This is a genomic window from Flavobacterium sp. ZE23DGlu08 (assembly GCF_030505335.1).
Taxonomy (GTDB): Bacteria; Bacteroidota; Bacteroidia; order Flavobacteriales; family Flavobacteriaceae; genus Flavobacterium; species Flavobacterium algoritolerans.
Genome location: NZ_CP130045.1, coordinates 346,029 through 461,371 on the forward strand (window position 1 = coordinate 346,029; position 115,343 = coordinate 461,371).

The following is a 115,343-nucleotide window of genomic DNA, read 5'->3' on the forward strand; positions in this document are numbered from 1 at the left end:
GAAAATGCAGCCATTCTAAATGTGGTTGTGCTTCTTCTTGCAACACATCTGTTTCTATTAATGAATTGAACTTTAATAAAAATATTTTTAATTTCTTTTCAGAAAAACAAAATTTTTACAATTACGAAACCTCCATTTCTTCTGGTTTCAATTCTTTATGGCTTATACCAAAAATAGGCTAAATTTTAAATTTGATAGCCATAATTGTGTCAAATCAAAAGCAATTATTGCTTTAAATCATTTACTTTCTCAGTTAATTTCATTTTCAAAAGGCTGGCTTTGTTGTGCTGTCATTTTGTTCTTGTTTAACTAATTCAATTTAAAATTATTTTACAATGAAATCACTAAAAAAAATAGTGATGGCAATAACTCTATTGCTATCATTCACAGTGTCTAATGCGCAAATCAAAAACGCTAAAACTGAAACCGTAAAAATATTCGGGAATTGTGGAATGTGCGAAACCACCATAGAAAAAGCAGGAAGTCTCAAGAAAATTGCCAATGTTGATTGGAATAAAGACACCAAAATGGCTACGCTTACTTATGATGCTAAAAAAACCAATCAGGATGAAATCTTAAAACGTATTGCACTTGCGGGTTATGATAGCGAAAAATTCCTTGCTCCAGATGCTGCATATTCAAAACTTCCGGGATGTTGTCAATACGATCGTGAAGCAAAAGTTGCAGTAAAAACGGAAACAAAATCCGAAGAAACTAAAATGGAAATGAACGACCATTCTACAATGACTGAAAACCAAGGAACAGACCAACTAAAACCAGTTTTCGATAATTATTTTTCATTGAAAGATGCCTTGGTAAAAACAGATAGTAAAACGGCTTCTGCAAAGTCAAAAGATTTTTTAACCGCAATCACTGTCGTAAAAATGGAAACATTGAAAATGGATGTACATATGACTTGGATGAAAGTTTATAAAGATTTAACTGCTGATGCAAAAAATATTTCTGAAACACAGGATATCAAAAAGCAAAGAGAACTTTTCAAATCATTATCTAAAAATACGTATGAGTTGATAAAAGTTTCAAAATTTACTGAACCGGTTTATTATCAATATTGCCCGATGCAAGATGCCAATTGGTTAAGTAAAGAAAATACAGTTAAAAATCCTTACTACGGATCACAAATGTTGAGTTGTGGTAAAACAGTAGAAACAATAAAATAATAAAATAATAAAATTAAAACTTTAAAAAATGAAGAATATATCTTTTACCGCATCAATAATTGGAGCAATACTTTTATCATCTTGTAATAAAGATGATAATATGGATATGACAAATGCAGCATTAAACGTTAATTATCCAGCAGCGTATGTTGTCAATGGTGAAGATGCAACAATTTCAGTAATCAAATTATCAACTAATGAAGTTACAGGAACTATTCCATTGATGGGAACCGGTACAGATATGATAATGTGGCCACACCATATTTCTTCACATTCAAATCATCTTGCAATTGGAGTTCCGGGAATGGATTTAAGCGCAGGACACGCAGTGACAGGAACTATGTCGGGTAAACTTGTTGTTATTGATGCAACAACTGGTTCAATTGTTAAAAAAATGGGTTTACCTGTAATGAACCACAATACTATTTATTCTCCAAATGGTGCAGAAATTTGGGTGCCTCAAATGGATATGAACGGAAAAGTATTGGTGTATGACGCTACAACTTATGCGTTGAAAAGTACAATTACTGTAGGTATGATGCCTGCAGAATTAACTTTCTCTTCGGACGGGACAAAAGCCTATGTTGCTAATGGCGATGATGATAACGTTTCAGTAATCAATGTAGCATCAAAATCAGTAGTTGCAACGGTTACAGTTGGTAACAATCCTGTTGGAGCTTGGACTGGTACAGATGGTAAAATGTATGTTGATAACGAAGACGGACAATCTATTTCTGTTATAAATGTAGCTACAAATGCCGTTGACCAAACTATTATTTTAGGATTTATGCCCGGAATTGCCTCACACAACGGAACAAAAAGCGAATTATGGGTTTCAGATCCAATGAATGGAAAAGTACATTATTGGACTTGGGATGCTGGTATGATGATGTGGATGCACGGTGGCGCTTTTAATACGGGTGCTGGTGCTCACGCAATTTCTTTCACTATGGACGGAAACACTGCCTATGTAACCAACCAAACAGCAAATACAGTTTCTGTTGTAAATGTTACCAATCATACCGTTACTAAAACAATCAATGTTGGTAAAAAACCAAATGGGGTTGTAATAAAAATGTAAACTATTAATTTCTAAAATATCAAATGTAAATTTGATAAACGATTAAAATGGCTTGCAATTGATCAGTGTTAATATTATAAACAATTAATTAAAACTGTAAAAAATGAAAAATCTAATTATCGTACTAAGCGTATTCTTAGCAGTTAGCACAGTAGCATCAGCTCAAGAAGCTACAAAATCTTCGCAAAAGGAAGCTCAAAAAACAACTTATACTTGCCCAATGCATCCAGAAGAAGTGAGTTTAATAGAAGGAAAATGTAGCAAATGTGGAATGACAATGGTAAAAACCACTGAAAAAATAGATACTCACGCTACAAAAGGCAGTCAACCTAAAACTAAAATTGTAACAAAATATGTTTGTCCAATGGACGGCTCAACTTCTGATACCGAAGGGAAATGTTCTAAATGTGGAACTAGGATGGTAAAAATTACCGAAAAGATAGATACTCACGCTACAAAAGGCAGTCAACCTAAAACTAAAATTGTAACAAAATATGTTTGTCCAATGGACGGCTCAACTTCTGATACCGAAGGGAAATGTTCTAAATGTGGAACTGGAATGGTAAAAATTACCGAAAAGATAGATACTCACGCTACAAAAGGCAGTCAACCTAAAACTAAAATTGTAACAAAATATGTTTGTCCAATGGATGGCTCAACTTCTGACAAACCGGGGGAATGTCCTAAATGTGGAATGGAAATGACTAAAACGGAGGGTAAGAAAAAATAATCCAGTCGCATAAATTTTAAATTTCCTTTTAGTTTAATTCAATGCACATGATACCAATAATAAGGATGCAATGATTTTAATGACCCTATAAAACGAAAAAATTAATTTCTATATAAAAATGGGTTTTCAAAAAAATATTCATCAAAAAATGTTGCAAATACCAACAATATCAATTAAAAAAAATAATAAAATGAAAAATCTAATCCTTTCAGCCATAGCGATGGCATTTGTACTAGTTTCTTGTAATCAAAAAAATAAAGAAGCTGCAACAACTAATTCGGAAACAACAGAGAGTACCTCGCAATTATACGCGTGTCCTATGCACCCAGAGGTTACAGGAAAAAAAGGTGAAAAATGTTCAAAATGTGGAATGGAATTAACCGAACCAGTTGTACAAAATGAAGCAGCTCATGATCATACTGATGGTAGTCATAGTCATAATGATACAACAACAGTTGAAGTTAATACTGAAGCTACATCGGTTACCCAAACAACATTTTCAACAAGCGAAATAATCTCTGGCTATTTAAAACTCAAAAACGCACTCACAAAAGACGATACAAAAGGAGCAGCCAATGCGGGTAAAGCATTATATGCAACTTTCAATAAAGTCAATACCAATGCAATAGATCCAAAATTGAAAACAGAATATATTGATATTTCTGATGATGCTAAAGAACAGGCAGAACACATTGGTGATAATGGTGGGAAAATTGACCACCAAAGAGAACATTTTGCGATGTTGAGTAAAGATGTGAATGATTTGATAAAAATATTTGGAGCAAAACAAAAACTATATCAAGATTTTTGTCCTATGTATAATGAAGGAAAAGGGGCTATTTGGATAAGTGAAAGCAAAGAAATAAAAAATCCATACTACGGTTCGAAAATGCTTACTTGTGGTTCTATGAAAAAACAATTATAAAATGAAAAAAATCATCAAGAAAATACTCATAATCGGGTTTGTTATTTTTTTGTTGATGCAGTTATATCAACCTGCTCGTAATGAAAGTTATGAGCAGGAATTAACTGCAAATTTTACAAAAATGTACGATGTTCCTAAAAATGTTGAAACTATTTTACGGACATCTTGCTACGATTGTCACAGTAACAATACTAATTATCCATTATATTCTTACATTCAGCCAGCACGGTTTTTTATGGAAGAACACATTAAAGATGGTAAGAAGGATTTGAACTTTAATGAATTTGGAAAGTACTCCAAGCGAAAACAAGAAAACAAATTAGAAGCTATCATCAAACAAATAAAATCTGATGAAATGCCCTTAGCGTCCTACACGTTACTTCATAAAAATGCAATAGTAACACCTGCTCAAAAAGAGGAAGTAATCAATTGGATAAATAAAACAAAAGATAGTCTTTCATTAGAAAACTAAACATTATGGTAGAAAAATTAATAACATTCTCACTACGAAATCGAGCCGTTGTCTTGCTGGTTTCAGCTTGCTTATTTGCTTGGGGAGTTTACAGCGTCCAACAAAACCCCATTGACGCCATTCCTGATTTATCCGAAAATCAAGTTATTGTGTTTACGGAGTGGATGGGAAGAAGTCCACAGGTTATCGAAGCCCAAGTAACATATCCCTTGGTTTCCAACCTGCAAGGTATTCCTAAGGTTAAAAACATTCGAGGCGCATCTATGTTTGGGATGAGCTTTGTTTACATCATTTTTGAAGATGATGTCGATATTTATTGGGCAAGAACCCGTGTATTGGAAAGACTAAATTATGCCCAACGCTTGTTGCCTCAAAATGTAGTTCCAACACTTGGACCCGATGGCACAGGTGTGGGTCACGTTTTTTGGTATCATTTAGAGGCTAACGGTATGGACTTGGGAGAACAAAGAGCTTTACAAGATTGGTACGTGAAATTTGCATTACAAACTGTTCCCGGCGTGGCTGAAGTAGCATCATTTGGGGGTTTTGAAAAACAGTACCAATTAGTGTTAGATCCCTTGAAAATGCAGTACTACAATGTGAGTATGATGGAAGTGATGAATGCAGTCAAGGCTAATAATAACGATGTTGGTGGGCGAAAATTCGAAATGAGTGATATGTCATACATTATAAGAGGATTAGGATATATCAAAAACATAAAGGACGTGGAAGAGATTGCTATTAAAAATTATAATTCCGTTCCTGTAAAAGTTAAAGACATTGGTTCAATACAAATGGGTGGCGATTTGAGACTAGGTATTTTTGATGAAAATGGCACTGGTGAAGTTGTTGGCGGAATTGTGGTAATGCGTTATGGCGAAAATGCTGATAAGGTAATAACGGCAGTCAAGGAAAAAATGAAAGAAGTTGAAAAAGGATTGCCTGAAGGGGTTACTTTTAAAACCTCTTATGACCGAAGTGATTTAATAGAAAAAGCAATCGCATCAGTTAAAGGAACTTTAATCGAAATTATGATTACTGTTTCTCTTGTGGTTCTTCTTTTCCTTTTTCATTGGCGAAGTGCTTTAATTATACTCATTCAATTACCTATTTCTGTGTCTATTGGCTTTATTTTACTTGAAGCATTTGGCATTTCATCTAATATTATGTCATTAACGGGTATTGCTCTGGCAATTGGTGTTGTTGTTGATGATGGTATTGTAATGGTTGAGAATGCCTACAGGACAGTTTCGGAGAAACAAGAAGAAATGGACAATAATCAGTAATTGGAAATAAGATGAAAAATAAAATTAAAAATATATTCAAAAAAGAAAACGATCCACTATCTCCTGAAGATAAGTTGAAGCTTATAGAAAGCTCTTCCAAATTAGTAGGCCCAGGTGTTTTCTACTCAACAATAATTGTAATTACATCCTTTTTGCCTGTATTTCTTCTCACAGGAATGGAAGGCAAGTTATTTGGACCATTGGCTTGGACGAAATCTTTTATTCTGATAGTTGATGCCTTTTTAGCCATTACACTTGTACCAGTGCTAATTAGTTTTTTACTAAAAGGAAAACTTCGTCCAGAAAATAAAAATCCAATTAACAAAAAATTGGAAAGCATTTATACACCCATTTTGATTTTTTGTTTAAAATGGAGGAAAACGGTATTGGGCATCAACATCATTGCCTTGCTGATTGGTGTATTAATGTTTACTCGTTTAGGTTCAGAATTTATGCCCCCTTTAGATGAAGGATCTGTACTGTTTATGCCAGTAACCTTACCCGATGTATCCAACTCCGAAGTAAAGAGAATTCTTCAAGTTCAAGACAAATTGATTAAGTCGATTCCCGAAGTGGCTCACGTGTTGGGAAAAGCAGGCAGGGCAAATACGGCAACTGATAACAGTCCAATAAGTATGGTTGAAACCATTATTTTGCTAAAACCTCAAGCAGAATGGCGAGAAGACAAAACCAAGAATGATATTATCACGGAAATAAACAACAAACTGCAAATCCCTGGTGTGACCAATGGTTTTACGCAACCTATTATCAACCGTATCAATATGCTTTCAACAGGAATCAGAACCGATGTAGGAATCAAAATCTACGGAGCAAGTTTAGACACCATCAATGTTTTGGCTCAAAAAATTAAAAAAACATTGGAAGGAACTTCTGGAGTTAAAGATTTGTATGCGGAACCCATAACAGGCGGAAAATATATTGACATTGAAGCAAAAAGAGACGTTATTGGTAGATATGGATTGACCATAGACGACATTAATAATGTGGTTGAAGCTTCTATTGGAGGTATGAAACTAACCACGACTATCGAGGGAAGACAGCGTTTTTCTGTAAATGCAAGATATGCTCAAGAATACCGTAACAGCATTGAAGCCTTAAAAAAACTACAGGTGCAAACAATGGATTTTGGCCCAATACCATTAGAAACTGTAGCTAATGTAAAAATAAGTGATGGCCCTCCAATGATAAATAGCGAAAATGCAATGCTTCGGGGCACTGTGTTGTTCAATGTTCGGGAACGTGATTTAGGAAGTACTGTAAAAGAGGCGCAGAAAAAACTCGATGCAATGATGACTAAAATGCCAAAAGGATATTATGTGGAATGGAGCGGTCAATGGGAAAATCAAATTAGAGCCAACAAAACATTAAGTTTAATACTGCCTATTGTTGTGGTCATTATATTTCTTGTTTTATATTTTACGTACCATTCAATGAAAGAGGCATTAATCACGATGATTACAGTACCCTTTGCTTTAATTGGAGGAATATTTATGGTTTATTTTTATGGCATTAATTTATCCGTTGCTGTTGCCGTTGGATTTATTGCCTTGTTTGGAATGGCAATCGAAACGGCAATGTTAATGACCATCTATTTGAATGAAGCAATGAATAAAATGGTAGAAAAGTACGGAAACACGAAGGAAACCATAACTGAAGAAATATTGAAACAATATATTATTGATGGTTCAGCCAAAAGGTTAAGACCAAAATTGATGACGGTTTCAGTTTCCTTATTTGGATTAATCCCTATTCTTTGGGCAACAGGAACAGGATCTGATATAATGCTTCCCATTACTGTTCCACTAATTGGAGGTACAATTACTTCCACGATTTATGTATTATTAGTAACACCGATTGTTTTTGAAATGGTAAAACTTCGAGAATTAAGAACAAAAGGAAAAATAGATCTTATAGATGTTAAAGAATAAATTATATATAGCAATAAGTTGTTTGATTTTGAGCGCCACTAATTTGGCAGCACAAACACTTTCCTTGGATAATGTCTTGAGTACAATCAAGACAAACAATCCTCAACTAAAAATGTACGATGCCGACATTCAAAGTATGGATGCAGCGGCAAAAGGTGCCAGAAGTTGGATGCCACCACAAGTGGAAACGGGTTTCTTTATGACTCCTTACAATTCCAATCTTTGGAAAGCAAGCGAAATGGGACAAGGAATGGGAAATTATATGTTGGGTGTTACGCAAATGATACCCAATGCATCAAAGTTAAAAGCTGATTTTAATCTTATGAATGCAATGTCATCTGTTGAAAAAGAAAACAAAAACTATACAGTTAATCAATTGAAAGCATTGGCAAAAACAAATTATTATCAATGGTTGGTTTTAAATAAAAAAATAAAAATAGCCGATGATAATTTGTTGCTTTTAGATTATATGATTAAAAGTATGGAAATACGCTACCAGTATAATATGGATAAATTGCCTACTTATTACAAAGCAAAATCGCAATACAGCGCATTAGAGAGTATGATTCTAATGTTTCAAAATGACATTTCCCAAAAGCGAATTATGCTAAACACCTTGATGGCAAGAGATAAAAACACCAAATTTGAAATTGATGAAACTTACGAAATAAAAGATTTTAATTTGGCCATATCAGATACAACTTCTCTTTCTAAAAACCGAAGCGATGTGAAAGCCATAGAAAAAACGATGGAAATAAATCAGCTCAAAATTGCAGCCGAAAAAACAAAATTATTGCCCGAGTTTGGTATAAAATACGACCATATGTTTGCTTTTGGAACACAACCTCAACAGTTCTCCTTAATGGGAATGATTACCATTCCTATGCCTTGGTCAACCAAAATGAATAAAGCCAACATCAATAGTTATCATATTAAAAATGAAAGTCTCAATTGGCAAAAAGAAATGATATTGAATGAAGCCACAGGAATGATTTCGGGTATGAGCAATGAATTGAACGCTTTAAAAAAACAATACGAAGTTGCCCAAAAAAGTATTATCCCTGCTTTGAAGAAAAATTATGAAACAGCAATTTTGGCTTGGCAAAATAACACCGGTGATTTATTTGCCACTCTCGATGCTTGGGAAGCATTAAATATGGCTCAAATTGATGCTTTAGATAAATTGCAAAATATTTTGGCAGCACAAGTAGAAATTGAAAAACAATTAGAAACCAAATAATTATGAACAAGTATATAAAGTATGGTTTAGCTCTTATTGGAATTTCCATTATCGGAATTGCAATCTATTTCTTTGCCAAAAAATCAGATAATCATTCGGAAATGGAGCATCAAAACGAGGTTTACACTTGTTCGATGCACCCGGAAATCATTAGAGATAAACCCGGAAATTGTCCCATTTGCGGAATGACTTTAGTAAAAAAAATAACGGAGAATAATTCAGTTGAAGATAATTCAATCGACAATCTTATAAAACCTACCGACAATTTTATAGTAGGAAATTATCAAACGACAACGGCAATAGACACTACTTTGAGCAGTGAAATAAATCTACCAGGAATTGTGGGGTATGATCCCAATTCATCGGTAAATATTGCAGCTCGAATGAGCGGAAGAATTGAGCGAATGTATGTCAATTATAAATATCAAAAAGTAAATAAAGGACAAAAACTATTTGATTTATACAGCCCTGAATTACTGACGGAACAACAAAACTTCATTTATATGGTCATTAATGATGTTGAAAATCCTTCGATTATTGATGCGTCCAGACAAAAATTGTTGCTTTATGGAATGACTCAAAATCAAATAAATGCGCTGTCTAATTCCAAAAAAGTAAACCCGCTAATAACAATTTATAGTCCTGCTTCCGGGATTATTGATGGAACAGCAACGATGGATAATACAACTATTCCTGTGATGCAAAGTGCGAATAACAACACTGAAGTTTTGAATGTTAAAGAAGGGAGTTATATAAAAAAGGGAGAAGTCATTTTTAAACTATTAAATACGGATAAAGTATGGGGAATATTCAATGTTATCCAAGGATACAATAGTCTAATCAAAGCCAATCAATCCATCAGAATTACTTCCGAACTTGACAAAGATGAATTTATGGATGCAAAAATAAATTTTGTCGAAACACAATTAAACGCAGCTGATAAAACCAATAGAATTCGAGTTTATTTAAATAACAATAAATTGAAATTACCAGTTGGTTTGCGATTGCAAGGCGCAGTGAAAACAAATGCCGTAAAAGGAATTTGGATTCAAAAACAGGCAATGGTAAGTATTGGAAACAAGAAAATAGTTTTCTTAAAAATGGAGAATGGCTTTAAGGCATCGTCCATAAAAACAGGAATTGAAATAGATGATTTTATCCAAATTATGGAAGGTATTTCAGTAAAAGACACCATTGCCAAAAACGCACAATATTTAATTGACAGCGAAAGCTTTATTAAAACCGAATAATGATGAAGACAATAAAAAAAATAAGTTTACTATCAATACTATTTATGGTAATGGTGGCTTGTAATACTAAAGAAAAAGAAGACCATAGCAAACACAATAAGAGTGCAGCAACAACATTTTACACTTGCTCAATGGATCCACAAGTCAAGGAAGACAAACCCGGAAAATGCCCTATTTGCCATATGGAGTTAACCCCAATAAAACAAGATGATACAGAGGCAAACGAAATAAGTTTGAGTAAACAGCAAATACAGCTGGGAAATATCACTACCCAAACTATTTCAGAAACCCAAAGCAGTTTAGAGCAAAATTATACGGGAGTCCTGACAATTAATCAAGAGAAAATCAAAACCATTTCTTCAAGAGCAATGGGAAGAATTGAAAAGTTGTATTTCAAGACCGTTGGTGATTATGTGGCTAAAAACCAAGCCGTATATCAATTGTATAGCGAAGATATTGCTATTGCTAAACAGGATTATTTTACGGCATACAAACAACTCGCAATGCCTGGCGATTTTGGAAAGAATGCCCGAAATATGCTCAATGCAGCTAAACAAAAGCTGTTGTTCTTTGGTTTAACCAATGCCCAGATTGAAAGTATAAAAACCAGTAAGGAAGTTTCTCCTTATACCATTTTTTATAGCACTGCCAGTGGAACAATATCGGAAATAAGTACCACAGAAGGCAGTTATGCAATGGAAGGTTCCCCCATCATTAAATTGGCGGATTTAAACAGTCTTTGGTTAGAAACACAGGTAAACGTAAACTATGCCAAGAATCTAAAAATAGGACAAAAAGCCCAAATTACATTTTCCGATTTTCCTGATAAAACCATAAATGCGCAAGTTTCTTTTATCAATCCTGAAATAAATCCAGATACTCGTCTGCTTTTAATTCGAATGGAAGTGCCCAATCAAAACTTGCTGTTGAAACCCGGAATGCAGGCAATTGCAAGATTGACACAATCCAATATAAAAGGAGTATTCATACCTACTGATGCTGTAATCAGGGAAGAAAATGCTTCTTACATCTGGATTGAAAAAAGACCAGGAGTATTTGAAAGCATAATGGTGGAAACAGGAGTAGAAACCAATGGGATGATTGAAATTAAATCAGAAATGGATCCATCTAAAAAAGTAGTCATCACTGGAGCGTATGCCATAAATAGCGAATATAAATTCCGAAAAGGAAATGATCCTATGGAGGGAATGAAAATGTAGTGTTTAGAAAGAAATGACACATACCTATAGTATTATTGAGACGGCACGTGTTCAAAAATAATATTATATTCGATCTGCGTGCTTTGCAAAAATCATAGCCAAAGGTTGAAAACCATAATAAATAGAAAACGAATTGAAACTAGTATGAATGAATTATGTTCTACTTGCAATTTTAAAAGTGATGAAAATGGACAATCAAAAAGTAGATACCAATTGGTATGTTATTACAGGTGGACCTAGTACAGGTAAAACAACAGTAATTGATATGTTATCGAAAAGGGGCTACAAAACAACTATTGAACACGCCAGACATTACATTGATAGCATGAGGGAAGAAGGTAAAAGTCTAGAAGAAATAAGAGAAAATAAAAGACAATTTCAATTAGCTGTGCTAGATATGCAAATTGAACAAGAAGCGGAATTATCACCTATTGAAACTGTTTTTCTTGACAGGGCTATTCCTGATGCGATGGCCTATTATCAGTTTTTAAATCTTGATTATGACGAAAAATTACTTAATGCCATTAAGAGGGTGTCTTATAAAAAGATTTTTATTTTAGACCGATTACCTTTTACAAAAGACTATGCAAGAACAGAAGACGAAGAAGCACAAAAAACCATTCATAGATTAATTTTCGAGGTTTACAATTCATTAAGTTTTCCAGTCATTTTTGTTCCATTATTAACACCAAATGAAAGAGTAAATTTTATTTTAAAAAACATATGATACATACCTATAAAATTACCGGAATGACTTGCGATAGCTGTCGTTCTAAAGTGGAAAAAACATTGAATGCCATCGATGGAATTCAAGCAACGGTTACTTTGAATCCTCCAATTGCAACTATAACAATGGAAAAACACATTCCACTGGATCAATTTCAAGAGGCATTAACAACCGTTGGAAAGTACACTATAGAAATGAGTAGCGCTAACGATACAACTCACAAAACTGTCAATGAGCCAATAACAAAATCGTGTTGCAGTACTAAAACTAGTGATAACATGGATACAATACCTTCACTAAGTAATGCTCAAGGCAAATACTATTGTCCGATGCATTGTGAAGGAGACAAGGTTTACGATAAGCCCGGGAGTTGTCCAGTATGCGGAATGAATTTAGAAAAAGTTCATGAATTAAGTGCGGTTAAAAAATTATACACCTGTCCGATGCACCCGGAGGTAATCAAAGAAGAACCTGGCTCCTGCCCTATTTGCGGAATGGATTTAGTACCAATGGAACCTACAGATAGTGAAGACAAAAAGGTTTACAATGATTTGCTTAAGAAAATGAAAGTAGCAACAGCCTTTACAATTCCTGTTTTCGCAATAGCTACTATAGAAATGATGTCAAATAATCCGTTAGAAAAGATAATGGGCATTTCATACTGGAATTGGGTACAATTGATTTTGACGCTTCCCGTGGTTTTTTATGCGTGTTGGATGTTCTTTGTTCGCGCTTGGAAGTCAATTGTTACCTGGAATCTCAACATGTTTACGCTGATAGGAATTGGTACTGGAGTAGCTTTCTTGTTTAGTTTGGTTGGCATGTTTTTTCCTGATATTTTTCCAAATGAATTTAAAACCGAAAGCGGCACAGTGTTACTTTATTTTGAAGCAACAACGGTCATATTAACCTTGGTTTTGTTAGGCCAATTATTAGAAGCAAGAGCACACAGTCAAACTAGCGGTGCCATAAAAGAATTATTGAAATTAGCGCCCACCGAAGCGACTTTGGTTATCGAAGGAGGGGACAAAGTAATCTCGATTCACGACATCAAAAAAGGAGATTTATTACGAGTAAAACCGGGAGATAAAATTCCAGTAGATGGAAAAATTACTGATGGAGAAAGTACTATAGATGAATCTATGATTTCAGGAGAGCCTATTCCTGTTGATAAAAAGATTGATGATTCAGTTATAGCGGGAACCATAAACGGAAATAAATCCTTTGTTATGATTGCCGAGAAAGTTGGTTCGGAAACCTTGCTTTCGCAAATTGTTAAGATGGTAAATGATGCGAGCCGATCCAAAGCACCCATTCAAAAACTCGCGGATAGCATTGCAAAATATTTTGTACCGATTGTAGTTGTAGTTTCTGTCTTAACCTTTTTTGTTTGGGCAAAATTTGGACCGGAACCTGCCCTAGTCTATGGTTTTATCAATGCCATTGCAGTATTAATAATTGCCTGTCCTTGTGCTTTGGGATTAGCCACACCAATGTCGGTAATGGTCGGCGTAGGTAAAGGAGCACTATCAGGTGTTTTGATAAAAAATGCTGAAGCATTAGAGAATATGAACAAGGTAAATGTTCTGATAACTGATAAAACAGGTACCATTACCGAAGGAAAACCTTCTGTCGAAAAAGTGTTCTCCTTACAAAATGACGAAAATGGGCTATTGCAAAATATCGCTTCTTTAAATCAGTACAGCGAACACCCATTGGCGCAAGCCGTAGTCAATTTTGCAAAAGCAAAAAATATTTCATTAATCGAAGTCAACGATTTTGAAGCCATTGCTGGAAAAGGAGTTATTGGGACGGTAACCAATAAAAAAGTGGCCCTCGGAAATAAAAAACTAATGGAACAAGTGAACGCCACAGTTTCTGATGAATTGGAAAATAAAATTGTAGCCGAACAAAAACTAGGAAAAACAGTTTCTTATATTTCCATCGATGGGGTTGCTTTGGGTTTTGTAACCATTACAGACAAGATAAAAGAAACAAGCAAAGAAGCAATAAAAGAACTGATGCGTCAGGGTGTTGAAGTAATAATGATAACGGGCGACAATGAAAACACCGCAAAAGCCGTCGCTGCCGAACTCGATCTTAGTTCATTCATCGCAGGAGCCCTCCCCGAAGACAAACTAAATGAAATTAAGCGCCTCCAATCCCTCGGAAAAATTGTCGCGATGGCAGGAGACGGCATCAACGATGCCCCTGCATTAGCACAGTCAGACATCGGAATTGCCATGGGTACCGGAACTGACGTGGCGATAGAAAGTGCTAAAATAACTTTAGTAAAAGGCGATTTACAAGGTATTGTGAAAGCCAAAAAATTGAGCCACGCAGTAATGAGTAACATTAAACAAAATTTGTTTTTTGCCTTTTTCTACAATGTTTTAGGTGTGCCAATTGCAGCCGGAGTTTTATATCCATTTTTCGGGATTTTACTTTCTCCTATGATAGCAGCTTTGGCAATGAGTTTTAGTTCAGTATCCGTAATTGTAAATGCGTTAAGATTAAGACGTTTGAAACTTTAGAACATGTGAATAGAAATTTATATGGTAAATTAAAATGAATAACCTTACTCAAATAGTCCAACAATACAAAACCGATGCCGAAAGTGTTTATAATACTTGGTTTGTCGATAACGACCAAAGGCTAAAAGCATTTCGAACCATTCGTAGAGGAATTTTACAAGTCATTGACGATATCAAAGACAAGACTTTTCCAAATGATTTTAAAGGGAGTAGTTTAGAATTTGTGTTGAGTTGTATTGCAGAACAAAAACAAATTTTTGTAGGTGTGGCACATCCTTTTTATTGGAAACCAAAATTAAGAATTCCAGATATTTACGAAAATCCAAACAATAAAATTGCTTTCGGCCAATTTCTCGAAAACTGCATCAATGCCAAAACCGAAGAACAGATTATAAAAGAGATTGTTAAATTGGATGAGTTAAAAATAAAAGGTTTAGGTCCGGCGGTAGCCAGTATTTTATATTTCTTGCACCCCACTTGGTTTCCGCCATTCAATACGGCAATTCTCAACGGATTTAATTTTTTATTCAAAGACAAAAAGAAGTTAGGAAGTTGGACAGAATATTTAAAAATCCGAGAAACATTAATTGAAACTAACAGCAAACACAAAGCAGAATTATCTAACGATTTAGGAGCGATTGCCGGATTGTGTTTTGAGATTGGAACACAAAAAATGCTAATTGGTAACGATGAATATTTAAGCGAAGACGAACGCACAAAGTTCGAAAAGAATATACTAAAACGCCAAAAAGAAATTCAGGAAGAAAAATTAGCAGAAAACCTTCATAACGAAATGCAATACCATTTGTTAAAAATTGGCAGTTCATTAGGTTACGATGTTACTCCGGCCAGTAATGATAAAAGCAAAGCATTCAATGGTCAAAGTTTTTCGTTTATATCAATTAGTAAATTTCCTGAATTACCAACAGATAAGGACACCCAAAATACGATTAAACTCATTGATGTACTTTGGTTTAAAAAAGGAACAAACAAAATCATTGGAGCATTTGAAGTAGAAAAAAGCACCAGTATTTATTCAGGTATTTTACGTTTATCCGACTTGTATTTTAGTATTTCCAATGGCGAAGAGGTATTTTATATCATCATTCCAAACAGTCGCGAAAAAGATGTGATACAACAATTGAATAGACCTGTTGTTAAAAATTCAAAAATGAATATCAAATACATACTATTTTCAGAATTGCGAAGTCAATGTGATGCGATTTGCAAGTTTGGTTCAGATTATTCCATTATGGAAAAAATAGCAAAATCAACTTAAATAATAAAAAAATGAAAAATCTTGTAGTACTCAAAAAATTTCAGATTATGGTAGTATTAGTAGTGGCTGGCTTAATAATTGGCAGCTGCAATAATCCTAAAAAAACAATGCAATTAGCAAAAGTATATGTAGCCAATGAGGATGGAGGTAGCATTTCTGTTATAAACCTTCAGGACAGCACAAAAAATACAGAAATATCAATTAGTGACTCTTCAGGAATGATGTTTATGGCTCATAACGTACAAGTTGCACCTGATGGGAAATCCGTTTGGGTGACGGCGATACCTATGGATAGTACAGCAACAAATCAATTGATAGTAATCGATCCAAACACTAATTCAATAAAAAAACGTATTGAACTTGGTAAGGATTTGCATCTGGCTCATGTAGTTTTAGATAATAAATCTGAATATGCTTATGCAACTGCAAATGAAACAAATCAGATATTTCAAGTCGATGCTAAAACATATAAAATAACTCAAAAATTTGAGTTAGGAAAAGGATATTTACCACATGGTTTTAGACATCAAAACGGAAAACTTTATGTTGCAAATATGGATGCAAAAAGTATGTCGATTATTACTATTTCTGATGGCACAATAACAGACATTCCACTGGGAGGAGTGGCTGTGCAAGTTGCAACTACACAAGATGAAAAATTTATTTTTGCGAGTTTGTATGATACTAAAGAAGTAGTAAACTATGATATTAAAAATGCTCAAATAACAAGAATAAAATTACCAAATGATGCGCAAGGTCCAATTCAATTATATGCCACGCCCGACAGTAAATTGTTATATGTAGCCGATCAAGGGGAAACAATGGGTAGACCTGTTTCAAATAAAGTTTTTGTAATTGACATAACCAGTAACAAAGTTATTAAAACTATAACCGTAGGTAATAAGGCACACGGTGTAGTGGTTAGTAAAGACGGAAAAACAGTTTATGTTACCAATAGTGGTGACAATACTGTTTCAGTAATAGATGTGACAACTCAAAAAGTAATTAATACAATTGCAGTAGGCAAAAAACCGAATGGAATAAGTTATTCGTCCGAAACTGGCGGAATGGAATAGAAAATTAGGCAATGAATATTCTAATATATTCTGTTTTATATAATTGCAATTTTAATGCGATTTTCAAAGTTGGTTCAGTTTATTTAACAATTTAAAAAAAATTAAAAGGTAAATGATTAAAGGAAAAAAAGTAAAATGGATTAGAAAATCTCACCGATATTTAGGAATATTTTTAGGTCTTCAATTCTTAATGTGGACCATTAGCGGTCTGTATTTTAGTTGGTCTAATATTGATGATATTCATGGAATTCAATTTCATAAAAAAGGAATTGTTGCCGAGTCGTTTTCAGGTTTAATAAGTCCTTCCCTACTTCATCCTTCGATAGCAATTCAATCTATAGAATTAAGGGTAATAAATAATCAACCTTTTTATTGGGTTAATGACAAGATGCTTTACAATGCCAAAACAGGAGACTTAAAAAAAGGAATCACTAAAGAAGAAGCATTAGCAACTGCGGATAAAAATATTGTATCAGGTTTAAAAGTAAAAGAAATACAACTTATTAAAGAAGTAGGGAAACACCATGAATATAGAGAGCATTTACTACCTGCCTATGTTATTTCATACCAAGAACCAAATAATTTAAAGGCTTATATTTCAGCAAATGATGGAGCTTTTCAAACGATTAGACACCGCGATTGGAGATGGTTTGATTTTTTATGGATGACCCATACCATGGATTATGAGGGTAGAGACAATATGAATAATATTGTTTTGCGACTATTTTCATTATTAGGGTTAATAACCGTTTTAAGTGGTTTTTTACTTTGGTATATCTCATCGCCTACTATTAGAAAAATTTGGAGGAAAATAAAAAAATAATTTAAAATAATAAAAAACAGTAAAATCAATTTAAAATCAATTTAAAATCAATTTAAAATCAAAAACCATGAAAAAAATAATTCTAATACACTTCTTTATTTTACAAGCTTTAATAATTTCGGCACAAGAAAAAGTTCAAATAAAACTAACTTCTGCAAGTCCATCTGCATCATTTGAACAAGAATTGGGTAGCACAATAATCAAAGTTTCTTACAGCAGACCACTAGCAAGAGGCAGAAAAATATTTGGTGAATTAGTACCTTTTGAAAAACTCTGGCGAACTGGCGCTAGTGATTGTACTTCAATAACTACCAACGAAGATATTGTATTTGGAAATACTACTTTAAAAATGGGTAGTTACTCAATATTCACAATACCTTCTAAAAAGGAGTGGACAATAATTGTAAATACAGATACTACATTACATGGAGAAACCGGATACGATGCCAAAAAAGATGTTTTTCGTTTTACAGTTCCAGTAGAAAGCATACCCAATTTATATGAAACATTTACAATCGAAATAAATGATGTTAACAGTAAAGGGGAGGGATTTCTAAAAATAATATGGGAAAATTCGATGGTGAAAATTCCATTGAAAAGCAAAGCAGATGAAAATATTTTAGCAGTAATAGATAAAAACATCATTAAAGAAAAAACTCAAGATGCTAATTTATTATTTCAAGCAGCAAACTATTATTACAGTACAAACAGAGATTCCAAACAAGCAATAGCTTGGCTTATTGAAGCCGAAAAATTAGATCCACAAAATTTTTACTATCCTAATTTGAGACAAAAAATAGCAACGGAACTAAAAGACTATCCAAGTGCAATTGAAGCAGGTAAAAAAGCTTTATCAATAGCAGAATTAAAAAAAATGAAAAGTGTTGAATCACTTAAAAAACAAATTTTAGAGTTGGAGTTACTATTAAAAAAATAAATTAATTTTAAATCAAAAAATTATGGCAATGAAACACACAACAGAAGAGCATTCAAAAGAATTAAGTTTGACTATGTACAAGAAATTAGCGATTATGATAGTGTTATCATTTATAGCTATGTACATACTAATGTATGCAATGGTAGATGTTTTTGCCAATGTAATACCCAATATAAACCAATTTTACATGGCTGGACTGATGACCATGCCGATGCTCATAATTGAACTTCTAGTGATGGGTAGCATGTACGGAAATAAGAAATTAAATATTTCACTGGTTGTCACTGGATTTATTGCTTTGATTCTATTTTTTGCAGGCATTAGGCAACAGGCAGCGGTTGGAGATAAAGAATTTTTAAAATCAATGATACCACACCATGCTGCAGCAATATTAATGGGTAAAGAGTCATCGGTTACCGACCCTGAAATAAAGGAATTAATTAAAAATATCATTACCAGCCAACAGGCAGAGATTGACCAGATGAAAGCAAAGCTCAAAGAATTAGACAAATAATTCCATAAGAATTAGTAAATTAATTTTAAACTAAAAAAATGAAAAAAATTATAGTATTAATATTCATTATGTCTATTAATTCCTTTGCCCAAGCACAGGATATGAAAGGTATGGATATGTCAAAAAAAGAAAAGGCGCAAAAGGTGCAGCCCACAACATACACCTGCCCAATGCATCCCGAAATTCACGCTAACAAGCCAGGGAAATGCCCTAAATGCGGAATGACGTTGATAAAGGAAAAAGCTAAAACGGTTAAAAAAACTGTGGTGAAGAAGCATGATGAAATGCAAATGCCCATGAAAAAGACTTCTAAAAAGAAGGACGACATGGACAATATGAAAACGGATAATAATAAGGTGGCATCCGTAACATACACCTGCCCAATGCATCCCGAGATTCACGCTGACAAGCCAGGGAAATGCCCTAAATGCGGAATGACTTTGGTAAAGGAAAAACCGAAAGCAGTTAAGAAATCGGTAGTGAAGAAGCATGATGAAATGCAAATGCCCATGAAAAAGAGTTCTGAAAAGAAAGACAACATGGACAACATGGACAATATGAAAATGGATAATAATGAGGCTCCTAAAAATCATGAGATGGGCAAAATGGATATGCCAAAAGCAAACTTAGGCTCCATAAAGACAATTGTAAACAACACACCGCCAAGGACAGTTCGATACGATTTATACGTGCGGGACACCATTGTAAATTTCACGGGTAAACCTAAAAGAGCCATTGCCGTAAACGGACAAATACCAATGCCACCACTAACGTTTACAGAAGGCGACACCGCAGAAATTTATGTGCACAATGAGCTGAACGAAGAAACATCGTTGCATTGGCACGGTTTGTTTTTACCCAACAAAGAAGATGGTGTGCCAAACCTTACACAAATGCCAATCAAACCACATACTACCCATTTGTATAAATTTCCAATTATTCAACACGGTACGCATTGGTATCATAGCCATACCGGATTGCAGGAACAAATAGGAATGTACGGTTCTTTTACTATGAATAAAAGAGAAGAGCTTGACATTCCCACCGTGCCCATAGTTTTGAGTGAGTGGACGGATCTGAATCCCAATAATGTACATCGAATGTTGCATAATGCTTCGGATTGGTTTGCTATTAAAAAAGGAACAACCCAAAGTTATGCAGAAGCCATAAGAAGCGGCTATTTTAAAACCAAACTTAATAACGAATGGAAGCGAATGAACGCTATGGATGTGAGCGATGTGTACTACGATAAATTCTTAATAAACGGAAAAAGTGAAAGCCAACTTTCACATTTTAAAGCAGGCGATAAAGTCCGATTACGAATTGCAAACGGCGGAGCCTCCACTTATTTTTGGCTTACTTATGCAGGAGGTAAAATGACTGTTGTAGCAAGCGATGGTAACGATGTAGAGCCCGTTGAAGTAGATCGATTAATCATTGCGGTTTCTGAGACCTACGATGTTATCGTTACCATTCCTGCTGATAAAACTGCGTATGAATTTTTAGTTACATCCGAAGATCGCACAAAATCAGCTTCCTTATATTTAGGTGATGGTATCAAGCAATTAACGGCTCCGCTACCCAAGTTAAAATATTTTGAAGGGATGAAGATGATGAACGGCATGATGAAAATGAACGGAGATTTAGACGATATGGGAATGCAAATGTCGCTTAACCAAATGGATATGAACGTAGTTATGTATCCGGAAATAACTGGTGAACTAAAGCGAAAAGGCGACGATAAAATGCAAGGCATGGATATGGAAGGAGATAAAATGAATGGAATGGACATGAACAAAAAGGGAATGAAAGATAAGGATACAGACAAGGAGAAAAAAGATGCTATGAATATGGGTGACCATAAAATGGAAGGTATGGACCATCAATATGATTCCAATGCCCTTTCTGATATCGTTACCTTGAACTATGCCATGTTGAAAGCTCCAATCAAGACAACCCTTCCTAAAGATGCACCAGTAAAAGAATTAAAGTTTGAACTTACCGGAAATATGAATCGTTATGTTTGGAGTCTGGATAACAAAGTAGTTTCAGAAAGTGATAAAATATTAATTAAAAAAGGAGAAATCGTACGCATGATACTTCACAACAATTCTATGATGCGCCATCCCATGCACTTGCACGGACATGATTTTAGGGTAATCAACGGACAAGAAGATTACGCTCCAATGAAAAACATCATTGACATCATGCCAATGGAAACCGATACGCTCGAATTTGCAGCCACCGAAAGCGGTGATTGGTTTTTTCATTGTCATATTTTATATCACATGATGAGCGGAATGGGCAGGGTTTTTAGTTATGAAAACTCCCCTGCAAATCCATTAATCCCAAACCCTAAATTGGCACAACGCAAATTGTTTGCTGATGATAGAGCATTTCATTTTATGGCAGAAAATGATTTTGCTACAAACGGAAACGATGGAGAAGCGATGTATCAAAGTACACGTTGGAGTATCGGCACCGAATGGCGATTGGGTTACAAAGAACACCACGGTTATGAAACCGAAACTCATATTGGAAGATACATTGGAAAAATGCAATGGTTAATGCCTTTTATAGGTTTTGATTGGAGATATAGAAAAGGGGGAATAGACAATCAAGAAAGAAATCTTTTTGGGCAAACCAATACCAAAGACAACAGAGCTGTTTTTAGTGCAGGGGTTAATTACACATTACCAATGCTTATAGTCGCTCAAGCCGAAGTTTTTACCGACGGAAATGTACGTTTACAGTTTGAACGAAAAGACATTCCAGTTTCAAAAAGACTACGAATGAATTTAATGTGGAATACCGACAAAGAATATATGGCAGGTTTACGCTACATTGTCAAAAGAAACTTTGGAATCACTACACACTATGATAGTGATATGGGAATGGGATTAGGTGCTACTTTTAATTATTAAGAAACTCAAATTTCAAATTTGTATGGAGGATGCTTGTTCTAAAAGACAAGCGTCCTTTTTTTGCAATTACATTTTTTACAAACCAATATACATTCCTGATAATGTGTGAATTATATAATTTTTATTAGAATTTCACAATACTTTTTCAAGTTAAAAAGCTACCTTTAAACTGCGAAAATTAATTCGCAATTTAAATTTAAAAAAGATGAGTCATCAAAAATTTAAAGATTGTATCGATGCATGTTCAGAATGTGCAGTAGAATGTTCGCATTGCGAAAGTGAATGCTTGAATGAGCAAGACGTAAAAATGTTAGCGCGTTGCATAAAACTAGATCATGATTGTGCAGCTATTTGTTTATTTGCAATGCAGGCTATGGCAAGCGGAAGTGAGTTTACGGAAAAAATCTGCAAATTATGCGCCGAAATTTGTACAGCTTGCGCCGAAGAATGTGAAAAACATGCACACATGGAGCATTGCAAAAATTGTGCGGAATCCTGTCGAAAATGTGCTGTTGAGTGCAGTAATATGAGTAAGTTAAGCACCGTAAAATGAGTAAAATGTGAGTATTTCAATCTCTTAAATAAAGTTTCGTTTAGAGGAATTATTTAAGAGATTTTAAACAATCAAAATTATAAACTATGAAAACATTACAAAAAATCACATTAATTATTGTATCGATTGGTTTGTTTACATCGTGCCAATCCAAAACTGATGTAAATCAAATTCTTTCAAATTCAGATACAAAAAAGGCAATTATGGATACTATTGCTAACAATAGCGATATGTCTAAAGATATGATGCAAGCAATGATGAACAGTAGTAAAGGAAAAATGATGATGACAAATCACGAAAATATGATGAAAATGATGAAGGATAATCCAGCTATGATGAAAGGAATGATGACCGAAATGATGGAAGCATCTAAAACAGATACTACGATGATGTCTGAAATGTGTAAATCGATGATGGATAATCCTAAAATGATGGATATGATGAATGATAAAAAAATGCAATCACACAAAATGACTGGAATGGATAAAAATATGGATATGTCCAAATAATACAAATACAAACAACATTAAAATATAAAAAAAATGGAAACTCAAAAAACGTATACCTGCCCCATGCACCCAGAAGTTACTTCGGATAAACCCGGAAAATGTCCTAAATGCGGAATGAATTTAATGGAGAAAAAAGAATGAAAATTCTACTAGCAACCGATGGTTCAAAATATAGTAAAACAGCAATTAATGAAATTGCCAACAGGCCATTTCCGCCCAAAACCGAAGTGTGCATTCTTGCCGCATATGAAATTACCTCCATTTTAAACACTTTAGAACCAATGGGTGGAAAAACCAGTCAAATTGACCATCCTATTCCAGTGCAAATTGACCACCAGTTTCGGAGCAAACTGACCACCACTTTCCAGTTCAAATTGACCACCTAATTTTGGGGTACAATTGATCATCAAAAACTACTTACTTTTTCATGTTGTTAGCACCATACATTCGTTAAAAAAAGACGGATTATGGCAAACAAAATAACAGACATGAGTAAAATTAGAAAAGCAATTAAGTTCTACTGTAACGGAAAAAGTAAGTTATTCATAAGTAAGTACTTATCTCTTTCTAGAAATACGGTAAAGAAGTATATTTCTTTATTTGAAGTGCTAGGATTAAGTTTTGAAGTAATTAGTGAAAAAACTGATGCTGAGTTAGAACTTTTGTTCTCACACACTACCGTGGAATCAATCAGTCCCAAACTGCAGCTTCTTTATGATTTTTTTCCTAAAATGGAACGCGAACTAAAAAAAGTTGGCGTTACCATACAGCACATGTGGGAGCAATATATTGTCCTAAATCCTAATGGTTACCGAAGCTCGCAATTTGGACATCATTATAAAATATGGAGCAAACGAGTCAATCCAGTGATGCACATGAATCACAAAGCGGGTGATAAAATGTATGTGGATTATGCTGGAAAAACACTCTCCATCATTGATAAAGACACGGGAGAAATTAAAGAAGTACAATTTTTTGTAGCCATATTAGGAGCCAGTCAATACACCTATGCCGAAGCTTCCATGAGCCAACAAAAGGAAGATTTTGTTACATCGGTAGAAAATGCTATGCGTTTTTTTGAAGGTACTCCTGCGGCAATTGTTCCGGATAATTTAAAATCTGCAGTGATAAAAAGCAGTCGTTTTGAACCCACCATTAATGAAACCTTGGCTGATTTAGCCGAACATTACCAAACTACAATCTTGCCTGCCAGGGCTTATAAACCCCGAGACAAATCATTGGTTGAAGGAGCTGTTAAGATCTTGTATCGAAGGATTTATGTAAATCTAAAAGAAACTAAATTCTTTTCTCTGGAAGAATTAAACCAGCAAATATGGGATTTATTGGATGCTCATAACAGTCGAAAACTCACAGGACGTCCGTACTCTCGGATAGAATTATTTTTAGAAGATGAACAACAAAAACTAAGTCCATTACCACAAGAACGTTTTGAAATCAAATACCAATCCTTTGCAACAGTAATGCAAAATGGGCATGTTCAATTAAGTCAGGACAAAAATTACTATAGCGTTCCGTATCAATATGTCAAGAAAAAAGCGAAACTATTGTATACCAAATCAACGGTAGAGATCTATCACAAATACAATCGAATAGCCATCCATCCAAGGAATTACAAACCTTATATCTATACCACAATCCCGGAACATATGGCTAGCACGCATCAATTTGTAGCTCAGTGGAGTGCTGCCCGCTTCATTGATTGGGCCAGTAGTATTGACGAGTCAGTAGCAGAATATATTATGCAAATAATTGAAAGTAGAAACCATCCTGAACAGGCTTATAAAAGTTGTTTGGGAATATTAAACTTCGAGAAAAAGGTAGGGAAAGAGCGATTAATAAATGCCTGTAAGCGGGCACTTGATTTTAAAATTTACAATTTTAAGACCATTCAAAATATTTTAGAAAACAACTTAGATCATATCGAATTTGAACAAGAACCTGAGCAGGAACTTCCAATTCACGCTAACATAAGAGGAAAACAGTATTATAATTAAATTAAAACACAGTAATCATGAATGAATCCACAGTAACAAAAATGAAACAAATGAAGCTTTACGGCATGCACAATGCTTTTAAAACAGCCATTGAAAGCGGAAAAACAGACCATTACACGCTCGATCAGTTTGTATCGATGCTTATTGATGCCGAATGGGATGAAAGGCACAATCGGCGTATTGCCCGCAGTATCACCAACGCCCGATTCCATTACAAATCAAATATTGAAAGTATCAATTTTGACCAAACCCGTAATCTGGATCGAAATACCATACTGCGTCTGGCAGAATGTGAATTTGTCGAAAAAAATGAAAACATTTTAATAACGGGAAGCACTGGTGTAGGCAAAAGTTATTTAGGCACAGCATTAGGTTATCAAGCCTGTATCCAAGGTTTTAAAGTAAGTTATTTTAATACTTCGAAGCTGTTTGCTAAATTAAAAATGGCCAAAGCAGATGGTTCTTACCTGAGAGAATTGGCCAAAATAGAACGGCAAGATGTTATTATATTAGACGATTTTGGACTCCAAGCTTTGGATAGCAGTAACCGAATTACCCTTTTAGAGATCATTGAAGACAGGCATAATAACGGTTCTATCATTGTAACCTCACAAATCCCAGTGCAAGGCTGGTATGACATCATTGGAGAAAAAACCATAGCTGATGCAATTTTGGATAGGCTGATACATCAATCTCATCGACTCGAATTACATGGAGAATCTATGAGAAAAAAAAGAGGGATAAACAAAGGATAATATTTAAGTATATTTGAACACTAATTAACAGATGAAAAAGAGTAGTTTTTAATGAAAAATGGGGTGGTCATTTTGCCCCGGAATTGGGTGGTCATTTTGAATTGGAATCAGGTGCTCACTTTAAATTGGAATTGGGTGGTCAATATCACTGGAATTTGCACTACAGGCTGTTAGCCCCCGGCAGTTTTCGCTATAATGATATTTTTTTGCTCCTTTTGGCCCACAGATGTAAACTTTAGTTTCTACTGAATGAAAAGAAGTTAGAGAAATAAAAAGAACGATTACAATAGATTTCATTTAAATTATTTTGAAGTTAATAGTGTCAATTCACTTGTAGATGATATTCATTTCCGTCCTTGTCAACTGCCTTTAGTTTGCCATAATCAATCCATTCTGCAGTGATCTCAATTTCTCCATCAGTCGTAATTAATATACCAGCGCCGTATTTTTCTTGGATATTGATGTTTCCAGATATCGAATCTCCTAGAGCATTACATCCACTTACATCATAATTATACTCATAATGACCCGGTTTACCGGTTCGATATTCATATTGACGATGTGCATCATTATGATACGTTTTTGCTTCTTCGGGAGTAATAACTTTTCGATCATCCGGTTGGATAACCTCCTTATAAAATGTATTGGTTTTTTGAGGAGGCTTTTCTTTTTTACAACTAATGATTCCCAAAGCCATTATTATAAATACTATTCTAAAATTGCTAAGCATTTTCATTTATGGAGTTAAAATAAATATTGATATGAAATGGTTCCTTTTTATTGACAATTTGTATCTAATATAAAATCCTTAATAATTGCATTCAGATTAAAGGGTAGGTTCGCAGTTTTAATTTCAAAATGTTTTATTTCTATTTCAGCAAACCATTTACTCCAATAGACTCTGATTACTTTTTCTTCATAAGACCTGTTTATATTCGGATTTATTCAAAGATAAAACCATTAAAATTCAACTCCTTACGGTAAACCGTAATCTGACTCATTATTTTATTTGAGCCATAAAAAAAGCCCCCGAAGGAGCTAAAATGCGAAGAGTAAATCTGGGTATGTTAGGAGTGAAACTTTAAATAATTCCTAAATCCTTGGCTATAGCTACAAGATGTACAGTATTATTTGCTTTGAAATAAATTTTGAGTTTATTGATATGTTTTTCAATAGAACTTTTACTGTTAGGACTAATGCCTTCTTTTTTAAATTCCGCTTCTATATTTTCTTGAGATATCCCTATGGAGAGATACTTGATTAACTGCACGTCATAATTGTCTATTTCACTTGTAGTCTTATCTTGAAGCAGATACAACAATTCAGGAGAAATGTTTTCTGGTTCATTATTGTAGGTTTTTTGAATGGCTTTTTTAAGGTCGTATATTGTGTTTCTTCCTTTTATTACATAGCCATCTATATTAAGCTCGTCAAATAGTAATTTGACACGATGTGCTCTGTCTTCAATCGAAAAAACAATTATTTTAATGTTAGGACACTGCTTTTTAACTGCAGCTATCAATTCTTCACCCGAATTGAGTTGGTTCAATTGGTGATCTGCCTTAAAGGACAAATCAGAAATAAGCAGTTGAAAAGGAGCACCGTCTAAATGTGCTTTTTTAACCTTTAACAAAGCTTCATCACAATATTTTGCGTATTGAATTTCAAGAACATTTAGTTCATTTAGTATCTGGGCAGCACCCAAATCATTAAAATCAATATCATCCGCAATTAAAACTTTTGTAAACATATTTATATATTATTTTGGAACTAAAATTTTAGCTTTGAAACCTTTATTGGTTTGAGAATCAAAAGTAAGTATTCCATTTACCGTATGAATACGGTTTTCCGCATTCTGGAGACCATTTTTTAAAATTAGTTTTTCTGAAAAACCAATTCCATTATCTGAATAGTCAATTTTAAGAGAATTTTGTTCCATATCAAAACCAATGACCACAAAACTGGCTTGACTGTATTTTTTCATATTAACCATAAGTTCTTGTAATACTCTTTGTATAGCAATCTTTTTTTCCGTTTGAACTTTTGACCAATCTATTGGGGTACCATTTTTAATAATAACTTCGGTACTACTACTTTTATAGTTATTGAGCATTTGTTTTAAATTCTGTTCAAAACGTTCTCCTGTTTCTATTGGACTATTCGCTTTAGAAAAATTTCGGGTTCTAATATATATTTTATCAAGATTATCTAAAAGAGTTTCTTTTTTTATCGGATTCTGTAAATCTTGAGTTCCAGCAAAAGTCATGGCATAAAAAACATCATTAGCCAATTCATCATGGAGTTCTTTAGAAATTCGGGTTTCGGTACTATAACTTGCCTCTAAGCGTTCTCGTTTGGTTTTACTTTTATAGTACTGGATTATAAATACAATCCCGCCAAGTAGTATAACAAATCCAAAAAAGAACAAGTACTTTTGGTTCTTTTGCGTTGCAAGTTCCAAAAGGGTTTCCGCTCTTTGTCCCTTATATTTGATGCTTTCCAGAATGGCTTTTCTAGAATCATATCTAATTTTAGCAAATTGATTTTTAGCATTACTACGTACTTTTTTAATACTATCGTTTAGATTTACAAACAATCTGGCGTAACTATTTTCTCCTTTTTCTTGATTTTGTGACATTAAAAATGCCAAGGCTTCCAATCGTTCGTCAATACTTTGATGTTTCGTTGCTTGATCATAAGCATGTAGTGCAAATCCTTTTGATTTTTGATAATCTTTATTTTGATAGTAATCGGCTAAATGCAAATAGCTTTCAATACTTCCATAGGAATCGTTAATTCTAGTTCTGATGGCTAAAGCCTGATTCATTAATGCTAGTCCCTTTGGAATCTGATTGTCTTTGTAATAAGCAAATCCTAGATTGTCAATAATTCTAGCTTTTTTATTCTGTAGTGTATCTAAAATAGCAGACTTTAAAAATGGCTCTAAGAGTACTATTGCTTTTCTGTACTTTTTTTGTTCCATATAAACTGTAGCGATATTATTAAGAACAGCCACTCTAGCTACGGAATCTTTGACAGTTTTTAAAACTGTACTATAATAACGAACGGCGTCATCGTAATTTTTTAGTTCTTTTGCTGCGATTCCAAATAAATTATTTGCCGCCACCAGATACTGTGAATCATTATTTATGTACGGTAAAGCTTCGGTTAAAGTTTCTTCACTGCTGTAATAATCGCCATAGGTCTGTTGGATTTGTGCCATTCCAACTAGATTATAGGCGATATATGCGCTGCTGCCCTCCTCTTTAAATAATTCTGTAGATTTTAAATAATAATAGAAAGCACTATCCAGTTTATTATCCCTACTAAAGGAATCACCTAATTCTGAATATTTCTGGGCTACAATTTCTTTCTGGCTTTCTTGTTTTTTAGAAGTATCAATACCTGTTTTTACACTCTTTTGACAAGATCCGATGGAAAACAAAAGCACTACAATAAAAAACGGGGAACGCAACATATAAAGTTTCTTTCCCCGAAATTAGTATTTAATTGCAAATTAATACACCTTATTATGGTTTTTTTGGTGGTGTTATAATAATTACTTCATCGCCAGGGCCATCACTAGCCATAGGACTACTTGTATTAGACAAGGGACTAGTATCACTTTCATTGAATTTCAGACCTGTTTTTTGAACTCCAAAATCTTTTGCTTGAGAAGTTGTACTATCAAGCGCATCAGCATCACATGAAACCATAACTAAGCCCGATACTGCCATAGCAGCTGTAAAAAATATTTTTTTCATTACTTTAATTGTTAAAAATTTGACATAGGTTTGGCCGTTCGATATCTTTAATCGAATAATTAGTAAAGGCCAAACCATTAAAATGTGAACAGTTTTTTTTGGTTTCGGGAAGTAAAGTGGGCTAGTACGGAATCGATTAATTATACTTCCCGGAATAAAAATTCTCTTCTGTATAGCCTCACTTTTATAGAAGTAGTTTTGTACATTTGTCCGTATCGCGAAATAGAACAAGAACTAATTCTGAAGCAAAGTAATGATGCTTCTGCAGTAAAATTGATACGGAATTCCTATGATTCCCAGCAATACCGAGGATTCCTGAAAATTCCTAAAAATTACTTTAAGCTTATGGTGAAAAATACTTTAGAAGATTATAAAGCAGCGGTTAAATTGAAGTATGAGATTGAAAAGATTGGCATCCATTCCAGTTTTTTGCTGAACCCTTCTCGTGCCAAATTGAGGAAATTGTGTGGTGAGTTATTTAAGAATAATGCTAACGCTGATGATTTAAAAAGCTTTTCTGCTTTTTTTCAATTTGATTTTATTTTAAATTGCTCCAACAAATTGAAAGACCAAACAGATAAATTCAGGCCTATTGAGACATTTTTTAAAGGAGAGACTGATTTAACTGATATTGAGGCAGTAAATATTGCAGCAATACTAGTCGATTTTAATCCGCGACCTTACCTGAAATTCTCAAGACTGGAGGCTCTTAAAAAAGAGAATACCGCCATTGCTAGTATTGAAAGTATGGATAAAGAAGATGTTGCTGGAGCATCTACGATTTTTAAAAATAATAGCATTAGTCTCGACGAATCAATGAAACCATCATCCTTGGAAAAGAAAGATTTAAATATTTTTCAAAAAAGGCTATTTATTCCTGGACTGATAATAGTTACAATGTTGTGTGGTTTTGGTTACGTTTTTTTGCCAAAAAAAGAGTGCATGCAATGGCAAAAAGACCATTTTGAAGCAGTTGTTTGTGAGACTAAAGCAAATGGTATAGTAAACTTGTATTCAACGATGCCTCTAAATAAAAATATGCTGAATTTTAGAAAGATTGAAATTTGTGATACCACAACCTTTTTTAAACATGATAAGCCAATATTGTGGTATTGTAAAACTGGAGATCATTTGGATTTTTTTAATGGACCAGGTTTTAACCCTGAAAATGATAAACCTTTAAAACCGATTACCCAGTATATGATTGATAAATATATTAAGTAAACCCGATAGTGCGCGTTTGCTGTAGGTACAAGTTCCCCCTGCAGGCGCTGGCGTCTCGCTCGTACCCACAACGTAAACATGACTCCCCCTGCTCCCCGAGGTCTCCCGACCTCGAACCAGAGTCTTTTATCCGAAACCGAACATTACAGATCAAAACTGACAATTTAGCTACGAAACATAAGTACTGTAGTTATGCGGATGTACAATCTTCAAAAAATAATTAAAAAATTATAGTATAAACGGTTAAATAGCAATCAACTTATACGATGTACTCCTACCGCTCCCTTCTTGTTCAATAATACCTTTACCCATTAAATCTTGAATATCTCTAAGGGAGGTATCGGTAGAAACTTTAGTGATTTTGGCATATTTAGAAACAGTCAGTTTACCAAAAAAATCATCAAGAAGCAGTTGAAGTATTTTTTGTTGACGTGGGTTAAAGTTAGTACTACGTTGAGTTTCCCAAAATTGAGCACGCTTTAAGATTGCAGCAATAGTTTCATCGGTCTGTGCCATAGAACACAACAAACAATCAAGAAACCATTCCAACCAGTCAGTAATATCCAAATCACCTTTTTGTGTACTTTCCAATATAGCATAATACGTATCACGTTCAGCTTGAATTTGAGCCGACATCGAATAAAATCGTTGCTTACTTTGGTCGGCACGAGCAAGTTGCATATCAGTTATAGCTCTTGTGATACGTCCATTACCATCATCAAATGGATGTATGGTAACAAACCACAAATGGGCAAAAGCGGCCTTTAATACAGGATCAATATCTTGATTTGAATTAAACCAATCTAAAAAAACATTCATTTCTGTAGCTACTTTATCTGCGCTTGGTGCTTCAAAATGTATAGTTTCTTTTCCCATTGGACCAGAAGTAACCTGCATGGCATCTTCTCGCCAAGCTGCGGTTTTTATTTTATACATGCCACTTCGCCCAGTCGGAAAAAGAGCAGCATGCCATCCAAACAAACGATCATCACTTAAAGGTTCTTCATAGCGTTGTGTAGCATCCAATAGCATTTCTACAACACCTTCTACATGGCGCTCCGCAGGAACAGCACCGGCTATTTCAATACCTAAACGCCTTGCAATGGAAGAACGAACCTGTTCTGGATTCAATTGCTCTCCTTCAATTTCGCTCGACTTTAGTACGTCCAAAGTCAATGTTTTAAGCACTGTTTCCTCTTGCAATCGAAATCCAAGTCCTTGCATCACTCCAAGTATTTTGCCTTGTCTGTGTCTCACGGTTCCTAGCAGGGGCGTAATCACATCTGCATCCCAAGTGAATTTTGGCCAATCATTTTTTTGATGAATATACATATCTACCGCATTTTTGCGGTAAATATAGGGCTTATTTACCGCAAACAAAAAAATATGCGGTGATTACTTTCATTTATCACCGCAATTATGCGGTAAATATAAAGCTTATTCACCGCATTAGTATCAAAAAACAAAGTATGCAATTCGGGAATCGAGCATCTCAAGAGCTAGCCAATAGATTTACAACCAGAGCAGAGTGCTTAGCACGGATTGCTGATTCTCAATACGAAAATCCATTCGATGATTTTCGGTATTTAAACAGTAAGGCTTGAAATTGAAGCTCATGAATACCAAAAAACAATAATAAATCACGAATATATTTTCTTTACTTTCTTCCTCACATAAAACAACAATAGCAACTACTTATCCTCTACCCGCCCTTATATTTTTATCCCAAAAATTCACGGTAAGGATTTTAGCGTTGGTCGTTAGGGAGTGACCCCGAAGCCGAGTGTGAAACACGAGCGGCTGGGGTCGGGATAGGAAAATGCGTCCGATGTTTTTTGGGATAAAAATATTCAGACTTGATTTTTTGTTTCTTTTGTATCAAGACAAAAGAAAAACAATCTCGATCATCTCCGATGGTGGGAAATTACATTACTTGACTATTGCCATTTAACTTAAACAATTATCATAGACGCTAAAAAAAATCAAATTATTACCACTATGCAATTCGGGAATTTTACTATTCAATTCGGGAATTACACAAGTAAACATTTGCTAAAATGCAGACGCCCAGATAGATTTGCTAACCAAAAAAATAATAATGGAAAGCATTTAAAACATTAATTAGAAGTGAATCAAATGAAAAACTACTCAAATTCGGTAATGGCAGAATTAGAAAGCCAATTAAAAATAACCTACTCCAATGAGGATAACCTAGTAAACTGTTCACAGCAAGCTATTAAAGCAACAATAGCAAGCCTAGAGCAATTGAAATCGTTTTTCAAAAAACATAGTTTTATAAGCAAATCAGAGGAAATAGAATTTTTCAAGGATATTAAGCCTCAACTGGCAAGCAAATTAATTTTCTACAATGAAATCTATAATATTGAGATCAGCAAGCCATCCGGTTCTGATAAAACCATCCGGAAACATTACAATAAAGAATTAAGCAAAATAAAAATTTTCTTCGATGAAAATCTGGAATTTTATAAATACTACCGCTCAGGAAACACATGTCTGGACAAAAAATATTTTCTGCGAAGAAAGCATGACATCACGATGACTTTGGACAGTTCTTATTTTCAATCGGATTATGATTTCACTACTTCACATGATTTTAAAGTGTCCAAAATAATAGCCAATGATAATATTAAAGTGTATTTGGAAACCAAACTCAAAAAGTATAAAAACGGAAATCAAGACAAACAACACACCGAGGCGAATCATAAAGGACTCAGGTGGACAGGCTCCAAAGTAGCTCTGGTAGAACTAATGTATGCACTTCATGCTGAGGGGGCCCTAAATAATGGTAATCTAAGCTTGAATGAAATTGCTAAAAATATCGAATCAGTATTCAATTTAGACATCGGACAATTCAATAGAATCTATTTAGAAATTAGGAGTAGAAAGACAATGGAAAAAACTAATTTTCTAAATTCGCTCAAATACAACTTAAAAAAACGCATGGAAGAAGCGGATGAAAAATAAAAGGCCACTCTTTATAAAAAGAGCAGCCTTTATGGAAACAGTTTCAGGGTTTAGGTATAAAGTTCGTCAGTTTGACAATCAAGGTCGATTCAAACCTTTGAACCTTAGTTCCTCTGCAACCCTTAACCTAAAAACAAATTATTCATTCTCAGCAATACCGGTAATCAATGACATTACTATTGCTTTTTCAAGACTCTCAGTTGAACCTTCAGTTCCTCCTGCAATATTTCCAACCAACAAATCCCACTCTGGATCGGTATTTTTCTTAGGTCGTTGTATTATCTCATAAACAGTGTACCTTGCTATAGAAGTGGTAGTCAGGATAATTTTTTTATCCGATAAGGAAAAGGTACTATTCTCTGAAATTTCATTCTCATAAGTGACCACAAACTCATGGATAACTGCATAATCAGATTCCGTTTTACAAAGTAACAGCAGAGAATTTACAAAAGCATTAAAACTAATTTTGGCCTTATTGGCAACTAGTGAGTTATTAATAATTCCGGGAGTACAACTATCAATAGTAGAAAGAATATAATCAACCCTGCTATTGGACTTAAACGAATAATTTATACCGGCTAAGGCAGTAAAAGACTCGTTTTCATTTGCAAGCATAGTAACGCGATCCGCTACACTGGCAACACTACTACTCAAACCATCTACAGCATAATAAACCGCATACAATTCGGCGTGCAATTGTCCAGCAATTTCATACTGATTTGCATTATTTACAGGCAATACTATACTACCTTTCTTTGTAATTAAACGGCTGGATGATTTAGAAACGCTAGCTTTAGTGTCTGATACTGCTACATCAGGAGATTCACTACAAGAAATAAAAAATGGAATTACGATTAAACATAAATAAATAAATTTCATAAAGATTAATTTTTAAAATGGGACTGATTACTTTTTTCGTCAGTTCATTTCGCCCGGGGTAATTTGAACAATGCGGTGTTTACAACTAGCAAACGGTTATGAATTCGAAGCAAAACTACTCGTCCAATTCAAGCCCAACAAACCATTATCTATGCAATTCCCGAATTGACAATGTGTAATTCCCGAATTACACACACTATTATTTAATGCAAATAGTAAACAATCAGCTCTCTAACTTTTAGTTTCGTTTTAATCAGTTTATTTAACAATTGTTTAATATTAATATAATTTTAGCTACATTTATTTCAAAAAATCAAGCATAACTACGTGCTTTTTATATGTGGAAAAACCAGTCAAATTGACCATCCTATTCCAGTGCAAATTGACCACCAGTTTCGGAGCAAACTGACCACCACTTTCCAGTTCAAATTGACCACCTAATTTTGGGGTACAATTGATCATCAAAAACTACTTACTTTTTCATGTTGTTAGCACCATACATTCGTTAAAAAAAGACGGATTATGGCAAACAAAATAACAGACATGAGTAAAATTAGAAAAGCAATTAAGTTCTACTGTAACGGAAAAAGTAAGTTATTCATAAGTAAGTACTTATCTCTTTCTAGAAATACGGTAAAGAAGTATATTTCTTTATTTGAAGTGCTAGGATTAAGTTTTGAAGTAATTAGTGAAAAAACTGATGCTGAGTTAGAACTTTTGTTCTCACACACTACCGTGGAATCAATCAGTCCCAAACTGCAGCTTCTTTATGATTTTTTTCCTAAAATGGAACGCGAACTAAAAAAAGTTGGCGTTACCATACAGCACATGTGGGAGCAATATATTGTCCTAAATCCTAATGGTTACCGAAGCTCGCAATTTGGACATCATTATAAAATATGGAGCAAACGAGTCAATCCAGTGATGCACATGAATCACAAAGCGGGTGATAAAATGTATGTGGATTATGCTGGAAAAACACTCTCCATCATTGATAAAGACACGGGAGAAATTAAAGAAGTACAATTTTTTGTAGCCATATTAGGAGCCAGTCAATACACCTATGCCGAAGCTTCCATGAGCCAACAAAAGGAAGATTTTGTTACATCGGTAGAAAATGCTATGCGTTTTTTTGAAGGTACTCCTGCGGCAATTGTTCCGGATAATTTAAAATCTGCAGTGATAAAAAGCAGTCGTTTTGAACCCACCATTAATGAAACCTTGGCTGATTTAGCCGAACATTACCAAACTACAATCTTGCCTGCCAGGGCTTATAAACCCCGAGACAAATCATTGGTTGAAGGAGCTGTTAAGATCTTGTATCGAAGGATTTATGTAAATCTAAAAGAAACTAAATTCTTTTCTCTGGAAGAATTAAACCAGCAAATATGGGATTTATTGGATGCTCATAACAGTCGAAAACTCACAGGACGTCCGTACTCTCGGATAGAATTATTTTTAGAAGATGAACAACAAAAACTAAGTCCATTACCACAAGAACGTTTTGAAATCAAATACCAATCCTTTGCAACAGTAATGCAAAATGGGCATGTTCAATTAAGTCAGGACAAAAATTACTATAGCGTTCCGTATCAATATGTCAAGAAAAAAGCGAAACTATTGTATACCAAATCAACGGTAGAGATCTATCACAAATACAATCGAATAGCCATCCATCCAAGGAATTACAAACCTTATATCTATACCACAATCCCGGAACATATGGCTAGCACGCATCAATTTGTAGCTCAGTGGAGTGCTGCCCGCTTCATTGATTGGGCCAGTAGTATTGACGAGTCAGTAGCAGAATATATTATGCAAATAATTGAAAGTAGAAACCATCCTGAACAGGCTTATAAAAGTTGTTTGGGAATATTAAACTTCGAGAAAAAGGTAGGGAAAGAGCGATTAATAAATGCCTGTAAGCGGGCACTTGATTTTAAAATTTACAATTTTAAGACCATTCAAAATATTTTAGAAAACAACTTAGATCATATCGAATTTGAACAAGAACCTGAGCAGGAACTTCCAATTCACGCTAACATAAGAGGAAAACAGTATTATAATTAAATTAAAACACAGTAATCATGAATGAATCCACAGTAACAAAAATGAAACAAATGAAGCTTTACGGCATGCACAATGCTTTTAAAACAGCCATTGAAAGCGGAAAAACAGACCATTACACGCTCGATCAGTTTGTATCGATGCTTATTGATGCCGAATGGGATGAAAGGCACAATCGGCGTATTGCCCGCAGTATCACCAACGCCCGATTCCATTACAAATCAAATATTGAAAGTATCAATTTTGACCAAACCCGTAATCTGGATCGAAATACCATACTGCGTCTGGCAGAATGTGAATTTGTCGAAAAAAATGAAAACATTTTAATAACGGGAAGCACTGGTGTAGGCAAAAGTTATTTAGGCACAGCATTAGGTTATCAAGCCTGTATCCAAGGTTTTAAAGTAAGTTATTTTAATACTTCGAAGCTGTTTGCTAAATTAAAAATGGCCAAAGCAGATGGTTCTTACCTGAGAGAATTGGCCAAAATAGAACGGCAAGATGTTATTATATTAGACGATTTTGGACTCCAAGCTTTGGATAGCAGTAACCGAATTACCCTTTTAGAGATCATTGAAGACAGGCATAATAACGGTTCTATCATTGTAACCTCACAAATCCCAGTGCAAGGCTGGTATGACATCATTGGAGAAAAAACCATAGCTGATGCAATTTTGGATAGGCTGATACATCAATCTCATCGACTCGAATTACATGGAGAATCTATGAGAAAAAAAAGAGGGATAAACAAAGGATAATATTTAAGTATATTTGAACACTAATTAACAGATGAAAAAGAGTAGTTTTTAATGAAAAATGGGGTGGTCATTTTGCCCCGGAATTGGGTGGTCATTTTGAATTGGAATCAGGTGCTCACTTTAAATTGGAATTGGGTGGTCAATATCACTGGAATTTGCAGGTTATGACGACATCTATAAATTTTTGGAAACAAGAAGGCTGATTTGTGAACAACTGCTGTATGGTGAAATCACCGATATAAAAACAGGTGAAGTACTTGCTAATGCAAAAATCACCTTATACGATAGTCAATTTAAGGTTATCAATTCTGCTACTTCAGATGAGAAAGGAAAGTACAGCTTTACCGTTGAATGTGGAAAGACGTACAATGTAAGAGCTGAAAAACCAGAATACGCAACCAAAGAAGAAAAAATAACGATCTCCGCAACAACAGGAAAAACATATTTACCTATTGCTTTAGAAAAAGAAATATGCAAAGTAGCTGTTGGTGATGATTTGGGTAAATGTTTTGGTATCAAAATGATTTATTTTGATTTAGACAAATCCAACATCAGACCAGAAGCGGCTCTGGATTTAGAAAAAATATTAGATGTATTAAATCAGAACCCAACAATGAAAATTGATATCCGTTCGCATACTGACAGCAGACAAACCTTCAAATACAATGAAGCGCTATCTGAAAGAAGAGCTGCATCAACCATCAAATGGTTAGTTAAAAATGGTATTGATGCAAACAGATTAACTGGTAAAGGATACGGTGAAACTCAACTGGTAAACAAATGCGCTGATGATGTTATTTGTACCGAAGACGAACATCAACTCAACAGAAGAAGCGAGTTTATTATTACAGCGTTGTAATATTATTTATCATAAAAATTTAAAAGGCTGCCTTTATCAGGCAGCCTTTTTTGTACACCATCACTTTCTTAAATAATGAATTACGATACAAACTAGGTATAATTTGTTTCACTCTTAGAGCTTAATCAATCTTCCAGAGTTAACTAAAACCCAACCTATAATTACTCAAAACAAAAAAGTCCAATGAAAATTATTTCATTGGACTTTTCTATTCAAACAACCAAATTAAAATTAGCTATACGTTTATTAATTATCTTTCAAATACCTGATAAATATAAAAGGCTGTCTTTTGGGGATAAGACAGCCTTTTAGTTTAAAAAACAAACTCTAACTATATTTTTGCGAAAATATTAGTGTAATACTTTCTACCATTTGCAGGATTTTCTTTAATTGCAATTCCAAAATGAGTATGATCACCTTCGATATTAGCTTTGTGAGTAGGACTTGCTAACCAAGCACTTAAAACTGCCTCAGGAGTATTGTAATTGTAAGCTATATTTTCACTTACAGTTTTAGCTCCTAAAGTTTTGATTATATTTTCAGAACGAGCAACAAAATCATTATGATTAACTACATTATTTGCAATCATGTAATTGTCATGTTCTTCTGACTTGAATGACATATGATTGATTTTTTCCAAAGGTTTTAATCCAACACTAATTCTGTGTTTATTGATTAAATCCATTGTTTCTAACTCAATAGAATTATAAGAATAACTTACTACTTTTTGTGCAGTTGCTTCAGTAGTTTGTGTCTCAGAATCATCTGAAGAACAAGAATTCATTGTACAAATAACAATAACAAGGAATATTGCGCGAAGTAATTTTATTTTCATAATATAGTAGTTTAAGTTTAAAGTAGATTGTGGGGCAAACTTCTTTAATAAATAAATAATATGTTCTTATTTCTTATTCAAACATACTTATTTTATCGTTAAACTACCAAAAAAAATCGACGAAATACACAATAAAAATATTTAAATATGTATTTTTCTTACATTATGGTGATAAGCGGTCGATTTTCCATGAAAAATCTTCTTGACTACTATATCTAATTCTGTCATGCAATCTATTAGGTCTTCCTTGCCAAAATTCTACCTCTAAAGGAGTCACAAGAAATCCTCCCCAATGTTTTGGTCTAGGAATAACCATACCATCAAAATCCTTTTCTAACTCTTTTAGATTTTCTTCTAAAAATTCTCTGGAAGGGACAATTTCACTTTGGTTAGAAACTATTGCGCCTAACTTGCTACCGTCAGGTCTGGATTCAAAATAATTATCTGAAATCGTTTCTGTAGTTTTATGGGCAATACCTTTGATAATAACCTGGCGTTCCATAGTGTGCCAAAAAAAAGAAAGACAAATTTTAGGATTTTGGGCAATAGCCCTACCCTTTTCTGAATTATAATTGGTATAAAAAATAAATCCTTCCTCATTAAATTTTTTCAACAAAACTACTCTGGCCTTTGGAAACCCATCTAATCCTATTGTAGATACCGTCATAGCGTTAACTTCGCTATCACCGCCAAAGTCCTCTACCTCATGAAACCACCTGTTAAAAAGGTTTATTGGGTCTTCAGGAATATTTGATTCTAATAGCTCACTCTTTTCGTAAGATTTTCTATAGTTACTTAAATCGTTCATGATTTTTATTTTAAGATTATTAGATATTTGAATGATTCAGTTTAAGAATATTCAAATACTAAATGTGAATTCGGATGAAATAAATTATTTTTTATTTAAAACTCAAAGCTTTTTCCATCATCTGCCAAAAGCACTTCCGGAAAAATAGTTGCGGCTTCTTCTTTAAAAAGGTCAATATTTTCATATCGAGTAGAATAATGCCCTAAAATTAATTGCTTTGCATTAGATTTCAAAGCAATTGTAGCCGCTTCTTTTGCTGTGGAATGCAAAGTCTTTTTAGCTAAATTTTCTTCTGATTGCAAGAAAGTTGATTCATGGTATAAAACATCAATATTTTCAATGATTGGAATCATAGCTTCATTATATGCGGTATCAGAACAAAAAGCATAATTTTTTGCAGGAATTGGATCAAATGTTAATTTATCATTTTCAATAACTCGACCATCTTCTAAAGTAATGTCTTTTCCGTTTTTTATTTTTTGATAATAACAGGTATCAATTTCATAATTTTGAACAGCATCCAGGTTAAGTTTTCTCGGTGCTGCTTTTTCTTGGAACAAAAACCCATTCGTATATACACGGTGCTTTAAAGGAATGGTTTTTACCAAAACTTTTTCATCTTCAAAAATTACTTCGCTTTCGTTGGATTCTAATTCATGAAAGAACAAACCATAATTAGTCCATGAATTAGACAATCTCAATTGTAACTTGATGATTTCTTGAATTCCCTTTGGACCATAAATATGTAAATCGGTAGTTCTGTTCAGTAAAGTAAAAGTAGATACTAATCCTATTAGTCCAAAAAAATGATCTCCATGTAAATGAGAAATGAAGATATGATTAATCTTAGAAAATCGGATTTTATTTTTCCGCAATTGTACTTGGGTTCCTTCTGCGCAATCAATCAGAAAAATTCTGTTTTTTATTTCTAAAATCTGTGAGGTTGGATTCGTAAATGTTCGGGGTGTAGCTGCATAGCAACCAAGGATTGTTAGTTTCAATTTTTAATTTCAATTTAAAAGTTAGGATAGAATTAAAAATTGAAAATTCACATTTCGTTATTTATAACCAAACTATAAACTATCAATATTCTTTTCCTTGTTGTATTTTCTAATTTGCAGCGCCATAGAAATCGCTAATAATAAATTGGCTACTATTCCCCAATAGCTACCTGAATACGTATTGATGAATACATTATATAGATTAACAAACAGTAAAATTACAAAGCATACTAATAAAATAATTCTAAAAATATGTACTCTTTTTTTGTTGTTATAAAAATCCATTTACTATTTTTAAAAGCCTAAATCTCTTTCAATCTCTTCCATTTCAATAATATCATGTGCTTCTAATAAAGAAGGAACAACGGTTAATTTTTCAGGAACCGCGTTATAATCAAAATCAGAAGTAACTATAACAAATGATTTTTTAGCTTTTTTATGAACTTTTGATAAAGGCATAAATAATTTCATATTACCCGCCGGTAAATCTTTGTAAAGCAAAAGATCTATGATTAGATTATGCTTTTCAAATGTCTTGTATTGATGAGTAACCTTCATTAAAAAAGAGGTAAAATCACCTTGCGTATCTCTAATGCTAATTGTGTGTCCTTTTTGATCTACTTTCATCTTTTTAATTTCTAAGTCTACTCAAGGTAGAGAATTTATAAATAGCTAATTTACAAAGTTTTATATTAAATTACTGAATTTTTGATGCCAAAAGATAAATTACGGCCATTCTAATTGCAACACCATTTTCAACTTGGTTTAAAATCACCGATTGTTGTGAATCAGCCACCTCACTGGTAATTTCGACACCACGATTGATTGGTCCCGGATGCATAATTATGATTTCTTTATTTAGGGAGTCCAAAATCGTTTTATCAACTCCATATTGTTGAGCATACTCTCTTGTAGATGGAAAATAATTCACATCCATTCTTTCGTTTTGCACGCGTAACATATTTGCCACATCGCACCATTCGAGCGCTTTTATCAAATTAGGTTCTACTGTAACACCTAGCGATTCAATGTATCTTGGAATCAACGTTTTTGGTCCGCAAACTTTTACTTCAGCTCCTTGCATTTGCAACGCATATATATTTGACAAGGCCACTCTGGAGTGCAAAACATCACCTACAATAACTACTTTTTTTCCGGCTACTTCGCCTAGTTTTTCTCTAATCGAATAACTGTCTAGTAAGGCCTGTGTAGGATGCTCATGTGCGCCATCTCCTGCGTTTACAATGCTGGCTTTTACGTTTTTGGAAAGAAAATAAGCAGCACCTGGATTAGCATGTCGCATTACCACCATATCTACTTTCATCGAAAGTATATTATTAACAGTATCTATTAGAGTTTCCCCTTTCTTGACTGAAGATTGTGCTGCCGAAAAGCTAATAACATCGGCAGATAAACGTTTTTGTGCTAATTCAAAAGAGAGTTTTGTTCTGGTGCTATTTTCGAAAAAAATATTGGCAATGGTAATATCTCGTAAGGAAGGTACTTTCTTAATTGGTCGATTGATAACTTCTTTAAAATGATCGGCTGTTTCAAAAATTAGGTCAATATCATTCTTGTTGATGTATTTTATTCCTAATAAATGATTTACGCTTAATTCTTTCATTTCTTTTTACGATTATTAGTTTTTAATGTTAGACTTTTAAACAAATCAGTATCTAACTTGTAATTAAATATACACCATCTTCACCTTCATTTTCTGCCCAGCTCACTTTTACTTTTTCGTTATTTATGGCATCTACCTGTCTTCCTCTATAATCCGGTTGAATCGGTAAATTGCGGCTAAAACGTCTGTCAATCAAAACTAGAAGTTCAATTTCTGAAGGTCTTCCAAAAGATTGAATGGCTGTCAAAGCGGAACGAATACTTCGTCCTGTAAATAAAACATCATCAATGAAAATAACTTTTTTGTTTTCAACGATAAAATTAATCTTGGTTTTATTAGCTTCTAATGGCTTATCTGTTCTTCGAAAATCATCTCTGAAAAAAGTAATATCCAAATAGCCCAATTGAATTTCAGGTGTTTGGTATTCTTTTTCTAATATTTCTTTCAAACGTTCTGCTAAAAAAACGCCTCTTGGTTGAATACCTACTAAAATAGTGTCTGAAAAATCTAAGTGTTTTTCAATTAATTGACAGGCCAAACGATGTAATATGATAGTAACTTCTTTTGCAGTAAGTAATACTTTTTGACTCATTGTAAAGTGTGTTGTTTGGTTTTGCAAATATACGAATTCCGATTTATGATTTTATAATTATAAAGAGAGAAAATAGAGTCATTTTTTATTTACCCCATGAAATCCAGGTAGCTTTATGCCAAATAGTTTCTAAAGGTCCTTGTTTATGGGTTTTAAGCCACCAGGTGCAAAATAACAATTGGATAATAAATAACACAATACCTATCAATAAACAATATGTTGCTCCCGTATATTCAAAAAGTCCTAATCCGTATCGATAATAAATAAAGGAACCAATCATAGATTGCATGATGTAATTAGTCAAACTCATTTTTCCAAAAGGAATAAGCCTAGACAATACTTTATTAACAGAATCCTTTTGATACAACAAAACAAATCCTGAAACGAGAACTAACATAAATGCTACGTTTGACCAAGAAGCAAATATAATAGTGAGTTTATTAGATAACGTTACTCTGGCTATAACATCTACCGTATGCGTCTTTAATACAAATAATGGTATAAATAAAATACTCGAGTAAAGTAATACTTTTTTCCAAAACTGCTGGTTTGCATCGGTTGCATTAAAAAGTTGTTTTCGACCCAGTAACATTCCAAACATAAATAAAGCCGGAGCCTGAAAAAACCTTCCATTTTCCCAAGACCATAATAGAGAAGCGATTTTTCCTAATGTCAAGTTTCCAACTACATAATCTACGAAAGAACCATTTTTCATATAAAGTGCAATACTTTCATAATATCCAGTTGATACGTTAGGCGGCGCTATATAATCCGGATTCAGTATATAATAAATACACCTTCCCCATTCTAAAGGTTGCAGCATCAAGATAACAGCCGTAATAAAAATAGCTTTGTTACTCCAGTTAACAACCGGTATCAATAAAAGCCCAAGAAAAGCATATAAAGTCAGAATGTCTCCTTGATAAAATGCTGTATTTATAAGTCCAAAAACTAATAATAGCATCATGCGCCAAAAAAATCGACCACGGAAATCATTCCCTTTTTTAGCTTGATTATCATTTTGAATGTAAAAACTAAACCCAAAAAGAAGCGCAAAAATGGCATAAGACTTTCCTCCAAAAAGAAAGAATAAAGTATCCCAAATTATTTTATCCAAAGCTACAAGCCAAGCTGGAAAATTTTCCGGTAAATAATAATATTCAAAATGTTCTACATTATGAAGTAACATAATTGACATAATTGCAAAACCACGTAAGGCATCAACTACGTCTATCCGAGGAGTTTTTAAATTGAAAGTAATGTTGGTCATATCAATAGCTCGGTTTAAATAGTAATAATAAAAATCAAAAATATATTTTTTTACATAAATAGTCGTTTAAAAAATATTTTTAAAGGTGCATTTTGTGATTTTTTTTAAAACTATTAAAAAATTTTACAATAAACAGTAGAAATTATATAACAAATTAGCCTCTTGATTTAGTAATTTTATATTTCAATTTAAAGATAAAAATCATGCAAAAGAAACTAACCAGAATATTAATGCTTTTAGTAGTATTAGTATCATTTACAAGTTGTTCAATTATAGAAGGTATATTTAAAGCGGGAGTTGGTGTAGGTATTTTTATTGTCATTGCAGTACTAGCGATTATCGCATTTATTGTAAGTAAAATTTTCAACAGAAATAAATAAAAACTGAATGTCGTATCATTAATTATTTCTAGTTAATTATTGAATACTTTACATTCTACAAAATAAAGCTATCCAGAAAGTAATTTTTGGATGGCTTTTTTATTACTCTATTTTTTATTCTTAAATACTTTTTTCAAGTGGTAAACAAATATTGCAATAATAATTAGTCCTAAATATCTTATAAATTTTTAATTTCAAATGCCTTTAATCGTTTTTACGAATCCGTTCATAGAATAAGTCAACTAACATTTTTTTGTAGCACTATTTTTAATAATTTAACAAAAATTTTAACAATTTAAAAATATAAATATGAAAAAAATTGCCCTAAAATCTAAAGTCTTTTTGAAATTTTCTTACCTACTTATCTTTTTTACTGTATTGCATTCTTGCCAAACAGAAGAATTAACGACAACAACATCTGAAGCTGCAAATAACAAAAATGCAAGTAACACATTAAAAACTGCAGCTCCTGTTTCAACTAAAATATCTAACGGAAATTGTAGTATTGATTGCATTAAAGCTGACGGTCCTTACTTTAAAACTTCTGAACAACAAATTGTAACTTGGGGTGGGCCTAATAATGACAAGTTCAGTAAAACAGTAAACATTGAGTATTACAATACTACTACTGATTTTATTTTGAAAGTAAAAAGTTCTAATGGATGGAGCGATTTGGTAATCAATGGTGTTTCATCATGGACAACAGGTCCTGTTGCTGAAAATACATGGGGAACTTTAGTTATTCCGCTAAGTTCAGGTTGGAAAGCTTGTGACATTAAGAGTTTTGCATTACAAATTGCAGGAAATGGACCTCAAGCCGTTTTTAATGTAAACTATAGCCTTTTTGGTATATGTACTGATTGTGTAACTTCATTTACAGCAGAAGCTATTTCGTGTGGTCAATCTCGTGAGGCAGTTTACACGTTTAAATCGGATGCTGATTTATCCTATTTTAAAATCCAAGGTGGATTGACTAATTTCACTGGAGCTAATGCTGTTGTAACTGTTACTGGCGGTACTAATACAACAACTACACAATCTACACCTGGTGGAAGTTCAAACAGAATAATAAAAGTTGAAGGAGGTATCGCTAAATGTTCAGAAGTAACAATCAGAGTAACTTGGAATTCTACTAATACTGGTGGTACAATTACCGGAAGTTGGTCTGTATCAACAAATAATCCAAATGTTGCACCTGCGCCTATTCTTGGTTTAACTTGTAATTAGAAATAATCAATTCAACAATATTGACATAATAAAAAAGGCGATTGTTTCAAAACAATCGCCTTTTTCTATTTGAATTTATTATTTAAGAATACATCTTAACTCTCAATTCTTGTACTTTTTCATCATCAAGATAATCATCAAAGGTCATGTAACGGTCAATCGCTCCATTTGGTGTCAATTCGATAACTCTATTGGCAACCGTTTGAGAGAATTCATGATCATGAGTGGTGAAAATCACAGATCCTTTGAAGTTTTTCAATGAATTATTAAACGCTGTAATAGACTCTAAATCTAAGTGATTCGTTGGTTCATCAAGCATTAAAACATTCGCTCTTTCCATCATCATTCGAGACAACATACAACGTACTTTTTCTCCTCCTGATAATACTCTACAGGTTTTTAAAGCTTCTTCTCCTGAGAAAATCATTTTCCCAAGGAAACTACGAATATTTACTTCATCACGCTCTTCTTCAGTTTTTACCCATTGACGCAACCAATCTACAAGAGAATAGTCACTCTCAAAAAAGGAATGATTTTCTACTGGTAAATACGCTTGGTTTGTAGTAACTCCCCAATCATAAGTTCCTGAATCGGCTTTTTGGTTTCCATTTAAAATTTCATAGAAAGCTGTAGTTGCACGTGAATCTTTTGAGAAAAGAACAATTTTATCGCCTTTAGCCATATTCAAATCAACTCCTTTAAACAAAACATCACCATCAATTGAAGCACTTAGATTTTGCACATTCAAAATTTGATCTCCTGCTTCACGCTCTTGGTCAAAAATAATCGCCGGGTAACGACGACTTGATGGTTTTATCTCCGAAATATTCAACTTACTGATCATTTTTTTACGAGAAGTAGCTTGTTTTGATTTGGCCACATTCGCACTAAAACGACGAATAAATTCTTCTAATTCTTGTTTCTTTTCTTCGGCTTTCTTATTCTGTTGTGCACGTTGCTTAGCCGCTAATTGACTTGATTCATACCAGAAAGTATAATTTCCTGAATAATGATTGATTTTATTGAAATCAATATCAGAAATATGGGTACAAACTGAATCCAAAAAGTGTCTATCGTGAGAAACTACAATTACTGTATTCTCATAATTTGCCAAGAAATTCTCTAACCAAGCGATAGTTTCAAAATCCAAATCATTGGTAGGCTCATCCATAATAAGCAAATCTGGATTACCAAAAAGTGCTTGTGCCAAAAGTACTCGTACTTTTATTTTTCCTTCCAAATCTCCCATTAGAGTATAATGGTTATCTTCGGTAATTCCAAGATTCGATAACATCGATGCAGCATCAGAATCAGCATTCCAACCGTTCATTTCTTCAAATTGCACTTGCAATTCCCCTATTCTATCTGCATTCGAATCATTGTAATCTAAATACAAAGCATCCATTTCTTTTTTGATCGCATACAGGGTTTTATTCCCCATCATAACGGTTTCGAGAACGGTACTTTCGTCAAACATGTTGTGGTTTTGATTCAAAACCGACATACGTTTTCCAGGTTCCAAGTGAATATGTCCCGATGTTGGATCCATTTCACCTGCAATTATTTTAAGAAAAGTAGATTTTCCAGCGCCATTGGCTCCGATAACTCCATAGATATTACCGTGTGTGAAGGTAGTATTTACTTCGTCAAACAAAATTCGTTTGCCAAACTGAACTGATAAATTATTTACTGTTAACATGAATATTTATTTTATAAAATTTTTGCAAAAATACGAAAAAAATACGAATTTTTTTTATCCAAAAAAGCACATTTTCAGGAATTGTATTTCGCTTACGATTAAATGACTAATCAAAAAAAAACCTGACACAAAATGCCAGGTTTATAATATCATTTTCTTTAAAACAAACCTTTCTCCAAATCATTAAAGAAACTAATATTTATTCAAAATAAAATAAATCAAAATATAAATAACCAAACTCAATTTCAACAAACCTATTTTATTTTTGAACTTTCATTATTTGATTAGTTTTTTCAAACTATTATATACTGCCAATTCTACATCGGCATGTTTTTTTGAATTGCATTGTTCCAATAAATCATTCATTACCGATGAATTTAAAGATTGTTTTTTTTCAATTCCTGCTAGAAGTTGTTCTGATATAGCACTTAAGCTTTTTGACAATGGTAAAAGTGGTTGAACCAAGGGTGCATTGGCACTCAAATCAATCAATTTTGTATTCATATCCACCCATTTTTTTAAATAATTGATTACTGCTGTTTGATTTTCTGTGCTTTGATTCGCTAAATATTTATTTACTGCTGTATCAAAATCAAAAACATCTAAAGCATCAGCTGTACACGCATCCGCAAATAAAGTAAAAGGAGAATACATGCGATATTTTATTCCATGACTGTTGCGGGTATATATTTTTAAAGGTTCACAAACATTTGAAAAATCATTCAGAGCAACAGTTTCCTGATTATTACTTATGTTCCTTAAAATTACTTCCTTATTCCTTAGATGTGTAATGCCCAGCTCTTCTAACCTAAAAGAAACCGTTTTTAGTCTTTTATGAAGACTATTCATATCAGTAACATTTTCATTAGACCATAATCGTTCCGCAATAGCAGCAGTACGTGGCCAAATCCTTGAATCTATATTTAATGGTGTTGCAAGTTCGCTCCACATAGCCGCTTCACCACCCAAAATCCTTGCTTTTTCTTCAGGAGTCAGAATACTGTTTTTAGAGATTGGATCATTTTTATAATGACTTTCTACTCCTAACATTAAATCAATGTAATAACCATTTGACAAAACTGTTTGATAACCATTTTTAGCTGCTTTGATTAATGATCCTCCAGCCGAAAGCCCTTCATTAGTTCCTCTCCAGGCATGAATAATAGCATCTTTAGACATGTTCTCAGTCATTATTTCTTCCCAGCCCATTAATTTTTTGTTATGCTTTTTTAACATTGGAACCAGCTTCATGTTAAAGTAGGTTTGCAAATCATGATTATTGGCCAGTTTATTTTTCTTCTTGAATTCTTGAATTTTAGGATTTGCATCCCATTCTTTTCCATTATTTTCATCACCTCCAATATGAAAATAATCCCCTGGAAATAAAGGACAAACTTCATCAAAAATTTCACCTAACAATTGATACGTTTTGGGATTTATTGGGTCTAATGTTGCATCAAAGATTCCTGATCTTCTTTCAACTGCATAATTTGCAATTGCAATACTTTGCTTTTTACTCTCCACTGAATTCGATTGTAAATCCACCACTTTACTGCCTATTTCCGGATAAGCGGCAAGTATTGCAGATGCATGGCCTGGAACATCAATTTCAGGAACAACCATAATTCCTCTATCTCCTGCATATTTTACAACATTCTTGATTTCTTCTTGGGTGTAGAACTCTCCATCTGAAGCCATTTCTGTAAACTTTGGATGATTTTTCATTTCTATTCGCCATCCTTGATCATCTACTAAATGCCAATGAAAAACGTTCATTTTCATGGAAGCCATAGCGTCCAGATTTCTTTTGATTACTGCTACAGGTTGAAAATGTCTTGCTGCATCTATCATCAATCCTCTCCATGTAAATCGTGGAAAATCTGTAATTTCAACTGCTGGAAAATAATATGATTTACTATTATTTTGCAATAATTGCAATACTGTTTCTAATCCATGTAGGGCCCCTAAATCAGTAGTTGCAGTGATTTTTATTTTATTGGAATCAATACTCAGTTGGTAACTTTCATCTTCATACAATCCTATTTTTCCGCTGCGAACACAACTAATTTGTAATTGAGCCTCTGGATATTCGTTAATTTTTGTCGAAAAACCCTGCTCAAAAAACAAACCCGTCCTACCGTCTAATCTTCGTAAAAAATTAGTTGCACCTACAAAAATTCGAGGATTTGGATTACCGGTAATATTTACTTTAAATCCTTTGCTTAAAGCAAAAGTACCGGCAGTCAAATTTACATTTTGAGGCCAAGGCATCAGATCTAATTGTTCTTTTTGTATTTGAGCATTAGAAACAAAAGCAGAGAATAATAGGATTAGAATGAATTTCATGTTATTTATCCGTTTTATAAAGTTAATTTTTAATAGTCGAAACGCTTGAAAGCTTCGATAGCTTCATACTCCGCAAGACCTAGATTATCATATAATTTTGCTGTACTTTTATTTCGATCTTCAGCTCTTACCCAAAATTCTCTAGAATCGTTTCCTTGAAACATTACCCTGTCTTTTTGAGATTGATGGTACAAAATGGCGTGTCTTTTTAGTAAAACTTCATCTGGACTTAAAGGAACTGCCATATCAATTTCGTGAATATCCCATTCATGCCAAGCACCTCTATACAACCATAACCAACAATCATTCATGTAAGGCTCTGGTTTCAGTTGTTTCATTGCCGCAAAAATTGCATTCAAGCAAACTTCATGCGTTCCATGCGGATCAGCAAGGTCTCCAGCAGCAAAAACTTGATGGGGTTTAATTTTTGCAATTATAGCAGCAACTATGGCTACATCCTCAGTTCCTAATGGATTTTTCTTTATTTGTCCTGTTTCATAAAAAGGCAAGTCTAAAAAATGAATATTTTCATCTTTTAATCCAATATATCTTGTGGCAGCATACGATTCACGTCTTCTGATTAAACCTTTCAATTTTCGAACTTCTAATGAATCAATCTGGTTTTCTGTTTTGTTATTTAGAAAATTGATAACTGCTTTGAAATTAATTTTAGTTTCATCCGCACCAATAAAATCGTTACAAACTTCGGCAAATTTTAAAGCTTCATCATCAGTAACGGCTATATTTCCTGAAGTTTGATACACCACATGAACATCATGTCCTTGTTTGATCAATTTTGAAAAAGTTCCTCCCATAGAAATTACATCATCATCTGGATGCGGACTAAAAAGGATTACTCTTTTCTTAGCTGGATTAGCGCGTTCCGGTCTGTATGTATCATCCGTATTCGGTTTTCCACCTGGCCATCCAGTTATCGTATGTTGTAATACATTAAACATATTGATATTTAAATCGTAAGCGGAGCCTTCTAAAGCTAAAAGATCAGACATACCATTATTATTGTAATCCCTGTCGGTTAGTTTTAAAATTGATTGATCTGTTTTTTGGCACAGCCAAACAATCGCTTTACTTTTTAACTCTTGTGTCCAAATACATTCTCCCACTAACCATGGCGTTTTGAATCGGGTTAATTCAGAAGCTGCCGATTGGTCTAAAACAAAAGTTGTATTGGTATGATTTTGCAAAAAAGTAGCAGGAACTTCAGAACTAATGTCTCCTTGAACGGTTCTTTTTATAATATCGGCTTTATTTTGTCCCCAAGCCATCAATACAATTCTTTTAGACCTTAGAATCGTAGAAACACCCATCGTAATAGCTCTTTTAGGAACATTATCAATACCATTAAAGTCTGATGAAGCATCTACTCTGGTGATATGATCCAAAGTAATTATTCGAGTTCCTGAATTGATATGCGAACCCGGCTCATTGAAACCAACGTGACCTGTACGCCCAATTCCTAATAATTGAAAATCAAGTCCACCTGCATTTTTTATTTTCATTTCATAATCAATGCAATATTGATTCAGTTCTTCGATAACTACCGTTCCGTCTGGAATATTTACATTTTCCGGATTGATATCAATATGATTAAAAAGATGTTGGTGCATGAAATAATGATAGCTCTGATTGTTCTCTTTTGTCATTGGATAATATTCGTCCAAATTAAAAGTGATTACATTACTAAAACTAAGACCATCTTCTTTATGCATTCGCACCAATTCTTCATATACTTTTATTGGTGAAGATCCTGTTGCTAAACCTAGAACACAAGGTTTATTTTCTTCTTGTTTGGATCTAATTAATTGTGCAATTTCCTGAGCGACAATAACAGACGCTTCTACTGAGTTTTTAAAAATTTCATTGTGGATTTTTTCAAATCTCGTTTCTTCAAATTTACCGGCACTTTTATAGCTGATGTCAGGTTTAATTTCTAAAGCACTTTTCATTTTATTTTTATTTATTCGATTTAATTACTTCGTTGATATTAATTGTTTTAATCTAAGTATAAAATTAAATAAAACGCTTTTCCTGAGAAAATAATTTATACCAACGGTAGCTTATTTTAAACCAACGACACAATTTTGTCAACAACGCGTTTTTCAACTGCAACAATTATGAGTTTTTCTTATCAATTTGCATATTTTTGATATTTTTATTTAAAAAGATTTTTAGTGTCAAATGATTTAAGTCCCATAAAAATCACTTTCTTTAAAAATGGTTACTCCAAAAGATAATTCCAACAAAAAATGAAGCATACCAACGAGGAAAAATTCGATAGCAAACTTCAAAATCATTTTTGGTTTTGGGGATTGTTTTTTTTGATGAACTTTCTACGATGGGGAGCGTATTTCAATGATTATGAATATTCTTTTAAATCTAATGTTTTAGAATTTTCGCTACATATTCCATTAGTCTATTTCAATTTATTTATTCTTATTCCCCGCTAGATATTAACATCAAAATATTATAAGTATACAGTTGCTTTACTTTTTAGTTTAATGATCATCTACTTATTAAAAACAGGATTAACCTATTACATTATTTCTGAGGATATTTGGCCAGAAGCTAATAGAGACTACAAACCATTTGACATCAATCATATTGTAGCTGTTTGCATTGGTGAGTTATATGTAGTGGCGATTACTTCATCCATTTATCTTACCCAAATTTGGCTCAAAGAAAGAGAACGAAACAGAGCCATAATTGAGAATCAATCCAAGATGAAACTGAAGTATTTAAAGAATCAGATTCAGCCTCACTTTTTCTTCAATACCCTGAACAATTTATACGCATTGTCACTGGAATCTTCTAATAAAGTTCCCGATGTAATTATAAAGTTGTCAAAATTGATGGAATATGTATTATATGATATCGAAGACACTAAATTTGTACCATTAATAAACGAAATAGATTATATTCAAAATTATATTGAAATTGAAAAACTCCGTTTTGAAAATGTAGAGGTAAGTATAAACCTAAAATCAAACATTGATGAAGTCAAAGTACCGCCATTACTGCTGATTTCCTTTGTGGAAAATGCCTTTAAACACGGTGGAGTAAATAATAACAATATTAAAATAAAGATAAATTGTAAAATTATTGATGGATACATACTTGATTTTGAAATGCTGAATAATTTTGTACTTTCACCAGATTTTAAAGAAAAAAAAGGAATTGGATTAACGAATACTAAGAAGAGATTAAAGTTAATTTTCAAGAAAGAATATAAATTAGAACAACAGGTAAAGTTCAATTTTTATATCATCCGCTTACAAATACCGCTATCTAATGAAGATTAAATGTGTTTTGATTGACGACGAACCATTAGCCATGAAAGTATTGCAGAATTATTTTAATAATTTTGCCGACTTTGAAATTACTGGTACATTCAATAATGCACTGGAGGCTCTAGAATTTATAAACAGCAACTCTGTCGATGCTGTTTTTTTAGATATTAATATGCCAATGATGACCGGTTTTGAATTGATTCGATTGATAGAATACAAGACCAAAATTATTATCACGACCGCCTTTAGAGAATTTGCTGCCGAAAGTTACGATTTAGATGTTTTAGACTATTTAGTAAAACCAATACCCTTACCAAGATTTATAAAATGCATTCATAAGATTGAAGCCGATTTCAATTTAAAAAACAATATTAAAATTGAACCGCATAAAATTGAGCCCCATATTTTTATCAAAGTAGATAAGAAAATGGTCAAAATAACCATCGATGAAATCCTGTTTATTGAAGGAATGAAGGAATACATAAAAGTAGTTGCAACCGATAAAACTTATATTACCCACAAATCATTGACCTCTTTATCCGAAGAATTACCTGCTGATAGGTTCATGCGCATCCATAAATCGTACACTATAGCCATTGATAAAGTAAAATCAATCGAAGGCAACAGGATACAAATCCTTTCTTACACGCTACCAATTGGTAGAAATTACACCAAAGATGTAAAAAGTAAAATTTTAGAGTAAATTCCGTTTCAATATTTTTATTTGAAAAAGCAAAAACTTCGAAAAAAAAGCATCGTTTTTTAACAAAAAGTGATTATTCTATAATTCTAACAATATTTATTCTAAATAATTTTTTTTTAATTTACTTAACAAATATATTTACGGTCTTGCAGCTATAAATGTAATTAACTTAATCATTAACCAATTTAAAATTATGAATTCAGAACAAACAAAGTCTAACAATTCCGCACTTTATACGCTCATTACCGTATTTTTCTTTTGGGGATTTATTGGAGCATCAAACGGTATTTTTATCCCTTTTTGTAAAGCCAAGTTTGGCTTAGATCAATTTCAAAGTCAACTTATAGATTTTGCTTTTTACGGAGCATATTATATTGGAGCATTACTTTTATTTATTTTTAGCAGCATCGCAAAAAAGGACATTTTAAATGCTTGGGGATTCAAGAAAGGAATTATTTACGGACTATTGATTAGTACATTTGGAGCTGTATTAATGATCTTAGCTGTAACACAGGGAAGTTATTTATTTATTTTAGGAGCTTTATTTATAGTTGCATTAGGCTTTTCACTACAACAAACTTCTGCACAACCATTTGCTGCTTCTTTAGGAGAAGCACACACTGCTTCAAGCAGATTGAATCTTGCTGGAGGAATCAATTCATTAGGAACTACAATAGGGCCAATAGTTGTTTCTATTGCCTTGTTTGGTGTTGTTGCTGGAGTAAATATTGAAGAATTTGCTCAAAAAGAAAACTCATTGGATTCAATGAGAATATTATATGTATTTGTTGGAGGTTTATTTTTATTAGCTGCAGCATTATTTCATTTTTCTAAAAAATTGCCAGCCGGTAAAAGTGACTCTACTTTTGAAACAGCCAGCAAAGCAATGAAAACGCTTATTGCTATCACAGTAATTCTGGTAGCTATTTTTGCTTATATATTTTCTCGTTATGAAGATTCTGAATTTATCACTCGTTTCATCGAGAATAAAGAGAAGGATTATTTAGGTTTAGCATTAACTGTGTCTACATTGCTAGTTGTAGTTATCGGTTTGTTTTTTGCCAATACTACAGCTCAGAAAAATCCTGAAGGTTGGGGTGCTATGAAATACCCACAATTAGTTTTGGGAATGTTAGCGCTTTTCGCTTACGTTGGTGTCGAAGTAACTATTGGAAGTAATCTTGGAGAATTATTGGTAACTGCTGATTTTGGTTCTATTTCTGGACCTGCATTAGCACCTTATATGTCTATGTATTGGGGAAGTTTAATGATTGGTCGTTGGGCTGGAGCTATCACCGTTTTTAACCCATCATCTCAATTAAGAAAAATTTTACTTATCGTTGTTCCTTATGTAGCATTTGGAGTGGTATTGACTGCTAATGCAATTTCTGGACAAGATGTTACACCGTTATATGCTTACGCATTAGTAATTTTATTCCAAATTGCAGGTTTCTTTTTAGGGAAAGATCAACCATCAAGAACCTTAATGATTTTTGGTTTAATGGGAATGGTTGCCATGATAATTGGTTTATTAACTACTGGTACAACTGCTATTTTTGCTTTTATGAGCGGTGGTTTATTTTTAAGTATTATGTGGCCTTGTATTTTCTCTTTGGCAATTGCCGGATTAGGAAAATATACATCACAAGGATCTGCATTCTTGGTAATGATGATTTTAGGTGGTGGAATTATCCCACCGTTACAAGGAAAACTTGCTGATATCATTGGAATTCATCCTTCTTATTTCATTCCAGTTTTGTGTTTTGCATTCATAGCATTCTATGGTTGGAAAGTAATTGGAATTTTAGAAAAACAAGGAATAGGAAAAGAAATAGAAGTTGGTGGAGGACACTAATTTTAACACAAACTAACCAAAACCAAACCAATAAAAAATCCCATTATGCTTAGCAAAATGGGAGTTTTTATTTACCGAAATCTCAAATCAAAAATCGTTACCCGAGCCTGAAAGGCGAACAGGCGAAGCAATCTGCAATCTCAAATCTATTTATTTCCTTTCTCGAAATCAGCAACAAACTGTGCCAATCCAATATCAGTCAATGGGTGTTTCAATAAGCCGTAAATGGCAGATAATGGACCAGTCATAACATCAGCACCTATTTTTGCACAGTTTACAATATGCATCGTGTGACGAACTGAAGCAGCAAGAATTTGAGTTTCATAACCGTAATTATCATAAATCAATCTGATTTCTTCAATCAAAGCCAAACCGTCTGTAGATACATCATCTAAACGACCAATAAACGGAGAAACATAAGTAGCTCCAGCTTTTGCAGCCAATAAAGCTTGACCAGCGGAGAATACTAAAGTTACATTCGTTTTAATTCCTTTATCCGAAAAGTATTTAGCAGCCATAACTCCTTCTTTAGTCATAGGTAATTTCACCACGATTTGCTCATGTAAATCAGCTAATTCTTCTCCTTCTTTAACCATTCCTTCGTAATCCAAAGCATTTACTTCGGCACTTACATCACCATCAACTAGGTTACAAATGTCAACGTAATGTTTCAAAATGCTGTTTTTACCTGTGATTCCTTCTTTTGCCATCAATGATGGATTAGTTGTAACACCATCCAAAACGCCTAATGCTTGTGCTTCCTTAATTTGAGCTAAATTAGCCGTGTCAATAAAAAACTTCATAATATATCTATTTAATTGTGTGTTTTATAATTTGGGCATGACCCTTCGTAAAAAACTTCGGGTCGGGCTTTTCGCTGTATCTTTTTTGTTCCGCTTTTGCTTTGCACAGCGCTACAAAAAAAGGATGCCGCTACAATCCCTCATGCATACGTAAATTCAAATACTTGACAGCCACTGGCGTTCTCCTCTTAATCTCACGCTGCTAAAATTCGGTGCAAAATTACAACTTATAATGATTCATAAGCATTTTTTCATATACTTTATCTGGTAAAATTCTCTTCAAGACAATCGAGAATTTTTGCATAAAAACCCCTACTTTATAATGAATTTTAGGATTTGGAGTTTGGATAATTTTATACACCGCTTCTGCCATTTCATTAGGATTATTGCCACTATCAACATGTTCATCCATAGTTTTTAGTGAATCCCCGTACGGAATTTCGTAAGCAGAACCTTTTATAACCGGAGCATGATAACGTCCCGAAGCAATATTTGTAGCAAAATCACCCGGAGCCACATTCGTAATATGAACACCAAAGGATTTCACTTCCATACGTAACGCTTCGGTTATAAGTTCAAGGGCACCTTTGGAAGCTGAATAAACACTTCGGTATGGCAAGCCCATATACGCGGCAATTGAAGTAATATTGATAATCAATCCTGATTTTTGCGAACGCATTTGTGGTAAAACGGCTTTCATCACTTCAATTGGACCAAAAAAATTAGTCTCAAAATTGTTCTTGATTTCATGCATTGGAATTTCTTCCAATGGTCCTGTAATACCCACACCGGCATTGTTAATTACAACATCCAGTCTTCCTGAAATAGCAATTACTTTGGCTACAGCCGTATGAATAGAATCTGCATCCCGAACATCTAAAGCTACCAATGGAAAAACAGAATTTAAAACTCGTTCCGGATTTCTACTGGTTCCATAAACAACAAAACCTTTTTTATGCAAAAATTCGCCAATAGATTTCCCTATTCCCGAAGAACCTCCTGTAATTAGAACTACTTTACTCATTTATTTTGTTTAAGGTTTAAAGTCTAAAGTTTTTGACATCTTGTACAACTACAAAAAGCTAAACCCAACTTCAGTTAGAATAGTCCAAAAATAAAAAAATCCTCCCGAAGGAAGACTACTTTTGTAAGAAATAAAAAATGGCAAGCGACCTACATCGCACCGCTCAACCACGTACCCTTGCTATGTTCCCATCCTGGGGGAGTCTGCAGGAGCTGGTCGTGTAGGACTTGCCGGTGCAAATATACAACCTTTTTATATTTTTGCAAGTGCTTTGCACCTATTAAAATAACGTTGTATATTGGGGTATTCAAATTTTACATTATGAAAAATTATAACATACTATCTATCATTTTATTAGGAACCTTATTCGTTAACTGTGGTGATACAAAAAAAGGTGAAAATTCTTTATTTACCTTTGATAATTCAAAATTTAAGGAACAATACGAACCTCAAGAAGCACTTTCTTTGGAAATTTTGAACTCCAATTCAAAAACTATTGACAGTATTATTTACTATGTGAATGACAAAAAAATTGGTTCCAAAAAAGGAGTTGACAAATTAATTTTTGAATTAAAAGATCAAAAACTAGGCTATCAAAACCTAAAGGCTTTAGTTTATTATGAGGGACAAAACTCAGAAGCGACCGCAAGAGTAGAATTAGTATCTAATATTCCGCCAAAATTATTGAAGTATACCATCGTAAATACGTATCCGCACGATATTCAAGCGTACACTCAAGGATTAGAATTTTACCGTGATACGCTTTATGAAGGTACAGGAAACGGATCAGGTCCATCTGGAAAAAGAGGAATTTCCAGCTTAAGAAAAACAAATTATAAAACTGGGGAAGTTTATAAGAAAGTAGAACTAGATGCTCAATATTTTGGCGAAGGAATTACAATTCTAAACAATAAAGTTTACCAATTGACATGGAAAAATAATGAAGCGTATGTTTATAATGCAGATACTTTCAAAAAAGAAAAAACAGTTCCATATTACAAAAATATGGAAGGCTGGGGTTTAGTCAATGATGGTACAAACTTATATATGACTGATAGTTCCGAAACGATACATGTATTAAATCCTGAAACTTTCAATGCGATTGACCATATCAATGTTTACTCTTTAAAATCTAAAGTAAAGGGTGTAAACGAACTGGAATGGATTAACGGAAAAATATATGGAAATGTGTACCAAAAAGATGCAATTGCTGTCATTAATCCTAAAAATGGAGCGGTCGAGGGAATAATCAATCTTGCAGATTTGACTACAAAAATTGCTAAATTAGAAGATACTGACGTTTTAAACGGAATCGCTTACAACCCAAAAACAAAAACCATTTTTGTAACCGGTAAAAACTGGAATAAAATGTTTGAAATCAAAATTTCAGAGTAATTATCATATAAAATGACAACGTTAATTATCAATATAAAAGAGTTACTTCAGGTTCGAGAAACGGCTATAGCTAAAGTTTCCGGTGCTGAAATGGCAATCCTTCCAACTATCAAAAATGCCTTTTTAGTAATTAAAGGCCATTTAATTGCTGATTTTGGCTCTATGGATAATCTACCTCAAATACTTGCTGACAAAACGATTGATGCCACCGGAAAAATGGTTTTGCCTTCTTGGTGCGACAGTCATACCCATATTGTTTATGCCGGTAATAGGGAGCAAGAGTTCGTCGATCGAATCAATGGCATGACCTATGAAGAAATTGCCAATCGTGGCGGTGGAATCTTAAATTCTGCTAAAAAATTGAATGAAACGACCGAAGAAGAAATCTATAATCAATCCAAAGCACGACTTGAAGAAGTCATGCGTTTAGGAACTGGCGCTGTAGAAATCAAATCAGGATATGGATTAACAGTTGAAGGAGAATTAAAAATGCTTCGCGTGATTCAACGTTTAGCGCAAAACTATCCAATAACCATTAAAGCAACTTTTTTGGGTGCTCACGCTTTCCCATTAGAATTTAAAGGAAATCATCAAGGATATATAGATTTAATCATTAACGAAATACTACCTAAAATTGCCAAAAATAAACTGGCAGAATTCATCGATGTATTTTGTGAAACCGGTTATTTTACTATTGATGAAACCCAACAAATAATGGAAGCTGGGATTAAATTTGGCTTAAAGCCAAAAATACATGTCAATCAATTCAACTCTATTGGCGGAATTCAGGCTGGAATTAAATACAATGCACTTTCGGTTGACCATCTAGAAGTTATGACAACAGAAGATATTGAAGCTTTAAAAAATACAGAAACAATGCCTGTAGCGTTACCATCCTGTTCTTATTTTTTGAGTATTCCATATACGCCGGCACGAGAAATGATAACTGCCGGACTTCCTCTAGCTCTTGCAACCGATTACAATCCAGGTTCTACTCCATCAGGAAATATGAACTTTGTTGTTGCTACTGCGTGTATCAAAATGAAAATGACTCCCGAAGAAGCCATAAATGCGGCTACAATAAACGGAGCTTATGCCATGGGAATTTCAGCAACCCACGGAAGCATAACCATTGGTAAAAAAGCAAACCTCATAATTACAAAACCTATCCCTTCCTATTATCAATTGCCGTACGCTTTTGGCAGTAATCTAATTGATACTGTATTGATAGAAGGTGAAATTTTCGCATAAAAAAAGAGGAACATTACGTTCCTCTTTTTTATTATGTAAACTATTGTTTATCTTAAAACAAAACTTGTTTTAGAAACTAATATATCTCTATCGAAAATATTAATGTAGTACGTCCCTTTAGCAAAATCTTTACCTCTTAAATCTTCAGTAACATTGATTGTTTTGTTTTCATATTTCACATTAGTTAAAAAACTATATGTTAAAGTATTGTCTCCAAAAGTCTCTGTTTTTTTATCTCCTAAAACATTGTTTTTACTGTCAATTACTTGAACATAATATGTTTTATCACCAGATTTAGCAATTTGGTTTTCAGCTATTGTAAAATTAACTCTAAGAACATCAGCTCTGCTTGCTTTATCAGTTTCAATTTGTTTGCCTGAACTTCTTAATTTAAAAGCAGAACCTCTAGTGTTTAAAACCGTCAATTTTGAACCGATTTCAACCGCTTTAGCCAATTCTTCATTTTGACCTGTTAATGCTTCAACATTCTTTTTAGTTTCTCCTAATACTACAACTGTACTATCACGTTGAGTAGTAAGTGTTGTATTTGCCTTTTTTAAATTGTCATTTTCAGCAATTAAAACTTTCATATTTCCTTGCAAAGCATTGAATTGAGTTCTGTATTTCGATAATGAAGCTACATCCCCTTTCGATTTACTTAAATCAGACATTAAGTTTACCACTTTATCTCTTTCTTGAATTAACTCTTCAGACATAGATGTGTTTTCTGCAATTGCAGCATCATAGGTTGATTTTAATTCTTGTAAATCTTTCATAACTGATTCTTTCTCAGTTAATGTCGTTTTCAATTCTGTTTTAACGATTTCGGTATCTGAAGTCATTTTAAAAATATAAACTAAACTTCCCACTAATAAAATAGCTAATACTGCTATAACCGCTTTAAGACTTGAACTGCTTTTTTGATTTTCCATCTTTTAATTTAATTTAATTTATTTTACAAATTTAACAATATATAACCACGTAATAACGTAAGTTAACGTAATTATATTATTTTTGGAAAAAAAATATTTTTTTTAATGGAAAAAATTATCCCGTTTACCATCAAAGATCTTGCAAAAATTACGAACCATAGAAGTGGTGAAATAAAATTTGGAGAGAAAATGATAACTGTTCCAAAAGAGACCGATGCTATTGAGTTTTTAAAGACTTGTGACGCAAAATATGTACTGTTTGGAATTCCGGAAGATATAGGCATAAGAGCTAATTATGGCAGGCCTGGTGCAGCATCAGCATGGGATAGCGCCATTAAAAGTATCGCTAATATTCAGCACAATCGATTTTGTAAAGGAAGTCAACTTTTTGTATTAGGCCAATTGAATGTTAGTGCCGAAATGAAAGAAGTAGAGCATTTAGATTTTAATGATATTGATGATCGATCTAAATTAAGCCAACTGGTAGAAAAAATTGATAAAGATGTTTCTCATATAATTTTCAATATTATAAAACTGGGCAAAATTCCTATAATTATAGGTGGCGGACATAATAATTCCTATGGAAATATCAAAGGAACCGCTCTTGCTAAAGGAAAACCTATCAATGCTATAAACTTTGACGCTCATTCCGATTTTAGAATTTTAGAAGGACGTCACAGCGGTAATGGTTTTTCATATGCTTTTGAAGAAGGGTTTTTAAAGAAATATTTTATTTTTGGTTTACACGAAAATTACACTTCCAAAAGTGTATTGGACATCATTAAAAAAATAGAAGACCGTGTGCGCTACAATACTTATGATAGCGTAAACATTAGAAAAGAAAAAGATTTCAATCAAGAAATGGCTCTAGCATTAGAGTTTATAAATGAAGATTTTTTTGGAATTGAGATAGATCTGGATTCCATTCCTAATATAGCTTGTAGCGCAATGACTTTGAGTGGTTTCTCAGTGGAGCAACTGCGCCAATTTATATCCTATTTTGCAAAAAATAAAAATGCGACCTATTTGCATATTTGCGAAGGCGCACCAGATTTAGGAGAAGAAAAAAACAATCATCTGATAGGTAAACTTATAGGATATTTAGTAACTGATTTTATTAAATCTAATACTATTTAGTCTGTTTTATTGATGAATTTCTAAATTCAAAATCTACAAGTTGTACACCTAAATACCTTGTAATCCACCATCAAAAATAATAATACTATCTTTGTCGCACTATCTATGTACATAATACAGGATATTAAATACCAAAAATATGTTATTCGAAGATTTATCACTTTCAAAAAGTATACAAAAAGCCGTATTTGAACAAGGCTATCTTAACCCAACACCTATTCAAGAACAATCTATCCCAATTGTATTATCAGGAAGAGATTTAATAGGTTGCGCACAAACTGGAACCGGAAAAACAGCCGCATTTGCTATTCCGATTATACATCAATTGCATCGAATTGTAGGTTCTTCAAAAAAAGCCAAACAAATTCGTGCTTTAGTAGTTACTCCAACCCGTGAATTAGCTGTTCAAATAGGACAAAGCTTTGATACGTACGGAAAATACACAAATCTGACACAACTAACCATTTTTGGTGGAGTTTCACAAAATCCACAGGTAGACACTTTAAAGAACGGTGTCGATATTTTGATTGCAACACCAGGAAGACTACTAGATTTACACAAACAGGGTTTTATTGATTTAGACCATTTACACACTTTAGTTCTGGACGAAGCGGATCAAATGCTGGATATGGGCTTTGTGAATGATGTAAAGAAAATTGTAAAGCTTACGCCAAAAAACAGACAAACATTGTTTTTCTCTGCTACAATGCCAATTGCAATACGAGAATTAGCTGAAATGTTTTTGACTGATCCAGCAACAGTAACCGTTTCTCCTGTATCTTCAACTGCTGAAAATGTAGAACAACGTGTTTATTTTGTTGACAAAACAGAAAAAAGGAACTTACTATATCATTTAATTAAAAATGAAAATCTATCCGATGTTTTGGTTTTTTCAAGAACAAAGCATGGTGCTGATAATGTTGTAAAAGCATTGCGAAAAAACAATATTGCCGCAGAAGCCATTCACGGTGACAAATCACAAAATGCAAGACAACGCGTTTTGGATGCTTTCAAAAATAAAGAAGTTGGCGTTTTAGTCGCTACTGATATTGCAGCCAGAGGAATTGATATTGACCAATTGCCTTTTGTAATCAATTTTGACTTACCAAACATTCCAGAAACGTATGTTCACCGCATTGGTAGAACAGGTCGTGCCGGAAATGGCGGTATTGCAATCTCTTTTTGCAGTAAAGACGAGCATACTTATTGGAAAGACATCCAAAAACTAATAAAAGTGGATGTAAAAACCGTAAATGATCATCCTTATCCTTGGCATTCAGGAAGTCCTGAAACTGCTCCTGGATCCCAACAAAAAAATTCAAACCGAAGCGGTGGAGCTCACAAATCGAGAAAATCAGAAGTTTCTAAACAAAACAAAAAACGCTGGTATTAAAAATATTTAATACTTGTTTTCATCCGTAAGAAATACCTTTTTAAGTTTAAACTAAAAAGGTATTTTGTCGTTAATTATCTTATTTTCAACGTTTTATAAGTTAAATAATATTTGTAAATAAATAATATCATTAAATTTGATTCAAGTTATTTCAAACAATTAAAACTATAAAACTATGGAAACTTTAGTAAAAAGAAACGGTTTATTTCCCACTGTGAATACATTTTTCGATGATTTTATTTCAAGAGATCTTTTTGATTGGAATGATAAAAATTTTACTGCTATTGGCAGTAATTTACCTTCGGTGAATTTAAAAGAAACTGATGATAAATTGCAAGTGGAATTAGCTGCTCCGGGAATGAAAAAAGAAGATTTCAAAGTTGAAATTGACAACAATATGCTTATGATTTCATCCGAAAAAAAGGAAGAGAAAGAAGAAACAAGAAAAAAAGATAATTACGTCAGAAAAGAATTTAATTATCAATCATTCTGCAGAACTTTTACTTTACCTGAATATATTGATGAAAGTAAAGTTGAAGCCAGTTATAAAGATGGAATTTTGCATGTGGACATTGCCAAAAAAGAAATTGGCAAGAAAAAAGCAAATAAAACTATAGCTATCAAATAAATAGTATTCAATAATAGTTATTAGATAACGCCTTAAAAATCGTTAAATCCTTGGAATCAGTAATTGGTTTTGAAGATTTAACGATTTTATTTTTTATACAAAATCTATTAAAATTCCTCATCAAACAATTTTTAAAAAACAGGATTATATAAAAATAAATTAAGCGATACTTTTAGGTTTTGATATTAAAATACTGATGATTTCAAATAATTTAATCGAATCAAAAGGTTTAATGATGATATCATTGATTCCGGCAGAAAGTGCTTCTTCCGTTATTTCTGTTTTATCAAATGCCGTCAATGCTACAATGGGTATACCAATACCTTTAAGACGGATTTTTCTTGTTGTTTCAAAACCATTGATTAAAGGCATATTAATATCCATTAATATCACATCAAAATTCTCTTTTTCTAATATTTCTAATGCGGCGTAACCATTGTCAACAACACTACATTTATAGTTGTTCTTTTCAATCGTTTTTCTGGTAATAACCTGATTTATATGGTTATCCTCTACTACTAAAACATTAACGGTTTGGGTTGAACTCATATCTACTTGAATGTTATTAATAATTTCAGTTGTTCGCTCTGGATTAAATTCAAATGCAATTATAAATTTGAATGAAGTTCCCTCTCCTATGGCACTTTCGAGTGAAATATCGCTGTCAAACAATCCTAACATTTGTTTTACTATAGAAAGGCCTAAACCGGTTCCTTGGTAATCCGTTTCTTTCCTGCTAACCTGAACAAATTTATCAAAAATCTTTTCCTGATCTGTAGCATGAATTCCTATTCCGTTATCTTGAATTTTAAATTCTAAAAAATGGGATTTACCTTCTACTTTCACCAAGTTTACATTTATGCTAACTTCTCCTTTTTTGGTAAACTTCAATGCATTACTGACTAAATTCATAATGATTTGAGAAAGTCTTAACTTATCACCAATTAAATATTCCGGAATATTAGGATCAACATTCACATGAACTACATTATCATTCGTTTTAGCTATAAATGATAATGAACTTTTAACCATATTAATTTCATCAGAAATATTAAAAGTTAAATTTTCAAGAACAATTCTATTGTCTTCAATTTTATTAATTTGTAGAATATCATTCACTAATGATAATAAATATCGGGCAGAAAATTTAAGAGAACTTAAATGTGGACTACCGGCTAACTCTTTATGCTCATCAAGCAGCATGTTTGTAATCCCTACTACACCGTATAAAGGAGTTCTTAATTCATGACTGATTGTAGAGACAAATTGTGATTTTAATATAGACGCTTCTTCTGCTTTTTCTTTGGCAGCCAGCAATTCTATATTTGTTTGAGAAAGCTTTTCATTGGCTTTTTTCTTAAAATTATTATTCTTGAATAAAGTATAAAGCAATAATAACAGAAAGCAAAAAACTACCCCAAATAGCAATACAATGATTTTTGATTTCCTTAAACTTTGAAGCTGAGCCACTTTCTCCGTTTCAATTTTATCTATCTCTCTTTTGTATTCATCTAATTCTAAATTTATCCCGGCTAAATTAGCTTTCTTTATTTTTTCCTCGTTATATAGTTCGTCAGTAATTATGTTGTAACGGGCGAGATTTTCATAGGCATTTTTATAATCACCTTTCTTCAATAAATATTTTGAATATTCAAGATATGAAAAGGATAAATCTGATTTTTCATTTCCTTCATTTCCAAATTTTATAGCATTGATAAAAGATGATGTTGCTTTATCATGGACTCCTTTGTAACCATAATACATTCCATTTAGCATATTTACAGCTACAGCGTTTGTTTCATCACCATATTTTTTATTGTATTTGTTGATGAATTCTAAACTTGGGAAACCTTTTTCAAACAGACCAATATCAAAATAAGCCCAGGCAATATTAAGTTTAGTCATAAAAACCTGGTTGGTATCTGCTAATTTCTGACTGTATTTAAGAGAGTTTTCGTAAAAATTTATGCCTTTTTCATATTGCTTTTTCTCAAAACAATAGATATTTCCTAAATTATTATTTATCCTTTTTCTTAATGTGTCATTACTCGTCTTATCAGCATAGGATAAACTCTTGTTATAGAAGAATATTGCTTTATCAAATTCAGCCATCTCAGCATAATTTGCCGCAATTGTAATATAAGAAATGGCTGTTGAATATAAATCATTTGCATTAATGGAGGAACGAAGTGCCAATTTAGAAATATCCAGAGATTTCTCAAAATTAGACTCCTTTAAGTATCGGGAAGCTTCGTCAGTAAGGTTAGTGATTTCTTGCTTAGAATATGTTCTTGTTTGGGCAATTGAATTATCACTAAAACAATTTAATACAAACAATAGCGATAAAACAATACGTAAATGATACATAAACAATTAGAGTTTATCAAATATACATTTTATTAATAAAAAAAAGGGGAATAAGTGCATATTATCTATTAAAATAAAATTGAATAAGCACATTTTTTAAAAACAGCAATATTATCTTTAAAATAAGAAACAATTAAAATTCTGAATTTTTAAATCCAAAAAAAAACCTGCTCAACTAATTGAGCAGGTTATAGATGTTATTTATTGGAAAACGTACCGTAATAACTATTCTGAAGCTACAGTTTCATTTTCATCATTCCCTTCCCATTGTCCTACAACTGATGTAGCTAAGGCATTTCCTAAAACATTTGTTGCACTACGGAACATATCACAAAAATGATCTATTGGTAAAATTAATGCGATTCCTTCAATTGGAATATCAAACATACCGCAAGTAGCTGCAACTACAACTAAACTTGCTCTTGGAACACCTGCAATTCCTTTGCTGGTAAGCATTAAAACTAAAAGCATGGTCATTTGTGTTCCTAAATCTAAATCAATACCATAAGCTTGAGCAATAAAAATACTGGCAAAAGTCATGTACATCATACTCCCATCCAGATTAAATGAATAACCTAATGGCAACATGAAAGAAACGATTCTGTCCTTTACTCCAAAACGCTCTAATTCCTCTGTCAATTTTGGAAAAACCGCTTCACTGCTGGTTGTCCCAAAAGCAATAATTAAAGGACTTACAATTCTTTTAAGTAAAACAGTCATTCTGCTTTTTAGAAAAATGTAACCTACCACAATTAATACCAACCAAAGTGATGAAATTCCAACTAAGAATGAACCAAAAAATTTGAAATAGGTAATCGCTAATTCTTGAAAATCTCTTACTGCGAAAACTCCTGCAATGGCTCCAAAAACTCCTATTGGAGCAAATTTCATTACATAATTCACCATTTTAAGAACAATGTGAGATGTTTTATCTAAAGCATTTGTAACTGGCTTAACATAATCTCCCAATGATGCTGCGGCTAAACCAAAGAAAATAGAGAAAATCACAATTTGTAAAATTTCATTAGTCGCCATTGCTTCAAAAATACTTTTAGGCACAATATGCTCTATAAAATTTTCAAAAGATATATTTTGAGTTTTTGCAGTAACTTCAGAAACAGAAGCCAAATCAACATTTGATAAATTAAGACCAACTCCCGGTTCAAGTATGTTTACAAAAAACATTCCCAATAATAAAGAGATGAATGAAGCTGTAAAAAACCAACCCATTGCTTTTCCTCCAATTCTTCCAACAGCTTTAATATCTCCCAGTTTTGCAATTCCCACAACAAGTGTTGTAAAAACTAATGGCGAAATAATCATCTGAACTAATCGAATGAAAATTGTTGCCAAGATTTTAATTTTTGCACTGAAGCCTTGAGCTGCTTCTGGCGAAATGGAATTATGAATTACAATGCCTAAAATAGCACCTAAAACCATCGCAATTAATATTTGTCCCGTTAATCCTGAAAAAAAAGATGGTTTTTTAGTTGTTTTGGTGTTCATTAAATTGATTGTTAGGTTTTAGTCTTAACCCGTTACTTCACTCAACTTTATAAGTGTTCAGTGAATTTTCTTTACAATACTATCTTTTTCTTGTTTGCTGCCAAGCAAGGAAAAATAAATTGTAAAGCAGGAAAAGCTTCAAAAATTAATATTAATAGGTTTTGTTTATCAAATAAAAATCAGCTAATACAATGGCTGCCATTGCTTCAACTATGGGCACTGCACGCGGCACAACACAAGGATCATGTCGTCCTTTTCCAGTCATTTCAGTAATATTCCCTTTGTTATCCAATGATTCTTGTTTTTGCATAATGGTTGCCACTGGTTTGAAAGCCACACGGAAATAAATATCCATTCCGTTACTGATTCCACCTTGAATACCACCTGAAAGATTGGTTTTAGTAGTACCGTCAGGATTGTATAAATCATTGTGCTCGCTTCCTTTCATCCTAGCTCCATCAAAACCGCTTCCAAACTCAAATCCTTTTACGGCATTGATTGAAAGCATGGCTTTACCCAATTCAGCATGAAGCTTATCAAATACAGGTTCTCCTAAGCCAATAGGCACATTTTGAATCACACAGGTTACAGTTCCACCCACAGTGTCACCTTGTTTGCGAATATCACGGATATATTCCTCCATAATTACCGCTGAAGCTTCATCAGGGCACCGCACAGGATTATTTTCTGTTTTTGAAAAATCTAATTCTTGGTATGGTTTTTCTAAAAAAATTGGACCTACAGAAGATACGTAAGCATTGATTTTTATTTCTGACAGCATTTGTTTTGCTACTGCTCCAGCCACTACTCTACTGGCCGTTTCACGTGCAGAACTTCGTCCGCCCCCGCGGTAATCACGAACACCATATTTTTTTTCATACACATAATCAGCATGGCTGGGTCTGTAATTATCTTTTATATGAGAGTAATCATCTGATTTTTGATTGGTATTAGGAATAATAAAACCTATTGGTGTTCCAGTTGTTTTACCTTCAAATATTCCGGATAAAAATTGTACATCATCCGGCTCTTTACGTTGGGTAACTATAGCCGATTGTCCCGGCTTTCTTCTTGACATTTCAAATTGAATTGCATCTAAATCTATAGTTATTCCAGGAGGGCAACCATCTATTATACCACCTAATGCTTCACCATGTGATTCTCCAAAAGTTGTTATTCTAAATAGTGTTCCGTAGCTATTTCCTGCCATTATAATTAGTTTTGAACAAAAGTACCATTTTAGTTTAAAGTTTAAAAGCTTATCCCGAAATTTCGGGATAAAGTTTTAAGAAACATTTCACATTTATTGATATTAATTTAATCTTGTCTTAGATTTCTTAACCTTTAATTCCATTTCTATTGCTAATAATTCTATTAATTTGGTAAACTTCAAATTCAAATACATTGAAAAAAAGAAAAGTCGAGTTAGTGGTGATTTCTGATGTACACCTTGGAACTTTTGGTAGTCATGCTAAAGAACTTTATAATTATTTATCTTCTATAAAACCTAAAACGCTAGTATTAAATGGTGATATTATAGATGTATGGCAGTTTCGAAAATCCTATTTTCCAAAAGCACATTTAAAAGTCATACAAAAAATTATAAGTTTTGCATCCAAAGGGACAAAGGTTTACTACATCACAGGAAATCATGATGAAATGCTCCGAAAATTTAGCGATATGAATATGGGTAATTTCGCATTAGTAGACAAGTTAGTTTTAAATCTCGATGACAAAAAGGCCTGGATATTTCACGGTGATGTTTTTGATGCCTCTGTGCAACATTCAAAATGGATTGCCAAACTTGGTGGTTTAGGCTATGATTATTTAATACTTTCAAACCGATTTGTCAATTGGTGTTTATCAAAAATAGGAAGAGAGCCGTATTCTTTTTCTAAAAAAATAAAGGCAAGTGTAAAAAAAGCGGTAAAACACATTTCTGATTTTGAGAAAACGGCAACTGAATTAGCCATCGAAAAAAAATACGATTATGTTATATGCGGACATATTCATGAACCAAAAATGATTCATCAAGAAACTAAAAACGGGTCAACTTTATATTTGAATTCTGGAGATTGGGTAGAAAACTTAACAGCATTGGAATACAATAAAAAACGTTGGAAATTATATAACTATTCCGAAGCTAATTATATTGAAGAAGAGAACCTTTTTGAGATGGAAGATATTTTAAGCAATCAAATCGTGGCTTCAGCGCTTTTCTCCAAACAAAACATCCTAATGTAATACCAACATAAAAAAGCATCAAAATCCTGAAAAACGTAAATTATATAACTTTTCTATAAAATTTTATAAACTTCATACCCTACTTAATTATACATTTGTATCTATAAAAAACTTACTTATGAAAAAAATTATTTTATCGGCAATAATGTTAATTGGATTAGCATTTACCGCACAAGCACAAGACATTTCGAAAAACGCATTGGGATTACGTTTAGGTGGTAATAATGGTTTTGGTGGAGAACTTTCTTACCAAAGAGCATTAGGAAGCAACAATAGACTTGAACTTGATTTAGGTTGGAGAAACAGAAGTAACTATAACAACAATGGTTATGATGACAATGCAGTAAAATTAGCAGCTTTGTACCAATGGGTATGGAACATTGATGGTGGTTTCAACTGGTATGCAGGTGTTGGTGGTGGTGTAGGAAGCTACAGTTATGATAATAATAACGAATCATTTAATGATACTTTTGTATTTGCTGCTGGAGATATCGGTATTGAATACAACTTTGATATTCCATTGTTAATCTCTTTAGATTTCAGACCTGAGTTTGGAGGAAATGGATATTACGAAAACAATTACGGTTCTGATATTGCATTAGGTCTTAGATACCAATTCTAATATTTTAGAAAACATATTAAAAACGCCACTAGCAATAGTGGCGTTTTTTTTATTTAAAAATAATCTCTTTCTTGGAATTTATCTTGACTACACAAAAAGGATTTGTAAAAGCTTGTGTAACCATACTTCCCGGTTCAGGATTAGTTTCTTTTATGGTGATAACAATATTTTTATCGGTTTCAACAACAGTATCAATCCCTATACTGTAACCTCCAGATGTTTTTTCTCCCATATTCAAAACTATAAAATTCGCAGTCTGAACATCATTTGAGCTGATTTTATTTTTTAAATTTTCATCGTTCTGCAACATTGCAATTTCATTTGGCTCCGAAAGAATCTCAAAAAAACGAATACTTGCACCACCGTTTGTCTGTTGCGTCAAGACTTCATATAAAGAACTTTTATCAGAACTTTTTGTAACTGTTGCACCGCAGGAAACTAAAGCGACAGCAACTAGTGATACTATTATTTTTTTCATTGCAACATTTTATTGGTTAATGGATTAATTTCAAAAAGTTTTACTCTTTTTATTTTAGAAAAATGTAAAATCTATGCGTATTTTTTTATCGCTTTTTTATATAAAGCTTCATAAAGCGGCAAGATGTTTTTGATGTCAAATTGTTTTGCAACTGACAACGCATTTTCTTTAAATTTATGAAGAGTAGCGTCATCTTTTAAAATTTTCAAAGCGTTTTGTGCCATTTCATCTGTATTCCCAACATTGCTTAAATATCCGGAAATACCGTCAAAATTCACTTCTGGCAAACCTCCGGAATTACTTGAAATTACGGGAACACTCCAAGCCATTGCTTCGAGAGCCGCAAGTCCAAAACTTTCTGTTTCAGATGGTAACAAAAATAAATCAGTATAACTCAAAATTTTATCAATCTCATTACTGTTTCCAAAAAAGATGACTTTATCCTGAATTCCTAATTCCTGACATAAATATTCTGCTTTTTCTTTTTCAGGACCATCCCCTACCATCATCAATTTAGCAGGAATTTCTTTTTGAATATTATAGAAAATTTTAATTATATCCGGAATTCGTTTTACTTTTCTGAAATTACTGATGTGCGTAATGATTCTCTCATTTTTATTAGCCATTACAGAACGATGACAAGCTGTACTTGGATCATTATGGTTTTTATCTAATTCTATAAAATTAGGAATTACCTCAATTTCATTTTTTATATTAAATAATTTATGAGTATCATCTTTCAAACTTTGGGAAACCGAAGTAACAAAATCAGATTTGTTAATGCTAAAAGTTACGGCTGGTTTATAAAATGGATGGTTCCCAACTAATGTAATATCAGTTCCGTGAAGTGTAGTCACCATTGGAATATTAATTCCCTCATCTTTCAGCATTTGTTTGGCCATATAACCTGCATAAGCATGAGGAATTGCATAATGTACATGCAATAACTCGATTTTATAGAGCTTTACCATATCCACTAATTTGCTTGACAAAGCCAATTCGTATGGTTGATAATGAAATAATGGATATTCAGGAACATTCACTTCGTGGTAATGCACATTTGGATTTAAAAGCGCCAAACGTACAGGTTGACTATACGTTATAAAATGGATTTCGTGACCACGTCTTGCCAATTCAAGACCTAATTCTGTAGCGACAACACCACTTCCTCCAAAGGTAGGATAACAAACTATTGCAATTTTCATCTATGTATTTTAATGAAACGAAATTAATAAAAATAGGAATGTGTTTTATGGAAATTTAAGTTAAATCTTTAAAGTCTAAAACTTAATACGTTGGATTCTTACCGCATTTAAAATCGCTAATAAAGCGACGCCAACATCAGCAAAAACAGCTTCCCACATCGTAGCTAATCCTCCTGCTCCCATTACCAAAACTATCAATTTAACGGTAAAAGCTAAAAAAATGTTTTGCCAAACAATTTGTTTTGTCTTTTTTCCAATATTAATTGCAGTATAAATCTTAGTGGGTTGATCATTTTGAATAACAACATCAGCAGTTTCAATGGTGGCGTCACTTCCTAAACCACCCATTGCAATTCCTACATTTGCTAGAGCAATTACCGGAGCATCATTTACCCCATCACCAACAAATGCAACGCTTAAATTTTGCTTCAATACAGCCTCTAGTTTTTCAACTTTGTTTTCAGGCAATAAATTTCCAAAAGCCTGATCAATATTCAACTCTTTGGCAACAACAGAAACTATTGATTGATTATCGCCAGAAAGCATAATAGTTTCGACATTTAATTTGTGTAAGCTCTGGATTGCCTCTTTTGCATCTTCTTTAACTTCATCAGCAATAATAAAATAACCGGCATATTTTTGATTGACAGCAACAAGTATAATTGTAAATGGAATCGTATCAATTTCTGCATCATAAGTGATATTGTAATTTTTCATCAACTTAGCATTTCCTACTAAAATCTCTTTTCCATCCACAAAACCTTTTAATCCCAATCCTGGAATTTCCTTTACTTCAGTTACACTAGTAGCTTTTGTATGGTCTTTGGCAAATTCTATAATTGCCGAACCCACGGGATGTGTGGATTTAGTTTCAATTGCGGCTGTATAGCTAATCAAATCGGTCTCTGGAATTCCTACAGCTACAACTTTTTGAACTTTGAAAACCCCTTTAGTCAATGTTCCTGTTTTATCAAAAACGACTACTTTGACCGATGCTATTATATCCAGAAAAGTAGATCCTTTGAATAAAATTCCGTTTTTACTTGCTGCGCCAATTCCACCAAAATAACCTAACGGAATAGAAATCACCAATGCGCAAGGACAAGAAATCACTAAGAAAACCAATGCTCTGTACAACCAATCCTTAAAAACATAATTGTCTATAAATACCATTGGAAGCACACAAATAGCTATCGCCAGATAGACCACAATTGGTGTGTAAATTTTAGCAAATTTCCGGATAAACAATTCGGTTGGTGCTTTTTTTGCAGTAGCTTCCTGAACCATTTCCAGAATTTTCGATAATTTACTATCGGTGAAAGCTGTAGTTACTTCTACTTGAGAAACCGTATTGAGATTAATCATTCCTGCCAGGATTGTTTCTCCTTTAGATTTGGTATCAGGTTTACTTTCTCCTGTTAATGCTGCAGTATTGAAAGTGGCATGATCAGAAAGTAATTTTCCGTCTAAAGCTAATTTTTCGCCTGGTTTCAATTCTATGATTTCTCCAATGTTTACTTCCGAAGCTTTTTTGGAAACAATATTTACTCCTTCAATTACATTTGCTACATCAGGTCTTTGGTCTAACAATGATTTTATATTCGATTTTGCTCTTCTTACGGCTAACATCTGGAATAATTCACCAATGGCATAGAATAACATTACAGCCACACCTTCGGCATATTGACCAATTCCAAATGCGCCTAACGTAGCAATTCCCATCAAGAAAAATTCAGAAAAAACAGCTCCTTTACGGATGCTTTCATACGCTTCTTTCAAAACTGGAAAACCTACCGGAATATAAGCTATAATATACCAAACGATTCGAATCCAACCATTAAACCAAGATTGTGGAACGTAATTATCAAACAATAATACAATCAGCAATCCTATAAAACTAATTATGCAAGGTAAAAACATTCTGAAAGTGCTTTCATTTCCAGTAGAATGATCGTGATCTTCCTCATCATGATGTTCAGACTCACTGTGAGAAGAACAACATCCTGCATCTTGCTCTGCTTTATTGACTTTTTTTTCTTCTAAAGCACAGCAAGCTTGTTTATCATCCATATCCTGTTTGTGTGTCATTTTAGCTAATTTATTTTTAGTAAAAGAAAAATGCTAATACTAACCAAAGTGTTACTATTACTGTAAAGTTAGTTGAATTTAGTGTTTTATCTTTTGATACAGCACATAAAATTAATGCTAATAATTACCCAACAATTATTTGTTTACAATAAAATGTTTCAGACTTGAATTCTTTTCATTTTCAAACAATAATTATAGTGTTTCAAGTCTATTTGTCCTTTTTAGTACTTTTTTTATTAATCCATTTATTCACTTTATAACTAAGATAAGCCGAGCCAGTGCCGATAATTGCTCCTGCAAATACATCACTTGGATAATGAACCCCTAAATGCATTCGAGAATATCCCACTGCTCCTGCCCAAACAAATGATGGGGCAATAACATACCATTTAGGATAAGCCAAACTCAGTGATGTTGCTGTTGCAAAAACTAAAGAAGTATGCCCCGAAGGAAAGGAATTACCAACAGACGATGTTGCTTGATCGATATCCGGATAGGTTTCAAATGGTCTGTCTCTTTTTATAGTATGTTTCAATGCAGTGGTAATAAATGCATTTACTAAGAATGCTTCTCCTATAAAAATCGCCTGTTTCTTGATGGTACTGTCTTTCTTAATTAAAGCAACCGAATATAGAATAATGGGAGTTGCAACACTGATTGGAACCGCACTATTTGTTACTAATTTAAAACTAGAATCTAAATTCTTATTTCTATGAACATTGATATCCCGTAAAATATTTATATCACTATTTTGAGCATTTACAAAAGTCATGCAAAAAAGCAATACAATTAGATAGACTTTTGTAAAAACGGTATTCCTATTTTTCATCAAACAGTTTTTATCTCAAATATACTATAATACAGGCAAAATTTGTAATGAAATACTGCTAATAAAATCATTTTAACAAAAAAATAGTCCAAATGAAATTGTCTATAATTTCATTTGGACTATTTTATTATTCCGTCAAAGTAAGCTTAGTTTATAATCGCTTCATAAATCACCTTTTGGATATCTTCACGAATGTTTTCTTTGGATAATCTATTTTCACCTGCTATTGGAAAAGTTCTATTCGATAAAAACACATAGACAATTTGCGTTTCGGGATCAGCCCAAGCCATTGTTCCGGTGTAACCAGTATGACCAAAACTAGTCATCGAAGCGCAACCGCACGTAGGTCCTTCTGCACCCAATTGTGGTTTATCAAAACCGACACCTCTCCTATTTCCTGCCGCACAAAAATAACACGTATTAAAATCTTCAAATGTCTTTTCAGAAAAATACTGCTGATTGCCATAATTTCCTTTTTGCAAGTAAAGCTCCATTATTTTAGCCACATCCATGGCGTTCGAAAAAACACCAGCATGCCCGGAAACTCCGCCTTCTAAAGCCGCAGATAAATCGTTGACATATCCTTGTAAAAGCTGATGACGGAAATAGGTATCAGTTTCTGTTGGAGGAATTCTGTTTTTATCAAATTTCCCTAACGGATTGAAACTGGAATTATTCATACCGAGTGAGCGGTAGAAATTCTCCTGAATCAAAATATCTAATGTTTTGCTCGTTGTTTTTTCTAAATAATCTTTCAAAATCATAAAAGTAAGATCACTGTACTTGTACTCTTTTTTCAAGGAAAGCTTGCTCTTAACAATCATTTTCATAATGGTATCGCTAAAATCATTTCTTACAAAAAGACTATCTGTCATTCGTTTAGAAAACTGCTCTTCGAATGTTTTTCTAAAATAAACTTCCGAAGGAAATTTAGATTTATCCATTGTCGCTTTATAAAATGGAATTCCAGCGGCAAGTCCGGCGTAATGAGACAATAAATCTTTAAAATTAATATTGGCTTTATTGGAATCTTTAAAAATGGGAGACATGGTTCCTAATGTAGTTTCCAGATTTATTTTTTGCTGATCGTATTGCAACATTACATTCGGCAACGTAGCCAGAATTTTTGTCAATGAAGCAACATCATAAATATCTGAATCTTGAACTTTAATCGTTTTATCATAAGTATGGTGCCCGAATGATTTTTGATAAATAACTTTACCTTTTCTGGCTACCAAAACTTGAATTCCAGGCGTCATTTTGCCATTAATCGCTTTATTGGCAATGGCATCAATTTTGGATAAAATTTCAGCATTCATTCCTACATTTTCAGGAGTTGTGAATCCTAAACGATTTAATTTTTCAGTTGCTAAACCATCATTTACTTTAAAGCTCGTATTAATAGAAACCGGTAATTTTCCTTTGGCTTCAATCGCTCCAAAAATTAGTTCTGCAGAAACTATTTGTGCAATCGTACTGTTTTGATAGGAAACAACCAATCCTTCGAAATCTTCAAAATTTGTAATGGGTAATAACGAATACGGTTTTGCAAAAACATCCAGAATTACATTATTGTTTTTAGCTAAAAAATTGATTTTAAACAATTCATTAGATTTTAAATCATCGTTTCTAAAAGCTACATCTGATTTATGATATCCAATGATTACTGTTGTAAACCCTTGCAATTTTACTTGTAAACTATCTAAATTAGTATCTGCAACTACAGTTACGTCAGCGTATTTTTTCAAAGTCGAAACAAAAGCATCATTACTGTCATCTCCTATTTTTACATAAGCTATTTTTTGTTTGTCCAAATTTTTTATTGGTAAAACAGCAGCCGTATTTTTTAGAACAGTAACTGCGTTTTCATACAACTCATATTGTAAAGCATCATTTTCAGATGAGTTTAAATCGTTATATAAATTTTCTGTTGCAATAGGTTTATAAGAGTTTAAACCTGCTTTGTATTTAAATTTCAAAATTTTCTTTACCGAAAAAGCCAATCTTTCGTCAGAAAATAAATTAGCTGAATAGGCCAGCTTAAATTTTTCAATTGCTGAAGGAACATCTTCAGGAAATAACAACACATCATTTCCAGCCATAAAAGCTTCAAAATTAATTTCGCTTGGTAATTTAAAGTTACTTACACTTTTCATATTCAAAGCATCGGTAAAAATAAGCCCTTTGAATCCTAATTCTTTTTGAAGAATATCAGTAACCACATTATAGGAAATCGATGAAGGATAATTAGGTCTTGACTCTAAACTGGGAACGTTTAAATGCGCCACCATAACAGAAGAAAGTCCTTCATGAAACATTTTTTTATACGGATAAAACTCTACATCCATTAATCTTTCTTTCGAAAAATTAATCATTGGTAATCCTTTATGTGAATCCGTTTCAGTATCGCCATGACCAGGAAAATGCTTTCCTGTGGAGAAGATTCCTTGACTCTGAACCCCTTTCATTAAAGCAATGGCGCGTTCAGTAACTTTGAATTTATCTTCGCCAAAAGAGCGAAAACCTATTATAGGATTTCTGGGATTTGTATTGATATCAAGAACAGGAGCAAAGTTAAATTGCAAACCCAATCGTTTACTTTGTTTTCCCATCTGAAGGCCAACTTTCTCTAACAATTTCATATCCTGGATGGCTCCAAGTGTCATATTCCAAGGGTAACGATAGGTAGAATCTAATCGCATACTCAATCCCCACTCAGCATCACTACCAATAAACAAAGGGATTTTTGACTTCGATTGAAAACGATTGGATAATTTAACTTGACGAACAGGACCACCTTGAAAGAAAATCAATCCTCCAATTTTGCTTTCCTGAATCAGTTTATCAATGCCCTTGAAGTGTACGGTATCTTTATTAGAATAAGCGGCAACCATAAATAATTGCCCAAATTTCTCCTCTAAAGTCATAGCATTGTAAACACTATCAACCCATTTATTTCCTTCAGGAGATAATTCAAAAATTGTTGGGGTATTACTCGATTTGATACTGTCCAAATTTTCTACTTTGGACGGAATGTTGGCTACAATTACTTTATTCTTATTAATTTTTGTCCCAACACAACTTGAAGCAACAAAGAAAATTAAGACATAAAATAAAACAATTTTGATGCCTATTTTTCTCATTGAACTGTTTTGTTTAAAAAAAGCGACTATGCCAGCTATCGATGGCAGGAACTTCCCAAGATTCATTGTATTCTTCTATATTATTAACTAAATTATTGAAAACTATAGTGTTTTCAGTAACCGCTTTATCTTTTACCATTTTCTTGAAATCAATCAAAGGCTTGTGGGCTATATGCTCTCCAAGTTTGAAAGTAACATTCATTTTATCCAATAAATCAACCGTGTATTTTTGTTCTAAACTTTGAATAAATTCCACAGATGAATCTATAGAACAACCTGTAGCTGCTTGTACATCCTGATTTACGGCAATAATGATAAATCGGTTGTATTTTAATTGATACGATGATTCTAAACTGGTACCGTGTGCAGCCCAACCTTCAAGAAAGGATTGCAAAGCAGTTTCTATTTCAGAAAACTCGGCATCCGAAAATTTTCTGTTTGATTGATAAATCCAGATTCTGGATTCTTCGGGTAAATTTTCAAATGGAACGTACATAATATTATTTTTTTCTAGATTTTCAGAAAATTAAAAATTTACTTTTTTGCTAAATCAGTTATAACTTTAAAATATCTAAATTCTTTATTTTTTGGATCAAAGAGTTCAATTTCAGTATAACTCACTTTTATACTATCTTTTTTATTAATCTCATTATTAGTTAATAAAGAGGCTGTTTCAAAGTAATCTAATAACAGAAAACTAAAATTTCTTCCATTTTTATCTTTTACCTGAAGTGTGATAAATTGTTCTGTTTTTATTTCGGTTACTTCACCTTCAATAAAAGCAATCTCTTTTACTTCCTCTATTGAATCATCTTCATCAATAGATCTTTTGCCCATTTCCATAATAATTTCGGGACAACTAACCATCATTTTCATTGCTACTTTTTCTCCTAAGTTTTGCATTCCTTTTTCATCATCAAAACTTATTTTATCTTCCGGTTTAAATTCTGAAAGATGAGAAGAATAACTTTGTATCATACACACTCCAACTTGGGTCTGCATCTCCTTTTTATTCATCTTAAAATAATCTATCTTTTTTGCATTTAAACATTCACAAGTTTCTTTTCCAATAACATCAAAAATATCCTGAGAATATGACACTGAATTGCAAAGTACAATTAGAATAAAAAATATTTTTTTCATAATTACAAATCTTGTGCATTAGCAATTAATTCAGCAATATCCATAACTTTTACTTCGCCTTCCTTTTCTTTGTTTTTAATACCGTCAGTCATCATGGTATTACAAAAAGGACAACCCGCAGCTATAATTTCTGGTTTTGTTTCTAATGCGTCTTCGGTTCTTTCAATGTTGACTTCCTTGTTTCCAGGTTCAGCATCTTTAAACATTTGGGCACCACCGGCACCACAACATAAACCGTTTGCTTTAGAACGTTTCATTTCTACTAATTCAGCATCCAATTTAAGAATCAAATCTCTTGGCGCTTCATACACATTATTGGCTCTTCCTAAATAGCAAGGGTCATGAAACGTAATTCGTTTTCCTTTAAATTGTCCTCCTTCAATGGTTAATCTTCCGTCGTCTAACAACGATTTCAAAAACTCAGTATGATGAACAACTTCATATTTTCCGCCTAATTCTGGGTATTCATTTTTTAAAGTATTGAAACAATGCGGACAAGCAGTAACAATTTTTTTTGCTTCGTATGCATTCAAAACCTCGATATTCATCATGGCTTGCATTTGAAACAAAAACTCATTTCCGGCTCTTTTTGCAGGATCACCGGTACAACTTTCTTCAGTACCCAAAACGGCAAAAGGAACATTGGCACGATTTAAAATTCGAACAAATGCCTTCGTTATTTTCTTTGCTCTATCGTCAAAACTTCCAGCACAACCTACCCAAAATAAAACTTCTGGTTGTTTCCCTTGAGCTAACATTTCGGCCATAGTTGGCACTATTAAATTCTCTGACATACTATTTTGTTGATTCGGTTATTTGCTTATTTGGTTAATCACAAATTCTTAATTTATAAATCGGTTATTCGTTAAACAAATAACCAATTAAACGATTTAACGACTATTCGTTTTTCCAATTCAATCGGTCTTGCTGATTGTATTGCCATGGCGCACCGTTATTCTCTATATTAGTCATCATTGCATTAATTGGCATTGGTGCAGCACTCTGTTCCATTACTAAATAGCGTCTCATATCCATGATAATTGAAAGCGGACTAATATTTACAGGACATTCCTCTACACACGCATTACATGATGTACATGCCCAAAGTTCTTCAGGAGTGATATAATCGTTCAATAATGTTTTGTTATCCGGAATAAAAACACCTTTATTGGCATCAATATTTCTTCCTACTTCTTCCAATCGATCTCTTGTATCCATCATGATTTTACGTGGAGACAATTTTTTTCCTGTTATATTCGCAGGACAAGATGAAGTACAACGACCACATTCGGTACAGGTATAAGCATTCAATAACTGAACCCAATTTAAATCCTGAACGTCACTGGCTCCAAATTTACTTGGAACCGCATTTTCATCTACTGGTGCTGCTGCAAAAGGATCAGCATTTGGATCCATCATTAGTTTTACTTCCTTAGTAACAGATTCTAAATTATCAAATTGTCCTTGAGGATTTAGATTCGCAAAATACGTATTTGGAAATGCTAACAGAATATGTAAATGTTTAGAAAAATAAAGATAGTTCATGAAAATCAGAATTCCGGTAATATGCAACCACCAGAATATTTCGGAAAGAAGCATCACTAATTCATTTGACATTCCATTGAATAATGGCTCAATAAATTGGCTTATTGGAAATGAACCTGCTTTAATGAAATGAGAAAAACCTCCAGGTACATGCTGTAAATGCAAATCAGAAGCATTCATCAATAAAAACAATGTCATTAAAACTACCTCAAAATACAAGATGTAATTAGCATCGTTTTTAGGTGCTCCATTCAAATCAGGATTAGCAAATCGCTTTAGTTTGATGATATTTCTTCTTATCCAAAAAGAAGCAACTGCAACTAAAACTAAAAGAGCCAAAATTTCGAAAGAAGCAATCAGTACATCGTACATAGTTCCTAAAAAAGCAAAAACACGATGCGTCCCAAAAAGTCCGTCAATAATAATTTCTAATAATTCTATGTTTATAATTACAAAACCTACATAGACAATAATATGCAATACTCCAGCAATAGGTCTTTTCACCATTTTAGATTGACCAAGAGCAATCATGGCCATATTAGTCCATCGTGCTTTGGGATTATCTGAACGATTTACATCGGTTCCAAGATTGATATTCCTTCTAATTTTTTTAACACTGTTGAAAAAATATCCAAAACCAATTACCAATAGAATGGCAAATAAAATATTGTCTAAATAGCTCATAATTGCTAATTTTTTACATTAGGTATAGAATCGTTTACAGGAGCAACATAAGGCTTGTTTTTCTTTCCAAACAAAGAAATATTTACATATCTAGTTGGGTAAAGTCGAACATCCTGCAATAATAATTCTAATTCTTTTGTGGAACTTTTAATATTCTGGTAGAAAGCTTCATCGTTCAATAATTTGCCCATAGATCCTTTACCAGATTCTAAACCAGTCATAATACCATCGACTCTGGCTAAAGTTGCATTTAGATTTTTAACCGTTTTACCCAAATCAGCTTTATTCAGCGAATCAGATATTTTAGAAAAATTTCCGGATATTTTATTAAAATTAGTAACAACTCCATTGATTTGAGTTTTGTTAGCATCTAATAATGTATTAACGCTTAAAGAAGCTTTATGAAATTGCTCAATAGTCTTGCTCAATTCCGCTAAAGTAAGTTTTAAATCCTGCTGTCCTTTTTGGTCTAAAACATTATTCAATCCTGAAATTAATTTTTCAGTACTTCCCAATAACTTTTCTAATTTTTCCTGAAGTGGTGCTAATTGATCTCCAACTTTATCTGTTAGTCCTAATTTTACTCCGCCTTGTAATTTTTGACCATCAACAGCTAATGTTTTATCATCAAAATTAGGAATAATTGCAATTTGTTTTCCTCCGATAAATCCTGGCTCATAAATAGAAGCTGTACTCGATTTAGAAATTGGAAAATCAGTTTTTAATTGTAATTCAACTAATAATACACCTGTGTTTTCATCAATTGTGATACTGCTAACTTTACCAATAACTAATCCGTTTAGTGTAACCGGCGCAGATGTGGCTAAACCTTCTACACTTTTATATTCGACATAAAATGTTTTGTAATTGGTAAAAAGGTCTCTTCCTTTCAAAAAACTGTAGCCCCAGATAAATAATAAAATAGATGCAATTACTAAAATAGCAGTTTTAATTTCTCGTGTTATTTTCAAAATTTAAGTATTTTTTACAAATTTAATATAAAATATTTGACTTGTTGTAATTATTTAAGTGCTTCTTGAATACTAATATTCTTTCCATCTTTAATTGCAATTATATACGCTGAAGTATATCCTTTGGATTTCACAACTTTCAAATCCTGTTTTGCAGTGTTATAGTCTGATGTTAAGCCATATGCATACTTATATAAAGATCCATTGCTTGTTGTCATCGAAACATTTTTTAATCCTTTAAAATTTGAAGGATTTAATTTAATATTTTTATTTCCGGCGGCAAATTGAACTTTAAAAACTACATCAGAATTTTGTGTTTTCGACTCTTGCTTTTGCGAAACTTGTTTTTCTATAATTCGTTTTGATTTAGTACTCTTTGAAGTATCTTTTATCTCATTTTCGACTACTTTTTTAGATGGCAGCTCTTCATAATCATCATTGGATGGCGTTCCAAAATATTCTTTCTTGTAAGCAATAATCGCTGATGCAATAGCTTCAGCCATATTATTTTGTCCTTCCTCTGAATTTAAATAAAGTCCTTCTTCGCTATTGGATAAAAAACCCAATTCAATCAATACACTTGGCATATAAGCCGCATCCAAAACCCATAGCGGAGTCTGTTTTATACCTCTTGATTTTCGATGTAATTTATTTTTAAAATTACTCTCAATTTTTGAAGCCAGATTTATGCTTCTATCTAAATAATCTTCTTGCAGAATTTTTAATCCAATCAAGGTTTCAGGATTCTTAGGATCAAAACCTTTGTAGGTTTGCTTGTAATCTTTCTCCAGTAATATCACTGAATTTTCTTGTTTAGCAATTTCTAAATTACCTTTACTTCTTGCCAAACCCATTACAAAAGTCTCTGTCCCAAAGGGAATTGGGTTATCAACAGAATTACAATGGATAGAAACAAATAAATTAGCATCAATACTATTTGCTTTTTTTGGTCTATCCTTTAATTCTATAAAAACATCTGATTTTCTGGTATAAACAACTTGAATATTATTATCTTTTTTAAGGTATTTTTCTAATTTCAAAGTCGTTTTAAGAGCAATTTCTTTTTCAACAAAGCCATGATAGGAATTCCCCGGATCTTTACCTCCGTGACCCGCATCTAAAATAACCGTAAACTTTTGATTGGATTGAGAAAAAGTATTTGAGCAGAAAAATAGAAATAGCGCTAAAATTGTGGTTTTGAATCCTCTGGTTATTTTCAAAATATAAGTATTTTTTTTACAAATTTAATATAAAAAAGATAAGCTATTACTATTTAATTACGTCTTGGATATTAACTTTCTCTCCATTTTTAAATGCAATCAAAAACGCAGAATTATATCCTTTTTCTTTCGCCTCGCTTAGTTGCTTTTTTGCTTCATCATAATCTGAAGTTTCACCATACATATATTTGTAAACCCTGTTTTCATAGGCTACAGAAATATTTTTAAGTCCATTAAAATTTCTTGGAACTAAATCTAATTTTTTACTACTGGCTGAAAGTTGCACTTTGAATAAAGGCTTAACATTATCAACCGTTTTTTTTACTTGTGATGATTCTGCTGCGGCTTGTGGAATCATTTTAGGTTTAGCAGGAGAAACTGTATCTCTTATAGGTTTTTCGTTGATTTTTTGCGAAGGCAACTCTTCAAAAATTTCAGTTTCACCATTGCCAAAATATTCTTTTTTATAACTGATAATTGCATCAGCGATAGCTTTGGCAATTTCATTTTGACCGTCTTCAGAATTTAATATATTTCCTTCAATAGAATTCGAGATAAATCCCATTTCGATTAATACTCTAGGCATGTAAGCTTTATGAAGTACCATAAAAGGTGCTTGCTTTACTCCTCCTCCTCTAATTTTTTTTCCTAAATCTGCAAAAGAATCTTCTACCTTACTTGCTAATGAAATACTATTGTCTAAATATTCTTCCTGCATCAAAGTCATTCCTATCATAGTCTCCGGAGAGTTTGGATCAAATCCTTCGTATTTTTGTTTGTAATCTTTCTCTAATGTGATTACAGAGTTCTCTTTTTTAGCGGCTTCAAGATTTGACGCTACTTTACTTAAACCCATTACGTAGGTCTCAGTTCCATCGGCAGCGGTATTTCTATTGGCATTACAATGAATCGAAACAAAAATATTAGCGTTAAATCTATTGGCAATATTCGCTCTTTCAATTAAATCAATAAACACATCTGTTTTTCGGGTATAGTTGACATTAATCTGTGGTGTTGCTTCTAATATTTTTCCAACTTTCAAAACTACTGCCAAGGCAATATTTTTTTCTACACGCCCTTCATAAACAGCACCAAAATCATGTGCTCCGTGGCCTGCATCTAAAGTTACCTTGAAAATATTGGATTGACTAAAGCTCGATAAAGAAATTATCGTCAAAATAAAAGTTAATATTATTTTTATTTTATATGTAATACGCATAAATCCAAAAGTTAATTTAATTAAAACACTACCCTCATAAAATTTTTTATTTGGCTATTTTTGACAAAAAATTATATGTAAGTTTGACATGTCAAAAAACAGGCCATAATTTTACAAAAATAGCATTTAAACCTTTGCATACAAACTTATTTAATATCGTTTTATTATCATTTTTCCTGTCATTGGGGTGTGGTAAATTATATTCTCAAGATATAACAAAAAAAAAGACGGCTACATCCGCAAAAAAACAAGCAGACACTACCAATTTAGATACTAGCAAAAAAAATACTGCTCCTTTATCTGTTAAAAAAGAAGCTGACTCCATAAAAAAAGACACTGTAAAACCTCAAAAAGCATTTCTTGATGGAAAGGTGAGATACAAAGCGGATCAATATGCTAAAATTGACCAAAAGAAAAAGCTCATCACATTGTATGATAAAGCAGAACTGTATTATCAAGATGTCGAATTGAAATCTGGTATAATCGTTATGGATTATGAGAAAAACGAAGTCTACGCAGGACGTATTAAAGATTTAACTGGTGCTTACACACAATACCCAAATTTCAAGCAAGGTGCTAATGTTGTAGAACCAGATTCTATTCGTTTTAATTTTAAAACAAAAAAAGCTTTAATCTGGAATTCCAGATCAGATCAAGGAGAATTTAAAATTAAAGCTTCTATAACAAAAAAAGAAAATGACTCTGTTTATTTTTTAAAAGGAGCTCGTTTCACCACTTCAAAAGATGTTGATAATCCTGAATATTATTTCCAAACCAACAAAGTAAAATTTATTCCCGGTAAAAAAGTAGTTACCGGATTGACTAATATGGTCATTGCAAATGTTCCTACTCCTATAGCTTTACCGTTTGCTTTTTTTCCAATGAGTAAAGAAACCAGCATTTCAGGATTGATTTTACCCAGCTATAACGACTCCAACAATCGTGGATTTTCTCTTCAAAATTTAGGATATTATTTTGCGTTGAGCGACAATTATGATTTAACCGTTTTGGGAGATTATTATACCAATGGAAGTTATGGTTTGCGTTTTGAATCCAGTTATGCCAAAAGATATAATTATAGAGGAAACTTAAACATTAGATTCGAAAATTTAATCACCAGTGAAAGAGGATATCCTGATTATTTGAAACAAAATATTTATAACATTCAATGGTCTCATTCCAAAGATTCTAAATCAAATCCTAATTCCAGTTTTTCAGCTTCTGTGAATCTTGGAAGCAGTAAATACTTCAAGCAATCCATCAATCAGGTTAATATTGGTTCGAATCTTAATAATACATTAAGCTCTTCGATATCGTATTCAAAAACATTTACTTCGGTTCCACAAGTCAGAATGTCTTTGACCGCAACACACTCTCAAAATACACAAACAGAAGAAATCAATATGACTTTGCCAACACTACAATTGAGTGTTGACAGGATTTATCCTTTTGTAAGTAAAGATGGAGTCAAGAAAGGTTTTTTCAAAAACATCAATTTACAATACAATTTAAACGGTAGAAATAGTATTGTAACTACTGACTCCTTATTCTTTAAACCACAAATGTTTAGAGATGCAAAAGTTGGTTTTCAACACAGCATTCCATTAAGCACCAATTTTAAATTATTTAAGTATTTCAGTGCATCAACCTCTATGAATTATGAGGAAATTTGGTATACCAAAACAATTGAAAGAAGCTATGATGTAGACCAAAGCAAAGTTGTTGATAAAACCATAAATGGATTTGACGCTTTTAGAACGTACTCCTTTTCATCCAGTGTAGGAACAACTATATATGGAACTTTTAATTTTGGCAATGACAAAAAAATCAAATCGATAAGACACGTTATGAGACCATCTGTATCGTATGGCTATACTCCTAGTTTTGAAAAATACTACGACACCTATGCTTCAGACGCTAGCGGGACAATGAAACAATATTCCAGATTTGAAAGCGGAATTTTTGGTGCTCCGGGATTAAATAATTCCAATACTTTAGGTTTTGATTTGAGCAATACTTTTGAAGCAAAAGTTACAGACAAAGACAGTACTAAAGTAGAACCTAAAAAAATAATGCTGCTTAATAACTTGAACCTTTCCACTAGTTATAATCTTGATGCAGATGGCGTAACTACACTTGCTTTTGCTCCAATAAGAGTTAGCGGTGGTACAACATTATTAGACAACAAAATGAATGTCAATTTTGGTGCTACATTAGACCCATATGCCATTGACAATTCAGGAAACCGAATAAATGTGTTCAACATTGATAATGGCGGAAGTCTTTTTAGAATGACAAGCTCAAATATGACTTTAAATTACTCTATTTCGAGCCAGGGCAAAGACAAAACCGATAAGGACAAGAATACCCAAAGTCAACGAAATGGTGGTCGTGAAGATGATTTATTTGGGACAAATACTGATTTAGGTGACAGCCGAAGAAGTCAATTTGATGAAGAGGATGAAGACGAAGGCGAAGATAAAATCTCGGAATTTTTCAACTCAAAGTTACCTTGGGACATGACATTTGCTTATTCCCTGACGTACGGAAATAACAATAGAGAAAATAAAATCATTGGTAATTCTATAATGATTTCAGCAAATGCTGATATAACTCCAAAATGGAAAGCCGGAGTATCTACAGGTTATGATTTTGTACAAAAAGGAGTTACTTTCACACAGCTTCGTTTTGAGAGGGATTTATTGAGTTGGAGAATGGATTTTAACTGGTCTCCATTTGGAACAAATGCAAATTGGGGTTTCTTTATCGGAATAAAATCTGGTGTTCTTAGTGATATCAAATGGGATAAGCGAAGTACCATAAACCGATAATTGATTCTTAAACTTTTTACTATATAAAAAACAACTGTTTTATGAAAAAGATAATTTTTACAGAAAATGCTCCGGCACCAATCGGGCCATATAACCAAGCTGTTCTTAAAGGAAATACGCTATATACTTCTGGTCAGATTGCAATTAATCCTGCAACTGGAGAATTGACTACGGAAACTATTGAAGCGGAAACCGAGCAAGTAATGCAAAACATGAAAGCCGTACTTGAAGCAGCAGGAATGTCATTTGAAAATGTTGTAAAAACAACCATATTCATCATGGATATGAATGATTTTGGAAAAATAAATACCGTTTATGGTTCTTATTTTAACGAAAAAACCGCTCCAGCTCGTGAAACGGTTCAAGTGGCATGTTTGCCAAAAAATGTAAATGTTGAAATTTCAATGATTGCAATACTTTAGTTAGTATTGCAATCATCTAGATTTTTATTTGTTGGCAATATGATACGCAATAAGTCCATCAATTGGTCTTCTAAGTACATTACCTAATTGTAATTCATATTTATCGAAAGTCTCTTGCAATTCATCTTTCAAATAAAACGCAATAGATCCCACAAAGTGAACAGGTACTTCCTTGCAATTATCAAATTGTTTAATATAATTTTTCACAAAAGATTTCATTCCTTTTAAAATTATTTTTCTACAGAACTCAGTGTCTTTATGTTGAATTAAGAACTTTGCAAATGTTGCTAAGTAAGCATTAGGATTTGCTTCTTTGTATAATTTACTTTTAATAGCATCAGGATCTAAATCGTATTCTTTCTCAAATTCTACTGCCAATTCTTTAGGCATTTTATTGAAATAATACTTTCTGATTAATTCTTTTCCAAAAACATTACCACTACAATCATCCATAACGATATATCCTAATGATTGTACTTTTTGGTGCAATTCTTTTCCATCAAAATAACTACAGTTAGATCCGGTTCCTAATATGCTGACAATAGCTTTTTCACCTTTAGGCGTTGTAGCGTAAACTGCAGCATAAGTATCCTCTTCAACTACAATAATTGCGTTAGGAAAATAGTTTTGAAAAATTTGTGAAAGTGAAATTTTCATTCTATCAGTTCCACAGCCTGCGCCATAGAAAAATAAATGAGTGGCCTCTTTTTTATTTTGCAATATATCAAAACGATCATTTAGACGTTCAATAATTTCATCTCCATCTAGAATTTCTGGATTTAATCCTAATGTTTGTGTGGTGAACAATACTTTTCCGGCATCATCTATCGCAATCCAATCGGCTTTAGTAGAACCACTATCAACTAATAATCTCATTTTTTTTGGTTTTTTTGGTTTTTGTGTTTCGTTTTTCTAGTTTAAAATGTGTGCAGTATAAAATTTACATTCAAAAAAGTAAACAAAAAATAAAATCCCGTTAAATATAATATAACGGGATTTGTAAATATAAAGAATTATTTTAAACCTGCAATGTGTACAGATAAATCAATTAATTTGCTAGAATAACCATATTCATTATCATACCAAGAGATGATTTTGAAAAAAGTAGAGTTCAATCCAATTCCTGCATTAGCATCAATGATAGATGTTCTTGAATCAGAAACGAAATCTTGAGAAACAACTAAATCCTCAGTATATCCTAAGATACCTTTCATTGTAGTTTCAGAAGCATTTTTCAATACAGCCATAATTTCTTCGTAAGTAGTTTCTTTTTCAACTTTTACAGTTAAATCAACTACAGAAACATCAGTTGTAGGAACACGCATTGACATACCTGTTAATTTTCCGTTCAATGAAGGAATAACTTTTCCTACTGCTTTAGCAGCACCTGTAGAAGATGGGATGATGTTGCATGAAGCAGCACGTCCACCTCTCCAGTCTTTTCTAGAAGGGCCATCAGTAGTCATTTGAGTTGAAGTTGTTGCGTGAACAGTAGTCATCAACGCTTCAACAATTCCAAAGTTATCATTGATAACTTTAGCTAATGGAGCTAAACAGTTAGTAGTACAAGATGCATTAGAAACAACCATATCAGTTGCTAAAGCTTCCTCATGGTTTACTCCCATTACAAACATTGGAGCATCAGCAGAAGGAGCTGAAATAATTACTTTTTTTGCACCACCTTTGATGTGCTCGTTTGCAGTTTCAATAGTTGTAAAGAAACCAGTACATTCAGCAACTACATCAACATCAACTTCATTCCATTTTAAATCTGCAGGATTTCTTTCAGCAGTAATACGAATGTTTTTTCCGTTTACAAAAAGTTTTCCATCAGTAACTTCAACAGTTCCATTGAAACGACCGTGAACTGAATCATATTTTAACAAGTAAGCTAAGTGATCTACATCTAATAAATCATTGATTGCTACAACTTCTACATTATCTCTGTTGAAAGACTCTCTGAAAACAATTCTTCCAATTCTTCCAAATCCGTTTATTCCTAATTTTACTTTTGACATTTTACTTTAATTTTTTTGTTTATTTTTATTAACTCAACCTAAAGTCTAATTTCCTCACAATAAACTTTAACCACTTATGTAGACATAATATCTGAAACTCTCAATAATTCTCTATCAATCATTGTTTTTCCTTTAATTGCTTGTTCTAAAGGCGTTAACGCTACTTTATCATTTTGCAATCCAACCATATAATTTGACTTCCCTTCCAATAAAGATTCAACGGCTTTTACACCTAATCTACTGGCTAAGACTCTGTCAAAACAAGATGGGGAACCACCTCGTTGCATGTGACCTAAAACTGAAACTCTAACATCATATTCAGGCAAATTGGCTTCAACATAATCTTTTAATTCGAATACATTTTTCCCAATTTTATCTCCTTCAGCAATAACAACTATACTGGATGATTTTCCTGAAGCTTTACTTTTTTGCAGTGATTCTAATAATCGGTCTAAACCTAAATCTTCTTCAGGAATTAAAATTTCTTCGGCTCCTGCACCAATACCTGCATTCAAAGCGATATGCCCAGCGTCTCTTCCCATTACTTCTACAAAGAATAATCGGTTGTGAGAACTTGCAGTATCTCTAATTTTATCAATTACATCAACTACAGTATTTAAAGCAGTATCGTACCCTAAAGTATGACTCGTCCCAAAAATATCATTATCAATAGTTCCCGGGATTCCCATTACTGGAAAATTAAATTCGGTATTGAATAATAAACCTCCGGTAAAAGTTCCGTCACCTCCTATTACCACTAAAGCGTCAATTCCTGCTTTAGTAAGATTTTCGTGTGCTTTTTTTCTTCCTTCTGGAGTTTTAAATTCTAAAGATCGAGCCGATTTAAGAATCGTCCCTCCTTTATTTACAATGTTGTTTACACTTCGAGGTCCCATTTCTTTGAAGTCTCCTTCAATCATTCCTTGATATCCTCTATAAATCCCTATGCATTCTATATTATGATAAGCACATGTTCGAACAACTGATCGAATAGCTGCATTCATTCCTGGTGAGTCTCCTCCCGAAGTTAGAACGCCAACTTTTTTTATTGTTTTTGGCATTATTTAAGTATTAAAGTGTAAAATTAGCAAACATTCAGCACTTTTAAAGCTGTGTTTTTAATAAATTAGTAAACCGTTCCAAATTCAAACGTTTTCGTTGATAAGTTTTTGGAAAAACAAAATAAAAAGGATTTTATTTAACAAAATTGAAAAATAATCGATTTTTATTTGATAATTAACAATTCGCTTGTTTTTTTGATTAAAAATCAAGACAATACATTAATTATTTGTTACTAAGATACAAAAAGAGCGTTTTCTTCTGTAAACTTTAAAAAATAATTATGATTTTATACAGCGATTGACTGTTCGAAATATTAATCGCCAGCAACATTAAACTGCATTTTTATTCAGAATTCGTAGTTTTTGTATTCGAAAAGACCAACTATTAGTTTTCCTCAGGAAGCAAACCTTCTTGATTTTTCTTGATCTTTTTGGGAACGGATTTATTTGATTTAGAAAAATTAATATAATCCGGAGACATATCAGAATCTTGATCTTCGGCAACAGGAACAGTAGCTCGGTCTATTTTTAGATTTTTAAAAATTTTATTAACTAGCTCTTTAAAAGTATCAAAATCGACCTCATAAGAAACCCCTAAACCTTGTGTATAACCAATTCCTTGACCTATATAATTAATATCATTCTCTTTATTAAAAAGACGTAAATTAAGTGTTCCATCCTCATTTACTCTATACAAAACTTCAACATCTCCTACGATTGCTGATTCATTAATCCCTCCAAAAGGAACTCCGAGTTTTCCATTAATCGTAATTCTTTCATTAATTTTTGATGAAATTGTAGCTACAAATCTTCCGTCAGTTTCTTTTCCTATTCTTCTGTCCGCACCAATGAAATTAAGACCTACTTTAAATTTCTCATCATCCGATTGTATGATTCCACCAAGTATACTAGAAGCAGTCTCGAATAAACTTCCTGAAAAATCAGATTGACTCACTCCTTCCGGACTTAAAAAACCACCAGATGATAATAAATACAAAGCTTGAGTTTGTCTTACATCCTTATCGTTTAATTTATATTGAATTTCTGATTTCAAAACATTACTTACTGTTGGGAATTCAATATTAAAATCAGGTTCTGGACTCGTCAAATCGCCTCGAATACCAATCACTACTTCAACAGGAACTTTAGTGTTAAACGATGAATTATCTAGCAATACAGCAGGATTTGCTGTAGTTTTATATACCGCTTCAAGGTTTAATTGTGCTCTCATCGGATTTCCTTCCCAAGAAATAGAACCACCTTTTCTAACTGCAAATTTCTTATCAATAAGTCCTCCATATTTAAAATTATAGGTTCCCTCATACGCCTGGAAATCCCCCCACATATTGAATTTTCCTAAAGTATTTATTTTAAACAATAAAGATCCAAAACCTTTCCCTTTCATTCCATGACCAGTATTTCGATCCAAAATTACTTCTACTTCAGCATCCGGTGTAATATCCAAATCAAACTCTAATTCCAGTCCGTTGTAGTTTCTGGAATTATCCGTAATTCCGTTTTCTAGATTGTATTTTTCTTGAGCGGTCACAAAATGTAGAAAAACATTATCACTTACGCTTTCGGCATTATTAATAGGGATTTTTACAGCTGTTCCTTTTTCAGATTTTGCGTCAACTTTTATAAACAAAGAATTCGTTGGCCCTTTTATAGTGGCTATACCGTCAATAAAAGCAGTTCCATAATAAGCAGCATCTTCACTGTCTTGAGTATCTAACGCTAAAAGCCTTTTGGAGCTAATGGCTAAATCCAGCTTCCAATCTGCAAAATTATTATGCTCAATACTTCCGTTTAATTTCCCTACAGTCCCGTATTTTGTATCCGTAAGCGTATTATTTCTAAACAGAAATTTCTCATCGGTAAGGTCAATAATGGTATTGTTGCTCAATGCATAATCAACATTCAAATATGGAATCGTTATACCGGCATCATCCAAAAATAAACGCCCATTAATATTCGGTTTTTTAAGATTTCCTTCAATCGTGGCATTACCGGAAATAGAACCTCTAATATTTGATAAAACCTCCCCGCCAAGCGAGTTAAGAGTTGCAATGTTAAACTTTTCGAATTTTAGTTTTAAATCCAGAATAGTTTCTTTGTTAACTATTTCAAAGCTTCCATTGGCATTAAAAGATTCAAAATTTTTATTTTCTAAATTAGAATTTATGGTAAACTTTCTAAGGCTTTCATCCCCTTCAATTTCAAAATTCAAAGTACCTAAATCTGTTTTATTGACATTCAAATTATCGATTACTATGGAAGATGTAGGCTGATAAACATTATTATTTTGCTTAAAATTCACCTCACCATTTATATTTCCATGAGTAACAAACTTGTTGTTGGCAGGCGTAATTTGGTTTAGATCTACATCTTTAAAGCTCAATTTCAAATCCTTGACATTAGAGCCTTTAAAAGCACCCATTAACGAAATAGACTGATTTTCATGCGACAATATTATATTATCAATATCAAAATTCTTAAATGATTTATCAAAAACAATCTGATTATTTGGCGTTTCATTTTCATTCAAAAACCATAGATAATCCTTGAATTTCACTTCTGATTTACTGATTCCAACAACGTTATTATTGTCTTTATTGATGGTATGATATAAATTCAGATTATAATAATCTTCCCCTTTTGAACCGCCTTTAAATTCTGAACGAAAGAACAAAGTATCTTTCATGGTCACATTTATCACACTAAAATCACGAATTTTATAATATTTCGTTTTTATGCTATCCAATTCAATGTAAGCATTATAAAGTGGATTTTTATTATCTACCGTAACTCGGATATTATCAAATGTATTATTGGAAGCTACTATTTGAGGCGAATTAAAATTAAGTTTAAATTCTTGATTATCAGAGTTTATATTTCCTTTAACTATAGTATTAGAACCGATTGAAATATCAGGATAAAATATTTCGATGATTTTATTATAAATCGAGAAATTGAATTTAAGAAACTGCCCTTTTTTGACCTTACTTGGTTTGAAATTTGTATAAAGACTTCCCAAAGAATTTTTTACTAAATTCTCCAACTGATTGAATTCATATCTACCTACAATTTCACCTTCAACAATATCCGGAGAGTTTACTGTTATGGTTCGGATTTTGTTTTGGTCAAAACTGGAAATTATTGTAAAATCATCAAAGTTGTAAATTCCCTTTGTATTTTGATAAGACGTTTTATTAATGTAAACATTTCCTTGAAAATTCTCTATATTATTTCCCGAAGCTTCCACCACAACATCCCCTTTGAAAATAGAAACAGAATCTTTTACTAATTTCAATTTAGTTAAATCAGCGTTTTCAACATTTATATGAAAATCGTATCGGCTGTCTTTTTTACTTAAATCCAATAAACCATCAAAAGTCATGCTTAAATTAGGGTCATTAACAGATATTTGACCTTTATAATTAGGACTTTTAAGCGTTCCATTGACAACAATATTGGTATAATTATAGTTTTTATAATCGATTTGACTAATATCTCCTTTTATTGCGGTATTAAGATATTCCCGTTTAAAACCTTTTCCGTCTACATCAATATTCAAACTTACACTACCAAGCTCCTTTTGATCAAATAATGTCCCAATATCAAAATTTTCTAAAATAACATTCCCTAAATAGGAAGCCTTATCAATTACATCAATATTTTGTATTGCTAAATTAGAAGTCACTTTTCCCAATGCGGTAATCATAGAAAAATCAGCTTCAACTGCAGTAGTTGAAACATTAGAAGTTCCTACAGCGGTAAATCTTCCTAATTTTTTTAAAGAAGTAGGTAATTTATTTCCTAGAATATTGGGAAGTATTACAATTAAATCATCATAACTGGAAGTTAGCTTATCAAATTTGGCATACATAGAAAATTTTTGCCCTTTTTTGGCAAACAAATTTTTAAAATTGATATCACCATTGATTCGCGTTTTACGGTCATCAACTAATTTTAAGTTTTTAAACCTTAAATCATTTAAAGTCCCTTTTATACTTGCTTTGGTATAAAAATGTTGGTTTTTGCCTAATTCTTTATAAAAATAACGAATGTCATTTGAAGCAATTGACGCTGCATCTAATTTTATATCAAACTGAACTTTATCGGTAAAATTAGAAAAATCTTCAATTTTATATTTTAATAAAACAGTTCCTTTCAGCGTTGATTCTTTGGTCAACAAATCAAGATTTTCCAGTTTTATATTCTTTTTCGAATAACTGAATTTGGAACTTAAATTTTTAACATACAAACCACGGAAATCCAAAAACGACATTCTATTAATCATTGTGGTAACATCCGGACCGTATATTTTGAAATCAGTTACTGAAGCATTCAGTTTAGTAAAATCTAAATCCTTAGGATTCTCACGATTGTCATCAGTCAAAATAAAATGACCATCATAAATTTTTAAAGTATTTACTTTTAATAAAAATTTCTTGGTTGATGGCTTTCCAGTTTCAAAAGCTGCGATAAACTTATCGAGATTGGATTGTTTTTCGTTTTTATACGTTCTCAAATTAAAAAGCAGCCCATGTAAATCTAAATCATCAAAGATTAAATCTCCATCGAGCATTTTTTTACCTTCTAAAATAGTGGTTGAAATTCTATTGGCATAAATTAAAGTATCTTTATGATGATCACGAATCAATACTTTTTTAAACTTTACACCTCCAAAAACTGAAATGGCAACTTCATCAATATTAATATTAGTGCCAAAATCTTTATTAATGCTATTTGTAAAATATTGAGCAATTTTTGTTTGAACAAATGGCATGGTGAGAGTAATACCGAGTACCAACAAAAGTAGGATTAGTCCAAGCAGAGAACGAAATACTATTTTTTTAATTTTTTTGATACCTATATATAATTTAAATTTTCTAATATTTCATTTTGCCTTTGGAAACGGAAGCACCTTAAATAAAAATTCTTTAATTTTGGCTGCTACAAAACGATTTTTACAATCGACTTGTCAAATGTAATTCAAAATCTGTGCCTTTTTATGCAAAATTCCGAGGTTTTTATTCTTGCCATCGAAAGTTCCTGTGACGATACCGCTGCTGCTATTTTACAAAACGATAAAGTGTTGTCGAATGTTGTTGCAAATCAGCTTATACACAATCAATATGGCGGCGTGGTTCCTGAACTGGCCTCTCGCGCGCACCAACAAAACATAGTTCCGGTAATCGATGCCGCGCTTCGTAATGCAAATATACAAAAAGAACAGCTATCGGCAATTGCCTTTACACAAGGTCCCGGACTGATGGGGTCGCTTTTAGTAGGAAGCTCATTTGCAAAATCAATTGCTTTGGCCTTGAAAGTTCCATTGATTGCTGTAAACCATATGCAGGCGCACGTTTTAGCCCATTTTATAGATGAAGAAGGATATGAAAAACCTACTTTCCCTTTTTTGGCGTTGACCATAAGCGGTGGACATACTCAAATTATAAAAGTGGACAACTATTTTGAAATGACCGTAATTGGAGAAACCACTGACGATGCGGTTGGCGAAGCTTTTGATAAAAGTGCAAAAATACTGGGTCTTCCCTATCCTGGAGGTCCTTTAATTGACAAATATGCTCAATTAGGAAATCCAAAAGCTTTTGCATTTACTAAACCAAAAGTTCCAGGATTGGATTTCAGCTTTTCAGGTTTAAAAACAGCTATTCTGTATTTTATTCAAAAGAAAAAATTAGAAAACCCCAATTTTGTTGACGAAAACCTCAATGATATTTGTGCATCCATTCAACATACGATTATTGAAATTTTAATGGACAAAATAAAATTGGCAGTAAAGGAAACCGGAATAAAACAAATAGCAATTGGCGGAGGAGTTTCTGCAAATTCTGGAATTCGAAACACATTAAAAGAAACAGAGAATAAATACGGTTGGAAAACCTTTATTCCTAAATTTGAATATACTACCGATAATGCTGCAATGATTGGAATTGTAGGTTATCAAAAGTTTTTATCGCAAAAATTTGAAACTTCTTCTGTTGTTTCTAAAGCAAGAATACAATTATAAATTATGCAATTATTTTACAATCCAAATATTACAGAATCTACCGAAACTTTTTCTTTTGATAAAGAAGAAAGCAAACATATTATTAAAGTATTACGAAAGAAAGATACCGATATATTATTTGTAACCAATGGCTTGGGTTTTTTATTTAAAACAGAAATCACATTAGCTTCGGATAGCAAATGCACCGTTAAAATCCTTTCTTTCGAAAAAGCACCAGCCTCAAAATTTCATTTGCATTTAGCCGTAGCACCTACTAAAATGAATGATCGTTACGAATGGTTTCTTGAAAAAGCAACCGAAATAGGCATACACGAAATCACGCCTATCATTTGTGATCATTCCGAGCGAAAAGTCATCAATAATGAACGATTTGATAAAATTTTGTTGGCGGCCATGAAGCAATCTAATGAATTGTATTTACCAAAATTAAATAATGCCATAACCTTCAAAGAATTCATTAAACTTGAAAGAGAAGGTTTAAAACTGATTGCACATTGCGAAGAAACGGATAAAAGAACACTGAAATCAGTTTTGAAACCCAATGAAAATATAACGCTACTCATAGGTCCGGAAGGTGATTTTTCCGAAAAAGAAATTGCTTTAGCTCTTGAAAATAGCTTTATCCCAGTTTCATTAGGAAATACCAGATTAAGGACTGAAACCGCTGCAATTGTCGCCTGCCATAGCGTAGTTTTTGTCAATGAAGAAGAATAAGAACTGATTTTATGCAATTATGAAACAACTATTTTATCTCCTGTTATTGTTTTCAATACCAACATTTTCACAAGAAATCGCTTTGGTAAAATATAGCGGCGGCGGTGATTGGTATGCAAATCCTACATCATTGCCCAACTTGATAAAATATTGTAATGCCAATATCAATACCCGAATAAAAACAAAACCATCAACTGTTGAACCCAGCAGTCCTGACTTATTCTCCTATCCCTATGTTCACATGACAGGACATGGAAATGTTGTTTTTAGTGATGCTGACAGTAGTAATCTTAAAAATTATTTACTCGCTGGAGGATTTCTCCATATTGATGATAATTACGGTATGGATCAATACATACGAAAAGAAATAAAAAAAATATTTCCAAATAATAACCTGATTGAAATCCCATCCAATCATGCCATTTTTCAAAAACCGTATTCATTCCCAAACGGATTGCCAAAAATACATGAGCATGATGGAAAACGACCGCAAGCCTTCGGGATATTTGTTGAAAACAAATTAGTATTGCTTTACACCTACGAATGTGATTTAGGAGACGGTTGGGAAGATCCTGAAGTGAATAACGACCCAATTGATGTTCGTGAAAAAGCATTAAAAATGGGTGCAAATATTCTTAATTATATTTTTAATAATTAAGAATTCTGTTTTTAAGTTTCATTTAAAAACGACCTATTCAATATTTAGATTTGAATAGGCGTTTTCATTTAAAACCGTTTCAACAAAAACATATTACACACACAGGTACTGAAAAATAAGGAAAAAGAACCTCCAAAAGGCTATTTCCAGCAAAAAATAAAAACATCAATTTCATATACATTTATGAGATTATTTTATTTAATGACAAAATATCTCTTAAATGAATCCATTATCACTACAATTTTGGAATGTTGAAATCTGGTTGAAAAAAATTTGTATGAAAGTACTTGTAAATTGTAAATCTTTAAAATTAACTCAAAGCAGTAAAATCAATAGAATGATTTATTTTTTAATTTTTTTTTTCAATAAAATTTTTTTTGTGAAAAAATTGTTATAGAATTGTGAAATAATTAACCAAATCTATTAATTTATAACAAATTTTTTATGAAAAAAATTCTTTTATCTGCCGTAGCATTATTGATGCTTTTCTCTTGTCAAAATGAAACAACAGAAGTTGCACCAGAAGCCAGTGTATTGGCACGACGCGGTTGTGCGTCTCAAGAAGTTCTTGAAGCGCAATTGAAAGCTGACCCAACTTTAGCTTTAAGAATGAACGAAATTGAAGCATTTACTCAAAAAGCAATGTTATCTGGTCGTTTAGTAAACGGTAAAGTTGAAATTCCTGTTGTAGTAAACGTATTGTACAAAACTGCCGCAGAAAACATTTCTGATGCTCAAATTCAATCTCAAATTGATGTATTAAATGACGATTTTAATGCAACTAATTCAGATTTCAGCAGTACACCTGCTTTATTCTCTGGAGTTGCTGCAAATGTTGGAATCACTTTTGTTTTAGAAACAGTAAATAGAAAATCTACTACTAAAACATCTTGGGGAACTAGAGATGCTATGAAAAAAACAAAACAAGGAGGTTTAGATCCTACTTCACCTACAACAAAACTTAACATGTGGGCTTGTACTATTGGTGGTGGAATCTTAGGTTATGCTCAATTTCCTGGAGGATCAACAACTACTGATGGTGTTGTAATCGATTCAAAATATTTTGGATTATCTGGATCAGGAGCTTATCCTTATAACTTAGGAAGAACAGCTACTCACGAAGTTGGTCACTGGATGAACTTACGTCACATTTGGGGAGATGCTACTTGTGGAAGTGATTTAGTTTCTGATACACCGACACACAACACTGCTAACTACGGTGTACCAGCTTACCCACATTACAGCACTTGTACTGGAACTCCGGTAGAAATGACTATGAACTACATGGATTACACAGACGATAGAGGAATGTACATGTTCTCTAACGGTCAAAAATCAAGAATGGCTGCAATTTTTGTTTCTGGTGGATCAAGAGCAGGTTTCGGAATATAATTCCCTTTAAAACTTAATAAGAGAGGCGACTTTTTAGGTCGCCTCTTTTTTATTTAAAAGCTTATATGATTTTATTTTTCGTTTAATGCTGAAGTAGATATTAACTCCATAAATCTTATTTAATAGCATTATATGCTAAAATTGTAAGGTTGAACTATTTAAAGTTCATACCCTAAAAGCATAATTTCAACATCTTTTTGAATTATTTTTTAAATAAATGTTTAAAAAATTTGTTTTTAGGAAAAATTGTTATAAAATTGTTAAATAATTAACCAAAACCATTAATTTATAACAAATTTATTATGAAAAAAATTCTTTTATCTGCTGTAGCATTATTGATGCTTTTTTCTTGTCAAAATGACACAACAGAAATGACTCCATCTGCTGATGCGGTTACAAAACGCGGTTGTGCATCTCAAGAGGTTTTAGCGGCCCAAATGAAGGCTGATCCAACTTTAGCCTTAAGAATGAACGAAATTGAAGCATTCACACAAAAAACAATGTCTACTGCACGTTTAGTAAACGGAAAGGTTCAAATTCCTGTAGTTGTAAATGTTCTTTACAGAACTACTGCCGAAAATATTTCATTAGCACAGATCCAATCACAAATTGATGTATTAAACAAAGATTTTAACGCAGCTAATTCTGATTTCAATAGCGTTCCTGCATTATTTTCTGGAGTTAAAGCGAATGTAGGAATCTCTTTTGTTTTAGACCAAGTAATCAGAAAATCAACTACTAAAACATCTTGGGGAACAACAGACACTATGAAGAAAACTACTTATGGTGGTTTGGCTCCAACATCTCCAACAACAAAATTAAATCTTTGGATTTGTACTATTGGTGGTGGAATCTTAGGATATGCTCAGTTTCCTGGAGGATCATCTTCAACAGATGGTGTTGCAATTGATTCTAAATATTTAGGAACTACAGGAACTGCTATTTATCCTTACAACTTAGGAAGAACAGCTACTCACGAAGTTGGTCACTGGATGAACTTACGTCACATTTGGGGAGATGCAACTTGTGGAAGTGATTTAGTTTCTGATACACCTACGCACAACACTGCTAACTACGGTGTACCTGCTTACCCGCATTACAGCACTTGTTCAGGAACTCCAGTAGAAATGACTATGAATTACATGGATTACACAGACGATAGAGGAATGTATATGTTCTCTAACGGTCAAAAATCAAGAATGGCTGCTTTATTCGTTTCTGGCGGATCAAGAGCTAGTTTTGGAATATAATTTTTTAGTTTTTTTAGATTTTAAAACTCGCTACTTGTTAGCGAGTTTTTTTTATCTTTATAACCTAAAATAGCAATATGATTACATCTAAAACCATTTCAAATGGCATTATCAGAGCATTATTAACAACGGTTTTCGTTGGTTTAATTTTGTTCTTCTTCTATAAAATTCAATCGGTTCTAATTTATCTAGTGGTATCTTTTATACTTACACTGATTGGAAATCCTATTTTAGACTTTTTCAAAAAAAGATTGAAATTCAATCATCTATTTGCAACTATTACTACTTTATTTATTTTCATATTGATCATATTAGGGTTTATAATGATGTTTATACCTTTAATTTTATCACAAGGAGAAAATTTATCACTTCTTAACACTACTGAAATTGAAAAAAATATAGTTCAGTTAATCAATCAAATCACTGTGTTTTTGGACAATCACCAAATTGATTCTGCACAAGTTTTAAAAGAAGCAAACATTACCTCTAAAATAAATTTCAATATTATCCCTAATTTTTTAAATGCAATTTTAGGTACCATCAGCAGTTTCGGAATGGGATTGGGCTCGGTTCTGTTCATTACTTTTTTCTTTTTAAAAGACCGATTAATGTTTATTGTTGGCGCAAAGAAATTAATTCCAGACAGTCATGAAGATCAAATTTTGAATTCATTGGAAAAAATAAATCATTTACTGTCTCGTTATTTTATTGGTTTACTGCTTCAATTATTTATTGTATTCCTTTTATACCTTATAGTTCTAGTTATTTTTGGTGTTCCAAATGCTATTGTTATTGCTTTTTTATGCGCGGTGCTAAATATCATTCCGTATATTGGTCCATTGATTGCCTCTTTTTTAGCGGCAATTTTAACTATGATGAGTAATTTAGGAAGTGATTTTCAATCTGAAATTTTGCCTACAACAATTTATGTATTAATAGGTTTTTGGATTGTTCAAGTAATAGATAATAATCTGTCGCAACCTATAATTTTTTCCAAAAGCGTCAGCTCACATCCTTTAGAAATCTTTCTAGTAATCCTAATTGCAGGTTTCCTTTTTGGAATAGTAGGGATGATTGTGGCAGTTCCTTTATATACCATAATAAAAGTGATTGGAAAAGAATTCTTTCCTGAAAACAAAATCATTCAACTATTAACTAAAGATATTTAATTTTGGATTTAAGGATTCTAAATGCCGAAATACAGGCGTTTATCGATAATAATATTGGCAAAAGCATTTCAAAATTAGCACTGCAAAAAAATCCCTTTCAAGAAGTGGATTGGATTTCTATTTTGAACCAAATAGAAGCCAAAACAAAAGCTAAAGAAAAACTCCCAACTTGGTTTTCGACCGAAAATATTATTTACCCCAGTAAAATTTCAATAGAACAAACGTCATCCGAAAAAACCGCAGCCTATAAAGCTTCTATTGTATCCGGGGAATCTCTAATCGATTTAACGGGAGGCTTTGGAGTTGACGATTTTTATTTTGCAAAAAAAATAAAAACTGTTGCGCATTGTGAAATTAATCCAGAATTGTCAAATCTGGTAAAACATAATTTCGAGCAATTGGATGTTTCCAATATCACTTGTTATGCCGGAGACAGTTTAGCGACTTTATTCTCTTTAAATTCAAAATGGGACTGGATTTACATTGATCCTTCCAGACGAAATGACACTAAAGGCAAAGTATTCATGCTAAAGGATTGTTTACCAAATGTTCCTGAAAATATTGATTTTTATTTTACGCATTCAAATGCCGTTCTAATAAAAACAGCACCTATTCTTGATATTTCTGCAGGATTATCCGAATTAAAACATGTAAAAACGATTCATATCGTAGCTTTAGAAAATGAAGTGAAAGAATTGTTATGGGAATTACACAAAGATTATTCTGGAAATATAAACATTAAAACTGTCAATATTTTAAAAGATAAAACAGAAACATTTGATTTTGTTCTGAACGAAAATTCTAAATTCCCGAACTTAAGCTTGCCTCAAAAGTATTTATACGAACCCAATAGCGCTATCATGAAATCCGGTGGATTTGATGAAGTAAGCTCGTTTTATAATCTAAATAAATTACACAAACATTCTCATTTGTATACATCAACGGTCTTGCTATCTTTTCCGGGGCGCGTTTTTGAAATTCAAAATACATTTCCTTACAACAAAACGGAAATGAAAAGTTATTTAGAAAAAAGTCAAGCAAATATAACTACCCGCAATTTTCCTGACAGCGTAGAAACTATTCGAAAAAAATGGAAAATAAAAGACGGAGGAAATGTATATTGTTTTTTCACAACTGATGAAAATAATCATAAAATAGTTTTAATTTGCACCAAAATATCATAAAAATGAAATACGTTATTACAATAACTTTATTATTCCTCAGCTTGAATATATTTGCTCAAAAACCATGTGAATATAACGCAAATGTTACCGATTCTTTAGGTACTTACAAATCGACAAAAGAATACATGATTAGCGAGAAAAATTTTGCCGGAAATTCCAGTTATATTTTTTATTCATTAGCATTAACAGATGGAATACCAACATTGAGTGTGCAATTAATTCAAAAAAGCAAAGATTTTTTGAAAGCGAATTGTTTTGATAAAAATTCTAAATTATTTTTACAGTTAAACAATGGAAAAATAATCACATTGATACATATCGATCAAGAAAATTGCGGTACCATGTTACGCGACGATAAAGGATTTGATAATAGAGTTAATACAGGTATTTTCATGTTTATGAAAGATAGCTTTGAAGAATTAAAAAGCTCTCCGGTATCGATGATGCGAATTAAATATTTGACAGACACCGAAGATTATGTCTTTAAAAAAGAGTTTAAATCGGAATTAACGAATGAAATTTACAATCCGGAAAACTACTTCATCAATTACTTAAAATGTATTCAATAGGAACTATTTACAGTCCCATTTAGCATTAGAAACTTTATCATTCAAACCTGACTTCAAATTGTAGTGCCACCATTCTGAATCAAAAGAATTAAAACCGCTGCTAGACATAATTGTTTTTAATAGTATTCTATTTTGTTTTACCTCTTCTGAAAGATTTGGATAATTGTGGCCCGCCTCAACTCCAAAAAAATCGAAAGAAGTTCCCATGTCTAATTCTTTTCCATTTCTGTCTACCAAAGTAATATCTACGGCTCCTCCTCTATTGTGAATAGAACCTTTGGCAGGATTTGCAACATATTCAGGGTTAGATACAATTTTCCACATTTTTTTCTGAATGTCCAAAGGGCGGTAACAGTCAAAAATTTTGATTTTGTATCCTTTTTCCAAGAATTTTTTATTCACATCAACAAGTGCATTAACGGTTTTTAAACGTAAAAAACATTCCGCACAATCATACACTTTTGCTTTCAGGAAATTATCAGACGTTGCATACTTCATATCATACACAAAATCTTGACTATACTCTTTTAAATTTACAAATGTAGTATCATTGATACTTGTAGAATCCCTTTCTTGACCAGCAGAAACAATAGTTTGCGATTTACAGGAAACAATACATAAAAAAGAAAACAGAAGTACAAATGGTTTGAAGTAGGAAGTCATAAATGCTATTTTTTATAAAAATAGAATAAATAAAGGGATTTCAGGAACTATAAAAACAAAAAAAACGATACTATTTCTAGTATCGTTTTAAGTGAAGGCAGAAGGATTCGAACCTTCGACCGCCTGCTTAGAAGGCAGGTGCTCTATCCAGCTGAGCTATGCCTCCATTTATTATTTTGACCTCCTGCTTAGAAGGCAGGTGCTCTGTAGTAATAAACAGAGTAAAATTAGTCGGGGTGGCAGGATTCGAACCTGCGGCCTCCTGCTCCCAAAGCAGGCGCGATAACCGAGCTACGCTACACCCCGAAAAGCAAATTATAAAGCGGAGGGACAGGGACTCGAACCCTGGCACCGATTACTCGATGACAGTTTAGCAAACTGCTCCATTACCACTCTGGCACCCCTCCAAGCTCAAAGAAACGTGTCCTGTTTTGCGGTTGCAAATTTAAGACATCTTTACGTTTCTCACAACTATTTAAGGCCTTTTTTTTAATATTTTTTATCATTTTTACAAAAACACTTCACAATCAAATATATAGAATAGAAATTAATTTAAAAAAAGATAATGGCAAAATCAAAATTTGAAATTGTTTAAAAAAGATTAAATTTGCTACATAAACCAACATTATAAAAAAGTCATGAACAAAAGAGTTGTTATCGTTTCTGCCGTTAGGACACCTATCGGAAGTTTTATGGGGGGATTATCTACAGTTACTGCTCCAAAATTAGGAGCAATCGCTATTAAAGGTGCTTTAGATAAAATAAAGTTAGATCCAAATTTAATTGATGAAGTATTCATGGGCAATGTAGTTCAAGCCGGTGTAGGACAAGCTCCTGCAAGACAAGCTGCACTATTTGCCGGTTTACCAGATTCAGTTGCCTGCACCACAATAAATAAAGTATGTGCTTCAGGAATGAAAGCAGTTATGTTAGGCGCACAAGCTATTCAATGCGGTGATGCCGAAATTGTAGTTGCCGGTGGAATGGAAAACATGAGTTTGATTCCACATTATATGAATTTAAGAAATGGAACTAAATTTGGCCCTGCAACCATGATTGACGGAATGCAGAAAGACGGGCTTACTGATGCTTATGATAACAGCGCTATGGGAGTGTGTGCTGACTTATGTGCTTCAGAATATAATATTACAAGAGAAGATCAAGATAACTACGCAATTCAATCGTATGAGCGTAGTGCAAAAGCATGGGATTCAGGAAAATTTGACAATGAAGTTGTTCCGGTTCCGGTTCCACAAAGAAAAGGAGATCCTATCATCGTTTCTAAAGATGAAGAATTCACGAATGTGAAATTAGATAAAATACCATCATTGAATGCTGTTTTCACAAAAGATGGAACTGTAACTGCAGCTAATGCATCAACAATAAACGATGGAGCAGCAGCAGTAATATTAATGAGTGAGGAAAAAGCAATCGCTTTAGGACTAAAACCTTTGGCTTATATCAACGGATATGCTGATGCCGCTCAAGAACCTAAATGGTTTACTACAAGTCCTGCAAAAGCAATTCCTAAAGCATTGGAAAAAGCTGGAATAACGATTAATGATGTAGATTATTTTGAATTTAATGAAGCATTTGCCGTTGTAGGTTTGGCTAATTCACAAATTCTTGGATTAGAAGACAACAAAGTAAATGTAAATGGTGGTGCTGTATCTTTAGGACATCCTCTTGGTTGTTCAGGAGTTAGAATCATTGTTACGTTATTAAATGTTTTAGAACAGAACAATGCTAAAATTGGTGCTGCTGCAATTTGCAATGGCGGTGGCGGTGCTTCAGCAATTGTTATTGAAAGAGCTTAAATAATTATAGGTTAAGAGTTATAGGTTTTTCAAGTCTATAACTCTTAATTCTTAACTCATAAAAGAACCTAAATGTTCGGAATTTGTAATCTAGCCATAATCCCACTTCGCTTTGAACCCAGTGACAGAAGCGAAATCGTTTCTCAAGTTTTATTTGGTGAACATTTTGAAATTTTAGAGCAATTGAGACAATGGTCCAAAATCAGAATGCAATATGATGATTACGAAGGCTGGATAGATTCTAAACAATTACAACTGATTTCCGAAGCCAGTTTTAATCAACTATCTTCTGAAGCTATCATTTTAAATGCTGATTTAATAGAATATATTACCGTACCAAATAATTTATTGATACCCATTCCGCTTGGTTCCTCTTTATCTTTTATACATCATAATGAGATAAATATTTCGAATTTTGATTTTGAAGGAACTAAAACCAGTGGAGAAAAAAGCAAAGAGAGCTTAATAAATACTGCTTTTATGTATTTGAATGCTCCTTACCTTTGGGGAGGAAAAACTCCTTTTGGTATTGATTGCTCGGGTTTTACCCAAATGGTATACAAACTCAATGGATACAAATTATTGCGAGATGCCTCTCAACAATCGACACAAGGAGAAGCATTAAGTTTTATTGAAGAAAGCGAACCTGGAGACTTAGCATTTTTTGATAATGAAGAAGGCAACATTATTCATGTTGGAATCATAATGGCCGATAATTACATCATTCACGCCAGTGGAAAAGTACGGATTGACCGCATAGATCATTTAGGAATATTTAATGCTGAGACAAATAAGCATACTCACAAATTAAGAGTCATCAAAAAAATAGTATAAAAAAAAAGCCTGTCTAAAATTAGACAGGCTTTTTTATTTGAAAAATTATTTTACATTTTAGCTTTTAACGCTTTGTATTCTGCAGTCATTTCTAATGCACTGTAAACACCTAAAAGAGTTTTAGAAACATCTGTATTTTTAGGATCTAGTTCAACCGCTTTTTCAAGATAAGGAATTGTTCCTTTAAAAAGCTCTTCTCTTTTCTTTTTCAATTCATCATAACGCTTCATATCCTTAGTAGAAGTTCCAAGCTTGTTCATTTCGTCAATGATCGCTTTCTCATTTTCTAATTTCAAAGCAGCTAAATTAATATACCCATTAATATATTTTGGGTTAATTTCTATAACTCTCTTGTAATATTTTTCAGCATCTGCAACATTTTTAGCATTTGCACTTAATACTCCCAAGTTAAAAATCAAATCAGCGTCATTTGGATTTTTTTCCAATACTTCAGCGATTAATTTTTTGTACATATCGAAATCTTTTGTTTCCAAATAAAGATTAGCTTCCGTTAAAGTCAATGAAGTATCTTCAGGATTTGCTATTCTCGCTTCAGAAATTGCTTTTTTAGCTTCTTCAGTTTTACCTTTTTCAACTAAAATCAAAGCCATGTTTTTATATATCTCACCTCTTTTAGAAGGAATAACTTCAGTTCTTGGCTTTTCATGCGTTCCTAACTTCACCATTCTGTCTCTTTCTTGAAGTGTCGTAAAAAAGTCTTCTTGACTAGTTAATTTATTAACTGCAAAATAGCTGGTTCCTTTTCCAGAATAGTTTAAGTTTTTCAAATCATCATACAACTTAAGTGCTGCATCATAATCTTTAGCGTTTACATACGTAGAAGCTGCGTAATATAAATTGATAGTGTCTTTTTTATCTAACAAATAAGCGTCATATAATTTTTTAGCACTATCAGCATGCTTATCCACTTTTGAATCAGCAATTGCACCGTTAATCAACTTGAATTTAATATCAGTAATTGAAGCTGCAGCCTGAGTTGAAAATTTTACTTTCCCAGAAGTTTTCTCAGCAGCAATTAAATCTTGGTATGCTTTTGCAGCAAGCGAAAGATTGGTATTAGTATCAACATTCTTGTTGGCTAAATCTAATAAAGAATTCCCTTTTACAAAGAAAAATTGTGCTTTTTCAGCATCTGGAGCATTCACTACTAAATATTCAGCTTCATTCAAGATCGTTACTGCTTCTTGAGACTTACCAGCTTTCAACGCTTTTTCTGCGGCTTTAATTTGATCTTTTTGAGCAAAAGTAGCTACTGATATCAATAATGCTGATGCTAGTAATACATATTTACTTTTCATAATATTCTATTTTTGTTTAATAATTATTCTTGGTTTTCTAATTTTTATTTATGCTTCATCATCTTCGTCGTCACCTTCAGCCTCGTCTTCAACTTCTTCTTCTTCAGAATCGTCTTCATCGTCATCCTCTTCCGTACCTTCGTCTTCAAGAACTTCTAAAACTGGTTTAACTCTTTCAATAGCTTCCGTTTCGATAACATTACCTTCTTCATCTACTACCACTTCAGCGACATCGTCCTTCATAACTTTTGTAACTGCGGCAATCGAATCGTTTCCTTTGATGTTAATCAACTTCACTCCTTGCGTAGCACGTCCCATAACTCTCAAATCTTCAACGGCCATTCTGATAGTCAATCCTGATTTGTTGATAATCATTAAATCATCAGCATCAGTAACGGCGTTTATCGAAATCAGTTTTCCTGTTTTCTCGGTAATATTTAAAGTTTTAACTCCTTTACCACCACGGTTTGTGATTCTATACTCATCTAGGCTTGAACGTTTTCCATAACCATTTTCAGCAACAACTAGAATTTCGCTGTTCATATCATTTACAGTAACCATGCCAATTACTTCGTCAGTATCATCTTTAAGCGTTATTCCACGAACTCCAGAAGCTGTTCTTCCCATTGGACGGGTTTTTGTTTCTTCGAAACGAACCAATTTACCGGATTTAACAGCCAAAATAATTTGACTTTCTCCGTTAGTTAATTTCGCTTCCAATAATTCATCGCCTTCTTTAATAGTAATTGCAGCAACACCATTAACTCTAGGTTTAGAATATTTCTCTAAAGATGTTTTCTTAACCTGACCTTTTTTGGTTACCATAATAAGGTTATGGCTATTAATATATTCTTTATCTTTTAAATCTTGAGTACAGATAAACGCTTTTACTTTATCGTCGCTTTCAATATTTACCAAGTTTTGGATTGCTCTACCTTTAGCCGTTTTACTACCTTCCGGTATTTCATAAACACGCATCCAGAAACATTTTCCTTTTTGGGTAAAGAACATCATGTATTGGTGATTTGTTGCCACAAACATGTGCTCTAAGAAATCTTGATCTCTTGTTCCAGCACTTTTTTGTCCAACTCCTCCTCTATTCTGAGTTTTGTATTCCGTAAGATTAGTACGTTTAATGTAACCTGCATGAGAAATTGTAATTACTACATTTTCATCAGCAATTAAATCCTCAATACTTACATCACCACCTGAATATTCAATTACAGAACGACGCTCATCTCCGTATTTATCACGAATTTCAGTTAGTTCCTCTTTAATCAAAGCAATTCTTAAGTTTACATCCGCTAATAAAGCTTTCAAATGCTCGATTAACTTCATTATTTCTTCGTATTCAGTTCTTAACTTATCTTGTTCAAGACCTGTTAATTGTCGCAAACGCATTTCTACAATGGCACGAGATTGAATATCTGATAAATTGAACCTTTCGATTAATTTCTCTCTTGCTTCTTCCGTACTTTTTGAAGCTTTGATTAAAGCAATCACTTCATCAATATTATCCGAAGCGATAATCAGCCCTTCTAATATATGCGCTCTTGCTTCCGCTTTTTTCAATTCAAATTGCGTTCTACGAATCACTACATCATGACGGTGTTCGATAAAATAATGAATCAAATCTTTCAGATTCAACATTTGTGGACGCCCTTTTACAATTGCAATATTGTTTACACTAAAAGAAGATTGTAATTGCGTAAACTTATAAAGTGTATTTAAAACTACGTTTGGTGTCGCATCACGTTTTAAAATATAAACGATACGCATCCCGTTTCTATCCGACTCATCTCGGATATTTGCAATTCCATCAATTTTTTTATCATTAACCAAATCAGCCGTACGCTTGATCATATCAGCTTTATTGACTTGATAAGGTATTTCGGTAACGATAATACATTCTCTGCCATCCACTTCTTCAAAACCAACTTTAGCACGCATTACAATACGTCCTCTACCGGTTTTGAATGCTTCACGAACGCCTTCATATCCATATATTATACCTCCGGTAGGAAAATCCGGGGCTTTAATATGATTCATCAACTCATCAACTTCAATATCATTATTATCCATGAAAGCCAACGTACCATTGATTACCTCAGTTAAGTTGTGAGGTGGCATATTAGTAGCCATACCTACTGCGATTCCTGTTGCCCCATTTATTAATAAGGTAGGAACACGAGTTGGCATAACTGTTGGTTCTTCTAATGTATCATCAAAATTTAATTTAAAATCAACTGTTTCTTTATCGATATCTGCCAAGATTTCTTCCGAAATCTTACGCATTCTAGCCTCCGTATAACGCATCGCTGCAGGACTATCGCCATCTACAGAACCAAAGTTACCCTGACCATCAATCAATAAATAACGCATACTCCATTCTTGTGCCATACGAACCATCGCATCATAAACAGATGTATCTCCGTGTGGGTGGTATTTTCCAAGAACTTCCCCGACAATTCTTGCTGATTTTTTATGGGCAGATCTGGAGTTAACTCCTAAATCATGCATTCCAAATAATACTCTTCGATGTACTGGTTTCAAGCCATCTCTAACATCTGGAAGCGCTCTTGATACAATTACTGACATCGAATAATCGATGTAAGCTGATTTCATTTCATCTTCTATGTTAATAGGAATTAACTTTTCTCCTTCAGACATAAGTTGTTATATTAAAAAATTATATTAGTTTCAAAACGTGCCAATATACGCCTTTTTGAAATTTTTAGACCTATTTCACACTAGTTATTTCAATGATTTATTAACAAATTTTACTGCCGTTTTAGTTAATAAATTAAGTGAATTTTAACTTTAATATTATTTTTATTTTTGTCTATTAGCTGACACCACTTCTTATAGGAATGGTTTTTGTTTTTCAATTACTAATTCACTAAATTTACGATATCAAATATATATTATGGATGATAATTTTTCACCAAGAGTAAAAGACGTTATTACTTACAGCAAAGAAGAAGCTTTGCGACTAGGTCATGACTTTATAGGAACTGAGCACTTAATGCTGGGTATCTTGAGAGACGGTAACGGGAAAGCAATTCAAATATTGAACAACCTATCTGTTGATTTGGATCATTTACGCAGAAAAGTAGAGATCTTAAGTCCTGCTAGTCCAAGCCTGGAAGTAAATGTTGAAAAGAAAAACTTACACTTGACACGCCAAGCAGAACGCGCATTGAAAACCACTTTTCTTGAAGCAAAAGTTTTTCAAAGCTCGTCTATCAGCACAGCACATTTATTGTTGTGTATTTTAAGAAATGAAAACGATCCAACAACCAAGCTATTGAATAAATTAAAAATTGATTATGACATAGCTAAAGAACAATATCTAAACATGACTCCAAACGAAGAAGATTTTATAGAAAATTTGCCACGAAACGAATCATATAATGACGATTCAGGACAAGATGACAGTCTAAAAGAAGGAACTTTCAACAATCCAGCCAATAAATCAAATAAAAAATCTAAAACACCAGTTTTGGACAATTTTGGAAGGGATTTAACTGAAATGGCCGAAGAAGGAAAACTAGATCCTGTTGTGGGACGTGAGAAAGAAATTGAACGCGTTTCGCAAATTTTGAGCCGTCGTAAAAAGAACAATCCATTGCTTATAGGGGAACCTGGAGTGGGGAAATCAGCTATTGCCGAAGGTTTAGCGTTGCGAATTATTCAGAAAAAAGTATCGCGTACTTTATTCAATAAACGTGTCGTTACTTTAGATTTAGCTAGTCTTGTTGCAGGTACAAAATACCGCGGACAGTTTGAAGAGCGCATGAAAGCAGTGATGAATGAATTAGAAAAAAATGACGATATCATTCTTTTCATAGATGAAATTCACACTATTGTAGGCGCTGGTGGCGCAACAGGTTCACTGGATGCTTCTAATATGTTCAAACCTGCATTAGCTCGTGGAGAGATTCAATGTATTGGTGCAACAACATTAGACGAATACAGACAATATATAGAAAAAGACGGCGCATTAGAAAGACGTTTTCAAAAGATAATTGTGGAACCTACATCAGTTTCTGAAACAATCACCATTTTGAATAACATCAAAAACAAATATGAAGACCATCATAATGTTACCTACACACAAGAAGCAATCGAAGCGTGTGTAAAACTAACAGATAGATATATGTCTGAACGTTTTTTACCGGACAAAGCCATTGATGCATTAGATGAAGCAGGTTCTAGAGTTCACATTACCAATATTGAAGTTCCAAAACAAATTTTAGACTTGGAACGTCAATTAGAAGATGTACGTGAATTGAAGAATGTTGTAGTCAAAAAACAAAAATACGAGGAGGCTGCTAAACTTCGTGATGATGAAAAACGTATCGAAAAAGACTTAGCTATTGCCCAAGAACAATGGGAAGAAGATGCTAAGAATAACCGAATTGAAGTTACTGAAGACAATGTGGCTGATGTGGTTTCTATGATGAGTGGAATACCTGTTAACCGTATTGCACAGACTGAAAGTAACAAACTAGCTAAACTTCCAGAACTTATTGAAGGTAAGGTGATTGGACAAAGAGAAGCAGTAATGAAAATTGCTCGTTCCATCCAAAGAAATCGTGCCGGATTAAAAGATCCGAATCGTCCAATTGGTTCTTTTATTTTCTTAGGGCAAACCGGTGTTGGTAAAACTCAATTAGCAAAAGTACTAGCTAAAGAATTATTCGATTCTGAAGACGCATTGATTCGTATTGACATGAGTGAATACATGGAAAAATTTGCAATCTCCCGTTTAGTTGGAGCGCCTCCGGGATATGTAGGATACGAAGAAGGTGGTCAATTAACAGAGAAAGTAAGAAGAAAACCATATTGTGTAGTATTATTGGATGAGATAGAAAAAGCGCATCCTGATGTTTTCAATATGTTATTGCAAGTTTTGGATGATGGTTATTTGACAGACAGTTTAGGTCGAAAAATTGATTTCAAGAACACTATAATTATCATGACTTCCAATGTTGGAGCCAGACAATTAAAAGATTTTGGACAAGGTGTTGGTTTTGGAACTGCTGCCAAAGTAGCTCAGGCTGACGATAATTCAAAAAGCATCATCGAAAATGCATTGAAAAAAACTTTTGCTCCTGAATTCCTTAACAGAATTGACGATGTAATTGTTTTCAATGCTTTAGAAAAACATGATATCGATTTGATTATCGAAATTGAATTAAAAAAATTATTTGCTCGTGTTGCTGAATTAGGATACCAATTGAATCTTTCTGACAGAGCAAAAGCATTTATAGCAGAGAAAGGCTTTGATAAACAATTTGGCGCTAGACCATTAAAAAGAGCCATTCAAAAGTATGTTGAAGATGCCCTTGCAGAAGAAATCATCACTTCGAAAATTACTTCAGGAGATGAGATTTTTATGGATATTG

The 115,343-nt window shown here is 33.0% G+C and carries 98 protein-coding genes, 3 tRNA genes, 1 other RNA gene and 1 pseudogene (2 of these 103 cut by a window edge); 56 read left to right on the forward strand and 47 right to left on the reverse strand.

The genetic code is table 11. The annotated features are described in order from the left end of the window. From Q1W72_RS01550 to istB (Q1W72_RS01670), 25 genes are all read left to right on the forward strand, one after another. Positions 1–182, forward strand: the final stretch of a protein-coding gene (locus Q1W72_RS01550) for a hypothetical protein (RefSeq protein ID WP_086452989.1). Its footprint begins 187 nt before the window's first position; only the last 182 of its 369 coding nucleotides appear in the window; its start codon lies beyond the left edge, outside the window; its stop codon occupies positions 180–182. Positions 183–335: 153 nt separating this feature from the next. Continuing rightward, positions 336–1,181 (forward strand): DUF3347 domain-containing protein, encoded by an 846-nt coding sequence (locus Q1W72_RS01555; protein ID WP_099715381.1) that lies wholly within the window; start codon positions 336–338, stop codon positions 1,179–1,181. 28 nt (positions 1,182–1,209) lie between these two features. Continuing rightward, entirely contained in the window at positions 1,210–2,262 is a 1,053-nt protein-coding gene (locus tag Q1W72_RS01560; protein ID WP_099715380.1) for a YncE family protein, read from the forward strand. Between the two features lie 103 nt (positions 2,263–2,365). Beyond that, positions 2,366–2,992 carry a heavy metal-binding domain-containing protein gene (locus Q1W72_RS01565; RefSeq protein ID WP_086452986.1) on the forward strand — a complete coding sequence of 209 codons (627 nt, stop codon included), beginning with the start codon at positions 2,366–2,368 and terminating at the stop codon, positions 2,990–2,992. A 190-nt stretch (positions 2,993–3,182) separates the two neighbouring features. Next, positions 3,183–3,917, forward strand: a complete 735-nt coding sequence (locus Q1W72_RS01570; protein ID WP_086453000.1) for a DUF3347 domain-containing protein — start codon at positions 3,183–3,185, stop codon at positions 3,915–3,917. A gap of 1 nt (position 3,918) precedes the next feature. Next, the gene (locus tag Q1W72_RS01575; protein WP_086452985.1) at positions 3,919–4,389 is read left to right on the forward strand and encodes a heme-binding domain-containing protein; all 471 of its coding nucleotides are present in this window, start codon (positions 3,919–3,921) and stop codon (positions 4,387–4,389) included. A gap of 5 nt (positions 4,390–4,394) precedes the next feature. Continuing rightward, entirely contained in the window at positions 4,395–5,675 is a 1,281-nt protein-coding gene (locus tag Q1W72_RS01580; RefSeq protein WP_086452984.1) for an efflux RND transporter permease subunit, read from the forward strand. A gap of 11 nt (positions 5,676–5,686) precedes the next feature. Continuing rightward, a complete protein-coding gene (locus tag Q1W72_RS01585) occupies positions 5,687–7,624 on the forward strand; it encodes an efflux RND transporter permease subunit (RefSeq protein WP_086452983.1) in 1,938 nt (645 codons plus the stop codon). Further along, positions 7,611–8,864: a TolC family protein gene (locus Q1W72_RS01590; RefSeq protein ID WP_302136969.1), complete on the forward strand. Its 1,254-nt coding sequence runs from the start codon at positions 7,611–7,613 to the stop codon at positions 8,862–8,864. The genes Q1W72_RS01585 and Q1W72_RS01590 overlap by 14 nt, the downstream gene beginning before the upstream one ends. Positions 8,865–8,866: 2 nt before the next feature. Then, positions 8,867–10,114 carry an efflux RND transporter periplasmic adaptor subunit gene (locus tag Q1W72_RS01595; protein ID WP_113634455.1) on the forward strand — a complete coding sequence of 416 codons (1,248 nt, stop codon included), beginning with the start codon at positions 8,867–8,869 and terminating at the stop codon, positions 10,112–10,114. Further along, complete coding sequence (locus tag Q1W72_RS01600) at positions 10,114–11,334, forward strand: efflux RND transporter periplasmic adaptor subunit (RefSeq protein WP_225876011.1); 1,221 nt, start codon at positions 10,114–10,116, stop codon at positions 11,332–11,334. Before Q1W72_RS01595 ends, Q1W72_RS01600 begins: the two co-directional genes overlap by 1 nt. 187 nt (positions 11,335–11,521) lie before the next feature. Next, on the forward strand, positions 11,522–12,061 hold the full coding sequence (locus Q1W72_RS01605) for an AAA family ATPase (protein ID WP_113634619.1): 540 nt from the start codon (positions 11,522–11,524) through the stop codon (positions 12,059–12,061). Then, entirely contained in the window at positions 12,058–14,595 is a 2,538-nt protein-coding gene (locus Q1W72_RS01610; RefSeq protein ID WP_099715373.1) for a heavy metal translocating P-type ATPase, read from the forward strand. Before Q1W72_RS01605 ends, Q1W72_RS01610 begins: the two co-directional genes overlap by 4 nt. Before the next feature lie 34 nt (positions 14,596–14,629). Then, positions 14,630–15,874: a hypothetical protein gene (locus tag Q1W72_RS01615; protein WP_099715372.1), complete on the forward strand. Its 1,245-nt coding sequence runs from the start codon at positions 14,630–14,632 to the stop codon at positions 15,872–15,874. A gap of 11 nt (positions 15,875–15,885) precedes the next feature. Beyond that, positions 15,886–16,950, forward strand: a complete 1,065-nt coding sequence (locus tag Q1W72_RS01620; RefSeq protein ID WP_143394893.1) for a hypothetical protein — start codon at positions 15,886–15,888, stop codon at positions 16,948–16,950. A 112-nt stretch (positions 16,951–17,062) separates the two neighbouring features. Further along, positions 17,063–17,773: a PepSY domain-containing protein gene (locus Q1W72_RS01625; protein ID WP_099715370.1), complete on the forward strand. Its 711-nt coding sequence runs from the start codon at positions 17,063–17,065 to the stop codon at positions 17,771–17,773. 67 nt (positions 17,774–17,840) lie between these two features. Beyond that, on the forward strand, positions 17,841–18,710 hold the full coding sequence (locus Q1W72_RS01630) for a DUF2911 domain-containing protein (RefSeq protein ID WP_099715369.1): 870 nt from the start codon (positions 17,841–17,843) through the stop codon (positions 18,708–18,710). Between the two features lie 28 nt (positions 18,711–18,738). Continuing rightward, the gene (locus tag Q1W72_RS01635) at positions 18,739–19,224 is read left to right on the forward strand and encodes a DUF305 domain-containing protein (protein ID WP_243698920.1); all 486 of its coding nucleotides are present in this window, start codon (positions 18,739–18,741) and stop codon (positions 19,222–19,224) included. A gap of 38 nt (positions 19,225–19,262) precedes the next feature. Beyond that, entirely contained in the window at positions 19,263–22,148 is a 2,886-nt protein-coding gene (locus Q1W72_RS01640) for a multicopper oxidase domain-containing protein (protein ID WP_302136986.1), read from the forward strand. Between the two features lie 205 nt (positions 22,149–22,353). Further along, positions 22,354–22,701, forward strand: a complete 348-nt coding sequence (locus tag Q1W72_RS01645) for a four-helix bundle copper-binding protein (protein WP_099715367.1) — start codon at positions 22,354–22,356, stop codon at positions 22,699–22,701. Positions 22,702–22,787: 86 nt separating this feature from the next. Further along, entirely contained in the window at positions 22,788–23,210 is a 423-nt protein-coding gene (locus tag Q1W72_RS01650; protein ID WP_099715366.1) for a membrane or secreted protein, read from the forward strand. Between the two features lie 33 nt (positions 23,211–23,243). Beyond that, positions 23,244–23,351: a heavy metal-binding domain-containing protein gene (locus tag Q1W72_RS01655; protein WP_220485219.1), complete on the forward strand. Its 108-nt coding sequence runs from the start codon at positions 23,244–23,246 to the stop codon at positions 23,349–23,351. After that, positions 23,348–23,596, forward strand: coding sequence for a hypothetical protein (locus tag Q1W72_RS01660; RefSeq protein ID WP_302136994.1), 249 nt, complete (start codon positions 23,348–23,350; stop codon positions 23,594–23,596). The genes Q1W72_RS01655 and Q1W72_RS01660 overlap by 4 nt, the downstream gene beginning before the upstream one ends. A gap of 81 nt (positions 23,597–23,677) precedes the next feature. Further along, complete coding sequence (gene istA, locus Q1W72_RS01665; RefSeq protein ID WP_158730039.1) at positions 23,678–25,225, forward strand: IS21 family transposase; 1,548 nt, start codon at positions 23,678–23,680, stop codon at positions 25,223–25,225. 17 nt (positions 25,226–25,242) lie between these two features. Then, a complete protein-coding gene (istB, locus tag Q1W72_RS01670; RefSeq protein ID WP_113667236.1) occupies positions 25,243–25,980 on the forward strand; it encodes an IS21-like element helper ATPase IstB in 738 nt (245 codons plus the stop codon). Between the two features lie 322 nt (positions 25,981–26,302). Here istB (Q1W72_RS01670) and Q1W72_RS01675 read toward each other — a convergent pair whose 3' ends face one another. The 4 genes from Q1W72_RS01675 to Q1W72_RS01690 form a co-directional block, all read right to left on the reverse strand. Continuing rightward, positions 26,303–26,710 (reverse strand): hypothetical protein, encoded by a 408-nt coding sequence (locus Q1W72_RS01675; protein WP_302136996.1) that lies wholly within the window; start codon positions 26,708–26,710, stop codon positions 26,303–26,305. 351 nt (positions 26,711–27,061) lie between these two features. Then, on the reverse strand, positions 27,062–27,730 hold the full coding sequence (locus Q1W72_RS01680; RefSeq protein ID WP_302136998.1) for a response regulator transcription factor: 669 nt from the start codon (positions 27,728–27,730) through the stop codon (positions 27,062–27,064). Between the two features lie 9 nt (positions 27,731–27,739). After that, a complete protein-coding gene (locus tag Q1W72_RS01685; RefSeq protein WP_302137000.1) occupies positions 27,740–29,458 on the reverse strand; it encodes a hypothetical protein in 1,719 nt (572 codons plus the stop codon). A 52-nt stretch (positions 29,459–29,510) separates the two neighbouring features. Continuing rightward, positions 29,511–29,744: a hypothetical protein gene (locus Q1W72_RS01690; protein WP_302137002.1), complete on the reverse strand. Its 234-nt coding sequence runs from the start codon at positions 29,742–29,744 to the stop codon at positions 29,511–29,513. Positions 29,745–30,089: 345 nt separating this feature from the next. Between Q1W72_RS01690 and Q1W72_RS01695 the strand changes: the two genes are divergently transcribed. Beyond that, on the forward strand, positions 30,090–30,968 hold the full coding sequence (locus Q1W72_RS01695) for a hypothetical protein (protein ID WP_302137004.1): 879 nt from the start codon (positions 30,090–30,092) through the stop codon (positions 30,966–30,968). Between the two features lie 243 nt (positions 30,969–31,211). On the opposite strand, the gene Q1W72_RS01700 is transcribed toward Q1W72_RS01695, so the two are convergent. After that, entirely contained in the window at positions 31,212–32,300 is a 1,089-nt protein-coding gene (locus Q1W72_RS01700; protein ID WP_302137006.1) for a Fic family protein, read from the reverse strand. Between the two features lie 804 nt (positions 32,301–33,104). Between Q1W72_RS01700 and Q1W72_RS01705 the strand changes: the two genes are divergently transcribed. After that, complete coding sequence (locus Q1W72_RS01705; RefSeq protein WP_302137008.1) at positions 33,105–33,953, forward strand: RteC domain-containing protein; 849 nt, start codon at positions 33,105–33,107, stop codon at positions 33,951–33,953. A 138-nt stretch (positions 33,954–34,091) separates the two neighbouring features. Here the strand turns inward: Q1W72_RS01705 and Q1W72_RS01710 are convergent, their stop codons facing one another. Then, positions 34,092–34,832 carry a hypothetical protein gene (locus Q1W72_RS01710; protein WP_302137010.1) on the reverse strand — a complete coding sequence of 247 codons (741 nt, stop codon included), beginning with the start codon at positions 34,830–34,832 and terminating at the stop codon, positions 34,092–34,094. 300 nt (positions 34,833–35,132) lie between these two features. Beyond that, positions 35,133–35,294, reverse strand: a complete 162-nt coding sequence (locus Q1W72_RS01715) for a hypothetical protein (RefSeq protein WP_302137012.1) — start codon at positions 35,292–35,294, stop codon at positions 35,133–35,135. Between the two features lie 60 nt (positions 35,295–35,354). Between Q1W72_RS01715 and istA (Q1W72_RS01720) the strand changes: the two genes are divergently transcribed. From istA (Q1W72_RS01720) to Q1W72_RS01730, 3 genes and pseudogenes are all read left to right on the forward strand, one after another. Then, complete coding sequence (gene istA, locus Q1W72_RS01720; protein ID WP_158730039.1) at positions 35,355–36,902, forward strand: IS21 family transposase; 1,548 nt, start codon at positions 35,355–35,357, stop codon at positions 36,900–36,902. A gap of 17 nt (positions 36,903–36,919) precedes the next feature. Then, complete coding sequence (gene istB, locus Q1W72_RS01725) at positions 36,920–37,657, forward strand: IS21-like element helper ATPase IstB (protein WP_113667236.1); 738 nt, start codon at positions 36,920–36,922, stop codon at positions 37,655–37,657. A gap of 160 nt (positions 37,658–37,817) precedes the next feature. Beyond that, positions 37,818–38,516, forward strand: a pseudogene (locus Q1W72_RS01730) (OmpA family protein); the annotation flags it as partial. Between the two features lie 331 nt (positions 38,517–38,847). On the opposite strand, the gene Q1W72_RS01735 reads toward Q1W72_RS01730, so the two are convergent. The 8 genes from Q1W72_RS01735 to Q1W72_RS01770 all read right to left on the reverse strand — a co-directional run bounded on the left by Q1W72_RS01735 (position 38,848) and on the right by Q1W72_RS01770 (position 44,646). Beyond that, a complete protein-coding gene (locus Q1W72_RS01735) occupies positions 38,848–39,351 on the reverse strand; it encodes a CAP domain-containing protein (protein WP_099715633.1) in 504 nt (167 codons plus the stop codon). Positions 39,352–39,514: 163 nt separating this feature from the next. Next, complete coding sequence (pdxH, locus tag Q1W72_RS01740; RefSeq protein WP_099715634.1) at positions 39,515–40,159, reverse strand: pyridoxamine 5'-phosphate oxidase; 645 nt, start codon at positions 40,157–40,159, stop codon at positions 39,515–39,517. A 95-nt stretch (positions 40,160–40,254) separates the two neighbouring features. Next, on the reverse strand, positions 40,255–41,160 hold the full coding sequence (locus tag Q1W72_RS01745) for a ribonuclease Z (RefSeq protein WP_099715635.1): 906 nt from the start codon (positions 41,158–41,160) through the stop codon (positions 40,255–40,257). Between the two features lie 72 nt (positions 41,161–41,232). Beyond that, entirely contained in the window at positions 41,233–41,445 is a 213-nt protein-coding gene (locus Q1W72_RS01750) for a hypothetical protein (protein WP_099715636.1), read from the reverse strand. A gap of 9 nt (positions 41,446–41,454) precedes the next feature. After that, on the reverse strand, positions 41,455–41,787 hold the full coding sequence (locus Q1W72_RS01755; protein ID WP_099715637.1) for a ribonuclease Z: 333 nt from the start codon (positions 41,785–41,787) through the stop codon (positions 41,455–41,457). Positions 41,788–41,857: 70 nt separating this feature from the next. Beyond that, entirely contained in the window at positions 41,858–42,784 is a 927-nt protein-coding gene (locus tag Q1W72_RS01760; protein WP_099715638.1) for an aspartate carbamoyltransferase catalytic subunit, read from the reverse strand. Positions 42,785–42,836: 52 nt separating this feature from the next. Further along, positions 42,837–43,376, reverse strand: a complete 540-nt coding sequence (pyrR, locus tag Q1W72_RS01765) for a bifunctional pyr operon transcriptional regulator/uracil phosphoribosyltransferase PyrR (protein WP_099715639.1) — start codon at positions 43,374–43,376, stop codon at positions 42,837–42,839. Between the two features lie 85 nt (positions 43,377–43,461). Then, positions 43,462–44,646 carry a DUF418 domain-containing protein gene (locus Q1W72_RS01770; RefSeq protein ID WP_199074799.1) on the reverse strand — a complete coding sequence of 395 codons (1,185 nt, stop codon included), beginning with the start codon at positions 44,644–44,646 and terminating at the stop codon, positions 43,462–43,464. Between the two features lie 203 nt (positions 44,647–44,849). Between Q1W72_RS01770 and Q1W72_RS01775 the strand changes: the two genes are divergently transcribed. Then, a complete protein-coding gene (locus Q1W72_RS01775) occupies positions 44,850–45,026 on the forward strand; it encodes a hypothetical protein (RefSeq protein WP_199074802.1) in 177 nt (58 codons plus the stop codon). A 309-nt stretch (positions 45,027–45,335) separates the two neighbouring features. Then, the gene (locus tag Q1W72_RS01780) at positions 45,336–46,253 is read left to right on the forward strand and encodes a hypothetical protein (RefSeq protein ID WP_099715640.1); all 918 of its coding nucleotides are present in this window, start codon (positions 45,336–45,338) and stop codon (positions 46,251–46,253) included. An 82-nt stretch (positions 46,254–46,335) separates the two neighbouring features. Here the strand turns inward: Q1W72_RS01780 and Q1W72_RS01785 are convergent, their stop codons facing one another. The 3 genes from Q1W72_RS01785 to nagB form a co-directional block, all read right to left on the reverse strand. Further along, complete coding sequence (locus tag Q1W72_RS01785) at positions 46,336–47,952, reverse strand: ABC-F family ATP-binding cassette domain-containing protein (RefSeq protein ID WP_099715641.1); 1,617 nt, start codon at positions 47,950–47,952, stop codon at positions 46,336–46,338. Positions 47,953–48,228: 276 nt separating this feature from the next. After that, positions 48,229–50,298, reverse strand: a complete 2,070-nt coding sequence (locus Q1W72_RS01790) for a beta-N-acetylhexosaminidase (RefSeq protein WP_099715642.1) — start codon at positions 50,296–50,298, stop codon at positions 48,229–48,231. Between the two features lie 29 nt (positions 50,299–50,327). Further along, positions 50,328–52,265: a glucosamine-6-phosphate deaminase gene (gene nagB / locus Q1W72_RS01795; RefSeq protein ID WP_302137027.1), complete on the reverse strand. Its 1,938-nt coding sequence runs from the start codon at positions 52,263–52,265 to the stop codon at positions 50,328–50,330. A 300-nt stretch (positions 52,266–52,565) separates the two neighbouring features. On the opposite strand from nagB, the gene Q1W72_RS01800 reads away from it, so the two are divergent. The 4 genes from Q1W72_RS01800 (at position 52,566) to Q1W72_RS01815 (ending at position 56,164) form a co-directional block, all read left to right on the forward strand. Beyond that, positions 52,566–52,766, forward strand: coding sequence for a hypothetical protein (locus tag Q1W72_RS01800; RefSeq protein ID WP_302137028.1), 201 nt, complete (start codon positions 52,566–52,568; stop codon positions 52,764–52,766). Positions 52,767–52,817: 51 nt separating this feature from the next. Next, a complete protein-coding gene (locus tag Q1W72_RS01805) occupies positions 52,818–53,618 on the forward strand; it encodes a sensor histidine kinase (protein WP_302137029.1) in 801 nt (266 codons plus the stop codon). Then, the gene (locus Q1W72_RS01810; protein ID WP_302137030.1) at positions 53,608–54,309 is read left to right on the forward strand and encodes a LytTR family DNA-binding domain-containing protein; all 702 of its coding nucleotides are present in this window, start codon (positions 53,608–53,610) and stop codon (positions 54,307–54,309) included. The genes Q1W72_RS01805 and Q1W72_RS01810 overlap by 11 nt, the downstream gene beginning before the upstream one ends. A 193-nt stretch (positions 54,310–54,502) precedes the next feature. Continuing rightward, positions 54,503–56,164 (forward strand): MFS transporter, encoded by a 1,662-nt coding sequence (locus Q1W72_RS01815; RefSeq protein ID WP_121341967.1) that lies wholly within the window; start codon positions 54,503–54,505, stop codon positions 56,162–56,164. Positions 56,165–56,310: 146 nt separating this feature from the next. On the opposite strand, the gene fsa is transcribed toward Q1W72_RS01815, so the two are convergent. The 3 genes from fsa to ffs form a co-directional block, all read right to left on the reverse strand. Then, on the reverse strand, positions 56,311–56,967 hold the full coding sequence (fsa, locus tag Q1W72_RS01820; protein ID WP_099715647.1) for a fructose-6-phosphate aldolase: 657 nt from the start codon (positions 56,965–56,967) through the stop codon (positions 56,311–56,313). Positions 56,968–57,187: 220 nt separating this feature from the next. Beyond that, the gene (locus Q1W72_RS01825) at positions 57,188–57,991 is read right to left on the reverse strand and encodes an SDR family oxidoreductase (RefSeq protein WP_302137031.1); all 804 of its coding nucleotides are present in this window, start codon (positions 57,989–57,991) and stop codon (positions 57,188–57,190) included. A 135-nt stretch (positions 57,992–58,126) separates the two neighbouring features. Next, positions 58,127–58,224: signal recognition particle sRNA small type (gene ffs / locus Q1W72_RS01830), an RNA gene on the reverse strand. 88 nt (positions 58,225–58,312) lie between these two features. On the opposite strand from ffs, the gene Q1W72_RS01835 reads away from it, so the two are divergent. Both Q1W72_RS01835 and hutI read left to right on the forward strand, forming a co-directional pair. Then, positions 58,313–59,386, forward strand: a complete 1,074-nt coding sequence (locus Q1W72_RS01835) for a glutaminyl-peptide cyclotransferase (RefSeq protein WP_302137032.1) — start codon at positions 58,313–58,315, stop codon at positions 59,384–59,386. A gap of 12 nt (positions 59,387–59,398) precedes the next feature. Beyond that, positions 59,399–60,637, forward strand: coding sequence for an imidazolonepropionase (gene hutI, locus Q1W72_RS01840; protein ID WP_302137033.1), 1,239 nt, complete (start codon positions 59,399–59,401; stop codon positions 60,635–60,637). Between the two features lie 47 nt (positions 60,638–60,684). Here the strand turns inward: hutI and Q1W72_RS01845 are convergent, their stop codons facing one another. Beyond that, a complete protein-coding gene (locus Q1W72_RS01845) occupies positions 60,685–61,569 on the reverse strand; it encodes a hypothetical protein (protein ID WP_099715651.1) in 885 nt (294 codons plus the stop codon). 105 nt (positions 61,570–61,674) lie between these two features. Between Q1W72_RS01845 and Q1W72_RS01850 the strand changes: the two genes are divergently transcribed. The 3 genes from Q1W72_RS01850 to Q1W72_RS01860 all read left to right on the forward strand — a co-directional run bounded on the left by Q1W72_RS01850 (position 61,675) and on the right by Q1W72_RS01860 (position 64,727). After that, positions 61,675–62,706 (forward strand): formimidoylglutamase, encoded by a 1,032-nt coding sequence (locus Q1W72_RS01850; protein ID WP_099715652.1) that lies wholly within the window; start codon positions 61,675–61,677, stop codon positions 62,704–62,706. A 139-nt stretch (positions 62,707–62,845) separates the two neighbouring features. Then, positions 62,846–64,099: a DEAD/DEAH box helicase gene (locus Q1W72_RS01855; protein ID WP_121341963.1), complete on the forward strand. Its 1,254-nt coding sequence runs from the start codon at positions 62,846–62,848 to the stop codon at positions 64,097–64,099. A gap of 175 nt (positions 64,100–64,274) precedes the next feature. Beyond that, the gene (locus tag Q1W72_RS01860) at positions 64,275–64,727 is read left to right on the forward strand and encodes an Hsp20/alpha crystallin family protein (RefSeq protein WP_099715654.1); all 453 of its coding nucleotides are present in this window, start codon (positions 64,275–64,277) and stop codon (positions 64,725–64,727) included. A gap of 159 nt (positions 64,728–64,886) precedes the next feature. Here Q1W72_RS01860 and Q1W72_RS01865 read toward each other — a convergent pair whose 3' ends face one another. The 3 genes from Q1W72_RS01865 to aroC form a co-directional block, all read right to left on the reverse strand. Next, positions 64,887–67,094, reverse strand: a complete 2,208-nt coding sequence (locus Q1W72_RS01865; protein ID WP_302137037.1) for a response regulator — start codon at positions 67,092–67,094, stop codon at positions 64,887–64,889. A gap of 225 nt (positions 67,095–67,319) precedes the next feature. Further along, the gene (locus Q1W72_RS01870) at positions 67,320–68,600 is read right to left on the reverse strand and encodes a dicarboxylate/amino acid:cation symporter (protein ID WP_099715656.1); all 1,281 of its coding nucleotides are present in this window, start codon (positions 68,598–68,600) and stop codon (positions 67,320–67,322) included. A gap of 151 nt (positions 68,601–68,751) precedes the next feature. Beyond that, on the reverse strand, positions 68,752–69,810 hold the full coding sequence (gene aroC, locus Q1W72_RS01875) for a chorismate synthase (protein WP_282743694.1): 1,059 nt from the start codon (positions 69,808–69,810) through the stop codon (positions 68,752–68,754). 194 nt (positions 69,811–70,004) lie between these two features. Between aroC and Q1W72_RS01880 the strand changes: the two genes are divergently transcribed. Beyond that, positions 70,005–70,844 carry a UDP-2,3-diacylglucosamine diphosphatase gene (locus Q1W72_RS01880; protein WP_099715658.1) on the forward strand — a complete coding sequence of 280 codons (840 nt, stop codon included), beginning with the start codon at positions 70,005–70,007 and terminating at the stop codon, positions 70,842–70,844. Positions 70,845–70,962: 118 nt separating this feature from the next. Further along, complete coding sequence (locus tag Q1W72_RS01885; protein WP_099715659.1) at positions 70,963–71,466, forward strand: hypothetical protein; 504 nt, start codon at positions 70,963–70,965, stop codon at positions 71,464–71,466. 49 nt (positions 71,467–71,515) lie between these two features. On the opposite strand, the gene Q1W72_RS01890 is transcribed toward Q1W72_RS01885, so the two are convergent. From Q1W72_RS01890 to Q1W72_RS01945, 12 genes are all read right to left on the reverse strand, one after another. Further along, a complete protein-coding gene (locus Q1W72_RS01890; RefSeq protein WP_302137042.1) occupies positions 71,516–71,944 on the reverse strand; it encodes a protease complex subunit PrcB family protein in 429 nt (142 codons plus the stop codon). A 71-nt stretch (positions 71,945–72,015) separates the two neighbouring features. After that, on the reverse strand, positions 72,016–73,149 hold the full coding sequence (bshA, locus tag Q1W72_RS01895; protein ID WP_099715661.1) for an N-acetyl-alpha-D-glucosaminyl L-malate synthase BshA: 1,134 nt from the start codon (positions 73,147–73,149) through the stop codon (positions 72,016–72,018). A 75-nt stretch (positions 73,150–73,224) separates the two neighbouring features. After that, entirely contained in the window at positions 73,225–75,237 is a 2,013-nt protein-coding gene (locus Q1W72_RS01900) for a heavy metal translocating P-type ATPase (protein ID WP_302137044.1), read from the reverse strand. Positions 75,238–75,445: 208 nt separating this feature from the next. Further along, the gene (locus tag Q1W72_RS01905) at positions 75,446–76,066 is read right to left on the reverse strand and encodes a phosphatase PAP2 family protein (protein WP_302137046.1); all 621 of its coding nucleotides are present in this window, start codon (positions 76,064–76,066) and stop codon (positions 75,446–75,448) included. A gap of 146 nt (positions 76,067–76,212) precedes the next feature. Beyond that, the gene (locus Q1W72_RS01910; protein ID WP_302137048.1) at positions 76,213–79,209 is read right to left on the reverse strand and encodes a glycoside hydrolase family 3 N-terminal domain-containing protein; all 2,997 of its coding nucleotides are present in this window, start codon (positions 79,207–79,209) and stop codon (positions 76,213–76,215) included. A gap of 13 nt (positions 79,210–79,222) precedes the next feature. Continuing rightward, the gene (locus tag Q1W72_RS01915) at positions 79,223–79,705 is read right to left on the reverse strand and encodes an ABC transporter ATPase (RefSeq protein ID WP_099715664.1); all 483 of its coding nucleotides are present in this window, start codon (positions 79,703–79,705) and stop codon (positions 79,223–79,225) included. Positions 79,706–79,743: 38 nt separating this feature from the next. Then, a complete protein-coding gene (locus Q1W72_RS01920; RefSeq protein ID WP_099715665.1) occupies positions 79,744–80,352 on the reverse strand; it encodes a hypothetical protein in 609 nt (202 codons plus the stop codon). A 2-nt stretch (positions 80,353–80,354) separates the two neighbouring features. Next, positions 80,355–81,146, reverse strand: a complete 792-nt coding sequence (locus Q1W72_RS01925) for a (Fe-S)-binding protein (RefSeq protein ID WP_099715666.1) — start codon at positions 81,144–81,146, stop codon at positions 80,355–80,357. Positions 81,147–81,249: 103 nt separating this feature from the next. Next, on the reverse strand, positions 81,250–82,581 hold the full coding sequence (locus Q1W72_RS01930; RefSeq protein ID WP_302137052.1) for a (Fe-S)-binding protein: 1,332 nt from the start codon (positions 82,579–82,581) through the stop codon (positions 81,250–81,252). A 5-nt stretch (positions 82,582–82,586) separates the two neighbouring features. Continuing rightward, entirely contained in the window at positions 82,587–83,552 is a 966-nt protein-coding gene (locus Q1W72_RS01935) for an MlaD family protein (RefSeq protein ID WP_302137053.1), read from the reverse strand. A 50-nt stretch (positions 83,553–83,602) separates the two neighbouring features. Next, the gene (locus tag Q1W72_RS01940) at positions 83,603–84,772 is read right to left on the reverse strand and encodes an N-acetylmuramoyl-L-alanine amidase (protein ID WP_302137055.1); all 1,170 of its coding nucleotides are present in this window, start codon (positions 84,770–84,772) and stop codon (positions 83,603–83,605) included. 49 nt (positions 84,773–84,821) lie between these two features. Continuing rightward, on the reverse strand, positions 84,822–85,991 hold the full coding sequence (locus Q1W72_RS01945; RefSeq protein ID WP_302137056.1) for an N-acetylmuramoyl-L-alanine amidase: 1,170 nt from the start codon (positions 85,989–85,991) through the stop codon (positions 84,822–84,824). Positions 85,992–86,074: 83 nt separating this feature from the next. On the opposite strand from Q1W72_RS01945, the gene Q1W72_RS01950 reads away from it, so the two are divergent. Continuing rightward, on the forward strand, positions 86,075–88,822 hold the full coding sequence (locus tag Q1W72_RS01950; RefSeq protein ID WP_302137058.1) for a putative LPS assembly protein LptD: 2,748 nt from the start codon (positions 86,075–86,077) through the stop codon (positions 88,820–88,822). A 41-nt stretch (positions 88,823–88,863) separates the two neighbouring features. Continuing rightward, positions 88,864–89,244 carry a Rid family detoxifying hydrolase gene (locus tag Q1W72_RS01955; protein WP_099715670.1) on the forward strand — a complete coding sequence of 127 codons (381 nt, stop codon included), beginning with the start codon at positions 88,864–88,866 and terminating at the stop codon, positions 89,242–89,244. Between the two features lie 24 nt (positions 89,245–89,268). Here Q1W72_RS01955 and Q1W72_RS01960 read toward each other — a convergent pair whose 3' ends face one another. The 4 genes from Q1W72_RS01960 to Q1W72_RS01975 all read right to left on the reverse strand — a co-directional run bounded on the left by Q1W72_RS01960 (position 89,269) and on the right by Q1W72_RS01975 (position 97,115). Then, the gene (locus tag Q1W72_RS01960; protein WP_099715671.1) at positions 89,269–90,120 is read right to left on the reverse strand and encodes an N-acetylglucosamine kinase; all 852 of its coding nucleotides are present in this window, start codon (positions 90,118–90,120) and stop codon (positions 89,269–89,271) included. Between the two features lie 137 nt (positions 90,121–90,257). Continuing rightward, a complete protein-coding gene (gene gap, locus Q1W72_RS01965; protein ID WP_099715672.1) occupies positions 90,258–91,262 on the reverse strand; it encodes a type I glyceraldehyde-3-phosphate dehydrogenase in 1,005 nt (334 codons plus the stop codon). A gap of 74 nt (positions 91,263–91,336) precedes the next feature. Then, entirely contained in the window at positions 91,337–92,323 is a 987-nt protein-coding gene (pfkA, locus tag Q1W72_RS01970) for a 6-phosphofructokinase (protein WP_099715673.1), read from the reverse strand. Positions 92,324–92,708: 385 nt separating this feature from the next. Further along, the gene (locus Q1W72_RS01975; RefSeq protein WP_302137060.1) at positions 92,709–97,115 is read right to left on the reverse strand and encodes a translocation/assembly module TamB domain-containing protein; all 4,407 of its coding nucleotides are present in this window, start codon (positions 97,113–97,115) and stop codon (positions 92,709–92,711) included. 225 nt (positions 97,116–97,340) lie between these two features. Between Q1W72_RS01975 and tsaD the strand changes: the two genes are divergently transcribed. From tsaD to Q1W72_RS02015, 8 genes are all read left to right on the forward strand, one after another. Further along, positions 97,341–98,363 carry a tRNA (adenosine(37)-N6)-threonylcarbamoyltransferase complex transferase subunit TsaD gene (gene tsaD / locus Q1W72_RS01980; RefSeq protein ID WP_121343302.1) on the forward strand — a complete coding sequence of 341 codons (1,023 nt, stop codon included), beginning with the start codon at positions 97,341–97,343 and terminating at the stop codon, positions 98,361–98,363. A 3-nt stretch (positions 98,364–98,366) separates the two neighbouring features. Then, positions 98,367–99,077 carry a 16S rRNA (uracil(1498)-N(3))-methyltransferase gene (locus tag Q1W72_RS01985; protein ID WP_302137062.1) on the forward strand — a complete coding sequence of 237 codons (711 nt, stop codon included), beginning with the start codon at positions 98,367–98,369 and terminating at the stop codon, positions 99,075–99,077. Positions 99,078–99,096: 19 nt separating this feature from the next. Next, a complete protein-coding gene (locus Q1W72_RS01990) occupies positions 99,097–99,735 on the forward strand; it encodes a DUF4159 domain-containing protein (protein ID WP_121341938.1) in 639 nt (212 codons plus the stop codon). Positions 99,736–100,179: 444 nt separating this feature from the next. Further along, positions 100,180–101,127, forward strand: a complete 948-nt coding sequence (locus Q1W72_RS01995; RefSeq protein WP_099715678.1) for a zinc metalloprotease — start codon at positions 100,180–100,182, stop codon at positions 101,125–101,127. Between the two features lie 302 nt (positions 101,128–101,429). Next, a complete protein-coding gene (locus tag Q1W72_RS02000; protein WP_302137063.1) occupies positions 101,430–102,377 on the forward strand; it encodes a zinc metalloprotease in 948 nt (315 codons plus the stop codon). 77 nt (positions 102,378–102,454) lie between these two features. After that, the gene (locus tag Q1W72_RS02005) at positions 102,455–103,546 is read left to right on the forward strand and encodes an AI-2E family transporter (RefSeq protein ID WP_302137064.1); all 1,092 of its coding nucleotides are present in this window, start codon (positions 102,455–102,457) and stop codon (positions 103,544–103,546) included. Positions 103,547–103,548: 2 nt separating this feature from the next. Beyond that, positions 103,549–104,730 (forward strand): class I SAM-dependent methyltransferase, encoded by a 1,182-nt coding sequence (locus Q1W72_RS02010; protein ID WP_302137066.1) that lies wholly within the window; start codon positions 103,549–103,551, stop codon positions 104,728–104,730. Positions 104,731–104,732: 2 nt separating this feature from the next. Further along, positions 104,733–105,299, forward strand: a complete 567-nt coding sequence (locus Q1W72_RS02015; RefSeq protein WP_302137068.1) for a hypothetical protein — start codon at positions 104,733–104,735, stop codon at positions 105,297–105,299. Between the two features lie 3 nt (positions 105,300–105,302). On the opposite strand, the gene Q1W72_RS02020 is transcribed toward Q1W72_RS02015, so the two are convergent. The 4 genes from Q1W72_RS02020 to Q1W72_RS02035 all read right to left on the reverse strand — a co-directional run bounded on the left by Q1W72_RS02020 (position 105,303) and on the right by Q1W72_RS02035 (position 106,369). Continuing rightward, positions 105,303–105,962, reverse strand: a complete 660-nt coding sequence (locus tag Q1W72_RS02020) for a M15 family metallopeptidase (protein WP_302137070.1) — start codon at positions 105,960–105,962, stop codon at positions 105,303–105,305. 92 nt (positions 105,963–106,054) lie between these two features. Beyond that, positions 106,055–106,128 (reverse strand) — tRNA-Arg (locus tag Q1W72_RS02025). 65 nt (positions 106,129–106,193) lie between these two features. Beyond that, positions 106,194–106,268, reverse strand: a tRNA-Pro gene (locus Q1W72_RS02030). A 17-nt stretch (positions 106,269–106,285) separates the two neighbouring features. Then, positions 106,286–106,369: transfer RNA gene (locus Q1W72_RS02035), tRNA-Ser, on the reverse strand. A 231-nt stretch (positions 106,370–106,600) separates the two neighbouring features. Here Q1W72_RS02035 and Q1W72_RS02040 point away from each other — a divergent pair. Beyond that, positions 106,601–107,779 (forward strand): acetyl-CoA C-acyltransferase, encoded by a 1,179-nt coding sequence (locus Q1W72_RS02040; protein ID WP_121341927.1) that lies wholly within the window; start codon positions 106,601–106,603, stop codon positions 107,777–107,779. Positions 107,780–107,851: 72 nt separating this feature from the next. Next, positions 107,852–108,613 carry a C40 family peptidase gene (locus Q1W72_RS02045; RefSeq protein WP_099715684.1) on the forward strand — a complete coding sequence of 254 codons (762 nt, stop codon included), beginning with the start codon at positions 107,852–107,854 and terminating at the stop codon, positions 108,611–108,613. 50 nt (positions 108,614–108,663) lie between these two features. Here the strand turns inward: Q1W72_RS02045 and Q1W72_RS02050 are convergent, their stop codons facing one another. After that, positions 108,664–109,932 (reverse strand): lipopolysaccharide assembly protein LapB, encoded by a 1,269-nt coding sequence (locus tag Q1W72_RS02050; RefSeq protein ID WP_099715685.1) that lies wholly within the window; start codon positions 109,930–109,932, stop codon positions 108,664–108,666. 48 nt (positions 109,933–109,980) lie between these two features. Continuing rightward, complete coding sequence (gene gyrA / locus Q1W72_RS02055; RefSeq protein ID WP_099715686.1) at positions 109,981–112,602, reverse strand: DNA gyrase subunit A; 2,622 nt, start codon at positions 112,600–112,602, stop codon at positions 109,981–109,983. 256 nt (positions 112,603–112,858) lie between these two features. Between gyrA and Q1W72_RS02060 the strand changes: the two genes are divergently transcribed. After that, on the forward strand, positions 112,859–115,343 hold the 5' portion of the coding sequence (locus tag Q1W72_RS02060; protein WP_099715687.1) for an ATP-dependent Clp protease ATP-binding subunit. 62 nt of this gene lie beyond the right edge of the window; the window shows 2,485 of its 2,547 coding nt (coding positions 1–2,485); the start codon lies at positions 112,859–112,861; its stop codon lies beyond the right edge, outside the window.

What these genes read in the sequence shown, in the direction of transcription:
- Q1W72_RS01750 (WP_099715636.1), bottom strand. Translation starts at nt 41,445, where the DNA reads ATGGATTTTTATAACAACAAAAAAAGAGTACATATTTTTAGAATTATT.
- Q1W72_RS01920 (WP_099715665.1), bottom strand. Translation starts at nt 80,352, where the DNA reads ATGAAAAAAATATTTTTTATTCTAATTGTACTTTGCAATTCAGTGTCA.
- tsaD (WP_121343302.1), top strand. Translation starts at nt 97,341, where the DNA reads ATGCAAAATTCCGAGGTTTTTATTCTTGCCATCGAAAGTTCCTGTGAC.
- Q1W72_RS01705 (WP_302137008.1), top strand. Translation starts at nt 33,105, where the DNA reads ATGAAAAACTACTCAAATTCGGTAATGGCAGAATTAGAAAGCCAATTA.
- Q1W72_RS01960 (WP_099715671.1), bottom strand. Translation starts at nt 90,120, where the DNA reads ATGAGATTATTAGTTGATAGTGGTTCTACTAAAGCCGATTGGATTGCG.
- Q1W72_RS01615 (WP_099715372.1), top strand. Translation starts at nt 14,630, where the DNA reads ATGAATAACCTTACTCAAATAGTCCAACAATACAAAACCGATGCCGAA.
- Q1W72_RS01995 (WP_099715678.1), top strand. Translation starts at nt 100,180, where the DNA reads ATGAAAAAAATTCTTTTATCTGCCGTAGCATTATTGATGCTTTTCTCT.
- Q1W72_RS01660 (WP_302136994.1), top strand. Translation starts at nt 23,348, where the DNA reads ATGAAAATTCTACTAGCAACCGATGGTTCAAAATATAGTAAAACAGCA.
- Q1W72_RS01860 (WP_099715654.1), top strand. Translation starts at nt 64,275, where the DNA reads ATGGAAACTTTAGTAAAAAGAAACGGTTTATTTCCCACTGTGAATACA.
- Q1W72_RS01605 (WP_113634619.1), top strand. Translation starts at nt 11,522, where the DNA reads ATGGACAATCAAAAAGTAGATACCAATTGGTATGTTATTACAGGTGGA.
- Q1W72_RS01560 (WP_099715380.1), top strand. Translation starts at nt 1,210, where the DNA reads ATGAAGAATATATCTTTTACCGCATCAATAATTGGAGCAATACTTTTA.
- hutI (WP_302137033.1), top strand. Translation starts at nt 59,399, where the DNA reads ATGACAACGTTAATTATCAATATAAAAGAGTTACTTCAGGTTCGAGAA.
- Q1W72_RS01640 (WP_302136986.1), top strand. Translation starts at nt 19,263, where the DNA reads ATGAAAAAAATTATAGTATTAATATTCATTATGTCTATTAATTCCTTT.
- Q1W72_RS01610 (WP_099715373.1), top strand. Translation starts at nt 12,058, where the DNA reads ATGATACATACCTATAAAATTACCGGAATGACTTGCGATAGCTGTCGT.
- istA (WP_158730039.1), top strand. Translation starts at nt 35,355, where the DNA reads ATGGCAAACAAAATAACAGACATGAGTAAAATTAGAAAAGCAATTAAG.
- Q1W72_RS01955 (WP_099715670.1), top strand. Translation starts at nt 88,864, where the DNA reads ATGAAAAAGATAATTTTTACAGAAAATGCTCCGGCACCAATCGGGCCA.
- Q1W72_RS01695 (WP_302137004.1), top strand. Translation starts at nt 30,090, where the DNA reads ATGGTGAAAAATACTTTAGAAGATTATAAAGCAGCGGTTAAATTGAAG.
- Q1W72_RS01925 (WP_099715666.1), bottom strand. Translation starts at nt 81,146, where the DNA reads ATGTCAGAGAATTTAATAGTGCCAACTATGGCCGAAATGTTAGCTCAA.
- Q1W72_RS01890 (WP_302137042.1), bottom strand. Translation starts at nt 71,944, where the DNA reads ATGAAAAAAATAATAGTATCACTAGTTGCTGTCGCTTTAGTTTCCTGC.
- Q1W72_RS01810 (WP_302137030.1), top strand. Translation starts at nt 53,608, where the DNA reads ATGAAGATTAAATGTGTTTTGATTGACGACGAACCATTAGCCATGAAA.
- Q1W72_RS01700 (WP_302137006.1), bottom strand. Translation starts at nt 32,300, where the DNA reads ATGTATATTCATCAAAAAAATGATTGGCCAAAATTCACTTGGGATGCA.
- Q1W72_RS01655 (WP_220485219.1), top strand. Translation starts at nt 23,244, where the DNA reads ATGGAAACTCAAAAAACGTATACCTGCCCCATGCACCCAGAAGTTACT.
- Q1W72_RS01690 (WP_302137002.1), bottom strand. Translation starts at nt 29,744, where the DNA reads ATGAAAAAAATATTTTTTACAGCTGCTATGGCAGTATCGGGCTTAGTT.
- Q1W72_RS02040 (WP_121341927.1), top strand. Translation starts at nt 106,601, where the DNA reads ATGAACAAAAGAGTTGTTATCGTTTCTGCCGTTAGGACACCTATCGGA.
- Q1W72_RS02000 (WP_302137063.1), top strand. Translation starts at nt 101,430, where the DNA reads ATGAAAAAAATTCTTTTATCTGCTGTAGCATTATTGATGCTTTTTTCT.
- Q1W72_RS02015 (WP_302137068.1), top strand. Translation starts at nt 104,733, where the DNA reads ATGAAATACGTTATTACAATAACTTTATTATTCCTCAGCTTGAATATA.
- Q1W72_RS01620 (WP_143394893.1), top strand. Translation starts at nt 15,886, where the DNA reads ATGAAAAATCTTGTAGTACTCAAAAAATTTCAGATTATGGTAGTATTA.
- istB (WP_113667236.1), top strand. Translation starts at nt 25,243, where the DNA reads ATGAATGAATCCACAGTAACAAAAATGAAACAAATGAAGCTTTACGGC.
- Q1W72_RS01600 (WP_225876011.1), top strand. Translation starts at nt 10,114, where the DNA reads ATGATGAAGACAATAAAAAAAATAAGTTTACTATCAATACTATTTATG.
- istB (WP_113667236.1), top strand. Translation starts at nt 36,920, where the DNA reads ATGAATGAATCCACAGTAACAAAAATGAAACAAATGAAGCTTTACGGC.
- Q1W72_RS01900 (WP_302137044.1), bottom strand. Translation starts at nt 75,237, where the DNA reads ATGACACACAAACAGGATATGGATGATAAACAAGCTTGCTGTGCTTTA.
- Q1W72_RS02005 (WP_302137064.1), top strand. Translation starts at nt 102,455, where the DNA reads ATGATTACATCTAAAACCATTTCAAATGGCATTATCAGAGCATTATTA.
- Q1W72_RS01680 (WP_302136998.1), bottom strand. Translation starts at nt 27,730, where the DNA reads ATGTTTACAAAAGTTTTAATTGCGGATGATATTGATTTTAATGATTTG.
- Q1W72_RS01790 (WP_099715642.1), bottom strand. Translation starts at nt 50,298, where the DNA reads ATGAAATTCATTCTAATCCTATTATTCTCTGCTTTTGTTTCTAATGCT.
- Q1W72_RS02050 (WP_099715685.1), bottom strand. Translation starts at nt 109,932, where the DNA reads ATGAAAAGTAAATATGTATTACTAGCATCAGCATTATTGATATCAGTA.
- Q1W72_RS01565 (WP_086452986.1), top strand. Translation starts at nt 2,366, where the DNA reads ATGAAAAATCTAATTATCGTACTAAGCGTATTCTTAGCAGTTAGCACA.
- fsa (WP_099715647.1), bottom strand. Translation starts at nt 56,967, where the DNA reads ATGAAGTTTTTTATTGACACGGCTAATTTAGCTCAAATTAAGGAAGCA.
- Q1W72_RS01685 (WP_302137000.1), bottom strand. Translation starts at nt 29,458, where the DNA reads ATGTTGCGTTCCCCGTTTTTTATTGTAGTGCTTTTGTTTTCCATCGGA.
- Q1W72_RS01770 (WP_199074799.1), bottom strand. Translation starts at nt 44,646, where the DNA reads ATGACCAACATTACTTTCAATTTAAAAACTCCTCGGATAGACGTAGTT.
- Q1W72_RS01905 (WP_302137046.1), bottom strand. Translation starts at nt 76,066, where the DNA reads ATGAAAAATAGGAATACCGTTTTTACAAAAGTCTATCTAATTGTATTG.
- istA (WP_158730039.1), top strand. Translation starts at nt 23,678, where the DNA reads ATGGCAAACAAAATAACAGACATGAGTAAAATTAGAAAAGCAATTAAG.
- pdxH (WP_099715634.1), bottom strand. Translation starts at nt 40,159, where the DNA reads ATGAACGATTTAAGTAACTATAGAAAATCTTACGAAAAGAGTGAGCTA.
- Q1W72_RS01570 (WP_086453000.1), top strand. Translation starts at nt 3,183, where the DNA reads ATGAAAAATCTAATCCTTTCAGCCATAGCGATGGCATTTGTACTAGTT.
- Q1W72_RS01715 (WP_302137012.1), bottom strand. Translation starts at nt 35,294, where the DNA reads ATGATCAATTGTACCCCAAAATTAGGTGGTCAATTTGAACTGGAAAGT.
- Q1W72_RS01585 (WP_086452983.1), top strand. Translation starts at nt 5,687, where the DNA reads ATGAAAAATAAAATTAAAAATATATTCAAAAAAGAAAACGATCCACTA.
- Q1W72_RS01805 (WP_302137029.1), top strand. Translation starts at nt 52,818, where the DNA reads ATGATCATCTACTTATTAAAAACAGGATTAACCTATTACATTATTTCT.
- Q1W72_RS01650 (WP_099715366.1), top strand. Translation starts at nt 22,788, where the DNA reads ATGAAAACATTACAAAAAATCACATTAATTATTGTATCGATTGGTTTG.
- Q1W72_RS01800 (WP_302137028.1), top strand. Translation starts at nt 52,566, where the DNA reads ATGAAGCATACCAACGAGGAAAAATTCGATAGCAAACTTCAAAATCAT.
- Q1W72_RS01945 (WP_302137056.1), bottom strand. Translation starts at nt 85,991, where the DNA reads ATGCGTATTACATATAAAATAAAAATAATATTAACTTTTATTTTGACG.
- gyrA (WP_099715686.1), bottom strand. Translation starts at nt 112,602, where the DNA reads ATGTCTGAAGGAGAAAAGTTAATTCCTATTAACATAGAAGATGAAATG.
- Q1W72_RS01865 (WP_302137037.1), bottom strand. Translation starts at nt 67,094, where the DNA reads ATGTATCATTTACGTATTGTTTTATCGCTATTGTTTGTATTAAATTGT.
- Q1W72_RS01555 (WP_099715381.1), top strand. Translation starts at nt 336, where the DNA reads ATGAAATCACTAAAAAAAATAGTGATGGCAATAACTCTATTGCTATCA.
- Q1W72_RS01780 (WP_099715640.1), top strand. Translation starts at nt 45,336, where the DNA reads ATGAAAAAAATTGCCCTAAAATCTAAAGTCTTTTTGAAATTTTCTTAC.
- Q1W72_RS01755 (WP_099715637.1), bottom strand. Translation starts at nt 41,787, where the DNA reads ATGAAAGTAGATCAAAAAGGACACACAATTAGCATTAGAGATACGCAA.
- Q1W72_RS01735 (WP_099715633.1), bottom strand. Translation starts at nt 39,351, where the DNA reads ATGAAAATAAAATTACTTCGCGCAATATTCCTTGTTATTGTTATTTGT.
- Q1W72_RS01975 (WP_302137060.1), bottom strand. Translation starts at nt 97,115, where the DNA reads ATGCCATTTGTTCAAACAAAAATTGCTCAATATTTTACAAATAGCATT.
- gap (WP_099715672.1), bottom strand. Translation starts at nt 91,262, where the DNA reads ATGTCAAAAGTAAAATTAGGAATAAACGGATTTGGAAGAATTGGAAGA.
- Q1W72_RS01815 (WP_121341967.1), top strand. Translation starts at nt 54,503, where the DNA reads ATGAATTCAGAACAAACAAAGTCTAACAATTCCGCACTTTATACGCTC.
- Q1W72_RS01785 (WP_099715641.1), bottom strand. Translation starts at nt 47,952, where the DNA reads ATGTTAACAGTAAATAATTTATCAGTTCAGTTTGGCAAACGAATTTTG.
- bshA (WP_099715661.1), bottom strand. Translation starts at nt 73,149, where the DNA reads ATGAAAATTGCAATAGTTTGTTATCCTACCTTTGGAGGAAGTGGTGTT.
- Q1W72_RS01645 (WP_099715367.1), top strand. Translation starts at nt 22,354, where the DNA reads ATGAGTCATCAAAAATTTAAAGATTGTATCGATGCATGTTCAGAATGT.
- Q1W72_RS01575 (WP_086452985.1), top strand. Translation starts at nt 3,919, where the DNA reads ATGAAAAAAATCATCAAGAAAATACTCATAATCGGGTTTGTTATTTTT.
- Q1W72_RS01850 (WP_099715652.1), top strand. Translation starts at nt 61,675, where the DNA reads ATGGAAAAAATTATCCCGTTTACCATCAAAGATCTTGCAAAAATTACG.
- Q1W72_RS01990 (WP_121341938.1), top strand. Translation starts at nt 99,097, where the DNA reads ATGAAACAACTATTTTATCTCCTGTTATTGTTTTCAATACCAACATTT.
- Q1W72_RS01630 (WP_099715369.1), top strand. Translation starts at nt 17,841, where the DNA reads ATGAAAAAAATAATTCTAATACACTTCTTTATTTTACAAGCTTTAATA.
- Q1W72_RS01985 (WP_302137062.1), top strand. Translation starts at nt 98,367, where the DNA reads ATGCAATTATTTTACAATCCAAATATTACAGAATCTACCGAAACTTTT.
- Q1W72_RS01710 (WP_302137010.1), bottom strand. Translation starts at nt 34,832, where the DNA reads ATGAAATTTATTTATTTATGTTTAATCGTAATTCCATTTTTTATTTCT.
- Q1W72_RS01885 (WP_099715659.1), top strand. Translation starts at nt 70,963, where the DNA reads ATGAAAAAAATTATTTTATCGGCAATAATGTTAATTGGATTAGCATTT.
- Q1W72_RS01855 (WP_121341963.1), top strand. Translation starts at nt 62,846, where the DNA reads ATGTTATTCGAAGATTTATCACTTTCAAAAAGTATACAAAAAGCCGTA.
- nagB (WP_302137027.1), bottom strand. Translation starts at nt 52,265, where the DNA reads ATGAAAAGTGCTTTAGAAATTAAACCTGACATCAGCTATAAAAGTGCC.
- Q1W72_RS02045 (WP_099715684.1), top strand. Translation starts at nt 107,852, where the DNA reads ATGTTCGGAATTTGTAATCTAGCCATAATCCCACTTCGCTTTGAACCC.
- Q1W72_RS02020 (WP_302137070.1), bottom strand. Translation starts at nt 105,962, where the DNA reads ATGACTTCCTACTTCAAACCATTTGTACTTCTGTTTTCTTTTTTATGT.
- Q1W72_RS01595 (WP_113634455.1), top strand. Translation starts at nt 8,867, where the DNA reads ATGAACAAGTATATAAAGTATGGTTTAGCTCTTATTGGAATTTCCATT.
- Q1W72_RS01590 (WP_302136969.1), top strand. Translation starts at nt 7,611, where the DNA reads ATGTTAAAGAATAAATTATATATAGCAATAAGTTGTTTGATTTTGAGC.
- Q1W72_RS01580 (WP_086452984.1), top strand. Translation starts at nt 4,395, where the DNA reads ATGGTAGAAAAATTAATAACATTCTCACTACGAAATCGAGCCGTTGTC.
- Q1W72_RS01835 (WP_302137032.1), top strand. Translation starts at nt 58,313, where the DNA reads ATGAAAAATTATAACATACTATCTATCATTTTATTAGGAACCTTATTC.
- Q1W72_RS01915 (WP_099715664.1), bottom strand. Translation starts at nt 79,705, where the DNA reads ATGTACGTTCCATTTGAAAATTTACCCGAAGAATCCAGAATCTGGATT.
- Q1W72_RS01760 (WP_099715638.1), bottom strand. Translation starts at nt 42,784, where the DNA reads ATGAAAGAATTAAGCGTAAATCATTTATTAGGAATAAAATACATCAAC.
- pyrR (WP_099715639.1), bottom strand. Translation starts at nt 43,376, where the DNA reads ATGAGTCAAAAAGTATTACTTACTGCAAAAGAAGTTACTATCATATTA.
- Q1W72_RS01775 (WP_199074802.1), top strand. Translation starts at nt 44,850, where the DNA reads ATGCAAAAGAAACTAACCAGAATATTAATGCTTTTAGTAGTATTAGTA.
- Q1W72_RS01635 (WP_243698920.1), top strand. Translation starts at nt 18,739, where the DNA reads ATGAAACACACAACAGAAGAGCATTCAAAAGAATTAAGTTTGACTATG.
- Q1W72_RS01825 (WP_302137031.1), bottom strand. Translation starts at nt 57,991, where the DNA reads ATGAGTAAAGTAGTTCTAATTACAGGAGGTTCTTCGGGAATAGGGAAA.
- Q1W72_RS01845 (WP_099715651.1), bottom strand. Translation starts at nt 61,569, where the DNA reads ATGGAAAATCAAAAAAGCAGTTCAAGTCTTAAAGCGGTTATAGCAGTA.
- Q1W72_RS01675 (WP_302136996.1), bottom strand. Translation starts at nt 26,710, where the DNA reads ATGCTTAGCAATTTTAGAATAGTATTTATAATAATGGCTTTGGGAATC.
- Q1W72_RS01910 (WP_302137048.1), bottom strand. Translation starts at nt 79,209, where the DNA reads ATGAGAAAAATAGGCATCAAAATTGTTTTATTTTATGTCTTAATTTTC.
- aroC (WP_282743694.1), bottom strand. Translation starts at nt 69,810, where the DNA reads ATGGCAGGAAATAGCTACGGAACACTATTTAGAATAACAACTTTTGGA.
- Q1W72_RS01625 (WP_099715370.1), top strand. Translation starts at nt 17,063, where the DNA reads ATGATTAAAGGAAAAAAAGTAAAATGGATTAGAAAATCTCACCGATAT.
- pfkA (WP_099715673.1), bottom strand. Translation starts at nt 92,323, where the DNA reads ATGCCAAAAACAATAAAAAAAGTTGGCGTTCTAACTTCGGGAGGAGAC.
- Q1W72_RS01930 (WP_302137052.1), bottom strand. Translation starts at nt 82,581, where the DNA reads ATGAGCTATTTAGACAATATTTTATTTGCCATTCTATTGGTAATTGGT.
- Q1W72_RS01870 (WP_099715656.1), bottom strand. Translation starts at nt 68,600, where the DNA reads ATGAACACCAAAACAACTAAAAAACCATCTTTTTTTTCAGGATTAACG.